This window comes from Paenibacillus glycinis, assembly GCF_009909185.1.
Taxonomy (GTDB): Bacteria; Bacillota; Bacilli; order Paenibacillales; family Paenibacillaceae; genus Paenibacillus_Z; species Paenibacillus_Z glycinis.
On sequence record NZ_JAAAMV010000003.1, the window covers coordinates 1 to 115,343 of the forward strand.

Sequence of the window (115,343 nt, forward strand, 5' to 3'; positions counted from 1 at the left end):
TGGCTCCCCGAACAGGACTCGAACCTGTGACAACTCGATTAACAGTCGAGTGCTCTACCAACTGAGCTATCAGGGAATAGTAATTAGTGACAAGAAATAATGTATCATGTCTGAGAAATGAAGTCAAGCTGAAAAAGCATTAATTGACCGCGGCATTTTCCGCACGCGTAGCGCCGCGGATCCGTCCTGCGTTTGCGCATGTATTCCATGCCGCAGCTCCGGCATTGCAGCTTGAACCGGTACGGCTCCGTCTTGCGTTTCTCCCCGGCCGGCAGCGCCCTGCAGAAGCGCGAGCCGCCGACTTTGGCAAGCAGCTGCTTGAAGTCCGTGTCGCGGTGATTGTAGCCGCGCTTCAGGAGATGCAGATGATAATGGCACAGCTCGTGCTTGATGATCTTCTCCGTCTCTTCCTCGCCGTAATTGCGCAGCTGGTGCGGACTGATCTCGATGTCGTGCGTCTTCGTGAAGTACCGGCCGCCGGTTGACTTGAGCCTTCCGTTAAAAGTGGCGCGGTGGCGGAACGGAAGCCCGAAATATTGCAGCGATACGCGTTCCACCCATTCCTGCAACAGATGATCCTGCATGCCTCAATCTCCTTACGATAAACAGTTATACTTGAATTTTAAAGGACGAATACGCTACACTGTCAAGAGGTATTGATCGGAACGATATTGAAGGGAGATTTTTGAATTGGCCATTATGCGATATATCGTCTTACAAAGCGGACAAGAGGTTTCTTTCGTCGAAATGCCCGCCTCGCACGCTTACCAGCTAAGCGCGCTCAATCTAAGGCTCCATAAAGAAATCGACAAGCTGACCGCAAGCCATGTCCCCGTGCTGCCTTACGCGATCGCGGAGTGCGCCGATGTCGAGCTTCACGACAACTCCGTCCCTATTCACTCGGGCTTGGATTACGTGAATCGCCTGGAACGGGATTTCGCTTCTATTGAAGAGAAATCGTACCCGCTGATCTCCCTGCTGACGGAAATCCGCGCCTTGCAGGCGCAGCTCGAGCAATGGTACGAAGAGGAATACGACCTCTAAGCGACGGGCAACGGACTTTTCTGCGACAAAAACCGGTTGGACCTGCACGGACATTCGCCTACCTCCATACACTACTTAATACAACACGCGATGGCTGGAAGGAGGGCGAAGGCGATGCCGCAATGGCTGTGCAACCAACTGATGCGCGCATTTTTGAAGAAGGACCGCCGGCAGATCCGATTATTGAACGACTGCTGGTATTTCTATCGTACCAGTCAACGTCCGGAAGACGATTCCGCAAGTCTATAGGCAGCGGTCGATCTATTCTCAAAAAAGGGTGCTATCTCTCTGCAGTGACGTCTAACGCGACTGCTCGGAGATAACACCCTTTTGACGTTATCGGGAAGTTGGAGAACGGCCCAAAGCGCCTCCCTGGCCTCGCTCGGGAAGCCGGCGCGAATCCTCTCCGGAACGATCAGCCCGGCTTGCGCATCGTCAGGCTGACCCGGCCTTTCTTCGTATCGACGCCGAGCACCCATACCGTCACGGTATCGCCGACGGACACGACGTCCATCGGATGCTTGACGAACTTGCCGCTCAGCTGCGAGATATGGACGAGCCCGTCGTTCTTGATGCCGATATCGACGAAGGCGCCGAAATCGATGACGTTGCGCACGGTGCCCTGCAGCTCCATGCCCGGCGTCAGGTCTTCCATGCTGAGCACGTCGGTGTGAAAGATCGGCGCCGGCAGCTCCTCGCGCGGATCGCGGCCGGGACGCAGCAGGCTGTCGACGATGTCGCGCAGCGTCGGAACGCCGACGCCGAGCTGGGCGGCGACTTTATCCGTCTCGATCGACTTCAGCGCCTCGCGGAAGGAATCGCTGCCCAGATGCTCCAGCTTCAGCCCCAGAATGCCGCATAGCTTATCGACGACGGCGTAGGATTCCGGATGAATCGGCGTCCGGTCGAGCGGGTTGCCGCTCTCGAGCACGCGGATGAAGCCGATGCACTGCTCGTACGTCTTGGCCCCGAGACGCGGCACTTTCTGCAGCATTTTACGGTCGGTGAAGATGCCGGATTCTTCGCGGAATTTCACGATATTCTTGGCCGTGGTCGCATTGATGCCCGCCACGTACGACAGCAGCGACGGCGATGCCGTGTTGACGTCGACGCCGACATGGTTGACCGCCGATTCCACGACGCCGCCAAGCGTCTCTTCGAGCCGTTTCTGGCTGACGTCATGCTGATATTGCCCGACGCCGATCGCCTTCGGCTCGATCTTGACCAGCTCGGCTAGCGGATCCTGCAGCCTCCTGGCGATGGACACGGCGCTGCGCTCGGCCACGTCGAGCTTCGGAAACTCCTCGGCGGCGAGCTTGGAAGCCGAGTAGACGCTCGCGCCGGCTTCATTTACGATGATATATTTCAGCTCGCCCGCGCCCGGCAGCTTGTCGGCTTTCCGCTTGCCGATCAGGCCCGCGATGAATTGCTCCGTCTCGCGGGACGCCGTGCCGTTGCCGATGACGATAAGTCCGACGCGGTAGCGGTCGATCAGACCGTTGATCAGCTTCTCCGCCTCGGCCACCTTGTTGTTCGGCGGCGTCGGATAGGAAACGGCCACTTCGAGCAGCTTGCCGGTCTCGTCCACGACGGCCAGCTTGCATCCCGTCCGGAAAGCCGGATCGACGCCCAGTACGACGTTGCCGCGCACCGGCGGCTGAAGCAGCAGATTGCGCAGATTGGCCGAGAAGATGCCGATCGCGTGTTCCTCCGCCTTCTCCGTCAACTCGCCGCGCACCTCGCGTTCGATGGAGGGGGCGATCAGCCGCTTGTACGCATCTTCGATCGTCGACAGGAGCGCGGAACGCACGCCGGCAGCCGTCCCCATCCGCAGCAGCTGGCGGTCCATGTAATCGCGGATTTTGTCCGCTGGCACGTCCAGCGCGACGCGCAGCACGTCCTCGCGCTCGCCGCGGTTGATCGCGAGCGTGCGATGCGGCGGCAGCCGCTTGAGCGGCTCTTGGTAGGCGTAATACATTTCGTAGACCGTTTCTTGGGCGGCATCCTTCGCTTCGGTGCGGAGCACGCCGTGGTCGAACGTATACCTGCGCACCCAAGCCCGCGTCTTGGCGTCGTCCGCCAGCTGCTCCGCGATAATGTCCATCGCGCCTTGCAAAGCGTCTTCCGCCGTGGGGACGCCTTTCGCCTCGTCGGCGTATTTTGCCGCCTCCTGCAGCGGATCGCCTTGGCGCGGCTGGGAAAGCAGCCACTGCGCGAGCGGCTCGAGTCCCCGCTCGCGCGCGACGCTCGCGCGGGTTTTGCGTTTCTGCCGGTAAGGCCGGTACAGGTCCTCGATCTCCTGCAGCTTCACGGCGGCGACGATCGCGCCGCGCAGCTCGTCCGTCAGCTTGCCCTGCTCGTCGATCAACCGGACGACTTCGCGCTTGCGAAGCTCCAGATTACGCATGTACTGCAATTTCTCTTCGATGGCGCGCAGCTCGTTCTCGTCGAGCTCGCCGGTCATTTCCTTCCGGTAGCGGGCGATGAACGGAATCGTATTGCCCTCGTCCAGCAGCGCGACCGCCGATTTCACTTTGCCGTGCGGTAGATTGAGCTCCGCCGATACCCGCTTGACGATGGCCGCCTGTTCGGCGGCTTGCTCTTCCGGCGTCAACTCGACCCTGCCGCCGGTTCCTTCCGTATCTTCATCCTTCATCCGCTGTTTCGTCTCAGCCACGGTGCGATTCCTCCATCAAGAACGAATAGAACCCTTCGTACCGGCGGTTAGGCCGGCACGTAAGGGTTGTTTGCCATTTCAAATCCGATTGTCGTCTGCGGGCCGTGGCCGGGATATACCCGAACCGCAGGGTCAAGCTTATAAAGCTTCGTGCGGATGGAATCGAACAGGTCGCGTTCCTTGCCGCCCGGCAAATCCGTGCGTCCGACCGACAGCTTGAACAGCACGTCCCCGCTGATCAGATGCCCGTCGCACAGCAAGCTCACGCTGCCCGGCGAATGGCCCGGGGTATGCAGGACCCGGAACGTATGCCCGATCAGCTCCAGCTGCTGGCCTTCCGACAGCGCGAATTCCGCAGGCGCCGTCGTGAGCGGCGGCGTCACGTCCGCCCAGCGCGCGGAACCGTTCTTGCGGGCGTCCTCGAGCCAGTCGGCTTCTTCGTCATGCAGATAGACGGGGCAGCCGAATGCTTGGCGCATGTCTTCGACCCCGGCCATATGATCGAAGTGGGCGTGCGTCAGCACGATCGCCTCGATCGTCAGTTCGCGTTCGCGGATGCGCTCGATTAAGCGCTTCGGTCCCATGCCGGGATCGACCACGAACGCGCGCTTACCGGCGTCCTCGGTGATGAGGTAGCAGTTCGTTTGCAGCGGCCCGAGGGTAAAGGTTTCGATGCGCATCTTAGACGGAGGCGATCAGCGAGCGAAGCTCGGAGACGATCAATTGTTGGTACGCCGTGCCATCACCGTAGCGGCGTCCGATCTCTTGTCGCGCTGCCGTCAGGTTCTCCTGGTAGTCTGCGGCTTCGCGGTCCGTATTCGCTTGCTTGAAGGCAACCATGGGCTCCTGAACGTACGTCGGGCGCGGCCCCCATTGGCCAAGCACCGCGCCGCCGGTGTCCACGATCAGCACGACCGGAATCGAGCGCCCGCCCAAGGTCAGAAACTCGTCCATCGCGTCGAGATGCTCTTCCATGATAAGCACTTCTACCGGCATGCCGGTCAGTTCGAGCGCCTTGAACACGACCGGTACGTTGCGGACGACGTCGCCGCACCAATCCGCGGCGATGATGACGCAGCGCAGGTCGTCGCGGTTCTGAATGGATTCGAAAAATTCGCGGTCCTCCGCGTTCGCCCATTCAAACCGGCTGCCCCAATCTTTGAACGCTTCCTGGTTCTTGGTCATGCCGTCGATGAATTGCTGCGGGCTGATGCCCTTGCCCAGCTTGTCGGCTACGTTTTTCCCCATCGTAAACGCCTCCTTGTTTTCCGGTTTTCCCGGTGTACGGATAAAATCCGCGTTCTGGCGAGCAGTTAAATCGATGCTCCGCTAAAATCGATGTTCTCGTTAAATCGAAGTCCCGGTGAAGTCAAAGCTCTGATAAAACCTATGCTCTTGTCGGATCGAAGCTTCCTCTGAGTCCAATTGTATCAAACGCGGCACGCCGCGCACAAACGGTTAGAGCGATTTCCCTCTGCGCTTGAGCACTTTGTAAACCACGTACGCGATCAGCAACGCGAGGGCGATCAAAATCGCCGGCTGCACGTAAGGCGCCGCCTTCTCGCCGATATCCTCCCAATTGTCTCCGAGCGAACGGCCCAAATAGACGAACAGCAGCACCCATGGAATAGAAGCGAGCCCGGTGAGCGCGGTGAACCGCCAGAACGACATGCGCGCCATCCCGGCCGGCACCGAGATCACCTGGCGCATGACGGGCACGAAACGCGCCGTGAAGACGATGCCGTCTCCGTAACGCTGGAACCACTGCTCGGCGATATCGAGATGCTTCGGTTTGATTTTGATGTATTTGCCGTATTTCTCGAAGAACGGCCGGCCGGCGTAACGCCCGATCGCATACAGGATCCACTGCTGCGCCACGGCGCCCACCAAGCCGAACAGCACCGCGCCGACGAACGAAATCGAATGCTGGGACACCAGGTAACCCGCGTAGCCAAGCACGATTTCGCTCGGAATCACCTCAATCATCAGACCGATCAAGATACCGAAGTATCCGAGGTCTTCAATCCAATTCAGCAGGGTATTAACCAGATCATGAAACCAGCTCATTCTTCATCTCCTATCATTCTCTTTTGTGTCTCGCCAAACGTATGATTCCGTCTCTCTTACGGTATTCTAGCATACTTGCGGACATCCCTTCCAGCGCTGTCATCGATGTCCAAGCCCGTACATAGACTGGCAGTAACGAGGTTTCGAACCTGTAAAGGAAGGTGAAGCGAGATGTCCAATATTTTCGTCGTCAGCAAAAAACAGCTCCGGTTGATCTACCTCCTGCTGCTCCTCATCGTATTCGCGGCGGTCTGCCTCCGCTGGAACCAATCGCGCGCGGCGATGTCCGCCCCGAAGGAAACGAAGGTGTTCGAGCTCGTGACCGGCGAATTCAAAACGACGATGCCGGGCGGAAAGGAGCTGGAGGTGTACCGCTGGGATCCCGCCTCGATCGTCGTGCATAAAGGCGAAGCCGTGGAGCTCCGCATCACGGGCGTGAACGGCGCGTCCCACCCCTTCGCCATTCAAGAGCTCGGCATCAAAGGCACGGTGAACAAGGGCCGAACGACCGTCGTGCATTTCACGGCGGATCAGCGCGGCACCTTCGCCATCGAATGCCTGACCCACACGTCGATCGCGAACGGCGGGCCGATGGTCGGATATATTACGGTGATGTAGCCCGGAGCAAAGCTTGACCGCATGCGGCGATCGCAGCAGCGTTTCGCAGCATGCCACGGATGATCGATGGGCTCGCAGAGAGGCAGCGACGCGCGAGGAGGCGCAGTGACTCGCCGGCCCGACGGCTGGTGACGCCAGGCCCTCAGGGCGCATATATAGGGGTAGAGAGGAGTCGGTCACGATAAAACCATCTACCCAAAAACATGCATCCGCCCTGCCCAGCGCGCGCAAAATCAAACGAGCCTGCGAAAACGAGCTGTACCGGACCGTCAAACGGCTTGGCGTCTACATTCCGAAGGAAAAACTGGACATCGCCGAGAAGCTTTATGTACAGAAAGTATTTCTGAACCTGATGTGGATCCACGAGAATGCCAGCAACCGCAGATTGCTCTCCGACTGGTGGGACGAGAACGTGAGCGCCGAGATCGCCGAGCTCTGGGACGTCAACCGGGAGAAGCTGTGCGCGGCATTCCGGGACGCTTTCGGCGGATGACCCCCGGACCGCAAGACATGGAACGGCAGCACGGCTCATCTTCTTCGAGAGAGCCGTGCTGCCGTTGTCGCGAATGAGGGATAATCGATGCGTCAGCCGATGATCGCGAACGTTTCGACCCTGGCCGGGATGAAGCGGGACCGGAACAGGACGCCGTTGGCATTGAACGTGCGGATCGTATACGACACGTCCGTCAGCGTCTGGATCTGGTTAAACCGCACGACGCCGAAGGGATCGAAGGCAGCCGTGGCCACGACCCGGTTGTTGCGGATCAAACGGGCGAAGAAGCCCGACGTATTGAACGAAACGCCGTTGTTCTGCACCCAGACGACCGTCAGCCGGTCAAAGATCGGTCCCGTCTGTTGGACAAGCTTCCGCGGCACCATGCGCCGGATGGTTTTACCCGAGCTCGGCACGTAGAGCTTCGGTCTTACGCGTGGAGTCGTCACTGTCATCACTCCTCAAGGGGAATTGCTACAGCATATGCGACGAGCACTCCGGAGGCGTGGACAATCTTAGGTCGGTCCGCCTATTCTTGAGGGAATGGTCGGAGCGCTTCCGGCCGGGCCGCCAATTGGCGGTTCTGCTCCGCGGCGGCCTTGGCGGCCGCGGAGACCGCGAACCGGCGGTCGTTCGCGGCATAGTCGCGGTCGAGCGACTCGTAACCGTCGAAGAAGGCTTCGGCCGCGTTGGCCGCCAGGCGCGCTTCCGCGAAGCGTGAGTCGGCTCGCAGCTCCTGCGCGAGCCGCGCCATCGTCACGACCGCTTCCGTCTGCTTGTCCCGGTCGAAGCGGTCCGCAGCCAGAGCGCGGCGCATGTAAGCCGCCGCGCCGCGAACGTCCTTGCGCTCGGCGGATTGCCGGCCGAGCGCCCACAGCAGCGGAACGGACTGCGGCTCATAGCGCAGTCCGGCCGCCAGCAGCGCCGCCCGTTCCGGCGGCGGCGCCTGCACGGCCAGCTCGAGGCGAATCCGCGTCCAATACGGATTCGCCTCGAGCGCCGCGCGGAGCGCGGCCGTGCGCGCGGCGCCCGAGACGGCGGCCGCCGCCTCGCGGTGCCGCGCGGCGGCATCGAACCGCCAGCCGAGCAGAGCTCCGGCGGCGAAGCAAGCGGCGGCCGCGGCCAACGTCGCGGCCCGCGCTCCGCGCCAGAACCGTCGGCCGCGTTGTCCGACGCGGCCGGCAGCAGCTACCTCTTTCGCCTCGTCCGGCCCGCTCGAGTAATACACGATCCAGCTCGTCAACAGCAGCCAATAGTAGCCGAAGGACATATCGAAATCGATCGCTGCGTGCAGCAGCAGCACGCCGATCGGCAGCAGTCCCGTCCGGTCGCTCTTCCAGACGGGTCGCAACAGCACGGCCATAATGACGACGCCCGCCGCCGCGCCGACCGCGCCGAGATCTAGCGCGACTTCCAAATACCCGTTGTGCACTTCATTGCCGACATACGGCTGCGACTGCACCCCCGCGAAGAGACTTCGCCAGGCATCCCCGCCCCTTCCGAAGAGCGGCGCTTCGCGGAAGAGTCTCCAGGCATCGCGATAAAACAGCTCCCGCGCGCCGGCCGTCCCGCCGCCCGTGCTCCCGACCGTCATCCGTCCGTAGATCGCCGGCGGAAGAAGCAGTCCAAGACCGGCGATCGACAGCACCCAACCGGCCCACGCAGCAACTGCATTCTGCTTGGTTTCGCTCCTATGGACGAATCGGCGCAAACCGAACAAGCCGGCCGCCGAAACCGCGAATAGAAGCAGCAGGAGCAGCGCTTCCGCGACCGTCGCCCCGCCTGCGGTGCCATTCCCCGGACCGCGCAAGCCCGCCCCGACGACAACCCGGCAAGCAGCGCCTCCGCACAACAGCGTCCAGCCGCTGTACAGCAGCCAGCCGATGCGCCCCTTGCCCCGCATGAGCGCGGCGCCAGCTGCCCATACGACCGATGCGGCCAGCCAAGCGCCGCGCGACTCCGTCAACAAGCCGACTAGGAAGTACGGCAAGACGCTGCAAGCGGCCAGCCCGAAAACCCATCTCGTCCCCGTCCGCACCAGCAGCAGCCAGCTCCATACGAGATACGCGAGGGCCGCCGCCCCCAAGAAGTTCGGGTACTGCAGGAAGCCCCCGAGTCTTGCGCCGACCGCCGACACTCGCCCGTCGCCCGTCGTCATGATCATGGCCGGAAAAGACAACGCCCCCATCCAGCCGGCCAACGCGCAGCCGACGACGACGATGCCCGATGCCTGCAGCGCCGCCGATAGCCATACGCGTCTGCCTCTCGGCCCGAAGCCTGCATAGAGCAGCAGCATATAAGCCGCATAAGCGCAGTAGCGAAACGCCTGCTGCAGGGTGCCCAGCACGGATGCCGGCTCATGCAGAAGCGCAAACGCGTAGAGCAGCGCGGCGAACAACAGCCCCGACACGGCGGGACGGATGTCTGTCAGCTCGATCCGGCTATGCCGCCGATCGGCCCGCATGCGCTGCCAGCCGAAAATACCGACGACCGCCAAACCTCCGATGCACAGCGTCGATGCCAGACGATAAAACGGCTCGTCAAAAAACAAGCCGTACCGCCAAGCGCCTTCCGTCAGCACCGCGGCCGCGGCCGCCGATCCTATTCCATGCAACGCGTTTCGCATCTTGCACCTTCTCCCGGGCGACCCGTCTTTCCCCCATTTTCCGTACGCGCGCCGGCAGCCGCCGCGCTCCCCCGCGGCAGGTGCCGCCATGTTCAAAAAAGGAAGACGCCGCCGGCTCCCCCGGTTAACGTCTTCCTGATGTCAGCAATGGCGCTTCTGCTTATCGATGGTTCATCTGCTTACCGCTCGTTTTTCTGCTGCTTGAGCCGGAAATACGCGCCCACCTGTTCGCGAATGAGAAACGCCCGAATCGCCCGGCGCTGCTGCTCGTCCATATCCACGAACCGCGCTCCGTACCCTTCGCGCTGGTTGTTCTCTTCCTTGCGGATAATCTCCAGCCTGCAGGCCAGTCGCGACTCCAGCGCCAGCGTCACGTCGAAGATTTCGCCGATTTGAAGCTTCGGTCCGAACAGCAGGCGGAAGCCCACCCCGGAATCGCTGATATTGCGCGTCGCGAGCTCGAATTCCTCTTCGATCTCCACGGTATGCGCTTCGCCTCTGACCATGACCGTCTCGGATTGCTTGTGCTTCAGCGTGCCCTCCACGACGACGTCCACGCGCGGGGATTCGCGCCTTTCCTCCAGCCCGGCGAACGAGCGCTCCGGGAAGAGTACCGCCAATGCCCCGTTTGCCTTCGCAATCACCGACGAACGCAGGCGATGAATGCCCACCGGCGAGTATACGGTCAGATTGACGGGGTCGCCCAGCTCGAAGTTTCTGAACTCGCTCAGTTCGATTTCCAGCATATCGCCTTCGGCGTGCGCCAGGATGCCCGTGGACACATACCCTTCCTTCTCGACGACCGTTCGGCTGTGAAGCAGCGACTTAAGCGAGAACTTCGCCTTGTCGCTGTTGTAAACGTCATGAGTCCTTGCCTTCATGCCTCCTGCCATTCTCCGTTTCCTCCTCCATAATGAAAAAAAGCGCTTCCTACTGCATGGAGCCGCTTCCTGATCCCGGGCGTCAGCTCGGGTACATTTCGGCAGCCAGGCTGTCAGTCGTCCGCGCGAGGCGAACCTTAGACCCTTTGGCTTTGCGTCCTTGTCTTTCGGCAAGTTTGCTAGTATCGATGTCTATGAAGTTGTTGAATGACGATCGGCTTTGCCGTTTACACTTCTACACTTCTTTGACGATCATGAGGCTGTGCTCATCTTTGAGGTCGATTTGGTACGCGGCCGGAGGCGGAGCTCCGTCGGGTTCCCGAATAATGCGCACGATCGGCCGATGTACCGCCAGCGGATTGTTGACCGCGACGACCGCGATCTGCCCGGTGCTGAGAAGCACCGTCGTGGCCACGGGGTAAATCGAGATATGCCTGCAAAAAATCTTGATCAAGTCCAAATCGAAATACGTGTTTCCCGCGGCGAACAAAAATTCGATCGCCTCGGTCGGCGTAAATCGTTTGCGGTGCGGCCTCGCGGAGGTCAAGGCGTCGTAGACGTCGGCGATTCCGACGATCTGCGCGTATTCGTGAATTTCTTCCCGCTTCAGCTTGCGCGGATAACCGGAGCCGTCGTAGCGTTCGTGATGCTGAAGCGCGCAATGCGCCGAGAGGAGCGAGATGTCGTGCTGCGCCCGGATGATATTGAAGCCTTCCTCCGTATGTTTCTCCATCTGGCTGCGTTCCGCCGGCGTGTAGGCGCCCGTCTTCTTCAGCAGCTCCTTCGGTATCCGGGTCATGCCGATATCGAACATCAGCGCGCCCATTCCCAATTCTTCCAGTTGATTTCGATTATACCCTTTCGCCAAGCCCATAATACCTGCGAGAATCGCGACGTTAAGCGAATGATGGAATAAATAGCTGTCGGCGACGTGAATGTTCGTCAAGCTGACCATCACTTCTTGGCGCCTGACGAGATCCTGCACGATATCGCCGAATACTTTGCGAAACGTTCGCCCAAGCTCGGGCGCGATCGTCCGGCCTTTGATGACCGGCTGATCCATGATCGAGGTCATGGTTTTGAATATCGTATCCGACGCCCGTTTCCTCGTGTCGTCCTGGATGGCGGAAGGCGGCTCCAATCCTTCCGTGAGCGGGTCGTCTATGAACAGCATATCGATGCCAAGCCCCATCAATCTGTCTATGAAACGTTGGCTTAGCTCCACGCCGGCACCAAGCAGCACGTTTCCATTCTCCTGCAAAATAGGGCGGGCAAGCGTTTCTCCCGGAGCAACGGAGTTAATGTGTATTTTCCTCATTGATGTTCTCCCGCCTTTATCGCGTGCTAACGGTTCATGCCTGCAGCGCTGCCGGTTCGGTTTCTTTCATTTTGCATACATACTTGTCCGCATACATTTTCTTATCGGCAACGTTCGTCAGTTGGCTTAAATCCTTCCCCTGATCCGGGAAAATCGAATTGCCGGCCGAGACTGACAGCCGAAGTCCGATTCGCCTGGAAACGCCGAGCAGCTGATCATGAATCCGTTTGGTTATCCGATCCATTCCTTTGTCATCCGCGTAGGGACAAATCAGGATGAATTCGTCTCCGCCCCATCTGCCGACGATCTCCCCGCGGTCGGAGCAGCTTCGAAGCGTCTCCGCGATGAGCGCAAGCACCGAATCGCCCTGCTGATGACCGAAACGATCGTTCACTTCTTTAAAATCATTGACGTCGAGCATGATCACCGACATCCGTTTGCGCTTTCGGCTCGCCTGCCGGAGCAGCCGCCCGAACGTCGATTCTATGAATCTGCGGTTGTAAGCCCCCGTCAGGGAGTCTATCGTCGCATCGATCTTCAAACGGTCGTAACTGCGGCCCAGCAGCCATCCCCCAGGCAGCATGACCGCCGCGAACGCGCCGAGCCCGAGTTCGACGGGAAACAGCGAATGTCCCGGTTGAGACGCCATGTAACACAGACCCGCTGCTGCCGATGTCATTCCCAATGCTGCGACAGTTGCTATCAAACGTCCGTTCTTTGACATTTCGCTGATCCCCTTCCATCTTAATGGTTGACGACCCTGTTACGCCCGTTGTCCTTGGCCCTGTAGAGAGCCGAATCGATCTTGGAAAACAAATCCTTCAAGTACGTCTTCACGTCGTCGATCTGCAGGTCCGTCTGCTCCTCGACCACGTGAACGCCCATGCTGATCGTGACGGAAATCGGCACGCGGCCCCGGCCCGTCGGCACCTCGTTCGACTCCACCACCTGACGGATGCGCTGCGCGAGCAGCTCCGCCTGATCCTTGTTCGTGTGAGGCAGGTAAACGGCGAATTCCTCGCCGCCGTACCGCGCCAGGATGTCCGTGCGCCGCAATGCGCCGCGCACCGCCTCGGCCGTGCGCCGGATGACCTCGTCGCCCACGACATGCCCGTAGGTATCGTTGACGAGCTTGAACAAGTCGATGTCGAACAGAAAGACGGCGAACGGGATTTTGTACCTCAAGTTGGTCAATACCTCGTGCTCCAGCTGCTGCATCAGAAACCTGCGGTTGAAGCAGCCCGTCAAGCTGTCCGTGATGGCCATCTGCTCGAGCTTCCGATTGGCCTGAAACAGCTCGTCCTGCATATAAATCAAGGCGCGGTTCCGCTCCTGCAGCGACGTGTTGTGCTCCTGCGATTTCAGTACGAGCGACTTAAGCTCCGTGATGTCCTGAAGGGTGATGACTCTTCCTTGCAAATTCCCGCCGACCATGATTCGCGCGGCATGGAGGGACAGGAATTGCTTCGGCCCCGGCCCCGCGCCAAGCGCGATCTCGGTATGTATGCGCTCGCTCGAATGCTCGCCGTAGCTGCGCAGAAACGCCTCGCCGGCGTTTGCGTCGAGCGATCGGCCCGCCAGCAGCGACGCCATGTCGAGCCGCTTGCCGAGCGCGATGGCGAGGTCCGGGTTGATATTGCGGTTCATCTCGATGACGAAATCTTCCTCGTCCAGCACGACGATGCCCACGGACAGCGTATCGACCACGTCCTGCTGCGCCACCTTGACGAGATCGAACGAACGGTGCTTCTGCAGCGAAAACAGAAAATACAAATCCGACAGCACGATGCCGAGCGTGGTCAGTCCCGGGATGACCGGAAGCCAAGGATCCAAGCCGACGTTGATGGCCAGGTCCAGCGTCGGCAGGCCCAGCATGATCACGATGCCGATCAGCGCGTTGAAGATGCGCGCCTTGTCGGCTTGCCTCGCTTCGGAACGGTATGCCTTCCAGAGCTGGTAGAGCGAATAGAGATAATAAGATACCAGCAGCATGAGCATGCACCAAAATATAGGACCATAGACCCGCTCGCTGTAATTGTCATCGACTGGCGCAACGAATAAGTTTGCCGGGTTCCAGATCATGGCCGCGGACAGCAGCAGCGACGGCGTAAACATAAGCAGAACGACGTTTCGGCCCGGCCTGTAGTATGTGCCGTTCACCAGAAATTTCGCGAACAGCAGCCAGCCAAAGCCAAGCATTGAAAATCCGACAAAGGATAGTGTGATGTAGATAATCTGAAGGTGTGGGCGATCTGTCGTGTGGACGCCGATCTGACCGATGGGCCAAATCATCATGAAGAAGTGGAAGAGCAGGTAGACTTTATATTGCGTAGTGATGACGTTCTTGACGAACACATAGATGAAGATGGCAACCAAACATACGAGTAAGCTCAAATCCATCCCTGTCATAAGTCCCATGTACTCCACCCAAATCACTATATAATTTTCTATGAAAAAAGGCCTGGGACAATTTTCAAAAACACTCTTCCATTCTATCACACTGCTCAGATATTCGACAACATGAGTTGTTATCTTATTTGACATCCCCGATCGCTTGCCGGAGCCGCTCTTCCAAGGCCCGCTCCAAATAAGGCGACACCTGCAGCATGCCGCGGAATGCTACGTATTCCTGCCATTTTACGTCGGCGTCGCTTTTGCCGCCCGCGGTTTTGACGGCGCGGATCAGCATGTTTTTGGGGGTATGCTCCGGATCGATGAATTCCAGCAGCTGCGTGCGATAACCGAGTACCTCCAGCAGCTGCGTGCGGATCGCGTCCGTCGCGAGGGCGGTGAACCGTTCCCTCAGCAACCCGTGCGAGAGCAGCGGCTTCATCGTCTCGTTGGCGATCTGCTTGAACAGCTCGTGCTGGCAGCAGGGCACGGACAAGATCACGGAAGCGCCCCATTCCACCGCTTTGGCGAGCGCGGCGTCCGTAGCCGTGTCGCAGGCATGCAGCGTTACCACCATGTCGACTTCTGACTGGTCCTTGTAATCGGCGATATCTCCCACTTGAAAACGCAGCCGGTCGTAGCCGAGCTTCTCGGCAAGCTCCGTGCAAAAGGCGATCACGTCCGCTTTCAAATCCAAGCCGACGACGGATATCCGTCGCCCTTGCTTGACGGCAAGCAGATGGTAGAGCGCGAAGGTCAGGTAGGACTTGCCGCAGCCGAAATCGACGATCGTAATCTCCCGGTCGGCCGGCAAATGAGGCAGCACGTCCGTCACCATTTCAAGGAAGCGGTTGATCTGGCGAAACTTGTCCTGCTTCTTCGCGATGACCTGGCCGTCCTTCGTCATGATGCCGAGCTCGACCAGAAACGGCGCCGCCTCGCCTTCTTGCACGACCCGCTGCTTCTGCCGGTTATGCGCAAGCGCCTCGCCCTTGGCCTCGGGAGCAAGCGCGGACGGTTTGCTGAGCACCGCCGCCTTGCCTTTCTTGTTGAACAGCACCTGCATGTCGGCATCGTCCGACCGGATCAGCGCCTGGCGGTAGTGCAGGATCAGCCATTCGGCCATCCGTTCCGCCGCCTGCGCCTGCGGAACGTTCTCGTGCGTCACTTTATTGTCCTTGTAATATTGAAATTGGTAGTGGAGCGAGCCCTTGAGTTCCACCGGACGAATGACCGTCTTGGCAGGGATGCCGCCGTCCTTGCGCCGCAGCTGGCTGAACGTCGCTCCCTTCAGTCTTCCTTCCGCTACCCACAGCTCGACGTCGCGCTGCCATTGTTCCTTGCTTTCCATCTTCTGTCCTTCAGCTCCTAAACCGCTTCATAGTCCTGCTTGATTCGTGCCAGACCCTCGAGCACTTCGTCCCGCGGCAAGCCGCCCGCTTCGAGCGATTCGTCCGGCAGCAGAAGCAGCCGACGGTAAAATTCCTCGGCGTCCTCCCGTTCGACCATGCCGTCCTCCACCAGCTCGTGGAGAATGTTCTCGGCATCATCGTACCGCTTGTCGCCCTCGTACCATTCCCACATGAGCAGCTTCGTCGCCCGCGGCAGCTCGTAGCCGTCCAGCTGCTGCGCCAAATCAGCGGCTTCCTCCGACGGGGTCCGCAGCAGCGCCGGCGCATCCAGCAGCGCAAGGCGCATGAACAGGTGGAAGGCCTTCAGCTGGACCGGATAGCTCTGATCCGTCCGGCCGAGCTCGTTCAAGATCGCGGCCTCTTCTTTCATTAATAATGCGACTCCGCTCAGGTTCGCCGTTTCCACCACGCCGTTCGTCGTCATCATCCGGACGAGGTCGGCATCGGAGAGCTGGCGGATCAACTTGCCGTTCATGCGAAACTGCCGATCCAATAAATCGTCGATGACGAGCAGCGCCTCTTCGTGCTTGCGCTGCTGGCGCAGGCCCATGATCACGCCTGCCGCCTCTCCCATCTGCTCGATCATGCGCATAAAGAAATCCCTCTGAAACAAATGCCATCCCCCCATTCCGGCAGCTGCCGGTCCTAAGCCTCGCGTCTTCCCAAGAAAGCGAGCAGCGCGGCGGCCAGCTTATCCGGCGCCTCCGTCATGCTCATATGGCCGCAGCCTTCAAGCAGCGCTTGCTTCACCTGCGGTCCGTCCGCCGTAAACGTATTGGCCGGCGGAATGACGCCGTCTTCCGAGCCCGCGACGAGCAGGACGGGAACGGCGAGTCCTTCCAGCACGCCGGTACGGTCGGGGCGCGCCTTCATGCCGAGCGCGGTGGCCGCCGCGCCTTCGGCGTCCGTGCCGCGGCCGACGTCGATCATGCGCTCGACCCGCTCGGCCATCGATTCCCGGTGCGCCGGCGCGAACAGTTTGGGGACCAAGCCAGTCACGAAAGGATCGATCCCGTCCGAGCGCAGCGCTTGCGCGGCCTTGTCCCGATTGCCCTTCGCCTCGTCGCCGTCCGGCTTCGCCGTCGAATGCACGAGGGCGAAAGCGGCCAGCTTGTCCGGGTTCCGTTCGGCAAAGGCCAGCGATACATATCCCCCGAGCGAATGGCCGAATAGCCAGACCGCACCGGCATCGAGATGCGCCAGCAGCTGCTCGAGATCCGACGCGAAATCCTCCATCGCGTAAACGGGCTGCCGGGGCGCGGAGCTCCGGCCGTGGCCGCGAAGATCGGGCACGATGACCCGCCCCGCCCCTTCAAGCTGCGGCAGCACCGCTTCCCAATAAGCCGAGCTGCCGCAGAAACCGTGCAGCAGTACGATCGTTTTGCCGGTCCCCCCTGCGGAAGGGGCCGAGTCGTAATAGGCGATCGTCCGTCCGCCGGGCGCCGCGAACGACAGGTTTGCGATAGAACGTTGATCCGTGGTCATGAGGAATTTTCCCTTCCCTTGAAAGCTGTTATAGATGCTGCGAATGAATGGATGACAGCCGCATGGAGAGCACCTCTGGCTGGTCCCAGGCGGCTTGAACGGCGCTCGCCAAGGCGCGGGCCATGCCGAGGACTTCGCGCAGCGAGGCATGCTGAATCGTCCAATAAGGCTTCACGCTCTTCGGTCCGACGATGCCGGCGATGCTGTAATGCCCCGCGGGCGCAAGCCTCTTCCCGACCGCTTGTCCCGGAAACAACGGTCCTTCGCCGACGATATAGCCCGGTTCTTCCTCTTTCTTACCCAAACAAGCATCGACCGCAATCGTCATGCAGCCCTCCGGAACGGCCGAACGCATCGCGTCGTACCGGTCCGCGTCGCACGGATCCTCCAGCGTGCCGATGACGTGCAGCCAGCCGGCTTGCGCCAACAGTGTGCCGACGAGCGGTCCGAACGAATCGCCGGTGGAGCGATCCGTTCCGATGCACAAGAACGCCACGCGGCCGCGGTCCGGCTGAACGGCGGCCGCTTTTCGCAAAAAAGCCGCCACTCCGTCGATCGCGACGCGCTGACGGAACACCGGATCTTCCGAGCGTCCCCTGCGGGCTTTGGCCCGATTACCCATGCTTCATGCTTCCTCCCCGTTCCAACTGTCCTCATTGTACCGAAATCCCCATGCGGCATCAAATCGAACAAAGTCCGCCCGCGGCCGGAGTAGCGGCCGTCCGCCCGGCATGCTACAATACGATCAATCAGTCCGTTCATCGGGAAAGGAGAGATAGAATGCAAAATTTGGCAGAACCGAACGCGGAAAACGTCGCCTTCATGATCGAAGCCATCAAAACCAAGCTGCGCATGGCCTCCGGAGCCGCCATGCAGGCATCGAACTTCAGTCTCGATAAATACGAGGACCTGCTGGACATCTACGAAATCGTGGCGGGCAAGGACAAATTCAGCATCAGCGAAGTCGAAGCGATCGTGTCGGAGCTCGGGCAGCTGCGGGAATCGAAATAGTTTCCACATAATTACAATTAATGCCATTTACCGACATAGTATTACAATTTAAAACCGGACGCGAGCAGCGCGTCCGGTTTTGTTTTTTTCCACTATTTTACTGAAAATGCCAGCAGGATCAGCCGGCCTTTGCGCGGCTAGGATTCAATCCCTTCTTCGAAATCCCCGGAAGGGGCGGCGCCCGAGGCGGAAATCGACAGCTTGACGTTCACCGTCTTGTTCTCGCCTTTCAGGAAATACGCGAGCCGTTCGAGCTTCTCCGCGAGCTCCGGCCCGCTCAGCGTCACGTTCAGCTCGTAACCGAACTGATCCTCGGGAGCAAGCCGCCCTCCGCCCGAGTAAGCGCCCGTTGCATAAGCATCGGCGGTATTGCGCGAAGCCAAAAGCTGCTCCGGCGAAAATTTATCCGATTTGTTCACGACCCGCTCGTAAATGCGAAGCTTCTTCAGAAGCATATAATACTGGGCGGAATGCTTGAACCCCCACGCGTCGCGAATATCCTTTAGCGTGTAGTCCATTTTCCACTGCTTTAATTTCTCTACTTGCTCATCGGTCGATAAGGCAAGAAACTCCTCAATCGGTAAGATTGGCTGCGGCATCGATATTGTCCCCCCGGATCTGGAAATTACGCTTCTGCATTTATTTTCGCCATAACATTCATTTTTCCTTTTTTTAATATAAAAATATTCCAGTTCTTTTGTCGTAAACGCGAAATATATTGAGAAATCATAAAAGGTTGTCCGAAGCGTCGCGGCTTCGAACAACCTTTTCGAGGAAACGAGGATTTATTTTCCGATTTTCGCGAACTCCGAAGCGGATAGCGCGGCTTGCGGTTACGTTCACGCCGGTTTGTCGTCCGCCTGCTCCGCCGTTCCCCGGTTAAGCGCAGGGCGGCCGATCGAGCTGTAGATGAAGCCGGCATGCTCCAGTTGTTCGGCTGAGAACAGGTTGCGCCCGTCGATGAGCACCGGCCTGCTCATCCTTTGCCGGAGCTGCTGCAGATCCACGTCGGCGAATGCCGGCCATTCCGTCAACAAGCATACGGCGTCCGCGCCGTCAGCCGCCTCCAATGCATCCTCGCACCACGCGATCCGCTCGTGGTCGAAGCCGTTTCTGAAGTTCGGCAGCGCGACCGGATCGCAGGCGCGGACATTCGCTCCCAGCCCGACGAGCGCCTGCACGATATCCAGCGCCGGCGTATCCCGCACATCGTCCGTGTTCGGCTTGAAGGCCAGTCCCCAGACCGCGATCGTCCGCCCCTCCAGCTCCCCGAAAATGCGCCGCAGCTTATGAACGACGCTGAATCGCTGATCCCGGTTCACGTCGACCACGGACTTCAGCAGCTTGAACTCGTAATCGACGTTGCCGGCGATTTGAATGAGCGCCTGCGTATCCTTCGGAAAACACGATCCGCCGTAGCCGATGCCGGCCCGCAGGAAGGAATGGCCGATCCGCCGATCGTAGCCCATGCCTTCCGCGACCTTCGTCACGTCCGCGCCGACCTTCTCGCAGATGTTCGCGATCTCGTTGATGAAGGAAATTTTCGTCGCCAGAAAAGCGTTGGACGCGTACTTGATCATCTCGGCGCTGCGGATATCCGTGACGAAAATACGGTCGGTCAACGAACGATGGAGCGCTGCCGCGATCTCCGCCGCCTCGCTCCGGTCCGCGCCGATGACGATGCGGTCCGGATGGAACGTATCGCCGACCGCCGAGCCTTCGCGCAGAAATTCGGGCACGGAGACGATCTCGAACGGGAACTTCGCGATGGAAGCGACCAGCGCTTGAAGCCGGTGATTCGTGCCGACCGGGACGGTGCTCTTGACCATGATGAGCTTGTATCCGTTCATCGCGGCCGCGATTTCGCGCGCGGCTTGTTCGATAATTTCCAGATTCGCCTCCCCGCTTGGCAAGGACGGCGTTCCCACGGCGAGAATAACGGCTTCCGACTGCCGGACGGCCGACTGAAGGTCGGACGTAAACGCCAATCTTCCCGCTTCCATGTTGCGTATGACGAGCTCCTGCAGCCCCGGCTCGTAAATCGGGATCTCGCCGCGCGACAGAACGGATATTTTAGACGCGTCCTTGTCGACGCAGATGACCTCGTTATGCAGCTCAGAGAAGCAAGCCCCCGATACAAGTCCCACATAGCCCGTTCCGATTACAGCAATTCTCATCTCTACTCGCTCCCGTCGGCCGCATTCGCGATTTTGTTTTCCGAGGATCAGCATAGCAGAGAAACGTTAATGCCATATAAAAAATGGTTTCGAAGCCGTCCAGGCTCCGAAACCATCGCTTGCAACCATTCGCTCTACCGCTGCGCTTCCAGTCCGAGCGAGAGCAGGAACCGCGCGAACGCTTCTTGCCCGGCTTCCGTCCGCTTGTAAATGCCGGCATCCTTCAGCACGTCGAGGAATTTGCGTCCGACCTCGTCCCGCAGCAGCGCCTCCGCTTGATCGGGCGACAGCTTGGCCCCATGCTCTCCGATCATCGCGTCGATCCAGGCGGCATGCTTGCCGAGCGGACCGCTCTGCAGGGCAACCGCGTCGAACGCCGTCTCGCCCGTCAACAGTTCGGCGATCTGCCCGAGCTCGGTCTTGAGCCGGCCCGGAAGGACGGCAAGCCCCATGACTTCGATCAAGCCGATATTCTCTTTCTTGATGTGATGCAAATGCTGGTGCGGGTGGAAAATCCCGTCCGGATGCTCCTCGCTCGCGCGGTTGTTCCGGAGCACGAGATCCAGCTCGTAACGGCCGTCGTCGCGCAGACGGGCAATCGGCGTAATCGTATTATGCGGCACCTGCGCGCCGTCCTTCTCCGTGAAGGCGTAGATATCGGCTTCGGGGTCGCTGTATACGCGCCACGCATCGAGAATCTCGCCAGCGGCTTTCAATACGGCTGCCTTGTCGTTGCCGTTCACCCGCACGACGCTCATCGGCCAAGCTACGATGCCGTACGTCAAGCCGTCGCCCGAAGGTCGGACGAAGGCACGCTCGACGGCAGCCGTTTCCATCGGAAACACATGGCGGCCCGCCTGGAAATGGTCATGGTTCAGGATCGAGCCGCCTACGATCGGCAGGTCCGCGTTGGAACCGATGAAATAATGCGGGAACGCATCGACGAAATCGAGCAGGCGCGCGAACGTGTCGTGCGTGATGCGCATCGGCACATGCTTGCCGTGGAACACGATGCTGTGCTCGTTATAGTACACGTAAGGCGAATACTGGAAGTACCATGCCTCGCCCTGGAGCTCCAGCGGCACCACGCGCAGGTTCTGGCGCGCGGGATGGTCGGCGCGTCCGGCATAGCCGACGTTGTCCGCGCACAGCAGGCATTTCGGATAGTTGCTCGGGGCCATCGTCTTGAGCAGCGCGATCTCGCGCGGATCCTTCTCCGGCTTGGAGAGGTTGATCGTGATCTCCAGCTTGCCGTACGCCGTCGGCTGTTCCCAGTACTGGTTCTTCAGGATGCGGTCCATGCGAATATAATTCGAATCGATGCTGAGCCTGTAGAAATCGTCGGTCGCTTTCACGATCCCGTCTGCCTCAGCCGTGCGGCGAAACCGCGCGGCCGTCTCGGACGGACGCGGCATCAAGAGCCCCATGATGCGGGCATCCAGCAGGTCGCGGAAGGTCATCGTATCGTCGGGGATCAGCCCGATGGAGGCGCCGTAATCGAGCAGCGGCTCAAGCAGCGATACCGGGCTCTCCAGCCGCTCCTCCGGCACTTCGCCGGCGTAGGCTTCGGTCAATCCGAACAGGTCGATAAGCGCGTTCCTGGAGGCGTACGCGTCGAGCGGCGGCTCGATCATGCCGCGCTGCGCCGCGAATTGCACCAACCGCTCGATCAGTAATAGCACGTCGTTCGTGCCGGGTGTCCGTTGTTCCGTCATGTTCTGTCATTGCTCCTTCCCGCTGCGGGGAGTCTATGCTTCCGAAGCGTTATCGCTTGTCGTCGTATCCGTTCGGGTTGGCTTGATGCCACGCCCACGCGCTGCCGATGATGTCCTCCAGCTTGTTGCGCGTCGGGTTCCAGCCGAGTTCTTTGCGGACGCGGTCGGACGAAGCGACGAGCACCGCCGGGTCGCCCGCGCGGCGCGCCTCTGTAACGGCCGGAATCTCGCGGCCCGTCACTTGGCGCGCGATGTCGATGACCTGCTTCACGGAGAAGCCGGTCCCGTTGCCGAGGTTGTAGACGGCGCTGTCTCCGCCTGTGCGCAGCCGATCGACCGCCAGCACATGCGCGTCCGCCAGGTCGCTGACATGGATATAGTCGCGGATGCAGGTGCCGTCTTCCGTCGGATAGTCGTCGCCGAAGACCGAGATATGCGCGCGCTGTCCGAGCGCGGTCTGGAGCACGAGCGGCACCAGATGCGTCTCGGGGCTGTGGTCCTCGCCGATCCGACCGCCGGCATGCGCGCCCGCGGCGTTGAAGTAACGGAGCGAGACGTACTTGACGCCGTAAGCGACGTCGTACCATTTCATCATTTTCTCCATCGCGAGCTTCGTTTCGCCGTACGTGTTGGTCGGCAGCGTGCGGTCGTCCTCGTGAATCGGAATGTTCTCCGGCTCGCCGTAAGTCGCCGCCGTGGACGAGAAGACGATCCGCTTCACGCCGTGCGCGTTCATCCGCTCCAGCAGGCAAAGCGTGCCGTAGACGTTGTTATGATAATATTTGCCGGGATCCTTCATGCTCTCGCCGACCAGCGAATTCGCCGCGAAGTGGATCACCGCGTCGATGCTGTTCTCGCCGAATACCGTATCGAGGAAATCGGCGTCGCGCAGATCGCCGACGTACAATTTGCCGCCGAGCACCGCCTCCCGGTGTCCCTGCTGCAGGTTGTCGACGACGACGATGTCCTCGCCCCGTTCGATAAGCGCCGCTACCGCATGCGAGCCGATGTAGCCCGCGCCACCCGTTACCAATACTGCCATGTTGATCTCTCTCCCTTCTCTATTCAAAGCCGAACCGCCGCGATCCGGGCCGATTCGTTCCACCCAAGCCTGACCTTCGCTGCCAAGAACTCCCCTGGTTCTTAGGCCAAACGCTCCACGCCGTTGCCGATCGCGCAGACATAGAATTCCGGAACCAAGCCCGTCGCATCCGTATACTGACGGCCGACTTCGGCCTTGAACGCATCGATGCTGTCCTTATGAACCAAGGACACCGTGCAGCCGCCGAAGCCCGCGCCCGTCATGCGGGAGCCCAGCACGCCGTCGACCGTGCGCGCCGCCGCCACCATCGCGTCCAGCTCGTCGCCCGTCACTTCGTACAAATCGCGGAGCGAATCGTGGGACGCGTTCATCAGTTCGCCGAATGCGGCGAGATCGTTCGCCTTGAGCACTTTCATGGATTGGAGCACGCGGTCGATCTCTTCCACGACATGCTCCGCGCGGGCGCGCACGACGTCGTCCCCGATCAGATGCTTGTTCGCGTTGAAATCGGCGAGCGACAGCTGGCCGAGCAGCGTGAGATGCGGGAAAGCGGCTTTCAAATCTTGGACCGCTTGCTCGCATTGGCTGCGGCGCTCGTTGTACTTCGAGTCCACCAAGCCGCGGCGTTTGTTCGTATTGCCGATGACGAGCTGATAATCGCCGGAGTTGAACGGCACCAAGTCGTATTCCAGCGTATCGCACATCAGCAGGATCGCATGGTCCTTCCTGCCGTTCGCCACCGCGAACTGGTCCATGATGCCGCATTGCACGCCGTTGAATTCATTCTCGGATTTTTGCGACAGAAGCGCGATTTGGACCGTATCGGTCCCCAGGCCTTCCATGGTCAGCAGTCCGTACGCCGTGACGACCTCGATGGACGCGGAGGACGAGAGGCCAGCGCCGTTCGGGATCTCGCCGTGGAACAGCAGGTCGTAGCCGCTGCCGAATACGACGCCGCGGCTTTCGAGCTCGTGGACGATGCCCTTCGGATAGTTCATCCAGTCGTCCGCCTCGTCATAGACGATCGGGGCGATCGGCAGATGCTTGTGCTCCGCGAAATTCGTCGAGGCAAGGCCGAGCTGAAGGTCGCCGCGCTTGCGGATCAGCAGCGTCGTGCCGAACGTCAGCGCCGCCGGGAAGACGTAGCCGCCGTTGTAATCCGTGTGCTCGCCGATCAGATTGACGCGTCCCGGGGCGTGAAAGACGCCGATCTGTTCGGCGGATTCGCCGTATACGTTCAGAAATCGTTGATTCAGTTCTTGCAGGTTCGCCATTATGCCGCACCGCTTTCCATGGAATTAGTTGCCTTTGCCAACTGTAGTGAACGAGCATGGCCCGAGGCCGTATTTCGCTTCGCTTGCTAAAATCAGTATAGTCGAAGACAAGGCCGAGTGAAATGGTACGATGTGAGCATTGGATGGAATTTTGTGACCTCCTATCGAGCGGCCGGGCGGCCGTATGCTACAATGGATGTGAGATGGATGAATTGTAAACGAAGGGGTTTCCTCATGATGGAGCTGCCAACGACCTATACGGTCCTGTCCAATCCCGTGCCCGATTCGCATGGTGATTTATATGTCCTGTTCGCCGGCGAAAGCCAAACGAAGCCGGGCCACCTGATCGGGCCCAAGGTGTACGATTTCTATCTGATGCATCACGTCCTGTCCGGTTCCGGCAGCTTCGTCTGCGCGGGCATCCGGCATGAGCTGCGCGCCGGCCATACGTTCCTGATCCATCCCGAGCAGCTGATCAGCTACGAGTCCAGCGAAGCGGATCCTTGGCGCTACCGCTGGATCGCATTCCATGGCGGCCCCGCGCAGGCGCTCGTCGCGGAAACCGGCCTCGAGCCCGCCTCGCCGCTGCTCGATACGGGGCGCAATCCGCGCATCGCGGTGCTGTTCCATCATATTATGCGCGCTTTTCGCCACAACGACCGCTCCGCCCATCTACGCGCCGCGGGCTATCTGCAGCTGCTGTTCGCGGAATACGCGTCGGCGCTGACGGAAGCCGACGCCGCGGCTCAGCAGCGCGGCGACGAGGGCGAGGCGCTGACGCAGCAGGTGCTGCGGTATTTGTCCACGCAGTACGCCGAGCCGATCTCCATCGAAAACATGGCGGATTCGCTCGGCTACAACCGCGCGTATTTGTCCCGGCTGTTCAAACGGCAGACCGGCGTGACGCCCGTCACCTTCCTGCTCAAGCTGCGGATCGACAAGGCGCATCTGCTGCTGCGCGAGCGGCTGGAGCTGACCGTGGAACAGATCGCCGCTTCCGTCGGTTTCCAGGACCCGCTTTACTTCTCCAAGCAATTCCGCCGCTTCTACGGCCAGTCGCCCACGGCGTACCGGGAAGCGATGAAGGCCTTGTAGGCGGCGGGTCAAGGCAAGGTGAGTTGAAGCTGCAAGCATACGGCTAACACGCAGCGCCTGCAACGAGAAGGAACGCACGCAAAGATAGCCTTCGGAGACATCGGCGTCTCCAAAGGCTATCGATAGTGCTTCGACTACTGCTCCCGGCCGTGGCAAATCTGCTGCGCCGGAGCTCTTCCGAACGCGGCGACCGCGTAAACTCCGCCGTTGCCGCGACCGTCGCGACGATCGGCCGGCCGGCGGCACAAGTCCGCCCTCCGCTTTCGTTCATTGTCTCCCCGATGCAGCCGAGTTAAACCCGTCTTCTGCCGAAGAAGAACGACAGGATGAACAAAATGATGAATACGACGAACAAGATCTTCGCAATCCCCGCAGCGGCCGAAGCCAGCGTGAAGAAGCCCAGCACCCCCGCCACCACTGCAATGATGAAGAACAAAACCGCGTAACCCAACATAACCGTCACCCTTTCGGTTGCTTGTATTTTGGTGTTGCCCTGCACTTGCTTACTTGGCTTATACACCGTCCGCGGAGAGCTTGAAACGCGGTTCGCGATTCCGATCGTTCCCGGTCGCAATCCGGCAGCGGCACCGGACGAACGAAAAAAGCCCTCCGGACCGCGGCCTGAAAGGCAGCAATCCGGAGGGACGATTCCGCGGTCGATGCCGCTAATCGCGGGCGTTGATCCGCAATCGAAAGCTCGGCTCGCGGCGGCCGACGACCTGGCCGGCATCGTTGCGCATCTCCGGCGGCATATGCCGCCGAATGCTGGCAATGATTTCCTCGCCGAGGCCCATCTGCTCGAGTATCCCGCATACGGCTTCCGGCCAAGGCGTTTCGCCGCCGTCGGCGAGCTTGACGACGCCGGCGATGCCTTCCCGGCGCAGGGCGAAGACGAAGACGCCCTGCGCGCCGCTCTTGGCGACGACGTTCCCGTCGCCGAGCATGAGGCTCGCCAGCCGGCCCGGCCCCTCCACGAGGCCCGGATGGCTGCGCATGGCGGCGGCGATGCGTCCCGCCGCCGCGGCGTAGGCGCTGCCCGCCGGCGATGCCGCGGCGGGCGCTGCGCCGGCGATGCCGCCGGGGCCGGCGGCGGCATCCCACGCGGCGAAGCGCGCGTAGATGAGCGCGAGCCGCCATAACGGCAGCGCGAAGACGGGCAGGCCGCAGCCGTCGATGGCGCAGCCGACGGCTTCCGGCTCCAGCTCCGCGAGCGCGGCGACCGTCCGAAGCAGCTCCTGCTGCAGCGGGTGCTCCCGCTCCGCGTAGGTGTCCATCGGCCAGCCGCGCAGCTTGCACAGCGCGAGCATGCCGATGTGCTTGCCCGCGCACACATGGTACAGCTTGCGCGGCTGTCCGCCGCGCCGGATCACCTCGTCGCGGGCTTCCGCGTTCGCGGGCAGCTGCGGCCCGAACACGAGCTGCTCTTCCTCCACGCCCGTGAGCGCGAGCATGCGCTCCAGCACGGCGACATGCGCCGGCGTGCCCTGATGCGAGGCGCACATCAGCGCGAGCATGTCGTCGCCCAGGCCGTACGCCTCCGCGACGCCGCCGAGTATAGCCGGCAGCGCCTGGACCGGCTTGGCCGTCGAGCGCATGTACGTCCAGATCGAAGCATCTCCCGCTTCCGCGAGAATGTCCCCGTTCGCCGAGACGACCGCGGCATGGCCGCCGTGCACGTTTTCGACGGCGCCGCCGCGCGTCGTCCGCACGAGCGGGACCCCCAGCACGTCCGCCGCGGAAGGTGCGTCATTGATCATTTTCATCCTGTTATCCCCTGCCATTTCCGAGCTGATGCGCGCATGATTTCAAAAACTTATTTTACCACGGAAGTACCCGTTTCTCCTACCGTCCTTCCGGCCTGCCCGGCGCATCGAACGCAGCCCGGTCCCAATGGTCCCCGGCGTTCCGCTCGAGAGCCTCTGCATGGCTATCCGAGCCCAAATCCAACCCGCTTTGTTTCAAACTTGCGCCCGCGCGTGTATGTAAGCATAAGCCGCATCCGAAAGGAGTTGTCGACCTTGACCGCATTGAACCCATTGCCGAGCGAACTGCCGAAGGCGTCGTCAGCCGGGCAGGCGGGCAGAAAGTCCGAGCCGATCGAGAGCGCGAAAAACGGCTCCATGGTGCAGGACATGCAGGATTTGAAGCGCCTCGGCCATGACATGAAGGACATGAAGACGAACAGCCAGCTGCAGGAAGAAGGTCTCGTGCCCGATCCCATTCAAGAATAAATCGGCGCATGGCGCAAAAAGAGGGGCTTGCCCCTCTTTTTTATGACCGGAAACGGGCATAATAGCCGCGGGAGGCATGATGAAATGAAGAATTTACACGAGGGTCGCTTATATTGGCAGGAGACCCTGCCGCACAGCAAAACTTATCCGTCGCTGCAACAATCCGTCCAAGCCGACGTCGCCGTCGTCGGCGGCGGAATGTCCGGCGCGATTTGCAGCTACGTCCTTGCCCAAAACGGGCTGCGGACCGTTCTCCTCGAACGGGAGAAGGTAGCGGGCGGCAGCTCGCTCGCGAATACGGGCCTGCTGCAATTTTGCAACGACGTCATGCTGACGGACCTCATCGCCCAGATCGGCGAACGGCAGGCGGTCCTGTTCTACAAAGCCTGCGAGACGGCCGTGAAGGAGCTCGAGCGCGTCGCCTGCAAGTTTTCCGTCGATACGGAGTTCAAACGCAGAAGCAGCCTGTATTACGCCAGCTCGGAGCAGGACGTGCCGAAGCTGAAGGAAGAATACGCGAATCTGCACGCGAACGGCTTCGACGTGGAATATTGGGAGCCGGAGCGGATCGGCAGCCACTTCCCGTTCCGCAAGCCGGGCGCCGTCGTCACCCACGGCGATGCGCAGGTCAACCCGTACCGCTTCGTGCATGCCGTCGTCGACGCCGCCGCCGCGAAGTTCGGACTCGGGGTATACGAAGACACGGACATAACCGGCCATGAGACGGACGAGCAAGGCCTTCACGCGCTGCGCACCGCGACGGGCGCAATCGTCTCGGCCCGCCACGTCGTCTACGCCGTCGGCTACGAGCCGGAAGAATTGCGCGGTCAGCTCATCCGCTCGGAGATGAACCGGACAAGCGTCATCGTCACGGAGCCGCAGCCCGATCTGACGCCCTGGCACGGCCATTATTTGATCTGGGAAACCGCCAGGCCGTACTTCTATACGCGACTCGCGAATGACGGACGCGTCATTGCCGGGGGCTACGACGAACCGAACGGCCATCCGCTGGCGGGACGCGGCGCGCGGGAAAAGTTGGCGAACAAGCTCGCCGAACGCGTCAAGGAGCTGTTCCCCTCTTTCTCCGTGCAGCCGGAGTACGAGTGGAACGCGACGTTCGCGGTGTCGCGGGATAATCTGCCCTTCATCGGGGAGGACCCGAAGTGGCCGCGGGTCTATTACTGCCTCGGCTACGGCGGCAACGGCACCGTCTACAGCATGATGGGCTCCCTCCTGCTTCGCGATCTGATCAACGGACGCGACAACCCGATCTCCCCCATCGTCGGACTGGGCCGCCGCTCGCTGCAAAACGCCTGACCCGCTCCGCCGATGCCCCGACCGGCTTCAACCGATCCCGCATCCCCCTATTCTCGCATCGCCCATCGCGCAGTCCAAAAAGCCGCTCCCTCACAGGAGCGGCGAAAGCATTCTCGCGGCTATCTCTCCGGCCTTCTGCCAGGCGGATCGCTTCTGGAAATGCGAACGGTTCACTTCCTCGCACGACGCCAAATCCCGCACGAAGTCGTGCTCCAACCGCTTGATCGCCTGCGGATCGAACAGCAGCGCGTTGATCTCGAAATTGCTGAAGAAGCTCCGCATGTCCATGTTCGCCGTTCCCACCGAGGCGAGCAGCTCGTCGACGATCATCACCTTCGCATGCACGAACCCATTGTGGTACCGATAGACCCGCACGCCCGCCGACAGCATTTCCTCCACGTACGAGAGCGACGCGAACAAGACGAGCTTCGTATCGGCCACGTACGGGATGATGAGGCGAACGTCGACCCCGCTCATGGCCGCGGTGCGCAGCGCCATCAGCACGCTGGGATCCGGGATGAAATACGGCGTCGTGATATAGATCCGCGACTTGGCGACGGATACGGCGGCGAACACGGATTCCAGGATGGCCGCGTCCTTGTTGTTCGGCCCGCTGGCCACGATTTGCACCTGCTCCCGTCCCGTGCAGTCGTGCGCCGGCAGATACGCCGGGTTCGTCAGCCGCTTGCGCGAGGTAAACCACCAGTCCTGCATGAATACTTCCTGCAGAAAATAGACCGAATCCCCGCGCAGCCGCAGATGCGTATCCCGCCAGAAGCCCAGCTTCGGATTGCCGCCGAGGTATTCGTCGCCGATATTGATGCCTCCGACGAAGCCGACCAGTCCGTCGACGACGACGATTTTGCGATGATTGCGGAAATTCATGCGCTTGCTGAAGAACGCCAGGCGCGCGGGCAGGAAGCATCTCGTCTCGATGCCCGCCCGCTCCAGCTCGCGGATATAGGACGCGTGCAGCTCCAGGCTGCCGAGGCCGTCGTAGATCACCCGGACCTCCACGCCCGCCCGCGCTTTCCGAATGAGCGCCTCCTTCAGCTTTCGCCCGACGACGTCGTCCCGGATCGTGTAAAATTCGACATGCACATGATGCCGCGCCGCCTCGACCGCCTCCAATATCGCCGCGTACGTCGCCTCGCCGTTCGTCAGCACGGTCGTCTCGTTGCAGCTCGTGATCGGCGAGAACGCCATGCTTTGCAGCGTGCGGTACAGCCGTTCCTGATGCTTGAACGCGTCGCCTTGCATGTCTTCCAGCCGATTCACGAGCTTGCACCGCAGCAGCGCCTGCAGCATCGTTTCCTTGGTGACGACGCCTCTTCGGCGCATCGTTCTGCGGCGTCTGTATTCCTGCGCCAGGAAATAATACATGACGAACCCGATGATCGGCAGCACGAACAGAATGACCAGCCAGGCTATCGTTTTGGATGGACGGCGGAATTCCAGGACGAGAATCGTCGCGATTTGAAAGATAAACACGATCAGTACGGCCAATGCCCAAATCATTGCGTTCCTCCCCCGTCGGCTCGCCGAAGCCTCGTCTGTCTAGCTTTAACTCTCCCAGCAGGGCATATACATCTTTTGAAGGCATGTTTCCATTCGCCCGGGAATAAATAGCTAATAGCACGTTACCACCGAAGGAAGGAGGATGAATCGACGGATGTTCAAAGAATCCAAACGAAGCGATTACGCCGAGACGTCCATCGGACAAGGGACGCACGTGGAAGGCAAGCTGATCAGCGATGCCGGCATACGGATCGAAGGGGAATTCCGGGGCGAGATCGAATGCAAGAGCGACGTCGTCGTCGGCGAATACGGCATCGCCCGGGCCGCCATCGCGGCGCACGATTTGACCGTGGCGGGCAAGGTCTACGGCGATATCAACGTGAAGGGCCGCTTGACCATCACCGCTTCCGGCCAGCTGCACGGCAACGTCCTCGCGCACGCGATTCTCATTCAGGACGGGGGGATTTACAACGGCAATTGTCGCATGGAACGACAAACGGAGGCCAAACCTCGCCATCTGCAGGAGGGCGATCCGCCGCAGCATCCGCATCAGCAGGCTAAGGAAAACGCCGCCAAGGAAAAATCCCGGCAAGCCGGTTAATAAAACGAAGAAAGGGAGCGACAGCCGGTCGGAATAGACGGCTGCGCTCCCTTTTTGAAGGTACCCGGGCAATTACGTCGCCACGTCCCGCTTGTTGAAGACCAGCCACGTAATGCCGACGAAGACGATATAGTAGACGGCCAGCACCGCGAGCGAGAAGCCCATCGTCATGCCGTGCGCGATTTCCTTGCTGCTCAGGTACTCCTTCAGGTTCAAGTGCAGGAACAGCAGGTAATCGACCCACTTGTAGTCCAGCATCGAGAGCAGGCCGCTCGCGATCAGGCCGAAGAAATAGATGAACATCGACAGTCCGATGGCCAGCCCCCCGCTGCGGAACAGCGTCGAGAGCATGAAGCTCAGCGTGACGATCATGATCAGCCCGAGGTAATCCAGCACGTACACCTGCATCATGTAGCTGAACGGTCCGGAGCCGTTGGCGACGCCCAGCGCATCGCTCGCCGTCTTCGCGTCGCCGTAGCCGAACAGGATCAGGTTCAGCACGAACGAGCTCAGCAGCATCAGGAGCGACAACAGAATCGCGAAGATCAGCAGCGCGATGTATTTGGACAGCAGAATCTTGGAACGGCTCCACGGCCGGATCAGCAGCAGCTTGATCGTGCCGGAGGAGAATTCGCCCGCCACGCTTTCGGCGGAGACGACGACGGTGAAAATCGTGATCAGCAGGTACGTGAACGATTCGATGTTGTTCATGACCGTCCACATGGAGCCTCCGCCCTCGTCGAACGCTTTGGACAGGATGCTCACGCCGACGACGATCAGCAGGATGATGCCGAACATGATCCAGGTGCCGATGCGCCGGTATATCTTCATGTTCTCGTTGCGGACCAGCTGCAGGAAGTTATACAAGCTGCCCACCTCCCGTCATCTCCAGGAATTGATCCTCGAGCGATTTGTTCAGAATGCGGATGCCGTACACTTTAATGCCCGCGCCGACAAGCTCCGCGTTGATCAGCGCGACCGTGTCCCGGTCCGCGCGAACAAGCGCCCCTTCTTCCACCCTGGCCGCCTCATGCTTCGCCAGCAGTTCCACGGCTTCGTCCGGCCGGTCCACCTCGAATACGACGGGACCGCTGGTCTCGGCCAGCTGCGCGCTGCTCTGAACCGTCCTGACGTCGATCAGCTTGCCGCCTTGGATGATGGCGACCCGGTCGCACATCAGCTCCATCTCGCTGAGCAAGTGGCTGGAGACGAACACGGCGATGCCCTCGTCCTTGGCCAGCTTGCGCAAGTAATCGCGCAGCTCGCGAATGCCCGCGGGGTCGAGCCCGTTCGTCGGCTCGTCCAGAATGAGCAGCGACGGCTTATGCATGATCGCCTGCGCCACGCCCAGCCGCTGGCGCATGCCGAGCGAGTACGTCTTTACCTTGTCGTGGATGCGCTCCTTCAACCCGACCAGTTGGACGACCTCGTCGATCCGCTGGCTCGTGATGCCGGGCACCATTCGGGAGAAGTGAAGCAGATTTTGATACCCCGTCAAATATTTGTACATTTCCGGATTCTCGACGATCGCGCCGACATGCCGGATCGCCTGCTCGTATTCGGTGCGGACGCTGTGTCCGCCGATGAGCACGTCGCCCTTGGTCATGCGCATCAACCCGACCATCATCCGGATCGTCGTCGTCTTGCCGGAGCCGTTCGGCCCCAGGAATCCCAATACTTCCGCTCTCGGAATATCGAGCGTCAAGCCGTCTATAATCGTCCGAGTGCCGATCACTTTCGTCACCTGCTGAAGCCTGACGACCGGCTGCTCGTCCGAAACGGTCCCATAACCCATTGACGTACCCCCTGTATCCGCGAAGAATAATAGCTTGGTCGCGTATCATCCCCATCAGTATACCGAATAGAGGAAGCGATTGGAAGGCATAGGCCCTAGGCCGCAATAAAACGTCCCGTCCCGATCATGCGCTGTAGATCAACGGTCTATTGTCCGCAAAGGACGAATGCGCTTGAAAAGGAGCATCGCCGTCAAGAGGCCTATTGGTCCGGCTGTTCTTCGGCGCTTCCTCCTCGGGCTTCAGGAAGGATTCCGCGCAAACCTTGCAGCAGCCGAGAGGGATGTTTCCGCGATAGAATCCCGTCCGGAATAATTGTCCGGCTTCCTCCTTCGCCATCAGCTTGCCGCACCCCACGCAGCAAAAACGGTAATCCGACATTATTACGCCTCCCTTTTCCCACTCTATATACTATTTGTAGCAAACTTTGTAGTATATGTTACGTTTCGTATCGACAAATCTAGAATATGACAACATTCGCCAATTGTCAATAATGGGAGTAGGAAATTTGTCGGCCAACCGGATTGTATGCGCTTTCAAGTTGTGGCATAGGAAAAACGGCCTCCGCTCAACAGCCGTTTCATGGTTACAGCTCTCATAGACTTCGATCCAAGTAAGGTGCCGCGGGTTTCAAGGTGACCCTCAATAGATGTTCGTACATGTCGAGAATACGGCGGCGTGCGGGGATCATCTGCGCGAGTTTCTCTTTGAGCGCCGCGGCAAGCGCTTGCTGCATTTGTTCGTCGTGGACGAACGTACACCCATAGACGTAGATATTCTCTTCCTTGCTTCTCCAGGCTACATTTCCCACCAAGTTGAACTCCCATGCCCCGAACGCGACGGATGTCCGGATGCAATAGTCCTTGCTTACCGGAAACCGCAGATGCGTCATGAATCGCATGCCTGTCGGGCTCAGATCTTGGATCATTACGGGCGTTGTTCTCGATTTGGTATGGCTTCCGAGCGCATCCGCAATCGCTACCGTAACCTTCACCCCGTTAAAAATCCGGAGTCGCCCCGCATTGACGCGTGCATGGGTAGGTTTGCTATTCATGCAAGCTTCCTCCTTTCGATGGTTAAAGTAAACTGATACAAAATGTATCAATATAGACATCGATTTAAACCGTGCGAAATCTCTTTTCGTGCGGCTAGACGTTGTATTCCTGGTCATTTATTGCGCCTTTATCATCTGTAATACAAATTGTATCTATACATTCAAGAGGTTTCCAATGGCCGTTAGTCGCGGTGCCGACATCGTCTAGTTGACGCCGCAGGTCGGCCAAGTGCCGGACAAGCGCATGGAGCGAATGATGAATAGACACGATGGATTCCCTTGCGCTTCTTGCGGTAAAGATGGCTTCATCCATCCATTCTCGCGATCCTTCGTCTATGTTTTCACCTGCTCCGCTATGAACCCGCTTGCCGTCGGCTTTGTTATCGTTTTTCATTCCGATTCCCCAAACGCAGCTTGCGCAAAATGATATAGCATCCGAGTCCCATAACGCCGCCTATCGCATCGATGAGAATATCTTTCGGATTGGAGGTTCTTCCGACCGTAAACGATTGATTCCATTCATCGACCTTCGCGACTGATACTGCGACGAGCAGCGGAACGAGCAGCCAATAACGCGGCTTATCCCCGGCCCGTAACGCTGTCGCTGCCAAAAATGCAAGCACGGCATAGATGAACAAATGCGCGCCTTTGCGAAATAAAAATTCTATCAAATCAAAAGGTTTCTTCGCGTTGGAATATTCATGATGAAAATAATAAAAATCCATGTCCGGAAGAACCTCGGTTGCCGCCCGTTCCGAGAAATGCTTGCTTAAAAACGGGATGATGCTTTGTTCTTCGTACGATTGGGAGGAAAAAAGAAAGATAAGGAAAATCCAGCCGAACAGGAAGAGCAGCTTGAATATGATCACAGTTTTACCGGTCCCCTCCATATAAGCCTCCTTTCTGCGCTGCATATGGGTCGCTGACTCTATCATAACTTCATCTGCCTGCATAAAATTAATAGAAACAAACTATCGTTTAGGAGGGATATGAATGGCAGATCCAGCAGGCATTTTCAGCGTCACATCTTACGGAGCAGTCGGAAACGGAACAGCGGACGATACCGCCGCGTTACAAAACGCCATAAATGCCGCTTTTAGTGCGGGAGGCGGCGTTGTGTGGCTTCCGCCCGGCAAATTCAAAACCTCGTCCACACTGGTGCTTCCGAATGTCAATCGACCGAATACGGCCGGCACCCAAGGTTCGGGCATCACGATCAAAGGCGCGGGCATGTACAGTTCCGGCATTCTGTATGCAGGCACGGGATTCGCTATTTATTCGGATAAGACTATCGCCGATACCGTTCTATTCGAAGACTTCTACATCAACCATCGCAACGGAAGCGGCGTAGGACTTCCCCAAGGCGCGCATCAAATGTTCAACCGATTCTTCTCAAGCGCTTGCGGAACCGGCAAATACGGCGTATATATTCAAGGAAACCGATCCGCGCAGAACAATACGGGCGGCGTCGGCGCCTATATGCTCTCGTTCAACAATTGCAGGTTCTGGTCAGAAACGGGCTACAACGGAACGGGCGTCTTGCTTGAAAACTTATTCATGTGCGCGTCGTTCGACAACTGCTTCTTTTCCAGGGCCGTCAATAATTACCCTCATCTCTGGCTGAAAAATTCCGTCAGCGTGCATATCACGGACAGTGCTTTCGAGAGATCGGAATACCAAGCGGTCCTGCCGCCGGCCATCGCCAACAGCACGGCGTATACGCCCGAGCAAAAAGAAGCCATTCGCGCCACGATGTCGACCACCGTAAACAATGCGATCACGGAGCCGCTTATCCGCTTGGACGACTCCCATGCGATCTCGATCCTCGAATGCCATGCGGAAGCGACCTTTCCGGCATTCGTCGGCGTCTACGGCGGAAGCACGAACGTACTGATCGACGGCTGCAGGCTTGATCATTACGCGATTACGACTTACAACGGAATGAAAGGCTACATCGTGCAAGTAGATCCCGCTTCTACCGATTCCCGCAGAATTATCGTCGGCAAGCGAAACTATTACAGTCAAACCAATCATCCCGATACGACGCATGGTCCGGTCATACTCGATCCGGTGAATGCGGTTACCATGCTCGGCTTCGAGGACGTTACGCCGTTTGCCAACCAGAACTATAAAACCGAACGCAGAACCATCCCGCTGAGCGGACAATCCGGCAATAACATGTTGAAAAATCCGTCGTTCTACTCCGATCAGCCGAACGGCGTTCCCTTCGGCGTCGAAACGCCTTCGGGTTCCTATTCGTTCGCGCAGCTCGCTCCCGCCGGCTGCAAAATCACGCAGAGCCTGACCGCGCCCGGAACACCGTACCGTCTAAGAACCAGAGCAATCGAGCGATTCAATAAGTACTCGGCCTATACGCTCTTCATTACCGGTCGAAACCAAACCGGCAAAAGCATCGATCTCTACGTGGACTACGGCGGCAACGGCGTCAATGACCGTACGTTGATCCTTCCTTCCGGTAATCAGCTGTTTACGTTAACCACTCAGATACCGGCCACGAATTCGGATATTATCGACCTCGTCGTGTACCAAAAACTCGAGCTCGACCTGCTTGCCATGTACCTCGTACCGGGGATTACGACGGAGGCGCCGTACGCTTCCGAGTTGCTGAGCGGTTACAAGCTCAATCTCGGATCGGAAATCCGGTATGCGCAATCCAAGCCGACCTCCGGAGGAGCAACGGGCGATCTCGTGCTTAACCGGCAGCCGGTATACGGCAAAGAAGCAGGGTGGGTCTGCGTAGCCGCGAACAACTGGCAGCCGTTCGGGGTCGTGGGCGGCGACGCAAAAATGCTTCTTTACACGACGCTTCCGACAGCAACCGACTCCAATCGCGGCACGTTCGCTTATGTGGAGAAAGCCGGCAGCGACGGCAGCGTATACGTCTCCGTAAAAAACGCTAACGGTACCTTCGCTTGGAAAAAGATCTTATGAGTACCGCATCCCCGATAAATAGATCTTAATCGGGATGACGGCCAATTATGAGCGGCAATCTAGGATTCCGCCACGTTCGTAGAAAGTGACGGCTTCTCCTCGGACATTGCTGCTTTTCTATTCAATAATCTTTGGACATGCCCTCGCACTTCACGATCAAACCCATACATAAGAACGGCAAATGACAGGAAATAGAGGACGCTGTATGCCAGAAAACCGATGAATCCGGACTCCGGCAGCAGCGAGAGACCTCCCCAGGTAATGCCGCCTGCCAGGCATACGGGCGCGAATCGTCCGAACCGGATCGGAATCGGCAGCGACCCGCGCCTGCTTCCGGTAATGCCCCCCCATAAGACCGCCGTCATGACGGCATTATAGATGAGCAGCGCCCATACCAGCGAGTCGATTCCCAGCACATGCAGCAGCTTAGCCGCCAAAACGTAAACGGTAATCGCCGCGATCAGCGCCACGGCCGTCAACATGTTTTTGCCGATGGCGTGCGCGGTTTTAAGCAGCACCTGGTTGATGCCCGCCAGCAATACGACGGGAGCGAATAACACGAGCAGCTCCGAAAGCGTTCGGCTGTCTTTCTCGCCGAATTTGCCGTATTGGAAGAGCAGCGAGAATAGCGTGCCGCGGAAGAGCAGCAAGTACAATTCAATGCAGATCAAGCTGACAAGGACGATCTTCAGCGTAAGCACGACGGTTTCGCTCAAACGTTCGCGCCGCTCTTCCTCTGCCTGCTTAATCATCATCGGATACGTGACGGTCAGAACCGAGTTGATGAAGAGAAGGATGGGCAAATTGGCGATTCTGCCCGCGTAGCTCAGCGCGGCAACGGCGCCGGCCTGAATGCTCGTTGCGAAAGAACGTTCGAAGATTTGCTGTAGTCCCGTCAACACGTACGTTGTCGTGCCCTTCGGCAATTCTCTCCAATAGGCGAGCGTCAACCCGAAATCGAACCGACCGAAAAACTTCCACGAGAAGGGCAGCAACAGCACGATTCGGATCACGTTAGCGCCTAGATAACTCCAAGCCAATCCATATATGCCTAGATGCGGAACAAAAATAAATGTCGAAGCGATAAGGATGAAGTTATACAGCAGTCCATGAAGACCTGCCATGTAGAAGCGGCCGTTCATATTGAGCGAAGCGGTTATTACCCCGAAGAAGACGGACGAGACCAGCGAACCGAGCATGATGCGTCCCATTTGCGTCAAAACGGACAAATCGCCGTCCGTGAACCCTGGCGCGATGAAACGGGCAATGAACGGGAATGCGACGAACAGAATGGCGCAAATCAAGATCAAGACGCCGCCAAGCAATACGAAAACCGTCCAGGCGAAGTCCTTTTTCTCCTGCGAAATGTGGTACTGGCGCATAAAAATATTCGCCGAAGCCGTTCCCAAAACCGCGATGATGAATTCGGGCAGCAGCGTGCCTATGTAGAACATATCCGCCTCGATCGAGACGCCGTACAGCGAAGCGATCTGAATTTCCCGATAAAAGCCCAGCATGGATGAAAACAACCCGATGAGAAGGAGCCATGATGACTGCCTGGAAGCAGAGTTAAGCTTTGCGTTCATAAGCTCGCCCCGGCTCTCATTGGGCTTTCACTTCGGGCGTCTTGCCGGCAAGACCCGGGGAAACCGGCGATCTCGCGGATCTTCGTTTTAATTCCGAGATTTTGATCTCTACCTGCCAATAATAGACCGCCCTCGCGAACGCGAAATGAAATCCTTCTTTGCCATCCAGAAAGCCGAGCTTGAAGACATAGGAATGCAGGAAAGCCGTTAACCATTTCAATGGCAGTTTGTTGAAGAGTTTCTTTTGCAATACGCGGATATACGGCTGCGACTCTTTTGGATTGTCGAGCAGCCCCTTGATTCGAACCGTCGCTTCCCAATCGGAGTAACGGTTGTGGCGGGAAAAATAATCGAAAATGCTGTCATGGTCGAAATGCAGCATCTTGCTTTGAAGAAGCTGCGCCTTCCCGGCGATTTCCGGCTGATAATGCCCTTCTACTTCCCACATGTTGCTTGCCCCTAAATCGTCGTAATCGAGAAACTTGCCGTGATGGCGGTTGAACAGCACGAGCTTGTATACCTGATGTCCCCGCCGCAGCACCTTGTTCATGAACACGTAGTCATAACCGACGAAATACCCCATGGCTTGCGGCCCTGCTTGAAATACCCGCATCATTTCCTCGGCAAGTTCCGGCCGGACTTCCTCGTCGGCATCGACATAGAGCACCCAGTCATTGCGAAACGGGAGGTTTTCCAAGCACCATTGTTTCTTCTTGGGATACATTCCGTTCCATTCGAACGGAACGACCAAGGCATTCAACTGTTCGGCGATAGCCGCCGTATTATCCGAGCTGCCGGAGTCGACGACGAACACTTCGTCGAAAAGCTGAACGGAATGAATGCATTTGGCAATATTCTTCTCTTCGTTCTTCGTCATGATAATAACCGATACAGGAATTCGTTTGGTGTTCAGATCAATCCCGCCTTCCGATTGTTTGCCTTTCAATGGGCAGCCGGTTTATTTGCTCCACTTTACATCCCGCTTCAGAATCCTTGCCGGGACGCCTCCCACGAGCGAAAAAGGGGGCACGTCGCGGTTCACGAGCGAACCGGCCGCGATAATGGATCCTTGACCGATCGTGACGCCTTTCAAAATCGTAGACTTGCAGCCGACCCATACATGGTCCTCGATGACCACAGGCCTTGCCAGCGATATGCCGTTAATATGGTGATAGTCGGTATCCATGATCGTCACATCCCACGATATCGCGCAATGCTGGCCGATCGATACCCGCTCCCTGCACATGATTTCCGTCCGCCGGTTAATGAACGTATGGTCTCCGATTTCAATCTTGGCGCCTCGTTCTTCCAGATAGAAACCAACGTTTTGGTAGATCATGATATGGCTGCCTAGATTCAAGGTCGTCTGCGGTTGCCGGTTAACCTTTACCGATCCGCATACGCGAAGCAGCTTACCGCAGCGATCCGCATGCCGATGAAAAACAACCCCCCTTAGAACGCGAAACCCAAAACGAAAGTAGGATGATGCGACAGTCATGGCACTCCCATCCTCTCAACATTCGAGATACATTTAGTATCATCATTACTTCAATATTATGTTACAATTCGTATCATGTCAATACTCCCTCTTCTATCGACTAAAAAAGCGCTTCTTATAGCAGCTCCGGCTAGAGCTGCTATAAGAAGCGCTTAATAACGATTATCCTAATTGATCATAGATCGATTTTGGCGTAAACGAAGCATAGGTCGCAGCGAAGGCATAGATTTGAACGCTGCCTTTCAGCGAACCGAGAGCTCCGTAATTGATTTGCAGCGTTTTTCCGTTTGATTGAAACGGAACGTAGAGATTCGCGACGTACAATTTTCGTTGGGCGGCACCGGTCAAGTCAGGCAGTTTTATGTCGGTCGACCCGCTGATGGAAGCGGAAATCTTCATATTCGGCGACCCGCTCGTGACGTACACGAACGAGATCGTAAGCTGCACGCCGTGAAGCATCCTCGTAATCGGTATGCTATAGCCGGATAGCTTGTCTGCTCCGTTCGACGAGGAAAGCTTCGGTCCCGTCTCCTCGTATATGATTTCCGGCCGGTCATATCTCGGATACCCATTGACGGTTCCTCCGAATACCGTCCCTAGCTGCTTGCCTTCGATCTTGATCGCGGACTTGTTATGCACGATCAAATTCGACGGCACCTCGGACAACTTTACTTCCGAGGTGCAAGCGGCTTCGATATTATAGTTGCTGCATTTCGCCATATCGATGACATGCTGGGATAACTCTTGAAACGCCTTCTCTCCCTTGATCAAGATCGACGAGTAATCCTTGTCCTCCACGTACAAAAACGTCTTCGTATAACCATTCTCAACGTCGTTCCCGTAAAATCGGAGCGTGCAGTCCGCGATGCCCGCTCGCTTGGCCAATACATACTTGGGACACGGCTCCCCGTCGTGATCGCCGCTCGCGTTCTTCGAGAACGTATTGGCGGAAATGTTCACGTCCGTAAATTCTCCGTAGAGAATAATGAAGCTTTTGTTGAGATCTTTATAATTTAACGAATCGCCGGCAGAGCTTAGCCCGCTCCCGCATCGGTTGAATTGATTGCCCGTAATCAAGATCTCTTTATTCCCCTGCTTGATCTCGAACGCCGCGCCGCTGATGCGATCGAAGTAGTTGCCGTTGAAGAGCATCTGTTCGCAGGCATAGAGCGAAATCGCCGTCCCCCGGTCGATCCATTCGAATCGCGAATTAGTCACCTGGTTAGCTTTGGCCTGGGTAAGCTCCATCGGATTGGAACCGACGAAAACGCACCTATCCCACATGGAATCGAGAATACGCCCACTGAATAATGCACTCGATCGGTAGACGGTAAACGCGCAATCCACGAACTTGAAATTATGATAGGCCGCCGTTTGGTTACTTGGCGCGTCGAGCACGGTTGTTACATCCTTGAAGCTGCAGGATTGGAACAGCACGTACCGGGGACTGGAAGGATCGGCGATTCTGCCGAATTTGGAAAAACAGATGCCCGTAAAGGCAGCCCTGCTCATTTTCTTTCCGAAAAGTGCGTTCTTGCCCGTTCCGATAAGGACGGAGGCCCCTTTTTCAAAGTCGTCGTAGTTGTCTTGTCTCCAATAATTTTTGGTCAGGGAGACGCCATGCATGCTCACGTTGTCCAAGTTGACCAGGGTTCCTTTTATTAGGAAGCGTCCGCTCGGGATGACAAGCTTATAGCCTTTGGCAACCGCATCGTTAATCGCCGATTGAAAAGACTGCGTATTGTCTTTGACGCCGTCGCCGACTGCCCCGTAATCCGTTACCAATCGGCTTTCTTTGTCCGCCATGACGGCCGCGGCAACATAATCTCCTTCTTCTTTGGAATTGCGGTTCAACAACGAAGGGAGTATGTTTCCCGTAGCCACGCCTACGCCGACCGCAGCCATGGAAATGAGCAGCTTCCTGCGGCTCATCATGTGACGATCATTGTCCGACATCCGTGCCATACCTCCCCTATGCAACTACCGATTAATTCCGGACCGCGCAAATTTTCAAAATTTCTTCCCACTCCGCCGTCAAACGCACGCAGTCTTCTTCAACAACCTCGGTGCCGGACTGCACCTCGATGATTTCCGTATTCGTCATCGCCCGCAAACTATGCTTGCCATAGGCCGGTATACGCAAGACGTCGCCGGTCCGGATGAAACGGATCTCGTTATCGAGCACGACTTGCGCCTCGCCTTCGATGACCGTCCATACTTCATCGCGATGCAGATGATACTGATAGCTCAGATTGCAGCCCGCATCTACCCGTATTCGCTTCGTCAGCACCTGTTTGCCGCTGTCGTACTTGATATAGTCGATCACCCGATAGCGCCCCCAACGGCGTTCTTCGTACATGGGGCGCTGCTCGTTATGCTTCATGACTTCTTTGATCCGGGGACTTGCCTCTTTATCGGCGACAAGAATGCCGTCCGGACTAACCGCAACCACAATATTGCTGACGCCGAGAACGGTGACCGGGATGCCAAGCTCGTTAATGACATGCGTCCGATCGCAATCGGAGGAAACGATGCCGTTTCCGATTAACGCCGAGTCCATTTCCTCAGTCAGGGTATTCCAAGTTCCCAAGTCTTTCCAATAGCCATCGTACGGCAAAACAACGACCCGTTCCGCTTTCTCCACGATCTCATAATCGAAGCTGATGCTTGGCAGCTTGTGGTACTGCTTCTGAAGCTCGTCGAACTGAATCGGATATCCCCGTTCAATGAGATGATTAATCAAGTAGCCCAATTTAAAAGCGAAAACCCCGCAGTTCCATAGCGCGGACTGTTCGATCAGTCTCTGCGCTCTCGACTCACGGGGTTTTTCTTCGAAATGGCTGACTTGCATATATCCCAACCGTTCCTCCTGCTGCTTCGGAACGATATAGCCGTACTTCTCGGAAGGATAGGTTGGCTGTACGCCGATAAGACCGATCTCGGCTTCCGCATCGCCGATAATCGTCTCCAGACGATGCAATTGTTCAAAGAAACGGTTCTCGACATATGGATCGACGGGAAGCACCATCACGGTCTCGTCCAAGCCGATCTCCAATATCGAATACAAATATACGGCGGAGAGGGCGATAGCGGAAAACGTATCCCGGCGTTCCGGTTCAATGACGATGTCGGCCTCATAGCCGAGCTGGGTTTGAATCATTTCTTTCTGGGACATGCCTGTCGCGATCAAGGTATCCTGTTGCAAGCCTACCAGGCCGAGTTGGGACCACACGCGCTGCACCATGGAAATCCGGTCACCCTTATCGTCCGACAACACTTTAAGAAACTGCTTCGAACGAGACTCGTTCGATAATGGCCATAGCCGTTTGCCCGATCCGCCGGAAAGAAGCACTAATTTCATCTCCAACACTCCTTCAACCATTTTCATCGCTTTCTGTTTGCACGCCTATTCGTGGCCTCTGAAATAAACCTGACCGAATTAACCGTATAAGGCGGATATTTCTTCTTTGATCCCTTGGTTCAAGCGCGGGCGGCCAATCGAGTAATAGATGAACTTCGTCTCCGCCAAATCCGCTTCCTTGAAGACGTTCCGTCCGTCGATCAGGATCGGCTTGCGCAGCAGCGACTGCAGCTCGACAAGGTCCGCACGCACAAATTCGTCCCATTCCGTCAAGAGGCAGAGCGCATCCGCGCCGGTCGCGGCCTGCAGCGCGTCATCGCACCACATCACGCCGTTTTCTCCGTACATGGATCGGAAGTTGCGGGTCGCGATCGGATCATACGCCTTTACATGGGCTCCGCTCTGAGTCAAATACTGAATGATCTCGTGTGCCGGCGATTCTCGGACATCGTCGGTATTCGGCTTGAAAGCCAGTCCCCAGACGGCGATGGTCTTCCCTTGCAGCTCCCCGTCGAAGATCGATTCCAGCTTGCGGATGACATTCATCCGCTGATCTTGATTCACTTCGACGACCGCGCGCAGCAGCTTGAATTCGTAATCCACGTTCCCCGCGATCTGGATGAGCGCTCTCGTGTCCTTCGGGAAGCAGGATCCGCCGTAGCCGATGCCGGCCTTCAGGAACGCGTGCCCGATCCGCTTGTCGTAGCCCATGCCTTCCGCGACGCGGGTGACGTCGGCGCCGACCTTCTCGCAAATGTTCGCGATTTCATTGATGAACGAGATTTTCGTCGCGAGAAAGGCGTTGGACGCATACTTCAGCATCTCCGCGCTTCGAATGTCCGTCACGACGATTTGATCCGTCAACGATCGGTGCAGCCGGACGATCGTCTCGGCGGCCGTCTCGGAGTCGGCGCCGATGACGACGCGATCCGGATGCAGCGTATCCTGCACGGCCGACCCTTCCCGCAGAAACTCCGGCAGGGAAATGCTATGGAACTGTTCCGCAGTCCAGCTCCGGATTAATTTGGCGACGCGTTCGTTCGTTCCGACGGGGACCGTGCTTTTCACGGCAATGATCTTGTACCCGTTCATCGCTTGGGCGATTTCGATGGCCGCCTGGTCGATGTAAGCGAGATTCGCCTCGCCGTTCGGGAGCGAGGGCGTGCCGACGGCGATGATGACGATATCCGCCTGCTCGACCGCTTCGCGAAGGTCGCTCGTATAGCTCAGCCTGCCGGCAGCCGTATTTTTTGCCGAAAGCTCCTGCAGGCCGGGTTCATAGATCGGGATGCCCCCGTTTTGCAGGGTTGCGACCTTGGCTAGGTCTTTGTCGACGCAGATCACGCGATTCCCAAGCTCCGCGTAACAGATTCCCGATACGAGTCCGACGTAACCGGTGCCAATGACTGTGATGTTCATGATTTCAGCTCCCAAGCGTTTTCGAAGAAAACGCAGCATCGTAAGCATAACCTTAGCGTTTTCGGTACATTAGTTGATATTCAACCTGATTGCCATTCTATTCTCCGGTCGAGCCGGCCAATTTCGCCGAAGCGATGCCTTTGGTCCATGCGCTGTAGTAGTTGCCGTTCTTGCCGTAAGAATTGTCCAGCAAGACATTGGGCTTATCCATGAGGCATGACAAGATATGGCCGTGAAGGCGTGATGTTTGGACCGTATTATAATTGCCGAACCGGTTGACCGCCTTGTTTACGAGATAGTCGGTGTACATTCCCCAGCACTTGCTCAGCAAGGAATTGCCGCCGCTTATTTTCAGCAATTTGCGGAAAAGCAGGATTCCTTTCTGCTCGGTTTTGTTAAACAACGTGGCCCAGTCCAAATAATCCCCTTGGTCCGAAGATTCAAACCGTTCCTGTTCAACCGTCTTTTCAATGTCGGTGCGGAGAAAACAGAGCAGATCCTTCTCAGGTGCATAATTGCTATGGATTGGCCACAATTGATGGGCCATATCCGGCGACAAATACACATGGCACGTCTTAAACTTAGTTTGCGCGAGCTCTTGCGACAACGTGTCTCGAACAAAGAGGTGCAGGTCCTTGTGCCGATTGAATACTGCTGCCGTGCGATCGAGTTCAGTTTCGTTTTTGTAGAAAATGGTCTGAGGCAAAATAACCACCCGATTATCCGGATAGTCGTTTACGATCTTCTCTCGCAGTTTCTGATGCGTCGGATACAAGTCCCCGAAATTGCCGCCGCCGTTCAGCACGATGATTTTATCCTTCGGAATGGCCAAGCCATTCGGAAAATCCAATACGCTGTAGCGTGCCTGGACCTGGATGCGATTATCTTTAAAGAAAGCTTCCGTCCCTTTCATAATCAGCAGATCGCCGCCGTTACCGTACACGGGATAATCAATGTAATAGATTTTGGATTGAGGCGGGATCACGTTCAAAATGTGCAGAAGCTTGTTTTTGAGTTCATCCATCGGATGCGCAAACTGTAACGTAGTCATTTATCCGTCTCCTTCTTCTTAATAAAGAGGCACGCTATGTCGATTTCGATCGAACCCCGCTCTAGGATGACATGCTTCGGGAAAATCGCTTGAAGAGGAATCGCAAATCGTTTTTATCGTACAGAATATCGACGATTCTGACCTTGAAGACCAGCTTCATGGCCGCGATCGTAATGACGATCCGCGTGACGGCGCCGAGCAGCAGGGCGAAGGCGATGCCGTTCAAGCCATAGAGCGGCGTAAAGACGAAAAACAGACCGATCGTAACGGCAAGCGCGATCGCCTGCCTCAGAACGACGAGTCCAGGACGGCCCATGGCGTTGAAAGACGAGGCGAGAATCCACGAGCCCCCGCCGACTATGCATTCCAAAGAGAGGATGTAGAACGCGTCGCCAGCCTCCAGAAACTGCGTGCCGAACAGAAGACCGAGCAAGAATCGCCCGATGATCATCCCCGGAATGACCGCCGCGCACATAAGCAGGAACGAAAGCCGAAACGCCCTTCCGACCGTTGCCAGAATCTTGTCCTTGTCCATGCCCGTGACCTTCGGGAAGATCACGTTCGAGATGGCCATCTGCACGACGTTGAATACGCGGGACAACGTATAAATGACCGTGTACAGTCCGAAGTCCCTCGGACGCAGAAGAGCCAGAATAATGAGCTTATCGCACTGCGAGTAAAGCGTCCCCAGCAATTCGACGCCGAACACTCTTCCGCCGTAACCGAACAACGCTTTGAATACCATTCGGTCCGAGAACGGCTTCAGCCAGTTAAAGCTCAAGTCTCGCCGCAATTTGTACAGCGACCACACGATAACCATCAAGCTTGTCGCGAAGAACGCGAACGAGGCATACTGCAGGTTCAATTCGCCGATCGCCCATAACAGCAGCAGTCCGACCAGATTGCTCAACGGGACGTATAGCCGCAAGCCATTGTACAGGTTGAATTTGCCCATGCTCTGCGTCAAAGCCGCGAGCAAATTGACGGCGAGCAGCATCGGCAAGGTCAATACGGTATACCATCTCGCGATTTGGGCGACGGCATCGGGGTAATTGGCAAGCCAGACCGGAAGACAGAACCAAGCTACGATGCCGACGACAAGACTGACGGGAGCCTGGAACAAGAAGCCTGCGCGAACGTACTCGGTCGCTTGAGCCTCGTTCGTCCTCATGTTAAAGATGAGCGACGTCGGCAGCCCGAAGCTAACGAGACCGGCCAGGAGCGTCGGCCAAAACAGGATGGCCGAGAATTCTCCCTTTCCTTCCACCCCGAAAAACCGCGCAGTTACGATGGAAGTCAACGTGCCCAAAATCATGATCAGCAAGTTGGCTGCGCTGGTATGCAGAATCGCCTGAAAGGCCCCTTGACCGGTCAGCCTTTTTTGAATGGATTGCAGCAGCCTCTTCATCCGTTCGTCATCCTTACTCCGCGTATTCTCATCATTGGTACATCCTCAGGACGCCTCGAATTTGCCCGTTATTATACGTAATCTTGCTTATGTTCCGGAAACTTTTGCGCTTATCGTACAAGAATACTATCGTAAGCAGAGCATATACCGGCAGCTTGACGAGCGATTTCAAGAAAATGCCCGCCTTTTTCTTCGATGAAACCGCGCTGCTGACCCCCTGCCAATAAATGCGCCGCAGCAGCCATTTCCGGCTGATTCGGCTGCGGGGAATTTTATGCAGCACCGAGGCATGCGGGGTGTAATAGACCGCATGCTTGGCGCGGATCCTGTCGATCAACTCGGCCTCCTCGCTCGACAGCAAATTGCTGCCTACTCTTCCGAGATCCTCCCGGAAAGGTGCGATCGAAGCGAAGAGCGATTTGCGGAAGGCTACATTCGCGCCGAACGGGATAGCCGGCTTGCGCATTTCCACGATCTCGTCCGCATAATCGAGGATCGTGTACAGCGTCCGATTTTCCGGAAGCAGCCACGGGGGCGCGCTTCCCTCCCACGCAGGCACGATTTTACCGCCTACGCAGCCGATGCGCGGGTCGCGGTCGAACAAGGCAACGATGCCGCGGATCCAATCTTCGGATGCGACCGCATCGTCGTCGAGGAACAGCACGTATTCGCCCTTGGCTTCGCGAATGGCGCGGTTGCGGGCGACGGAGAGCCCCAGCCGTTCTTCGTACAGATAAAGAATCGGGATGTCGATCATGCCCTGGAAATCGAGCACGACCTGCTTGGTCTGGTCGGTGGAACGATTATCGACCACGATGACCTCGTACGATTGATCAAAGCTTTGATGCAGCAGGCTCTGAAGCGCTTCGTTCAAATCCGCTGCCCGATTATGGGTACAAATCGCTACGGTTGCTTTCATGCATTCACCTCAACCTGTTTCGTACCGGTATAAACCTGCACCATTTTGCTGGCGATCCGGCCCCAGTCCAGTTCTCCCAGCTTTGCCGCGATGCGCAGCTCCGTTTCCCTCGCGTCCATGTCCATGGACTGCCGAAGCGCCTTGCGCAAGCCGTCCGGGTCATCCGGATCGTACAAGATGCCGCAACCGTCGGAGACATACTCGCCGAGCGCGCCTAATCGCGGCGCAACGACCGGCTTCTTGTGGGAGAGCGCGAGAATCGCGCTTCCGGATGTCGTGATTTGCTTGTAAGGAAGCACGATCACGTTGGCCGCTTCCAGGAAATCGGCCATTTCCTGGTCATCCACGAACTGCGGATTCACGCGGATCGAACCGTCGTTGACCCTATCGATGAAATCGAGACTGTACCCTTTATCGACATGCCCCGCGATGAGCAGCTCGCATGTCCCCGGCTTGAGCTTGAGCTTCGAATAGGCTTCGACGAGTTGATCGACTCCTTTGTAAGGGTTGATCCGGCCGATGAACAGGAACAGGAAGCTATCCGGCGCAATGCCGAACCGCTTGCGGATATCCGTGCCTTTGCTGACGTAAGCATCCACGTAATGCCCGTGCGGCGTCACCACGAGCTTGCTCGCCGGCACGCCGAACGTGCCGGCTACCTCGTCTTTCACCGACTCGCTCAGCACGAACCCCCGGTGACACACGGTCAAGATGTACTTGCGCATCAACCGGTCCCACCGCGTTTTGCCGTCATGCGGCCAAACGTTGTGAACCGTCCAGAACAGCCGTACGCCGAGGCATCTGTAATGCAGGAGCAGCAAGGCGAAGAACAACGATTTGACGATCGTCAATGCAAAGACGGACGCCGTGTAGGAGTTGCTCGGCCAGTGCAGATGCACGATGTCTCCCCTGCGGGGCTTGAACATCGCTGCGCGGTCGTAATGCTCGACCCGCAGGCCGTTCCGCTCGATCGACCGGGTCAAGAGTTCGCTGTATTTGTTGTGCGGACTCGACTTGGGCCACATATAAACGGTCGGCTTGCCCATCGGCGTCACCTCCCGTTCGCGGCCGCAAGCGCATAGGCATGGCTGCCGGATTCCTTGATTCGTCCGTAAAGCTCCAGATGGTTTTCCAGCAGCGAGCTTTTGGTAAACCAGCCGCAATGCTTCAGGCACTGTTGCTGAATGAATCTCTTCTCTTCGCCCGTCTTGCCGTGGAACGACGCGATTTTCTCCATGATCGCCTCCGCGCTTCCAGGCTTGAACAGGAATTCGTCCGGGTTCCATACGGCATCCGGAATGCCCCCAACGGCCGAAGCGTAAACCGGAGTGCCGACTTGGTAGGACTCGATGATCACCCGGCCGAACGGTTCCTCCCAGATCGACGGCACGAACGTCGCGTCGACTTTCGCCATGAAGCCGCGTGCTTCCTTCGGCGTGACCTTGCCGGTGAAAACGAATCGGTCATCGTCCCGGCAAAGCTCAGCGAGCTTCGCTCGAAAGCCTCCTTCGCCGCAAACGGTAACCCGCTCCACCATTTCCTTCGGAAGGGAACGGACGGCCTCGACCAGCTCGCGCACGCCTTTCTCCGGCTCGATTCTGCCAAAATAACCGATGTGAAGCGGCTTGCGGTCGAAATCCTTCTCCGTGCCCGCGATATCTCCGTCAACGACGTTCGGAATGACAAGCTTGGTTGCGCTCGGGAACAGACCTGCGTCCGTATGGCGCTTCAGGATATGCGACGAGATTCCGACGACCGCGGACACCCGCCGGCTGACGCCGAGAGAACCCCATTGATACATTCGCGACAGCATCGGATTCCCGATCGGCGAACTGACCGGCGAGAGCAGCGAATAATCCCGGAGCGTGTGCACGATCGGTACGTTCGAATCCCCCGCCGTCCAGATCGCAGCGCCGAATCCGGATAAGTTCTGCGTGTGGATCAGATCCGGTGCAATCTGCTTCAGCAGCCTGCGCACGGCCCCGATCTGCAGCGGATTGTACAGGTCGATCAGTCTTCGGAACGTTTTTTTCAGCGTCCCGGCTTCATTTCCTTCGCCGATCCAATACAGATTGTTATAGGGCATGCGGTGCACGGTTACCCCATTGACGACCTCCGACGCGATACCGGCGGCGCGCTTCTGTCCGCCGACCGTGAGCACATGGACTTCGGCCGACGCCGCGAGCGTTTCCGCCAAGATTTGCGTCGAGATCTCGGCGCCTCCTATGATATGCGGCGTGTACAGGCTGTTCATGATGACGATTTTCATGCGATCTGTTTCATTCCTTTCGTGCTCAGCGTCTCCGTTCCAGCTTCCCGCGCGGCCGGCATTTCATTAAAAAACCCGCCGCGGATGAACCCGATCAACAGCCAGAAGTTCACGAAGGAGTAGGAATCGAAATTCATGACAAGCGAAAAGCAAAGGGCCAGCGCAAACTTGGCATACGGCGAACTTCCTTTGACGGCCGTACTCAAGAATCCGATAAACAGCATGAATCCGACTATTCCCTCTTCGGACAAGACCTTCGCGAACAAATTCCGGGAAGTGGCGCTGTCCGGCATCACGTACGCAATGTCATAAACTTCCTTGAACTTGAGGCCGTAGCTGAATTTCTCGAATAATATCGCGTTGAATTCGTAGAAATAATAGCCGCCGCCCAAGCCGAAGACGGGATGCCTTAAAAACTCGTAAACCCCGATGAGAGGAAACACGAAGCGTACGAAGACGGAATTGTCCGTCTTCAGCATCGCCTGGAAATCGAACTGAAATCGTTTCGCGAAATAGCCGCTTATATGTAAGTAGTCAATAAGGAACGGGATAAACACCGCAACGAACGCAACGGTGCCGCCCAGAATCAGGAGCATTCTTCCTCGATTCTTGCTGGTCAACACTATGTAGAAAATAAGGGCGATCAGAATAACGCTATAGGCGTAAGCGGAGAAAGACAGCACCATCAACAGTACGCTCAAGACCAGCGGAATCCTCAGGCTGCGATAGCCGAGCCGTATCAAGTAACTCATGATCAAGCCGCCGGACAAGACGTGAATAGCCGCCCATGACGGTTCGCCGGACAACAGCTGAATGCGACGCAGATAAACTTTTTCCGAAAACAAACCGGTTATCGACATCGAGAACCCCGACTTCACGATGAAAGAGTCGACCAACTGAAGGCAGCCGATCGCGATCGGCGGAAGAAAGGCTATCCATAAACTGATGGCCATCATTCTTCGAATCTTCGGGTCTTCCTTGCATAATTGTCCTATATATAGCGCCACCCGATACATGCCCAGGCCGATCATCAAGGTGAAGATATGCTTCATCGATGCTCCCATACTCCCATAACCCATGCAGATGACAAGGGAATGGCAGACGCTGTACACGCAGAAGCCGATCAGAAAAAAATCGCCTTTGCCGAAACGGAATTTCTCGAACAGCAGCAGGATCGACGCCAGGAACAAGGGGAACATCGCGACAGGCCGGTAAACCGAAAAATGTATGAAAGGCAAACTGTCGTAGGTGAGCACCGACAGCGAAAGCATAAACAAAAATACGATTGCACTCCGGATAGGAAACACCTACTTTGTAAGCCCTCGTCAAGATAAGATCAGCTTAAGATTTTTCTTCGTCACCGAGCTGCTGAAATGACTCAGCACATAATGAATGGAGTTACGGGACAGCCTGTCGTTGACCTCGTCGTTGCTCAAGAGAAGCAGCACGTTGTTCACCATGTCTTCGTCCGTGGTGCAGATGAACAAATCCTCGTTGTGATTGGCATTGATGCCTTCGCTCCCGACCGGATTCGTCACCACGGGAACGCCCCATGACATCGCTTCGATGATTTTCGTCTTGATTCCCGTCCCGAACAGCAATGGAGCGATCATGAGCGCGGAGTCGCTTACGTAACGTTCGACGTCATCCACCTCTCCGGTTACAAACACGTCCGGATACTTCTGTTCCAGCTGTTTGACTTCTTTCGTCGGGTTTTTTCCGACAATGTAAAACATCGCCTCCGGCATCTTGAGCTTCACTTCGTGCCAAATATGCTCGCAAAAGTAAAATACCGCCGAACTGTTATGGGGAATATCCATCTTCCCGACGAATACCAGCTTATTGCGATCGTAATTGCGCCTCTGCTCCGTCTTCAGCAGGTCGGGATCGAACTTCATCGGAATGCCATGGCAGGACCGGTGGTTCACGGTTTGCCGGAAGCTGTCCGCTTCCTTCGGGGAAGTAAAAATGAGATGCTGGAAGCGGCCGGCCACTCTTTTCTCGTACGTGAGGAGCAGCCGGCTTTCGTACGCAATGAGCCATTTTTGGACGAACTTCAACGAAGTCAGCCGTTTCAGAGATTGGGGCAGTTTGTTGGAAAAACCGCCGAATACGGATGGAATGTATTTGAACCATTGCAATTGCCGCTGATAACGCAACGAAAGCAGATCGTCGTAACTTAATATTTTCTGATTCGGTCCGTTCGTCCAGTACTCCGCGACGCGCACCATATCGTAAATAATAAATTCCGGCTGTTCTGCATCGATGATCGCTTTGATTTCCTTATGCGTTTTGCGATTGTAGAAAACGGAAACCTGGAGCGGCCATCTTCTCAGCAGCAAAGTATGAACCGCGATATTGTACAGCTTTTCGAGGAACCCCGGCGGTTTAAGCGGAACCAGCCTCGCAATTTGCGAGGACTGATGCTTCAAATATTTAGGGTCATCGATAAAGGACAGATTGATGATTTCGCTTTCCGGGAATAGCTCTTTGATTTGCTGAATATACTGGCTCAATAAATTTTTTCTCCCGTCCGTCTTGGGGAAGGGAAGTCGATTTGTGATGAATACGATTTTTTTCATGTGGAAATCTCCGCCCCGGAAAGATCAAAAAGCATCACTCGATCCTAAAAATACCTTAAAGGTTCTCAAGATGATTTTCAGGTCTCGTACGATGCTTCTCGTTCGAATGTACTTCAAATCCAGTTCGACCATTTCTTCAAAGCTCAGCTGGTTACGTCCGCTTACTTGCCATAACCCTGTGCAGCCGGGCGTCACCATAAGCCGTTGCCGATCATATGAAGTGTACAAATTGACTTCCCGGGGCAGCGCGGGCCTCGGACCCACAAGACTCATTTCCCCCCGGAGAACGTTAATGAGCTGAGGCAGCTCGTCTATGCTCGTTTTCCGAATGATTTTGCCGATCCTCGTGATCCGGGGATCTTGTTTCATTTTAAACATGTTGCCGGAAATTTCGTTCTTGCTCAGCAAGTCGTTCAACAATGCCTCCGCATTGGAAACCATTGAACGGAACTTGATCATCATGAATACCTGACCGTTCTTCCCGACCCGCTTCTGCTTGAAAAACACTGGCCCCTTCGGATCTTCGATCTTGATGATCACGCCGAGCAAGATAAACAATGGCGAGAGAATCATAAGCCCCGTCAATGAAAGCAAGATATCCATCAAGCGTTTGGTGACCGTGTAGAAGGTCGGCTGCTCGACTTGCTTCGCCGTGCCCATTCGATCATAGAAAGCCGTGTGTTCCAGACCTTCGGTTTCCGGCGTCATATTGGTTAGACTCATCTCTCTATCCCCTATCCTATTGCATTGGTAATGCGTTCACGATTCAGCACGTCTTTCAGCGCATTCAACAGCGGTTCGCGAAGCTCTCGATTATTTAAGGCAAAATCGAGCGTAGTCAAGATGAAGCCAAGCTTTTCTCCGACGTCGTATCGGGTTCCCCGGAATTGGTAGGCATACATGTGCTGAATTTTGTTCAGCTTTCGCATCGCATCGGTCAGTTGTATTTCTCCGCCGGCCCCCGGTTCGAACAAGCTCAGAAAATCAAAGATCGCCGGCGTAAGAACGTAACGGCCCATGATGGCCAAGTTCGAAGGCGCTTCTCCAAGCGGCGGTTTTTCGATAAGGTCGTTGATTTGAAACAGCTCCGCTCCGATTCGCGTGCCCTCGATGATGCCGTATCGCTGCGTTTCTTCCTCGGATACGACCTGGACGCCGATGATGGACGAGCCGGTTTGATCATAGCGCTGTATTAATTGTTTCAGGCACGGCGTCTCGCCGACTACGATGTCATCTCCCAAGAGTACGGCAAACGGCTCATCCCCAATGAATTTTCGGGCACACCATATCGCGTGTCCAAGTCCCTTGGGCTCCTTCTGCCTGATATAATGAATCTCCACTTTCGAGGAACGCTGCACTTCTTTCAAGAGCTCCAGCTTTCCTTTCTCGTAAAGATTGTGTTCCAATTCGAAGGCCGAATCGAAATGATCTTCGATCGCGCGCTTCCCTTTCCCCGTCACGATGATAATGTCTTCGATTCCGGATTCGATCGCTTCTTCCACGATGTACTGAATCGTCGGCTTGTCGATGATCGGGAGCATTTCCTTAGGCATAGCCTTTGTAGCTGGAAGAAACCGTGTGCCTAAGCCAGCTGCGGGAATAATTGCTTTCTTCACTTTTTTCATCTCTTCCACTCTCCAATCCATTGGATAACTTGCTTATATGTTTAGGCATGATTGACTATTGATTAAGCACGACTCCCAGCACATGCGCTTTGACATGGTTCAGGCCATTCTTGATTTTCAGCGCATCCCTGCGGCCTACCTTGCCGGAATCAATAACAAGCAGTACCCCGTCGCATCTAGAGGCGACGATGTAAGGATCCGAAAGCGTTGCAGCTGGGGCAATCAAGATCATGAGATCGAAATAGCGGCGAAGCTCCTCGATCGTCATCGATAATTTGGGAGAGGACAACAATTCCGAAGGGTTGGACGGTATAGGCCCGGAAGGCAGCGCGTACAGCATGTCGATATGGGTCGGTTGAATGCATTCTGCCGCCTCCCCGCTCTCGCCGAGCACCGTTGCCAATCCTTTCGAATTGTTTACGGCAAATACGGTCTGCAGCCTGGGGTTTCGCAAATCGGCATCGATAATCAGCACCTTTTTGTTCGTCTGCGCGAACGCGATGGCTAAATTTATCGCGGTTACCGCTTTTGCGTCGCCGTTCTGTGCCGAAGTGAACATGATGACCTTGTGGTTTTCGCTGACGGATGAATACTCTAAATTCGTCCGGAGCGTCCGGTATGCCTCACAGACGGCAGCCTGTGGATTGGTGTCCATTACGATTTGCTTTTTTAATCGTCTGGTATCGCTCGGCATGCTCTTACACCTGCCCTACATTTCTGGTTTTTAAAGGCTTTGAAGCAAATAGCGGTATTTTTCCAACGAGATCTCCTTCTTCAGATTGCTTTCCAGGTAGCGTCTGCCCTGGAGACCGGCGGCCTGCAGATGATGCTCGCCCATGTTGTAAAGCATCATGATCGCAGCATAAATGCCGTCGTAGTCTCTCGGCTCCACCACGACGCCGGAATTGCTGTCCACGATCAAACGGCAAGCCTCGCTGCCGGATTCAAGAACGCCCAGTATCGGCTTTCCGGATGCCATGACGCCATAAATCTTGCTTGGCACCGAAACTCCTTTGATGCCTTTCTGATTGACGACCAGATGGACATCCGCCGCATTGAGCGAATATTTAATGTATTCCTTGGGCTGAAACGGCAAAAACAAGACATTTTCGATCTTCTCCCGCAATACGAATTGCTTCATTCTATCTTTGACGGCGCCGTCTCCGATAAAGACAAAAGCAATGTCGGGATGGTCTTTAAACCGCGACGTCAATTGGATGATATTTTCCAAGTCGTAGTAAAGCCCGAGATTGCCGGAGTACATGATGATGAATTTACCTTTCAGGTTGTTGGCCGCCAAGAAGCGTTCCACGTTGGGATGTTCCTTCGGTAACGGCACGATCTCGTTTTCTTCGGCCCAGTTGTTGATGACGGTGTTGCTCGGGATTTTGCCGTTTCGGCCAGAAAACCGATTCGTCAGCGTCTCTTGCATGTCGCGGCCGACCGTCACGATATGATCCGCCATTTTGCAGTTCCAATTATCGATCCATTTTGCCACCCGGAAGACCCAGCTTTGTTTCAGAAAGCTGACCGCTTCCGCCTGCTCGGGATTGAAATCCTGGATGTTGTACACATGCTTCGCGCGTTTTAATACTTTGCCGATCGTTCCGATCAGCCCGCCGATAATCGGAGGCGACGAAATCGTATAAATGATATTCGTGCGGCGTTGGCGAAGCACGACGAACAGAGCCAGCAGGAAATACGTGCTGATATATTTCATTCTGCTGAATTTATTGGTCTTATCTACGGCCGGCATCCGAATCCGTATGATTTGTACGCCTTCAAGCATATCTTTGGTAAATAGTTTCGTGCGCTTCTCAAGATCATCCTCAACATTATCCGGCTGGGCCGCTATGACCGTAATATCGAATTCATTTTGCAAATGAAGGCATAACGTCGTCATGAGTTGTCCGGTTGAGGCGAAATCAGGGTAGAAGTAGTTAATGACAAAAACGATTCTCCTCTTCATTCACACGTACTCCTCATTGTCTGAAAATCTCATTTTTTGAAACTTCGCCGGCGTACCGGCATAGACTTGACCGGCGGGAATATCCTTCGTGACCGTGCTTCTTGCCGCTGCGACGCCCATCTCATGGATCGTAACGCCGGGGTAGATGAATACGTCGCTTGCGACCCAGGCTCCGTCCTTCACCGCGATCGGTTTGGTAATCAAACCGAAATTCGGATCTTGGAGAGAATGGGACCCCGTGCACAGATAGCTGCGCTGCGATACGACGCAGTGATTTCCGATATGAATGTAGTCCAGGCTGTATAATTCGCATTCATCGCCGATCCAAGTGTGCGCGCCGATCTTCAGCTTCCATGGATAGGTGATCTTTGCGGTCGGTCGGATTTGAACGCCTTCGCCGATTTCCGTGCCGAACAATCGCAGCAGAAATCGGCGCCACGCATACATCGGCTGTAGGGAATAACGAAAGAGCGAGCCTTGGACAAGCCACCACAAGACGACCACCGCATTGCTGCGCCCTCTGGCAAACCAGCTCTGATCATACCTGTCTAACCGTATCCGATTTTCCATTCCCCACAGCTCCTTATATCATTGACGCAGGTTATATCAATTGCCCGATTTCCTCGTCGCTCGTAAGCGCGTTATGATAGCTGATTTCAGCCCGTACCCGTTTGATATCTTCGGCCACCATCATGTGAACGAGCTCGCTAAAGCTGACTTCCTGCTTCCATCCGAGTTTTTGCTTCGCTTTGGAGCAGTCCCCGATCAAGAGATCCACTTCGGCCGGACGGACGAATCTGGAATCCAAGACGACATAATCCCGATAATCCAATCCTACGAACGAAAACGCCGTCTCGAGAAACTCCTTGACGGAATGCGTTTCCTCCGTCGAAATCACGTAATCGTCCGGTTCTTCCTGTTGAAGCATCAGCCACATGGCTTTTATATAATCTCCGGCATATCCCCAGTCGCGCAGCGCGTCGATATTTCCCAATCGAAGCTCTGCTTGGAGGCCGAGCTTTATCCGGGCTACGCCATCCGTAATTTTGCGGGTTACGAACTCCAGCCCCCTCCGCGGAGACTCATGATTGAACAGAATGCCCGAGCAGGCATACATGCCGAAGCTTTCGCGATAGTTGACCGTGATCCAGTGCCCGTATACTTTGGCGACCCCGTAAGGGCTCCGGGGATAGAACGGCGTCGTTTCCTTTTGAGGCACTTCCAATACCTTGCCGAACATTTCGCTGCTCGAGGCTTGATAAAATCTCGCATCCGGTTTCGCGATACGAACGGCTTCCAGCATGTTGGTCACGCAAAGCGCCGTGATATGCCCCGTCGTAATCGGCTGCGGCCACGATGCCGCGACATAGGATTGGGCGGCGAGGTTATATACTTCGTCCGGATCGGATAGACGGACGGCTTCGATCAGCGAAGCAAGGTCCGTCAAATCGCCGGAAACCCATTCGATCCGGTCTCTGATCTTCATCGCATTCTCGTAATTCGGCGTGCTCGTACGACGGCGGAGACCAAACACCTTATAGCCTTTCTCCAACAAAAACTCTGCCAAGTACGATCCGTCCTGGCCGGTAACGCCTGTAATTAACGCTCTCTTCATCGTATCCCCTCCTGAGAACTTCCTATTGAATGACAACGGATCTTAAATTCGCTTCGGATTCCAAAAACCAGCGGTAGGTTTGAGCGAGACCTTGGTGCAGATCGATCTTGGACTTCCAGCCCAAGCCGTTCAATTTGGTAACGTCGACCAACTTGCGCGGCGTTCCGTCCGGTTTCGACGTATCGAAAATAAGCTCGCCTTCGAATCCCACCAGCTCTTTGAGCAGCAGCGCAAGCTCCCGAATCGAAATATCCTCTCCGACGCCGATATTGACGATTTCATTTTCGCTGTAATGTTTCATCAGAAACAAACAAGCATCCGCCAGGTCATCCGCATGCATGAATTCCCTGCGCGGCATACCCGTCCCCCATATTTCGACAGCCGGGAGACCATTTTTTTTGGCTTCGTGGAACTTCCGCATCAAGGCGGGCAATACATGAGAATGCGCCAGCTCGAAGTTATCGTTCGGGCCGTACAAATTGGTCGGCATGACCGATATATAGTTCGTTCCGTATTGCCTGTTGTAGGATTTGCACATTGTAATGCCCGCGATTTTCGCGATCGCGTAAGGTTCGTTCGTCGGTTCCAGTTCGCCGGTCAGCAGATCCGTTTCTTTCATGGGCTGCGGAGCGAATTTCGGATAGATGCACGTGCTCCCCAGAAACAAAAGCTTGCCTACGCCGGTTAAATGCGAAGCTTCGATTACGTTGGTCTGGATGCGCAGATTATCGCGGATAAAGGTTGCCGGTTGTTCGTTGTTGGCGATAATGCCGCCTACTTTGGCCGCCGCCAAAAAAACGCAATCAACGGATTCCTGTTTGAAAAAGTCCAACGTGGCATCGAAGTCCCTCAAATCGAGCTCCGAAGACGTTCGCTCCACGAGATTGCCGTATCCTTCGGCCCTCAATTTGCGAACGATTGCCGACCCGGCGAGCCCTCTATGCCCGGCCACGTAAATTTTCGCGTCTTTATCCAAGGTTTCACACCGTCCCTCAAATGAATGTCATGTGCTCGCAGGGCATCTATGCTCGAATGACTGGTTTTGGAGAATGCATCTACAAGGCTTTCGAATCTTATGTACATCAGCATGCGAGTAACGTTACCGTTCCAACGCAATTGTTTTGGCAAGCACGGCAAAACAATCAAGTTGGAACAAAGTTCGAATAAAAAGGGCATCTAACCCGTCCTCACATCACACCCTCGACGATGAACGTCTAAGGTTCGCAAACCCACAGCGTGACCGAGTGCCTACAGTTATAAAGGTGCAGTAGGCATTACCTGAACGACCTATTTGCGTTGCTCCCCGCTGTCAACCGTTACTGATTGACCGTTGCCACGGGCGCTTCGCCGATCGGCCGATTTTTATTATTGTCCCGCGGCGATTTGAAATCGCGGTTTTTGGCTTTCGCTACGGCTGCGAAGGTCGTTAAGCCCAGCGTATCCATGACGTCTCTTTCGGTTTTTACCGTGTCATCCAAGTAATGCAGGATAAATACAATGCCGGTAAGGGCAATCATCGATACGATGAAGGCCAAAAACGTATTTTTCACGGGGTTGGGAGTTACGGGCGCGGCTTTGTCGGCGGGGTTGGCGTCGCTCAGTATAATGACGTTATCCACCTTGTAGATCGAGACGATCTCGGATTGAAACACGATCGATATGGCATTTGCTATATCGGCAGCCCGTTTATAGGTTTGATCCCTAACGCTGATCGTCATCACTTGCGTGTCGTTGACGGAGCTAACGGTGAAGTTGCTAAGAAGCTGATCGGAATTGATATGAAGCTCCGGGTACTGGGTGACGACCTTATCCATAATGGCCCTGGTCTTCATGATTTCCTTATATGTATTGATAAGCCTAATGTTGGTATTGACTTCGTTGATGTCGAGCTTGTAATCCTCCAGCGGCGTCGAACGGTTGACGATCAGCTTAACGTTGGCTTGATATTCGTTCGGCAGCTTCACGTAGCTGACGTACGCCGTAAACGCGCCTATCAGAATGCTGCAAGCCACAATAAGGTAAATCCTTCGTTTGACAATTTTGATGTACTCTTTAAACTCCATTGCCAACCTCCGTGAACCTAATTTTCAGAAAACTTTCAGGTGTTTTTCAAAAAAACCAATAAAAATTCCGTTTTCATACCAGAAGCTCAGGTTTTAATCGTCTTGGCGGCTTAGCGCACTTGACTGATACAAATCGTATCACTGCCTCTAGTCCTAATTTATGATACATTCTGTAACTTGTCAAGAGTATTTTCGCAAAATACTACAAAACGTATCAAGAAAGCGCTGTTTTTTCCACGCTCTTCCGCGCTGCTGGTTTTGCGGCTTTTTCGGCCTCAAGATTCATTCTCGTCAAACATACAAGCGTCAGAATCAGCCCGTACGGAAGCGCCTTATAGCTGACTTGGAAAAACATGCCTATCAATAAAGGTACCGCGGAGCCGAACAGAATCGGAAGCTTCTCTATCGTGATCGAACGGAGAAAGTTGCGCATCAACCAGATCATGTATATGAACATGATTAGCAGCCCGATCAATCCGCCTTTTAGAAGAAAATACGTGATCAGCGAATGCGTATAGGAGACCGCCACGTAGTTGACGGCGGGATCATGAAACAGCCCTCCCCAGCCTAATCCGAATAACAAGGAATCCGGGCTATTGGCCAACTCGTGAAAAACCGCATACAGCTCATCGAACTTGCCGTTCGCCCCGAATGCCTCTTGCTTGGCCTGCAGCAGTTCAATCGAACCTTGAATTTGGCTAAACCCTATCCAGACGGCAATGAGCAGCATGATGACCGCCATCAAAAACTTCCTGAATGACTTAAAGGCATAACAGACGATATAAAGAAGAAAGCATAGGCACGCCAACCCGAGAGGAGCTCTCTGTGCGACTGCCATTAAAGACCCGAGCGCGATGCCTCCTCCGATGATCATCATTAGACTCGCGGCCATTCGCCGCATATTGCCCCACATAAAGGTATGAAAGGCCATCAGAGGCAAGAAAATGCCGGCAAAGGCCACGCTAGGGTCATATGGAATATAGAGCAGATTATCCTGGTAATAGCTCTTTCCTATATCCAATAGCGAGATGCCCGTTATATGGTAGAAACGAAGGGAGAGTATCACGCCGATGCCGGCGATCAACCACGGCAGCAATTTTGCCCACTCGGCTTTCGCCTTCGACATGACAGGCAGAAGAAAAACCGGCATGAACAAGTACAGGCAAGGGACGATATCGCGTATGACGTCCCTAATCGCCCAATGCTTCAGCAATACGCCATTCATCAAGTTCCACCACAGGAAAAAGAAGAACGTGATATGAATGGCAATGGGAATCACGCCGTATCTTCGAAGGAGCTTAAATCCTCCCCCGGCTGCCAATAGACAGACTGGGATGCTGATCGAGACTGCCAACAAACAGGCGATTACCACTTCGATGAGGCCGGGGCTTTGCGGAAATGGCGTACTGAGGACCGCGTATATCAACAACGCAGCCGCAAACGATACGGCGGGTTTGTAAAAAGAATGAGCGGCGGACATGACTCTTGGCTTCGCGTATAGTTTTGTGGAATTTACGGCTTCCATTTCATTCACATCCGATTCAGGAGTTCAACGACATTGGCTGATCTTTGACTTTGTTTTTCAATTTTGCTTTTCTTGATTTTATTTCCATCGCACTTGCTTTAGGAATAATAGCAACGGTTGGATAGCCGATCACGTCCGTAACGTCCTCTTCGGTCTTAATCGTAACATCCAGGTACTCCAGGAGATGAGCCAGACCGATTCCCAGGATGAGCGAAGCGATGAACGCGACGATTACATAGAGCGCGGGGTTGAGGCTGACGGGAGCGATATCGCTCGTGAATTGTTCGGGCGCCAGGTTGAGGATGACCACGTTATCGATCCGCATGATTTTGGGGATTTCCGCGACAAACACATTCGTGACTGCATTAACGATTTTCGCTGAACGTTCATAAGACTCGTTTTCGGCCGAAATCGAAATGATCTGCGTGTTTTCATCGGAATTAACGCTCAATTGCTCCAATAGATGCGGCGTGGTTAAACGAAGATCCGGATTTAATTCCACGACTTTGTTCAGTATCGTCGGATTCAAGACGATTTTTTTGTAGGTATCGATGAGTCCTCGATTGGCCAGCAATCCGTCGTACGACAATGTATTCGTATCTTCGGTTCTCATCATTTTGTTTACGACCATATTGCTGGTCGCTTGATATTCGGGCTTTAATTGGTAGTACGCGTAATAAACCGTTGCCCCCGTTATCAGGATGAAAAGCGTCAGTACAATGCCCAGCCTCTTGGTAACCACCTTGACGAACTCTTTAATCTCCATGACTCTCCCGCCTACCTTCCTTAAGAACCCATATATCTTTTATCAATCTTATTGATGACCACGCCTAGGATCTTCGCGTGCACATGCTCCATGCTCATTTTCACCTTGCGAATCAGATCCTTCTTTACTTTGCCGTATTGAACGATTAACAGAACGCCGTCGCTCTTGGCCGCGATGATTTGCGCATCGGATACCGTTAGAGCCGGAGGCGTATCTACGATAATGATGTCGAAATGCTCCTTATACGCTGTCAGCAGCAACTCCAAATTTTTATTGGATAAAATGTCTGAAGGATTCGCAGGAGTAGGACCTGAAGTGAGCACGGATAAATTCGGAATATGCGTCTCGCGCACCATTTCATGAATGCCGTGCAGATTTTGCAGCAAACTGCTTAAGCCGCCGGTATTGCGAAGCTTGAAAATATAGTGCAGTGAAGGATTCCGAAGCGCCGCGTCGATCAGCAGCACCTTTTTATCCGTCTGAGCAAATGCAACCGCCATATTGACGGCCGTCGTTGTCTTGCCTTCGCTATGCTGGGACGACGTTACCGTGATAACCCTCGGTTTGTATTCGTCCTGGCTTAAATCGATATTCGTTCTAAGCGTACGATAGGCTTCGGATACGGGAGACGATGGATTCACGTCCATTATGATTGGTTTTTTAGCCGTTTGCAGCGCCATCTAGACACCTCTTTTTTATAGTAGAATCAATTGTTTTTTTGATACAGTTCGTATCATCCGCCTCACTCTAAATTAAGATACGAAATGGATCTTGTCAAGCCAATTGTTTAAAACTCGTTTTAATCAATACTTCCAAACGATTTCCACCCATTCGCCGTATACGCCCAACCGATCCTGCCTCCCTCAGCGGGAGAACCGTTGAACACGATGTCGCCAATTTCGCCCGGCTGTTCCGGAACCCTATCGCCGAAGCGAATTTCCCGGCCCACATGAAGCTTGGAGCCCGCCAATAGTTCCGAACCATAAGGCGCTTGGGTAGTAATATTCGGAACAAGATAAACCCCGAATAAATCGAGTTCGAATGGGCCGTTGATCGTAAACGAGATTTTCTTTCCTTCGACCGCCCTCATATGAATGGATTGCGTAAAACGTTCCCTGCCGCTTGGCCATAGCATGCTCGGTTCGAATTTGCGGTTCCCAGCTTCAATCGCCATGGGCATCGCTTTGCCTGAACGATTGCTGCCGACGATGAATAGCGTATAATCAGGATACTTATTCATGCTCTCGACGGTCGTCATCCATACCCGAGACGAACCCGTGTCGCGAACGGAGCTCAACCTGCAGCCTGAAGGCTGCAATTGTTCAAACCGAATCGATTCTCCCGTGACTTGAACATTATTCGGGAGGCCATCCCGATCATTCGAGTAAAGCGCCGGGTTAGAGATCACGTTGTGCCCCGCGTTTCCCATGACGGACACCGTTCTTCTCTCCCAGTCCTGTTGGAAAGGAGTGGCATCCTCGTACCCCATGACGGTAACGCAACCCACGGGATCATCGATCATGGAACCATGCACGGCATCTTGATGGTTGGATTGCAAACAATAATTGAGGTCGCCGACGATAATTTTTCTTGATCCGGTGGATCTGCTGTCCACGGATACGATGAAACCGCGCTGGTAGTTAAAAGGCGTGATCGCGTAATGATCCACCCGGCAGCCGTCGATGCGGACATTGGAGCTATGGCCCTTGATCCCGACGAAGCTCTCGAATGTCGCTTCGGCGTGGCAGCCCAAAATCGATACCGCGTGCGACTGATCGATCGTAATCAGTGGTGCTTTGCTCTCAGGATCCTCTAGTCTCTCGAAAGCGCAATTGTCAATCTGGACGCCGTACGTGCGAACGAGTTCAAGGTGGCTCCGGTCAACCGTCAACGTCGAGAAGAAGCAACTTTCAATACGCGCGCACAATTGCACGTCCTCAAGCCGAAGGCCGGTCCCCGAATACCCTCTCTCGCTCCAAAACCTGCAATTGGTCAACGAGATCATATATGCGCCCGACCCTTTTTTATGACCGTTCGATTTGGCGCCTTCTATTAGAACTCCGTACCTTCCTTTTCCGCACGCGCTGGAGAAGAACCGCTCGAATGCCTGATGTGCGCCTTGCGGCAGCCGAATACCGCCTCCCCTTGCGTGATTGACATAAAAATCCTTGAATGACACGCTTTCCGCCAACTCATGATTGGACTGAATCGCATATCCCGAACCCGTGTACAAGATCCCCGAATCATACATCCCCGCGCCGACGATCTTGAAACCCGAACCGGCCGTCCCAGCCGTATTGGGACGCTCCGTAACCGGAAGTTCAATCGTTCCGGAGCATACGTACTTCCCCCTTGGGAAGTACAGGATGCGGTTTCCCTCGGTCGCCGACTTGACCGCTTTCATGATGGCTCGATAATCATCAGTGACACCGTCCCCTTTTGCCCCGAAAGCTTTGACGTCCGTGTATGGGTCCGAAAGATCAATCTCTTGGCGAATAATCGTCGTTTCAGATTTTCGAAACGGCCATCTTATGCCTGCCGCAAGACCCACGGCAACCCCGCTTAATATGTACAACGCCCGCCTTCTGGATATAGGTTTTTCCATTTTGCCGCGCCGATCCATTAATAGCCCTCCTATCAAGACCAGGGCAGGCTATTCAGCTTCCAAGCCGGCTCCGATATACCGAAGCGTGACTGAAGGAGCGGAATGATTAAAATACTCTTTTAACAGCCTGATATCACCTGTCCGTTTATAAAAATGATAGCCGAAGGTTTTGCGCATCGTATGCGTCCCGATATCCGATAAACCTACTTCCTTCGCCGCCTCGTTAAGAATGCGGTAGACCCTAACCCTTTTTATAGGCGTTCCCGTTCGTTTGGAGCTGAATAGATAGTGCTCCGCATCAAGATTCAGATTCCGGCAATATTGTTCGATCATCATTTTCATATGATCGTCAAGGGTAAAGCGCTTTTCTTTTCCCGTCTTGCTTTCATTGACCTTGATTTCGTTTTTTCCAAATAAATCGCCGACGCGCAAGTGCAGCAAATCATGCAAATGAAGCCCCGAACGAATGCCGATCGCGAACAGCATCCAGTCCCGCATCGAGCGGCGAGACAAATAAGCTTCCATTTGTTTAATCGTAGCCGGATTTCGAATCGGCTTGACACCTTGCAATGGTTACCACCTCCTTTCCGCAGGCGCGAATTACTTCAGATACTGTTCGCTGAGTCCAGCCAACAGCTCCTTATCGGGAATCCAATAATACAGCTTTGAACCCACCATGGGATCCATCTCGTAGCCGCTCTTTCCCGGAACCTGGACATAATCGAAATCATCCTTGTTCATGCCCTTTAGCATCCATGCCAAGCTGATTAAGTCATCCTCTTTCAGATTGGTATCCAATATATCCGACTTCAGTTTTACGAGAAGGCCAGCCAGTTCCGGAAGATGTTTGGGACTCAACAACTGTTCCGCGACGGACTGCAAAATCTGCGATTGTTCGGTTTGCCGGCCAAAGTCGCCGTCACTGAATGCCCATCGCTCGCGGACGAGTCCCAGCGCGGTTTTTCCATCAATGATTTGATCGCCAGGCTGAAGCGTTACGCTTATTGCCCGCAAAAACAATGCTTCATTAATATGAACGTTCACGCCTCCGATCGTATCGATAAAATTCTCGAATCCTTTAAAGTCCGTCTTTATGTAATAATTGATCGGCACATTCAACAAGTTGCTCACGGTCTGCAGCGCGGTCTGCGTCCCTTCCTTCGTGCCGCCTCTCAGTTCCCCGACGATATGAGCGTGATTGATTTTGGTCATCCCGATTTCATCCACGTAGACCCGGGTATCCCGAGGGATGGATACGATGTTGGCTTTTCCTTCCTTGGGCTTTACTCTGACGACCATAATGACATCCGACCTTGAGTTTTCATTGCCCCTGGCATCGAGCCCGAGGACGAGTACATTGAATGCATTTTTATCCTGCTTGGCGTTTTTTTGATTCGCGGAATCTGCGGAATCGGAATTATCGGCGCGATTGGAATTACTTGCGCTGTCCCCGCTCTTGGTTTCGGTTTGAGTCGGTTTTACAAGTACGGGAATATCCGTGCGGGAAAAATGACGCGAAGGAAGCAAAGCGTAATAACCGTAAGCACCTCCTCCTATCAGTAAAACGGTTATCGATAATAGACTGAGCTTTAGCCATCTCTTCACGTCTCGTCTCCCTTTCTTTCGTCTGCGGCAAAACCGTTATCGGTACGTCATCAAAAATTCCGATACGATTCCGCACCAAATTTCATAGCCTCGATCATTTGGATGGATGCCGTCCTGAGATATGACATCCTGGAGTTTCAAATTATTCTCTTTCAGAGAAACAAAAAACTCGTTGTAAACATCGAGATAAATCCACTTTTTCTCGGCTGCGTGCTGCTTTGTTTTTTCTGCATAATCGCTATAACTTAATCCGAGTTTGTTTTTGGCGTCATTATCGCGCTCGGGATTCGGAGATTGCACGACGATCAACGCATTGGGAAGACCGGTTTGAAGCTTTTCTACGATTGCATCCAAATTACTCAGCGTCGTCTCGATCGGCAGGGGGGCCTTCACATCGTTCAAGATACAAGTTTCGAACAGAACCAAATCCGGTTTGGAGCGAATAATTTCATTAATTTGAGCGGTATTGTCGAGCATATGTTTGGTCGTAAATCCTGGATTACCGTCGTTGACGATTTCGATTTTATGGGACAGTGGCTTCATTGCGTCGAGGAAGTCAAAAAGTCGGTTGGGCCATGTGGTCTTATAACCGCTCGCGCCCGATCCCCGCGTCACGCTGCTTCCAAGCGCAACAATCGTAACTTTGCCTTTTGTCGCGGCAACCTTCTGAAGCTTCTGCACGATGGACGGCTTATTCAAAGCCGGCTTTGGGCTTAGCTCCGAACGATCATGCGATGGATACATCCAGAAAATGAAAAAAATGACCGCGACCGATATCGGCGCTGAAAACAACACGACAGATCTCCTTTTCATGCGTTTCCTCCTTGATTTGCAGAATGATCGAGTTCCGTTTGCGTCATCGTGAATAGAATAAAAATCCGTGGCAATACTTAGTACTAAAAAGCGACGATACAGTTCGTAACATGTATATTGCTTACTTTAAGATACGTTTTGTATATTGTCAATCAGATCTTTAAAAATATTACCTCATTTTGCGACGTTTTGTTTCATTGAATGCAAAAAACCACATATTCTATTAATATGAGTATATTGATAAGTAGGAGGAAAATAATGAATATCGGCAGCCGGATTTCTAAACTGAGGGACGACCGAGGTTGGACTCAGGAACAAACTGCAGGATTACTTGGGATTTCGCGTGCAGCCTTGTCTCATTACGAAAAGAACCGCCGCGAGCCGGACACGGAGACATTGTCTAAGTTTGCCGACCTATTTAAAGTTTCAGTAGATTATTTAGTTGGGCGAACGAACTTGCCTCAGAGTGTTCTAGACGAGCCGGTCAGAGATTTCGTGGACCATTTAGAACTATCGGAAGCCGACATTTTAAGTAGATATGAATTAACGATAGATGGTCTAAAATTGTCCCCTGAAGAAGCGAAACGATTTATTGCCTTTGTAAGAACAGAACGTAGCATGAAATAGGCCATTAACAAGCATCGCCTTTAATAGTGCACTCCTGATTATCAGGAGTGCATTATTTATAAAGTTCCTCATAGGGACACGACGATGTAAAAATAATAAAAGCTGCTTTCGGATAATTCCCGAAAGCAGCTTTCCCTATGTCGATTCATTTTCGTTTCATTGATCTATGTAGCGGTTAATGATTAGGAGTAGGAAAACTACGTTTGTTCTTTCTCGGCTTCATTTAGTTGAGGCAGGTCATGGGGCCAGTTAGCAAGATTAATGCCAAGCTGCTGAACGATCGTTTGTATATCCAATACAACTGCTGGAGGTTTTTTGTCGGCTTCTTGATTTTCAATTTCATTTCTCTTCATTCCCCAATACCTTCTCTCTTTAAATGTCTTTCTCTTTTGAACAGTCGGCTCCTGAATCGCGGATGTTTCAAAACCACCCTATCTACTCGACTTCCTCCCTTGGATGTTCTCTCTGCATTGATTGTCTTCATCTAGTATAGCCAAAAGAAATCAAAAAGGATGTCGAAGGTTGTGGGACCATTCTCACAATTCGCTTGTTATTTTGTCGATTATGAGAGAATTATCCAAATTTGTTAATAACGCTAACATTTAGCTAATAAATAATAAAAAAGCTGGCAGCGAATTTATTCGCTGCCAGCTTCTTAATGTCCACGATATTGTCTTCGGGTTAGTTCCCGCCCACGCGCGCCAGTTCTTTCATATTGGCTTCGAAGGCCGCGAGCAGCGCTTCGTCGCCGGCGAGGCCGGTTTGTTCCATTTTCTCGATTTGCTCGAGCATCCGTTTGTAGTCTTTCGGGATGACCTTGACGAACTTGGTCAAGGACGTTTCCCAATCGGACAGCAGACGTTCCGCCACCGCGCTGCCGGTGTACTCGGCGTGGCGCTTCAGCATGCCCTGCAGCTCTTCGACGTCGCGCGCTTCTTCGACGCGCTCGAGCAGCACCATTTCGATGTTGCAGTGCTTGTAGAAGTCACCGGCTTCGTCCAGGATGTAAGCGACGCCGCCGGACATGCCTGCCGCGAAGTTGCGGCCGGTTCCGCCGAGGATGGCGACGCGTCCGCCCGTCATGTATTCGCAGCCGTGATCGCCCACGCCTTCGACGACGACGTTCACGCCGGAGTTCCGGACCGCGAAGCGCTCGCCAGCGATGCCGCGGATATAGGCTTCGCCGTTCGTCGCGCCGTAGAACGCGGTGTTGCCGATAATGACGTTCTCTTCCGCCTTGAAGGTCGCCTTCGGAGACGGAGCCACGATGATTTTGCCGCCGGAAAGCCCTTTGCCGACATAGTCGTTGGAGTCGCCTTCCAGGGAGAGCGTAATGCCCTTCGGCACGAACGCGCCGAAGCTTTGGCCGGCCGAGCCGACGAAGTGGAACGAGATCGTGTCCTCCGGCAAGCCTGCCGCGCCGTGCTTGCGGGTCACTTCGCTGCCCACGATCGTACCGACGACGCGGTTGATGTTCGTGATCGGCAGGGTCGCGCGCACGCGCTCGCCCGATTCGATCGCCGGACCGGCCAGCGTCAGCAGATGCTGCATGTCGAGCGACTCTTCCAATTTATGATCCTGCTGCTGCGTGTTGTAACGGGCGGCATCCTGAGGAACCTCCATTTGATGCAGCAGCGGACGAAGATCGATGCCTTTGAGCTTGTAGTGATCGATCAGGTCTTTGGTTTGCAGACGGTCCACGCGTCCGACCATTTCGTTGACGGTGCGGAAGCCGAGCTCCGCCATGATCTCGCGGTATTCTTGCGCGACGAACAGCATATAATTCGCCACGTGGCTCGGATCGCCCATGAATTTCTTGCGCAGATCCGGGTTCTGCGTCGCGACGCCGACCGGACACGTGTCCAGCTGGCAGACGCGCATCATGATGCAGCCGAGCACGACGAGCGGAGCCGTGGAGAAGCCGAATTCTTCCGCGCCGAGCAGCGTAGCGATCGCCAGGTCGCGGCCGTTCATGATTTTGCCGTCCGTCTCCACGACCACGCGGTCGCGCAGGTTGTTCAGCATCAGCGTCTGGTGCGTCTCGGCCAGGCCGAGCTCCCATGGCATGCCCGCGTGGCGGATCGATGCCAATGGCGAAGCGCCGGTGCCACCGTCGTAGCCGCTGACGAGGATAACGTCCGCGCGGCCCTTGGCTACGCCCGCGGCGATCGTGCCGACGCCTACTTCGGATACGAGCTTCACGTTGATGCGCGCGCGAGGGTTGGCGTTCTTGAGATCGTGAATCAGCTCGGCCAGATCCTCGATGGAATAGATATCATGATGCGGCGGAGGCGAGATGAGACCAACGCCCGGCGTGGAGCCGCGGACTTCGGCTACCCAAGGGTAGACTTTGCGTCCAGGCAGCTGGCCGCCTTCGCCCGGCTTCGCGCCCTGCGCCATTTTGATCTGAATCTCGTCGGCGTTGACCAAGTAGTTGCTCGTGACGCCGAAGCGGCCGGAAGCGACCTGCTTGATCGCGCTGCGGCGGGAATCGCCGTTCGCGTCCGGAATGAAGCGCGCCGGATCTTCGCCGCCTTCGCCGGTGTTGGAACGTCCGCCGATGCGGTTCATCGCGATCGCCAGCGCTTCATGCGCTTCCCGGCTGATCGAACCGTAGGACATGGCGCCCGTCTTGAACCGCTTCACGATGGATTCCACCGATTCCACTTCGTCCAGCGGCACCGGTTCCGACGTGAAATTGAAGTCCAGCAGCGAGCGAAGCGTCAGATGCTTCTTGTCTTCGCCCTGCACGAGCGCCGAGAACTTCTTGTACAGCTTGTAGTCGTTGGCGCGGGAAGCCATCTGCAGCGTATGGATCGTCTGCGGGCTGAACAGATGGTCTTCGCCGTCTTTGCGCCATTGGTATTCGCCGCCGGAGTCCAGCTCCTTGACGCGGCCTTCCTGTTCGGCGAACGCGCGGTTATGGTGCTTCAACGCTTCTTCGGTGATGACGTCGAGGCCGATGCCGCCGATGCGGGTAGGTGTCCACGTGAAGTACGCGTCGACGACTTCTTCGGTCAAGCCCACCGCTTCGAAGATTTGCGCGCCGCGGTACGATTGAATCGTCGAGATGCCCATCTTGGACAGAATTTTCACGACGCCCTTGGTCGCGGCTTTGATGAAGTTCTTGACCGCTTTCTCGTGCGTCACGCCTTTGAGCAGGCCTTGGCGGATCATGTCGTCCAGCGTCTCGAAGGCCAGGTACGGATTGACCGCGCTCACGCCGTAGCCGAGCAGCAGCGCGAAGTGATGCACCTCGCGCGGCTCGCCGGATTCCAGCAAAATGCTGACCTTCGTGCGGGATCCCTCGCGAATGAGATGATGATGCAGGGCCGATACGGCCAGCAGCGAAGGAATCGCCGCGTTCTCGCGATCCACGCCGCGGTCGGACAGGATCAGGACGTTATGGCCCTTGCCGATGACGCGGTCCGCGGCATCGCACATCTGCTGAATCGCGAAACGAAGGCCTTCCACGCCGTCGGCGGCATTAAACAACGTCGGAAGCGTAATCGACTTGAAGCCAGGACGGCGCACGTGGCGCAGCTTCGCGAACTCTTCGTTCGACAACACCGGCGACGCCAGGCGAATCTGGCGGGCGCTCTCCGGCTCCGGATTGAGCAGGTTGCGCTCCGGACCGAGCGTCGTGCCCGTCGCCGTGATGATTTCCTCGCGGATCGCGTCGATCGGCGGGTTCGTCACCTGCGCGAACATTTGCTTGAAGTAGTTGAACAGACGCTGCGGGCGCTCCGACAGAACGGCCAGCGGCGCGTCGTAACCCATGGAAGCGATCGGCTCTACGCCGCTGCCCGCCATCGGCTCGAGCACCTTGCGCAGATCCTCGAACGTGTAGCCGAACGCTTGCTGACGCTGTTCGACCGTATCGTGGTCCGGTTCCGGAAGCTCCGGCGCGTCCGGCAGATCGTCAAGCCCAACGAGATGCTCGTCGAGCCATTGGCGGTACGGATGCTCGGACGCGATCGAAGCTTTGACCTCTTCGTCGGAGACGATGCGGCCCGCCTTCGTATCGACGAGGAGCATGCGGCCCGGACGCAGGCGGTCTTTGTACAGGATGTTCTCCGGATCGACGTGGACGGTGCCCGCCTCGGATCCGAGAATGATGACGTCGTCTTTCGTTACATAATAACGCGCGGGGCGCAGACCGTTCCGGTCGAGAATCGCGCCGATCTGCGTGCCGTCGGTGAAGGCCATCGCGGCCGGTCCGTCCCACGGCTCCATCAGCGTGCTGTGGTATTCGTAGAACGCTTTCTTCTCGTCGCTCATGCCTTCATGGTTGGACCATGGCTCGGGCACCATCATCATGGCGGCATGCGGAAGCGAGCGGCCGGAGAGATACAAGAACTCCAGCGTATTGTCGAACATCGCCGTATCGGATCCGTCCGGGTTGATGATCGGTTTGATCTTATCCAGGCTTTCGCCGAACAATTCGGACGCGAACAGCGTCTGCCGGGCATGCATCCAGTTGACGTTGCCGCGCAGCGTGTTGATCTCGCCGTTGTGGATCAGGTAACGGTACGGATGCGCGCGCTCCCAGCTCGGGAACGTGTTCGTCGAGAAACGGGAGTGGACCAGGGCGATGGCGGTTTCCATGGCTTCGTCGTTCAACTCTGCATAGAAAGAACGAACCTGCTCGGTCGTCAGCATCCCCTTGTACACGATTTTCTTGCTCGAGAAGCTGGAGAAATAGAAGCTGTCCGCGCCTTCCGTGCCGGAATAGCGGATCGCCAGCTCGGCGCGCTTGCGGATGACGTAGATCTTGCGCTCGAAGGCAAGCTCATCCTGCAGCGACGCATCTCTGCCAATGAACACCTGGCGAACGAACGGCTTCGCCGCGATCGCGGATTGTCCAAGCTTCCCGTCGTCCGTCGGGACGGTGCGCCAACCGATCAGCGTCTGGCCTTCCTCGCGGATAATGGCCTCCAATTCACGCTCATGCTTGCTGCGCACGCTCTCGTCCTGGGACAGGAAGAGCATGCCGACGGCGTATTCCCCGCTTGCGGGCAGCTCGATGCCGAGCTCCTTCAGTTCGCGGGAGAAAAACGCATGCGGAATTTGAAGCAAAATGCCCGCTCCGTCGCCCGTGTTGGGCTCGCTGCCCTGCCCGCCGCGATGCTCCATGTTCTCGAGCACCGTCAGCGCCTGCTGAATGATCGCGTGAGACTTCAATCCCTTGATGTTAGCCACAAAGCCCATGCCGCAAGCGTCTTTCTCGTATTGCGGGTCGTACAGGCCCTGCTTCGGCGGCAATCCTAAACGGTTCTCTTTCACTTGGATGCAACCTTTCTATGAGAAATTTGTGAATAAACGAAGGAATGGATTCTTATGCATCGAATCCGACTTCATTTCTTGGCCAAGATCGCTTAGAATGAAGGAGTATGAAAACCTTTCCTGCATGCTTTCATGAGGTCCTTCAAAAAAAGACGCTGAACGGCGGCTGGGTAAAAATGCCGTATTTATCAGCATCTTTCGGCAAACGGGCAAGATGGTGGAATTTCGTTATTATATTATTTTAACATCACGCCATAATGATATCAATTTAATATTTTTATGAATGCGATAAGAGTTCTTTAACGGAGCAACGCGGGCCTGCGAACAAGATTTGTACATTTATTTTTCATGAAGACGCATAATTATACAGAAGGATGTGGTCCATTTGATAAGAACAAGCAGCAAAATGCCGGGCCGGGCGGCAGCGATCGCGGCAGCGGCGCTATTGGCCGTTACGGTCGGCGCGGGGAGCGCGCTCGCGGCGGGACAGCCTTCCCTTGCATCGCAAGCGTCATTCGCGCCGCGGCCTTATGCGGCGGCAGCCGCGCCGAAAGCGGCCGCGGCGGGCGAACCGCTGCATATCGTCGCCGTAGGAGATTCGCTGACGGTCGGCTACGAGCTGGGCATGAACTTATCGTCGATTCCGTATGGCTACGTCGACCGCGTCTACGAACAAGCGCTGTATCACGGCCGGGCCGATCTGAAGAATTACGGCATCATCGCGCTCAAAACGCCGGGCCTCAGCAAGTTCCTGAAAGCGGCGGCGGACGGAGCGGGCATCACCGCCGAAGAGGTTCAGCCGAATTTGTCGACGTATCCGCTGGCGTCGGAAACGGTAGCCAAATCGGCCGCGTTGGCCGCGGATTTGAAAACGGCCGATCTCGTCACGCTGACGATCGGGGGGAACGATTTCACGCCGATCTTCGACGATATCAAAGGAGGGGGCTTGTCGGCCTCCGATCTGCAGGCGAAGCTGGACGCGATGCTGGAAACGTACGTGCCGGAGCTGGAAGCGTCCCTTCGGACGATCTTGAGCTTGAACCCGAAGGCAACGGTCGTCTTCGCGGATCAATACTTGCCGGCGCCGAAGCCTTCCGCGCTGAACAAAGCGGTCACGCAGGAGCAATACGATATTCTGACCGCGGCCGTCGCGAAGCTGAAAGGCATGGACGAGGCGCTGGCCGCCAAGCTTACGCAGGAAGGCTACGACGTGCGCACGGTCGACGTGTCGGAGCCGTTCGCGGGCAAAGAGCTGGCCTATACGTATATTCTGAAAGGCGACATCCATCCGAAGCAGTCCGGTTACGACGTGATGGGCCGCGCATTCGCGGAAGGCATCTGGGGGGATTACCGCGACCCCGACGCGCTGCCCGCGGGCACGCCGCTGCGCGTCGTCGTGAACGGAGCGAGCTTGAAGGGCGGCAACAAGCCCGTCTTGAAGAACAACACGACGTTCCTGCCGATGCGCGACGTCGCGACGGCGCTGCACGCGACGCTGAACTGGGACAACAAGACCCGTACGGCGACGATCGCCTCCGGCGGCAAGAAGGTCGCTTTCACGATCGGCGCGAACACGATGAAGGTCGACGGGCAAACCGTTCCGCTCGAAACGCCGGCTTATCTGCAGCAATCCGGCGCCAACGCGTACACGTACCTGCCGCTTGCGGCCTTGTCGCGCGGGCTCGGCTACCAGGTGGAATACCGGAAGCCGATTGCCACGGTGTTCATCAACTCGTAAACGGACGACATGTCCTTCACGATCAGTTCCTCCGTCATGAAAAAGGCGGGATCCTTCGGGCAGCTGCAAGCTGCGCCGGGGATCCCGCCTTTTCGCCGTGTTTATGGGGTGGAACGACCGAACTTCCGACTGATTCCGTCAGACCGCATGTTTCATTAAACCGAAAGCTCTGCCGACGGCGCCTGCCCCCGTTCCTTGCGGTGCATCAGGTGGAACACGACGAACGTGAGCGCCGCGAACAGCACGGCGACGACCGCCAGGAACGCGGCGCTGGCTCCGGTGTCCCGCAGCTCGTTGCCGGTCAGGATCTCGCGGAACGCGCGGATCGAGTACGTCATCGGCAGCCAATCGCCGATGCGCTGCAGCCATGCCGGCACAAGCTCGGCCGGATACGTGCCGGCGCTGCCGGTCAGCTGCAGGATGAGCAGCATGACGGACACGAACCGGCCGGGTTGATCCAGCAAGGTCACGAGGAATTGAATGATCATCATGAACGTGACGCTCGTCAGGATCGAGAACCCGACGAACGCGCCCAGATGATTGGCGTGCATGCCGATGCCGTACAGCAGGATCGCGTCGGCGATCAGCGCCTGCACGACGCCGACGCCGGCGAAGAGCAGCGCCTTGCTGACGAACCAGCTCCAGCCGGAGCGCGGCTTCGTGCCCGTCTCGCGCATCGGAACGACCATCGTCGAGAGCAGCGCGCCGACGAACAAGCCGAGCGACAACGCATACGGCGCGAAGCCCGTGCCGTAGTTCGGCACGTCGGTCAGTTTCTGCTCTTCGACATGTACGGGATTGGCGAACATGTCGTAGAGGGCGTCGGTTCCGGTGACGCCCGCGCTTTGGCTGGCGGCGTCGCCGAGCTTGCCCGACAGCTCGGTCGAGCCGCTGGCGAGCTGCGCCGCGCCGGTGGCCAGCGCGGCGGAGCCGTCCGCCAGCTTGCCGGTGCCATCGGCAAGCTGCGCCACGCCGCGGCCCGCGGCGGCCGCGCCGTCCGCCAGCTTCGCGGCGCCCGCCGCGGCGCTCTTGGCGCCGGCGGCCAGCTCGGTGCCGTTCTTGTCCGCGGCTGCGAGCTGCGCGTGCAGCGCGTCGATGCCCTGCAGCAGGGCGTCCTGCCCCTGCTGCAGCTGCGCGCCGCCGGCGGCCAGCTGCGCGCTGCCGCCGGAGAGCTCGGCCGCGCCCGCGGATACCGCGCGGGCCGCGCCGATCAGCCCCTGCAGCGCGCTGTCCTGCGCGGCATCGGGCTGCGCGGCGGCGTACGCGTCCAGCGCCGCCGACAGCTTCGCGGCCGCGCCGGCGAGATCGGCGCTGCCCTGCTTCGCCGAAGCAAGCCCTGCGGCCAGCTCCGCGCCGGCCGCAGCCGCTTGCTTCGCGCCGCCGCCGAGCTGTCCGCCGGCGGCCTCAAGCTTCCCGAGCCCGTCGGCCAGCTTCGCCGTGCCGTCGCTGACGGCGGCCGTGCCGGCCTGAAGCCGGTCCGCCCCGCTGTCCAGCGCTTCGACCCCGCCGGCCAGCTGCTGCGTGCCGCTGGCCAGCTTCGCCACGTTATCGCGGAGCTGCGCGGCGCCCTGCTCCGCGCTTTTCGCCCCGTCCTCCAGCTTGCCGGCGCCGGCGCTGGCCTGGGCAAAGCCGTCGGCGGCTTCGCCGATGCTGCCGAATACCGCTTTGGCGTAAGCCTTGGTCACCTGCTGCGAGATGTCGGTCTGCAGCTTCGCGATCGCGGACGAACCGATCTTCGAGGCCAGATAATTCTCGCTGTCGTTCGTCAGATAGCGGATCGCCGCCGGATGCGGCTCCTTATCGAGCAGCGTGGTCGCCTGCGACGAGAATTCGGAGGGGATTTCGATGACATAATAATAATCGCCGTTCTTCAAGCCGCGCTCGGCTTTCGCCTCGTCGACGAAGGCCCAATTGAACGTCTTGTTCGCCTGCAGCTCCTTGACCAAGTCCCGCCCGACGGTAAGCGGCGCGCCCTTGAACTCCGCCCCGGCGTCCGCGTTGACGACCGCGACCGGCATCCGGTCCAGCTTGCCGTAGGGATCCCAGAAAGCGCCGATCAGCATCCCGCTGTACATGATCGGGATGAACAAGATGCCGATGATCGGGATAAGCAGCTTGGGGTTGCGGAGAATCCGATTCATTTCCTTGCCGAATAACGATATACCCAACATGACTTGCGCCTCCAATGCGAAATTAAAGTATGATTCCAAAAAGAATGAACACTTGACCACTTCATACTTTCGGTCAATGAATGCCAAAAAAAGAAGCAGCAGCTGCCGCTTTTTTGAAATGCCGGGAAGCCGGCATTCGCCCGCAGAACGTTTCCGTCCATACGGTAATCGATCGACCTGCGTTAGACGAGCGGCGAGCACCGCGTCGGCGGCGGCCCTTGGCATTCCGCCCCCCGTTTGCCCGATGAAGCGAGACGAACGGAAACTTCAAGCCTTCGCCGCGAGCACCGCGCCTTCGGCCGGCGCTTATCTCACCGACATGCCGTCGCGCATCAGCTCGTTAAAATACCCGGCCACTTCCTTGCGCGTCAGCGGCTCTTGATGCTTGCTCCACTCGGAATTCAGCGCGACGTAAAGCTTCAGCATGACGAACGCGGTCAGCTTCGGATTGGAGGAGCGAATCTCGCCCTTCTCGACCGCCAGGACCACTTCCTGCTGAATGAAAGCCGTGATCGCCTGCTCCAGCTTGGCGATGCCGTCCTTCGCCATCGGCGTGCCGATATCCCGCACCTCTTGCGAAAGCTTCACCATCAGCTCGTGCTTGTCGCGAAAAAGCAGCAGCTCGTGAAGCACGGCCGACAAATTGTCGAAGAACGGCCGCTCGTGGTCGATCGTCCGTTCCGCCAGCTCGCGCAGCTCTTTGGTAAGCTGGCCGATGATTTCGCCGAACAGCTCTTCTTTCGTGGCGAAAAACGTGTAGATGGTACCTTTGCCGACTGCGGCGATTTTGGAAACCACCTCCATCGTCGTCGCTTTGTAACCGAACATGGAGAACGACTTCCCTGCCGCTTCCACGATTAGAGCCCGGCGGTCAACCGATTTCTTCGGCCCCGTCATCTGCCGCAGCCTCCTTCATGATCTTATCTGCCATTCAGCATACCACCAATTGACCGGATTTACAATATGGTCAATTGGTCAATAGATTAGATTTTGCAATTCCGCCGATTCTAAGCGCCGTATTCCTTTTCCAGCTGCCTCAGATTGTCCAATCCCCGCTCCGTCCAGCGCTTCAGCCGGTCGAGCGCTTCGATCTCCGCGGCCACCGCGCGAGCCAGCGATGCCTTGTATTCCGGCACCTCGCCGTGGAAGGGTTCGATGTCGCCGAACGGCACGTTCGTTTTCTCGGTATAGCTGAGCGCCCGGCGCTCGTGAAACATCGGCACGTCGGGATTGTAAGGATTGTGCAAATCGCCCTGGTCGGGATGCTTCAGCACGGCCAACACCTTTATAAGCGCCCGCATTCCATTAATTTCCATAACCTCGCCTGCATAACGGCCCGTTTTATTCGTGAACGCTACTATCGAGCCTGCCTCCGGCATGCGCTTCTCGTTCCCTTGCATCTTCAACCACTCCATTCTCCAGCATTTCCAAGCTTTTGTCCCGCCTGCGGAACCTTTGACGGCTTCTCCGAGTCCGAACCGCGGAAAGGCTTGCGCCCGCCCGGATATCGCCGGACATCCATATCTCAGGATAATTTATCCTCGCAATCATACGCAAGTCTCAATTCGAACCTTGTGCTTGCCGTCTGCCCGTCGTAATATGATAAAGAGAGTTATCATGAATGATCTGATCAGGTACGAGAAGCAGGTGAGATTATGCATAAAAAACGAGTGTTGCTGCTTTCCGAAGGTTTCGGCTCCGGACATACCCAGGCCGCTTACGCGCTGGCCGTCGGGCTGCGTTCGCTCGATCCTTCCATACAGACGCGCGTGATCGAACTGGGCAATTTTCTGAACCCGGTCATCGGTCCGCTTATCGTGTCCGCCTATCGCAGAACCGTTACGAAACAGCCGAAGCTGCTTGGCATGGTTTACCGCAGACAATACAAAAAGTCGCTGAACCGGTTCACGCAGCTTGCGCTTCATCGCTTATTTTATACCCATACGTCGCAGGTCATCTCGCAATTGAAGCCCGATCTGATCGTATGCACGCATCCCGTTCCGAATGCGGTCGTCTCCCGCTTGAAGCGGCTGGGCCTGAGCACCCCGCTCTACACGCTCATCACGGATTACGACGCGCACGGCACGTGGACAAGCTCCGAGGTCAACAAATACCTGGTCTCGACGGTCGAGGTCAAGAAAAAGCTGACCGACCGCGGCATCTCCGCGAGCCGCATCCAGGTGACGGGCATTCCCGTCCATCCGAACTTCTGGCAGACGCACGACAAATCCGAGCTGCAGGCGCAGTTCGATTTGAAACCGATTCCGACGGTGCTGATCATGGGCGGCGGCTGGGGCATCATGTACAGCGACGACCTGCTCAGCTACATGACGCGCTGGCGGGATCGCGTGCAGCTGATCTATTGCGTCGGCAACAACGAGAAGGTCCGCGAGCGGATGCTCGCCGACCCCGATTACCAGCACCCCAACATTAAAGTGCTCGGCTTCACGAAGGAAATCAACAAGCTGATGGACGTGTCCGACCTGCTCATTACGAAGCCGGGCGGCATGACCTGCACGGAAGGCCTCAGCAAAGGCATCCCGATGCTCTTCTACGAGCCGATCCCCGGCCAAGAGGAAGTCAACTGCGAATATTTCGTTGCCAGCGGATTCGGCGAGATGCTGGAATCGACCGGCACGATCGACAAATGGTTCGAGCAGATTCAAGAACCCTCGTCCGTGAAATACCGGAGCGACCTCATGCATAAACGCAATCAGCAATACAACCCCATGGAATGTTCCCGCGTCGTCCTGCAGCTTATGCAGTGACGGCTTTTTTTTGCTTTCCGAACGACAAAAAAGGAAGATCCGTTCGGATCTCCCCGTTCTGCCTTGCTCCGTTTAAAACTTCCCTACATATAATATAGCTAATACAGCCCTACAGCACGCTTCCGCCGAACAAGAAGCGGTAATCCCAATGGCCGGAGATGACGTTCGTGCGGACGCCGCCCGATTCCGTGGAATAGGTTTGGAGGATCTGGCCGTCGCCGAGGTAGATGCCGACATGCGTGATTCTCGCCGTCGCTTTGTTGATGCCGGCGTAATCGGACGCCTTCGTGCCGTGGTAATCCATGAAGAACATCAGGTCGCCGCGCTGCAGTTGATGCCAATCCGTCTTGACGTTGCCGCGATTGCGGACGTAATCGCCTTGCTGGCGCGAGTCCGACGGCAAAATCAGGCTTGCGCCCTCGCGGAACGCGGTGCGGACGAAGTCGGAGCAGTCGAAGGTCGTCGTGGTGTCGCGGTCGGAGCCGAACTCATACGGCGTTCCCCAGTATTTCATGCCCGCGGCGATGACGCGCTCGACCAGCGCGGCATGATCGCCGCTGCCGGGATTCGAGCCGCCGGGCGGGTTGCCGCCAGGCGCGGAGCCGCCGCCGTTGACCGTTATGTATTTGCTGTCGGTGCTGACATAGCCCGTCGTGCCGTCGTTTGCTTTAATCGCATACCAATAACTGTTCGGTTGACCCGTGATGGTCACCGTTTCGCCTTTGGAGAGGTAGCGGATTCTCGCGGCGTCGGTCGATGGGCCCGTCCGGAACGAGACGGAAGCGACGATCGTCGCGTTGCCCTGCGCGGAGCCGGAGCCGCCCGACGGATCGGAGCCGCCCGCGTTTGCCGAGATATACTGGCTGTCGGTGCTGACGTAGCCCTTGGTGCCGTCGGATGCCGTGATCGCATACCAATAGCTGTTCGGTTGACCCGTGATGGTCACCGTTTCGCCTTTGGACAGGTAACGGATTCTTGCGGCGTCGGTGGACGGGCCCGTCCGGAACGAGACGGAAGCCACGATCGTCGCGTTGCCGGAAGTGGCGCCTTCATTGCCGCCGCTTACGATTTCGACGTATTTGTCGTCCGTGGAGATGTAGCCGATCGCGCCGTTAACGTCCTGCACGCGATACCAATAGGAATTGACTTGCTCTAAAATGACAACCTGCTCGCCTTTTTTGAGATACCGGTTAACGGTGGACGATGTGGAAGGAAGACTGCGGAAGCTGACGCTGGATTGGATTTCCCCGACGGTCGTTGCCGCCGACGTTGCCGCGGAAGCCGCAGCCGGCAGCATTAATGAAGCGCCCAAGACAAAGGTCAATAGCGCTGCTGTACTCTTCTTGATGTTGATCTTCCTCTCTCGTTCTAAGTCGTGTGGAAAGCTCGCAACTGCTTGCTGTCTTCATTGTACGGAACCCTCCAAAAGGACCATATCGTCCGCCCGTCTCATTTGTCGAAATCCACCGTAGTCCAATCGGACCATGAATTGGTTGTGCTTCCATCAAAAAAGACGCCCCGTATTGGGACGCCGTCCGATGAAATGCACGTATTCGCTGGATGGATAAGCTCCACAAAATGTTAACATCAGGTCCTAAGACAGCATCTTAAGCCCTAAACGGCGCCTGGCCGAAATGTTGCATGTAAATAATGCCAAGTGCGCTTTCCCGCCTACTTTTGTTCATATTCCGGGAACAGGCCGTGCAACTGCTCCTCGTGCTGGCATTTCTTCATGATGTTCATCAGCGTGTCGTACCGGTTCGGGGAATCGATTACGGACTGGTAGTCCTTCTTGCCGATCGACGAGAAAATGGCCACATCGCCCGTATGGTAATACAGATACAAGGAAGATTCATCCTCATTGTACGAGCAGAACGCGATTTGCTTGGATTCCACGGGTACCAGCATGGTAAACGCCTCCCAATTAAGTATTCGCAAGCCCATTATTATATATATCCCAACATTACCCATTCAAGCACCAAAATGAATCAGCATTTGCCCCTGGTAAACGCTTGCGCGCGGAACAAAGCGAATATCGGCATTTATCGGCCATACAATGGAAGTACATCTCACATCGAAGGGATTTGTTCGCCATGGGAAGCAAAGTGCGAAAGGTCGTCATCGTCGGCGTCGGGTACGTAGGTTCCACTTGCGCGTATTCCCTGATCAATCAAGCGGTCTGCGACGAAATCATGCTCGTCGACCGCACGCCCGAGCGCGCTTACGCGCAGGCGCTCGATCTGTCGCATTGCATGGATTTCGTGCATGCGCGCACGAAAATCACCCCGGGCACCTTTGCCCAATGCGGCGATGCGGACGTCGTCGTGCTCTGCGTCGGCATCCGGCCGAAAAATATCCAGAGCCGGCTGGAGGTGCTGGAATCCGCCTACGAGATTCATGAACCCTTGGTCGGTCAAATCATGGCGAGCGGCTTCGCCGGCATCCTGCTCGTCGCCTCCAACCCGGTCGATATCGTCACCTACGCGGTCTGGCGCCTGTCGGGACTGCCCCGCAGCCAAGTGATCGGCTCCGGCACCTCGATCGACACCTCGCGGCTGAAGACGCTGCTCTCCTACTACCTTCCCGTCGATCCGCGCAGCGTGAGCGGCTACGTGCTCGGCGAGCACGGCGATTCCCAATTTCCCGTCTGGTCCCATGTCACGATCGGCGGAAAGCCGCTGCTCGACATTCTCGCGCAGCATCCCGCCCGCTTCGGCCATCTGAAGCTGGACGACATCGCCCGCCAGACGAAGGAAACGGGACTTGAAATCTATAAGGTGAAAGGCTCGACGTACTACGGCATCGGCAACGCGCTCGCGTATATCATCCGTTCCGTGCTGAACGACGATCATAAGATCATCGCCGTGTCCGCCATTCTCGACGGCGAGTACGGCTACGCGGATCTATGCCTCGGGGTGCCGGCCATCATCACCCGGTCCGGCATGCGGGAAATCGTGGAGCTGAACCTGTCGCCCTTCGAACAGGAGCAGCTTGCCCAGTCCGCCGCCGTTATCCGGCAGGCCATCGCGAGCCTGCCGCTTCCTCCCGCGTAAGGCTGTCGCCGGCTAACGCAAAAAAGCAATCCCGGCGCGCCATGCGGCCAAGATTGCTTCGTGCAGCGGAGAGAATCGATAAATGCGCTTGCTTGCATCAGTTATGCAATGCCGCAGCCCGCACGCCTCAATACGTGTGCTCGGCGGCCGTGCTGTTCAATCCCGATCCGCAGGATACGCAGAACTTCGCGTTCAGCTCGTTCTCCGTGTGGCATTGATTGCAGATCACGACGATCTCGCCGATCGTCGTCTCGACCTTGGGGTCTTCGGCCAGCGCGGCGCCGCAATCCGGACAGAAGCGGGCGTCGAGGGCGACGACCTTGCCGCAGGTACAGGTTTTCTCGTTGCGGGTCACCTTGATCCGCTCTTCGAGCACCTTGATTTCTCCGTGCAGCTCGTCGGCTTCGCGGCAGCAATCCAGCACCTCTTGCTCGGTGGAGGAGATGTCTCCCGCTTGATGGCCGCGGTAAACCGCCTCGCCGATCTGCAAGCAGAGCTTCTCGATGTCTTTCTCCTTGCCGGAGATTTGGGCTTTCAGCTTCGTGATTTCCACGGTCTGCTGCGCTTTCTTGGCCGCATCCGATGCTCCCTGCTTGACTTTATCGAAAAAGGACATAATAAATCGACTCCTTTATAAATTCGTCTAGCTTTGTCGCTTTCGCTTATTTTACCATATCCGGCCTGCCGAATCACGCAACTTTCTCCGGCGCGGCCTAGGTCATTCGAAGCGCATGCTCTCTATCTAGCGTATGAAGCGGCCGAAGGACCGAGAACAACAAAAAAGGCCGTACTCGCGGGGAGTACGGCCTCTTGCCGATGTTCGTGCCAGTCTTTATTCAGCCGGGTACATACGCTCGCGCAGCGCTTTGACTTCCGCGCTCTCGAGGTATTCGTCGTACGTCATGATCCGGTCGATGATGCCGCTCGGCGTGATCTCGATGATGCGGTTCGCGATCGTCTGCACGAACTGATGGTCATGCGACGTGAAGATCATCGTGCCGTCGAAATCGATCAATCCGTTGTTGAGCGCCGTGATGGACTCGAGATCCAAATGGTTCGTCGGTTCGTCGAGCAGCAGCACGTTGGAGCCGGAGAGCATCATCTTGGACAGCATGCAGCGCACTTTCTCGCCCCCGGAGAGGACGCTCGCCTTCTTCAGCGCTTCGTCGCCGGAGAAGAGCATCCGGCCGAGGAAGCCGCGGATGAAGCTTTCGTCCTGGTCCTTGGAATATTGGCGCAGCCAGTCGACCAGGTTCAGCTCCACGCCGTCGAAGTATTGCGAATTGTCTTTCGGGAAATACGCCTGCGTCGTCGTCACGCCCCATTGGTACGTGCCCGCGTCGGCTTCCAGCTCGCCCGTCAGCAATTGGAACAGGATCGTCTTCGGCAGCGTGTTCGGTCCGACGAGCGCGATTTTGTCGCCTTTGTTGATCGCGATCGTCAGGTTGTCGATGAGCTTCACGCCGTCGATCGACTTCGACAGGCCGTCCGTCAAGAGCAATTGCTTGCCCGCTTCGCGCTCCGGCTTGAAGTTGATGAACGGATATTTGCGGTTCGACGGACGAATGTCGTCGAGCGAGATTTTATCGAGCAGCTTCTTCCGGGAAGTCGCCTGCTTGGATTTGGATTTGTTGGCGCTGAAGCGCTGGATGAACGCCTGCAGCTCCTTGATCTTGTCTTCCTTCTTCTTGTTGGCGTCGCGCATGAGCGTAAGCGCCAATTGGCTGGATTCGTACCAGAAGTCGTAGTTGCCGACGTACATCTGGATCTTGCCGAAATCGATATCCGCGATATGCGTGCACACTTGGTTCAGGAAATGCCGGTCATGGGATACGACGATAACGGTGCCTTCGTAGCCGCCGAGGAAGTTCTCGAGCCATTCGATCGACTGCATGTCGAGATGGTTGGTAGGCTCATCGAGCAGCAGGATTTGCGGATTGCCGAAGAGCGCTTGCGCGAGCAATACGCGTACCTTCTCGTTGCCGGACAGCTCCGCCATCCGCTTGTCGTGCAGCTCCGGCGGAATGCCCAGGCCGTTCAGCATGCCGGCCGCTTCGGATTCGGCCTCCCAGCCGTTCATGTCGGCGAATTCCGCTTCCAGCTCGCCCGCGCGCATGCCGTCCTCGTCGGTGAATTCCGCTTTGGCGTAGATCGCGTCTTTCTCTTTCATGACTTCATAGAGCTTCTTATGGCCCATGATGACCGTCTCGAGCACGAGGAAATCGTCGTACTCGTAATGGTTCTGCTTCAGCACCGCGAGGCGCTCGCCCGGCGTGATATGCACTTCGCCGTTCGTCTGTTCCACTTCGCCGGACAAAATCTTCAGGAACGTCGACTTGCCCGCGCCGTTCGCGCCGATCAGGCCGTAGCAGTTGCCCGGGTTGAATTTAATATTAACATCTTCGAATAGCGCACGCTTGCCGTATCGAAGCGTGATGCCGCTTGTACTGATCATGTTCAGGTATCCCGTCCTTCGCTAAAAAATCTTAATCATCACTCCATTATAGCATAGAAGCGCCTATTAATGCTTGACTTCCTTGTTTAACCGCCACGTCTCTCCGTGGGGAAGCACGCGCACGGTCCCGGGCTTGAGGCGCAGGCGGCGGATTTCGGCTTCCAGCCGGTCTAGCGCCTCGCGCGGCGTATCGTCGGCGAGTTTGTAGGAGCCGTAATGCATCGGGACGAAATGCCGCGCGCCCGTGTCGCGAAACGCCTGAAGCGCTTCTTCCGGCGTGACGTGCTGCGGGCCCATGAACCATTCCGGATCGTACGCGCCGATCGGCATGAGCGCCACGTCGATATCCGCGAACCGTTGGCCGATTTGCTTGAACCCGTCGAAGTACCCGCTGTCGCCGGCGAAATAGATCGTCGGCTCGTTGCTGCGCTCCAGGACGAACCCGCCCCACCGGGAGGAATTCGTATCGGTGAGCGTCCGTCTCGACCAATGCTGCGCCGGCACGAACGTGAAGGTCACGCCGCGGATGACCGCCGACTGCCACCAGTCCAGCTCGATGACGGAGGAGAAGCCCTTGCGCCGCAGCTTGTCGGCGAGACCGATAGGCACGATAAGCATCTTGCTGCCCGTCAGTCTCTTCAGCGACGCGATATTCAAATGATCGTAATGCGAATGCGAGATCAGGATGACGTCGATCGGGGGGACGTCCGCGATCGCCAGCCCCGGCGGCACGAGGCGCGTATGGTGTGCCAGCTTTTCTGCCCAGATCGGATCGGTGACGATGTTGAGTCCGGCCAGCTGGACGAGGAACGTCGAGTGGCCGATCCAGGTCAGCGTCGGCTCGCCCGCGTTGCCTTGCAGGAAGGCCAGGTCGGGGGCGACGACCGGAACTTTATACGAATAGTCCTTCTGCTTCATTCGGCCGGAACGGTCCCTCCGCCACTGCCGGACTTCCCGGAACGTCTTGGGCACGGCGGCCGGATTCAAATTCGTGTAGCGCATCTCTCACATCTCCCGTTTCTATCGTCTGCTTTCTACCGTCTGCTTTCAACGACTGCTGTCGATCGACTCCCCGCGTCCTGTCGCGCTTCGCTGCCGCTTGAACTGCCTCGGGCGCGCGCCGGACCGCTCTCTTTATCTCAAAGATACCAAGGTTAATTCCATTAATCAAACCCCGAATCGGCGGAAACCGAGCGGTTCGGGTGAACGGAAAGCGAATCCTGCGCGCGCGGGGCGGCGAAAACGGGGCACGCCGGCGAAACTGAACGGATCGCGCCGCCGCCGGAAACCCTGCGGTTTGAGATTGGCGGGCCGGATGGTTTACACTGGTAACGTACGAATGATGGGGAACCGGAGGCGAAACGAAATGAAATTGATCGGCATTGAACCGACGCCAAGTCCAAATACGATGAAACTGAACGTTGACGATAAACTCGCGCCGGGGCAGCGCATCAGCTACGCGCCGGGCGATGCGGCCGGCGCGCCGGAGCCGCTGCGCGGCCTGCTGGCCATCGATGGCGTGCGGGGCTTGTTCCGCACGGCGGATTTCATCGCGCTCGACCGGAAGCCGGGGGCGGACTGGGAGCGCATCCTGACCGCGGCGCGGCAGCTGCTGCAGAGCGATGAAGCCGGCGCCGCCGGGGGCGAAGGCGGCGGGCCGGGGGCCGCCGAAGCCTTCGGCGAGGCGCACGCGTTCGTGCAGCTGTATCGGGGCATCCCGATGCAGGTGCGGGTGCGCACGCCGGGCGGCGAATCCCGCGCCGCGATGCCCGCGGCCTTCACGGAGGCGGTCACCCGCGCCGCCGCCGCTTCGATGATCCGCGAGCGGAAGCTGGAGGAGCTCGGCGTCCGCTACGGCGAGCCGGAGGAGATCGCGGCGGAGCTCGTGCGCGAGCTGGAAGCCGCCTACCCGCAGGAGCGGCTGGAGGCCCTCGTCGAGGCGGCGCTCGCGCTCGGCGCCGCCGGGGAAGGCGCCGCCGCGGCCGCGCCCGTCGTGCGGCCCGCGCCGCTGACCGCGGAGCAGCTCGCGGAGCGGATGGCGGACCCCGACTGGTCGGTCCGCTACGAAGCGCTCGACCGCACGGCGCCCGAGCCGGCGATGCTGCCGTCGCTCGCGAAAGCCATAACCGACGACAACGCCTCCATCCGGCGGCTGGCCGTCGTGTACCTCGGCGAGCTGCGCCTGCCGGAGACGATGCCGCTGCTGTTCGCCGCGCTCCGCGACGCGTCGGCATCCGTCCGCCGCACCGCCGGCGACACGCTGTCCGATCTCGGCGACCCTGCCGCGATCGGCCCGATGATCCAGGCGCTGGCGGACCGCAACAAGCTGGTCCGCTGGCGCGCGGCGCGCTTCCTCTACGAGGCCGGCGACGACACCGCCGTCGCGGCGCTCGAGCAAGCCGCGGCCGACCCGGAATACGAGGTCAGCCTGCAGGCGCGCATCGCGCTGGAGCGCATCCAGCGCGGCGAAGAAGCCGCCGGCTCCGTCTGGCAGCAGATGACCCGCAGCCGCGAAAGCGCGGAGTAACGTCCGCGGCGATAGCCTTGGTTGCCTGCGTAAAACCTCACGCCCGGCAAAAGAGCCATCGATACGCGCAATAACGGTATGCGCAACAATGTTTGCCGTTGATACGCATATACACCGTACGCACGGCGGATGGCCATCGTTACTCCTATTGGTTGCGTACTCGGCAGATTCGCCGACCGCGCCGATCGCAGGATCGGCTAAGCCCTTCCAACGAACAAGGCCTCCAATTCCGCATTTCGGCGGAAATGGAGGCCTTGTTCGTTTTCAACATCCTGATTCAAGCTGGCACATACGGGCAAAGGTATCCGGCGAAATGAGTCATAAAACGCTCTCGCGCCGACGCGATTTAGCCAACAAGGTCGAGACCCGGCGCGCGAACAAGAACTCGTTCGGCCCTGCCGCATCCGCTCTAAATCATCCAACGGCCGCGTTCAACGGACACGACGCCGCGATATCCGGTTGGGCGAATTCACGCGCGGTACCGTCCGGCAGCACGACAACGGCCGGGACGCCTGCCGGAACGCTCGCCCGCAGCTCGAAGCGGCCGTCCTTGATGTCCCAGCGCACGCGAACCTCGCCTTGACGCGTCGGAACGACGCCTTCCGCCCATTCCTGCCCCGCGGGCTTCGGAGCGATGCGGATCGCCGCGAAGCCCGGCTTCTCCGGCTGCACGCCGAGCGTCTCGGCCGGGTACTCGTACAGCGGCAGCGCGCTCCAGCCATGGCAGTCGCTGCGCTGCTGGACGGGATCCTCGACCCATGCGGTAAGGCCGAGCGCGATCTGATCTTTCCAAGGCTGCCACAATTCCGCCGTGCGGCCGTAAAGCCCGGTCATCGCCAGCGCCCGGAAGAGGAAATGGCTCATGGAAAAGGACGCGCGCGCCAGATCCGGGCGAGCCAGCATCCGTTCCATTAACCGCGTCGCTTCCGCGCCTTCCGCCGCCCCGGCCAGTACCGCCCAGATCTGCGCGTGCTGGCTGTACATCGGCACGGTCGGTCCGTCGCGGAACAGGCCGCTTTCCCGGTCATAGCAGGCGGCGCGAACCGCTTCGTTCACGGATCGCGCCCGCGCGCGGTATTCGGCCGCCGTATCCCGGCGGCCCGCCGCCTCGTTCAACTCTGCGCCTTGGTTCAGCGAGGCCGCATACATCAGGTTATACGCGGCGAGCGCGCCGGACGTTCTCGCCGGAGGCGCGCCCGCGGTCGATTGCCACGTATCCACCCAGTCGACGAAGGCCCAGTACGGCTCGGGAATATAACCGACGAGTCCGTCCTCCGTCAAACGCTCGAACCAGCCCAGCACCGCGTCGACGGTCGGCAAATACCGGCGCACCAGCGCACCGTCGCCGAAATGCGCGTAATGGTCGCGGACCATCTGCACCCAAAACAGCGCGAAGCCCGGGATGACCTGCCGCGATACGGACGGGTACCGGCTCTGCAGCATGCCGGACGGAAGCAAGGAGCTGTGAAAATCATGAATCGTCTTGCGTCCCAGACGGTCGTCCCCGCTGACCGAGTAAGCGAACAGCGCCTGCGATTTCGCGTCCATGATATACTGCATCTGCTCGTAGTAAGGCGTATCCTCGAACGTATCCTGCATGCAGTTTTGCAGCGTGTTCAGGCTGATGCGCCACATGGCCTCGGACTGCGGATCGGAGCTCCGCGCGGTGCCGGCCTCCTGCAGCGGATACCCGGTCGCGCGCCAGCTCAGCCGCGCCAGCGTGAGCGGCTCGTCGCCTGCCCGGATGTCGACCCGGACGAAACGAAACGCCCGGCGCCCCATCGGCTCGTAGGTTTCCGGAACCTCGGGGCTGCCCCACCCGGCCGGCGAATAACGGTCGGCGTTGCCGTGCAGCGCCTTGCCCTCCGGGTCGTCGCGGACGGCTTTCCGATTGCCCCCGTTATGCCGTTGCTCCCCGTACTCATAGGCCTCGGCGTACAGCAGCTCGACGCGGCCGCCGGTTCCGCCCCAAACCTGCAGCTGCGGATAGCCGGTCGTGAGCGCGCCGGCATCCAGCTCCAGCCAGGCGGATTCTCCCGCCTTCAGCTCAAGCGGAAACAAGCCTCCGACGTCATTCGGCTGCGCGTTCGCGTCGACATTCGCCGCCCCTTCAATGCCGAATGCGCGCATCACCCGGCTGAACTCCCGATCGGTCTCGCGCATCGGCGGGATCGGCCGCGGCTTCAGCTGCCACGGAAGCAGCTGGCCGTAGAGCCGGTCGAGCGGCTCCAGCGGCTTGGCGCAGACGGGCCACGCCGAGTCGTCATAATCCGCTTCGCGCCAGCCGGCCGGGACAAGGCTGCCTTGCACCTCCTCCGTCCCCCCGACGAACAGCGTATGCGTCTCTTTCTGGACGGCGACCGCCTCGCATGGAAGAAGCCGCCAAGAGCCGTCGGTGTCCAGCGCCTCCAGCACCGTGCCGTCCTTAGCCTTGCGCGCGCCCTGCAGCCAGAATCCGCCGGCATCCGAGCGCCATTCCGACAGCGGACCGCCGTCCGACGCGCCACCGGTCAGCAGGCTCGGGTAGTGCACGACCTCCGCCGCTATGACGTTCCGCCCTTTCCGGAGATAGGGCGCCAGATTCACCGTATCGTAGTAGTGGCTCCAATCGTCGCCTTTGCAAGGCCCGCGGAGCACGAAGTTCCCGTTCACGTACAGGCGGTATTTGCTGTCGGCCGTCACTTCGACCGTTAATTCTTCCGCTGCTTCCTTGCTGTCGAACGTCTTGCGAAACAGCGTTCTGCGCTGTGTGCGTTCCGCGCCGCCGCGATGATCCGGCCAGATCCAACAGGCCGTCCAAACATGCCGATGTTCCATCCTGCACTTCCCTCCGCACGAGTATATGAAAACGCTTGACATTCTCATTATAGGGAGATAAAACGAGTAGAAGAGGGGTTATCGACTCATAATCGGGGTGAATCGGATCCCGTTGCCGGAGGTGGTCGCATGAAAGCGGAAAGACGGTTCACGCACGCGCAGCTCATCCATCCGGACGAGCGAATCCGCATCCATCTGCTGAATAACGAAATCTACCGCACCGTCGGAACGCACGGGCATGATTTCGTGGAGCTGCTCTATATCCGTTCCGGCAAGGCGGTGCACCGGCTGAACGACAAGTCCTTTCTCGCCGGCGCCGGGGACGCGTTCGTCATCCAGGCCGGGGATACGCATTCGTTCGAGCCGATCACGCCGTTTTTCGAATGGATCGACTGCATGTTCGTGCCCGAATTCATCGACTTCGACGTGCGTTCCCTGCTCTCCGACCGGAAATATTTCGCGAGCGACGGGATGGAGATCGACTACCTCATGGGAGCCATGCTGCGGGAATACGGGGAGAAGAAGCCGGCCTACCTGACCAAGCTGAGGGGATACCTGCTCGCGCTCCTCGCGGAATTGGGCCGCCAAGGGGAACAGCGCGATGAGCGCCCTTACGGCAGCCGAAAAAAAACGCGGCTCCTGCAGGAGGCCGTCGAATACGTCCACCTGCACTACCGCGATAAAATCAATCTGGACGACGCGGCCGCGAAGCTCGGCATCAGTCGCAGCACGCTGAACCGCCTGTTCCGGAGCCGCGCGAACGACAGCTTCGCAGGCTTCGTCAACGCGTACCGGCTGGAGCGAAGCAGCCTTCTGCTCCGATCCGGCGAGCTGCCGATCCGGGATGCCGCGCTGGAATGCGGCTTCGCCGACGGCAAGCATTTCCGCACGCTGTTCCGGCGCCGGTTCGGCATGACGCCGGGCGAGTTCCGGAAGGCCGCTGCCGCCGGCGCAGCGGAGCAGCACGGCGAACCAGAGCAGCCGGAATGATCCCCGGTTCGCGCGACAGCCGTAATGAATCGCCGGTAGACTGCCTGCGCCACTCGCCTATCCGCGCGGTTTCTCCATTGCTGGCCGTTGCCGCCGTACGCGATCGGCTCAGCCCGCTGCCGGATATCGATTCGTCCACGCATGATCCTGCCGCATCTGCGCATCCGTCTTCAGAAAATACGCGTAGCTCGCTATACCGGGCCGGTCGGGCACGGGATCGTCCCAAGTCGCGTCCATATGGAGCCAGCGGCCGTCCACCCGCACGAGATTCCAGACATGGCTGCTCCCGCCCGCGCTGCCCTCCACGATCCGCGTCTCGAAGCCGGCGAGCTTCAGCATGCGGTACGCCAGAAGCGAATACCCTTGGCAGACCGAGCTGCCGGTCGTCAACGCGTCGTAGGCGGTGTAATGCTGCAGCGTCGTATCGTACGCGACGTGCGTGACGATCCAGTCGTGGATGGCCCGCGCCTGCTGCCGCTCGCCTACGGCGTCCTTCAGAATCGCCGGCAGCACTTGACTCAGCTTTGCGTCCACGAGCGCCGTCTCGTCCGCGGTTTCGCGGTAAGCGACCGTCAGTTTGATTTTGGCCGCCGCGCTCCACGTGCGAATCGTATAGAGATAGGAGTCCACGTTATACGCCACGTAATCGTCTCTGGCGAAGACTTGCTTGAGCAGCTCTCCGATATTCGCCGACAGTTCCTTGCGGTCCCCGACGTAATCGAAGCTGATCTCGGTCTTGCGCTGTTCCAACTGCGCGAATATCGATGCGCTCAACTGGTCGAGCGTTTGTTCGGAGGACGCCACGCTGATGTGATGATCCTCGGAACCCAGCCCGACGAAAATAACCGCCGCGATCAGCGCGACTCGAACGATCCACTTCATCATGCGCCCTCCTTTTCCCCAATGTCCGGTTTTCCCTCTATTATACCCAATATATGGCACAATTGAACATGCTATTCGACCCCTTCACCACCGAGCCGGTTCATCCTAGTCCAGGCTGCAGAACTGCCGGAGGCGATGCCTGTCGTCCGATTGCTGCGTCGGGAGGGACGCTTGTACGTTCGCTTCCAAGATTATTAACCTCCAGCCGCCGGTTGAAAATGCGCTAAACGGCAAAAAAGGATGCTTTCGGCGGCATCCTTCCGATCGTTATCGTTTTCGTTGCATCGCGTTACGTCTCGTTAAATCGCTTGGCTGCCTGGGCTGCCCGCGCGATTCGGCTCCCCCCAAACCTTGCTCGGGATCTCGCGGCGAAGGACCGGCGCCACATCCTCGGCGAACCGCTCCAGCTGCTCCTCCTGCTCGTCCTCGGTCAAGCCGTCCACGCTGATGCTGAGCACCTCGTGCCCGAACGCCTCGCGGTAGGCCAGGATCTTCTCGATGACGCCGTCGGCGCTGCCGATCAGCGCGGGACCGTTCGCCACGGCATCCTCCAGATCGACGAACGGCGACTGGTTATGCTGCGCCGCGGCGGTCGCCTGCATCGCTTCGTAATAAGGACGATAACGGCGCAGCGCCTCCTCGTGCGTACGTGCGATATACAGGCTGCCTGCTCCCGCGCCAACGACCGCATCCTTGGGATCCCTCCCGTAGAACGCCCAGCGCTCCCGGTAATGGTCGATCAGCGCTTTATACTTCGACATGTGATGAAACGCGTTCGACGAGAAAATCGGCTCGCCGAATTTAGCCGCGAGCTCGGTCGACCGCGTGCTCGACGCGCTGCCGTGCCAGACCGGGATCGGCTGCTGCAGCGGCCTCGGCTGCGTCGTGATCCGATCGAGCTTGGGCCGGTACCGCCCCTCCCAGCTCACCTCTTCCTCGCGCCATAGCCGGCGAAGCAGCTCGTAGCGCTCGGCCATGGAGTCCCACTGCTCTTCCTCGGCGATCCCGAAGAGCGGATAGTGGCGGGGATCGTTTCCTTTGCCGATGATGAGTTCGAGCCGGCCGCCGGACAAATGATCCAGCGTCGCGTAATCTTCCGCCACGCGAACGGGATCCAGCACGCTGATCACCGTGACGGTCGTGAGGAGCCGGATGCGGGAGGTGCGGGCGGCGATCGCGGCCAGCACGACCGGAGGCGACGACGACAGGAACGGCGAGCCGTGCCGTTCGCCGATGCCGTAGGCGTCGTACCCGAGCGACTCCGTCATGGCCGCCTGGCGAAGGACGCGCTCGAATTTCTCTTGCGGAGTCAGCGACTCGCCCGTGACGGCGTTGGGCAGGTTCATGATCAGGCTGAACACGGCGATTTTCAAATCGATCGCCTCCTTCCGTTCTTCATGGCTGTCGGGTTCTATCTGACCCTCTCATTCGGTTGGCCGTCTAACCGCCCGTTCGATTGCGGCTGGTTAGCGTCGGGAACGACCGTCTTGCGCAGCAGGTGCATCATTCCGTCTCCGTTCCCGGGATCGAAGGCGTGGAACCGCTCGTACCCTCTTCGCTCGTACATCGGCAGCAGCCACGGATGCTTCTCGGCCGTCGCGAGCGTCACGCCGGGCGCGCCCGTTTGCTCCGCGACCGTCCGCTCCACCCAGTCCAGCAGCTGCCCTCCGAGGCCCTGCCCTTGCGACGCCGGATCGACCGCAAACCACTTCAGGAACGGCAGATCGGTCAGGCCCTTTAATTCGTTTCCTTTGGAATGCGTCACGGTCGCTTTGATATCCCCGTCGACTTCAAGCACGTAGCAGTCGTTCTTGCGCACGTTGTCCTCGATCAACGCCAAATCCGCATTGGCCGCCGGCCAGTGCAGCTCCAGCTCGCGGATCGTCACGTACGCGTCGTACGTAATCGCAAGCAGCCGCTCCGCGTCCGCCTCCGTTGCCAATCTGAACCGTACATCCATCGTTTTCACCTCTTCGTCGTTGTCTTCAAGCTAGATTATACCGCTTCGAGGCTTCCAGCACGAACCGCACATGGAGCTTCGCTCCCTTCAGCAGCAGCCGCTCGTCGATATCGAACCTCGGGTGATGCAGGGGATGCCGATGCGAGTCCGTACCCGAGCCGAGGAACGCGAAGGCGCCGGGCACCTGCTTCAGATACAGCGCGAAATCTTCGCCGGCGAGGCTCGGCTGCTCCAGCGGCATGGCCCGTTCCGCGCCGAATACGGCGGCTCCCGCTGCAAGCGCCAGCTCCGCGGCCTTCCCGTCGTTCTTGAGCGCCGTGCCGAGCCGGAAGCGCGTCTCGCAGCCGCCCCCGAACGAAGCGGCGATCGCCGCCGCCCGGCGCTCGATGGCGTCCCGGACGCGGAGAACGGTCGCCTCCTCGAAAACCCTGTAGGAGCCGGTGATCTCGCTGCTCTCGGCGATGGCGTTCAGCGCGGTGCCCGCCCGAAGCGTGCCGAACGACAGCACGCCCGGCTCCAGCGGGTCGATCTCCGAAGCCATGGCGACCTTCGTCTCCGTCACGAACTGCGCCGCCATGAGCAGGGCGTCCACCGCCAGATGCGGCGTGCCGTGATGGCCCGACACGCCCTTGAACGCCACGCGAAAATGCGTGGACGCGGCCATCGCGTAAGCCCGGTGAACGCCGACGGTACCGAAGGGCAGCTCCGGCCACGCATGCAGCGCGAAGCACAGATCGACGCCGTCGAGCAGACCGGCCTCGATCATGTCCCGCCCGCCGCTGACCATGCTCCCGTCCTCGGCTTCGAGCGCGCCTTCCTCCGCCGGCTGGAACGCGAACTTGATCGTGCCCGCCAGCTCGCTTCGGCATTCGCTCAGCACGCGCGCCGCGCCGAGCAGCATGGCCATATGCGCGTCGTGTCCGCAGGCGTGCATGACGCCGTCCACTCCCGAACGGTACGGAACGTCGTTCTGTTCCCGGATCGGCAGCGCGTCCATGTCGGCGCGAAGCAGAATCGTCCGGCCCGGGCGGCCGCCGCGAAGCGTGCCGACGACGCCTTTGCCGAAATGCTTGCCGACGCCCTCCTCCACCTCCAGGCCGTACGCCCTCAGCTGCCCCGCGACCTTGGCCGCCGTCCGCTCCACGTCGAACATCGTCTCTGGATGCCGGTGAAAATCGCGCCGGAGCTGCGTCAGCCCGGTTTCCAGCTCCCGTTCCAAGCGTTCCAGCCGGGCCTGCAGCGCCCGGTCCTCGAACATGGCCGCGAATGCCTGCGCCATCCTGACCCCTCCTTTCTGCTCCGATCGGCGTTTGCTTATACGATGGCCATGCGGCTTGGGGAGCGTAAGCCCTTAAACCGCCTTCTCCGTCCGAGCAGCCAGCATGCCGCGGATATGCTCCAGTATCGCCCGCTTCTCCAGGCTCTGCACGGTCGACCGGCGCTTCTTCAGGTCCGCCAGAAGCAATCGGCGCACGTCCTCCGTCAATTCCCCGATCGGCTTGCCGCGGCCGCTCAGCTCCGCATGGGCCGCCCAGAACTGCTCCTGCCAGACCTTCAGCAGAACCGTGATGTCCTTCGGCCGCTCGATGAAATGGCCCAGCTCTTCTCCGGCTTGGCTGAAGAACACATAGGTCGGGATCCGGCTTTGCCCGTCCTTGGCCGGATACGACTCCGCGATGTCCCGGTTGCCGGGATCGCGGGGAATGACGCGCAGCTTGAGCTTGCCCGTATCCCGCTCGATGCGCGCGAACAGGGGCAGGTTGGCCGCCACGTCGCCGCACCAATCATGCGCCAGCGCCAGCACGTCGACCGGCTCCGGCAGCTCCGCGAAGAAAGCCAGTTCCTGCTCGCTCAGCTCATAGGCCTCGTAATTATCCTGCAGCGCGTCGCGGTTGACCTGCGCCTGCGCCAGGAAGGTCTCGAAGTCGACCGCTTCATGAAACGCCTGTTCCCTGCGCGCTTGGGAGATGCGGTTGTTCTTGAATTCCGCCATGTACCGTCACCCTCTCTTCGCTGAATCTCGACTGCCCGAGGCGTATGGCCTGCCACGCAAAATAGCCGGGTCCTCAAGCAAACGCGCTCGAGCGGTCCCGGCCTCCGGCAATCCAGTCGGCCCCGATAAAACCGATTAATCTCATTGGGTTTTACGGATATCGTATCCATTACGAACGCCGATGTCTAATCAGTATTTTCTATCGGTGCATCGAATCGTTCGATCAGGAGCCCCACTCCAGCACGACGCCCAAACATGGACTTCCCGGCGCGGCGATCAACTCCCACGCTTTGGCGGCATCGCGCGCCGCAAAGCGGTGGGTTATGAGCGGCTCCGTCCGCAGTCGGCCTGCGGCGATGCCGCCGATCGTCTCGTCCATGCGCGGCTTCGTCCAGCCGGAAGGCGCATGCAGCGTGATTTCCTGCTCGCGCAGCGTCTGGATATCGACGGCCCCGTGCTCGCCGAGGTAGCCCGCCGAGACCAGATGGCTGTCGCGTTTCATCAGCGGCTGGAGCGAGCGGAACGTCTCGAGGCTGCCGACCGTGTCGACGACGATGCTCGCGGCTGCGCCGGCTTCGCGCAGCGCGGCCGCCGGGTCGGAGAGGCGCCCGTTCAGCGGAATCGCATAACCGCCGGCTTCGGCGAGCCGCAGCCGCTCTTCCCGGCGACCCAACATGTACACGGACGCGCCGCGCGCCCGCAGCGTTTGCGCCGCCCAGTGTCCGACCAGCCCGTCGCCGACGACGAGGGCGATCTCGCCCGGCGCCACCGGCGGCCGAATGCCGCAGTTATAGCCGACCTGCGTCAGCACGGCACCCGAATAGGCGATGTCCGGCACGTCCGTCTCCGGCAACTTCCATACCTGGCTTCCGTCCGTGACGGCCGGATTGACGTGTCCCCCGAAATCGAAGAACATCCCTTCGATCCGGCTCACCGTCGCGAATACCCGATCTCCCGGCTTGACATGCGCGACTGCGCCGCCGACCTTCACCGCTCGGCCGACCTTCTGATAGCCCGCTACCTGCGGGAAAGGCCACGGATCGCCGGGCCGGCAAGGCACCTCGCCCGAGATGCGCTCGCCGCGGAAGAAGGACGATTCCGTGCCGATGCTGATCCACGAATAGTCCACCTCGATCACTACGTCCTGCTCGCGGGGTTCGGGCACCTCTACCTGCCTGAAGGCTGCCTGCAACCGATTTTCAAATACGACCGCTTCCGCTTTCATCGCTGCTCTCCTCCTCTTCATGCGATCGTCATTCGAACGCTTCCCGCGGATCGAAGCAAATTTTCACCGCCTGCTGCGCTTTGAGCAGCGCGACCGCCGCCGCGTAATCCTTGAACGACATCTGCCGCGTCTGCAGGATCTCCGTGTTGAACGAAGGCCGGCTCAGCGCATCCAGCAGCAGGCGGCGAGTGCGCTCGTCGACCTGGCGGTATTTGTACGATTCCAGGGTGACGCCCTTGAACCACAGCCGGTCCTTGTACGTCAAGCTGCCGCGAAGCACGCCGAAGACGACGACATGCTCGTTCGTCCGATCGAGCACGTTCTGCGCGGATGCCGCCGCGCCGACGCAGTCGTACCCGAGATCGAACGTCCGCTCCCCGAGCGTCTCCGCGAGCACGGCTTCGCCGATGCCAAGCGACCGGACCGCTTGCACCCGTTCGGCATTGACGTCGATGGCCGTCACCTTCGCGCCCCAGAGCGACGCCAGCTGCATCGCCAGGATTCCGGCGGGGCCGAGGCCGGCGACCAGCATCGTTTTCCCCTGCAGCTCCTTGAACTGGTCCAGGCCGTAGAGGACGCATTTCAGCAGCTCGGACGAGACGGCCTTCTTGTCGGAAATGGAGTCCGGCAGCTTAAGCAGGTCCCGCTCCCGATAGGCCATGTACTGCGCGTAAGCGCCTTGGCCCGGGGACAGATGCTCCAGCGCCGCGACGCGGTCTCCCGGCGCGAAGCCCGTCACGCTCGAGCCGACCGCCTCGACAACGCCGACCGCCTCGTGTCCGGGAAAGCCCGGCGGCAGCGGATATTCCGGCGGCCGGGCCGCATCGAACATATCGTAGCCGCCGAGCATGCTGAGGTCCCAGCGGGGACAGGTCGATACGAGCGTAATCCGGACCAGGATCTGGTCGTCTCTGAGCTCCGGCACGGGAATATCGACGATCTCGTACGCGCCCGCGCCATGAATTTGCAAGGCTTTCATGTTCCGTTCATCTCCTCGGCTTCCGCCATTCGCTTGCCGGCGGCTTTAGGCTAAGGATAAGCGTTTTCACGTGCATTCGTCTTTGCACTTGATTGCCATGATCTCCGCGGGGTCAATGATTTCGCTCTATACGCAGCCTAGTCGCCGTAGTATCATTTGCACAGGATTGACATTGTGCGGGAGCGTGAAGAACATGCTGCTCAGAAAACACGGTTTTGCCGAGAACGCGGGAGGCGCCGGCGGGCGCGCGGGGGGCGTGCATCCCTACTGCGAGCTGCTGTGCGTGCTGGAAGGCGAAGCGGATCTGGAATGGTCCGGCGTGACCTACCGGGCCAACGGCACGGCCTTGTTCGTCCTGCTGCCGAATACGCCGCACGCGCTCGTTCAGCGCTCGCCTGCGCTCCGCTATTGGTTCGCGGAATTCCACGCCGGCGACGGCGACCCGCTTCCGGGCGTGGACGTCATCTACGCATGGAACGGTCTTCAAGGCGGCATCGACTGGACGTCCGGCCCGTACCCCGCGCTGCGGGCGGCGCTCGAAGCGGCCGACGCGCTGATACGGGCGGAGGGCGCGCTGCCCTGGGACAATTTCCTCGAGGCACTGCTCTCGGACCTGCGCAAGCTGCTCTTCCTGATCGACGGCATCGCCGCAGCCGCGCGGCCCGCTCCTTCGCGCTCCTCGAGCGAGGCGCTCGTGACGGAGGCGCTGCGGTTCCTGGAATCCGTCTTCCCCCAGCCGATCACGCTGCAAACCATCGCCGATTATACCCACTACAATCCTTCCTACCTCGTAAGGCTGTTCCGGCAGCAGACCGGCAAGACGCCGTTCGGCTATCTGAACGAGCTGCGGTTGAATGCCGCCTCGGAGTACCTGCTGCGCTCGGAGATGACCGTCCAGGAGGTCTCGCAGGCGTGCGGCTTTCAGAGCATCCATTATTTCAGCCGTTCGTTCAAACGGCGGTTCGGCTTGGCGCCGGGCGAGTGGCGGCGGAGCAAACGGCTTTGATCTCCGTTCGGCAGCTGCGGCCGGCAACTTCACCGGCGTGCGTCATGGCCCGGCATCCGTACCGGAAGGCCATTGTCCTTCCATGGCATCCATACAGACAACTCCAATTCTCTCGACATACAATGTATGGAATCGAGCGAAAGAGAGGAGATGAACAAGATGAGTTATATGAATCCTTATAACCCAACTAACGTCATGGGGGCGGCAGACGCCAATTTCTGCCCGGACTGCCCTACGCAAACCGTATACGATCCTCCGGTCACATTATATGAAAACTACTACCATCCTCAATTGGTCAACGTCATTCAGCCGATAGAGGTCGTCAAACAACATCACTGCTGCCCGGTCTATCACAAATCCTGCGTATACTCCGAAAAAGACGTCATGGTCCGCGTTTCCAGCAAACGCGCCAAAACGTCTTCCAAAACCTCCTCCAAAAAACGGTCCAAAAAACGCTGATCATCCGCGCTCCCGCATGCAGCCGGCAGGATACGAGGCAGCGATTCTAATTTAGACGCAGCATCAACTACCAGGCGAAAAGCCCGGCACCGACGGTGCCGGGCTTTTCGTTTGAGCGGAAAGCGAGCCGCGCGCCCGAGGCGCTCGCCCGGGAAGCCGCGCAGGCGCAGGCGGAAACCCCTCCGCGATGACGGGCCGCTTGCCCGCGGAAACCGCGCAGCCGTACAAGCCCTTGTTCCGCTTCGCCCGCTCCGCGCGATTTGCAATTGTTTCCTTGCTGATCTACAATCTTGGCACCGGCACCTGCCGGACAGTCCAGCGCCTTGCAATATCATCAATACATAATCGTATCGGAGGTATTCACGATGACAACCCCGCAACAAACCGCAGCCGCTTCGGGCACCTACGCGATCGGCGCCGATCTGCAAGTCAATCGGCTTGGCTACGGCACCATGCAGCTGACCGGCCCCGGCGTTTGGGGCGATCCGAAAGATCCCGAGGAAGCCGTTCGCGTGCTGCGGCGGGCCGCCGAGCTCGGCGTCAATTTCATCGATACGGCCGATGCCTACGGCCCGTTTACCGCGGACCTGCTGCTGCGCAAAGCGCTCCATCCCTATAAGAACGACCTTGTCATCGCGACGAAGGCCGGATTTACCCGCTCCGGCCCGGGGGACTGGCGGGCCGTCGGCCGTCCGGAATATTTGCGCCAGCAGACGGAGCTGAGCCTGCGCCATCTGGGCTTGGAGCGCATCGATCTTATGCAGCTGCACCGCATCGATCCGAAGGTGCCGCTCGAAGAACAGATCGGCGAGCTTGCCCTGCTGCAGCAGGAAGGCAAGATCCGCCATATCGGGTTGAGCCAGGTCAGCGTCGAGGAGCTGAAGGCCGCCGGCGCCATCGCGAAGATCGCGTCCGTGCAAAATTTGTACAACCTGTCGAAGCGCGATTCCGAAGACGTCCTGAACTACGCGGAAGCGAACGATATCGCGTTCATTCCCTGGTTCCCGCTGGCGACGGGCGCGCTTGCCAAAGAAGGCGGTCCGCTTGACGCCATCGCGAAGAAGAACAACGCCCAGCCGTCGCAGATCGCGCTGGCTTGGCTGCTGCAGCGCTCTCCCGTCATGCTGCCGATTCCGGGCACTTCGAGCGTGGCGCACGTCGAGGAGAACATCGCCGCGGCCGGCATCACGCTCAGCGGCGAAGACTTCGCCGCGCTGTCCGCCTTGGCGGGTTAGGCGCAAGCCCGCATTGCCGAAAGGCCATTCAGGTCGAGACCTGGATGGCCTTTTTGGTGTGCGCGGCTCGCCGCGCGCGTTATCGGCGCCGAAGGCGCAGCCGACAAGCTGGCTATTCGCCTTCCTCCAAGGCCTGCCAGCCCAGTTCCCACACCGGCGAATCCGGGCGGAACCGGAATTGCCCCGGCGCGATCTCGTCCAGCAGCGGCTGCGCCGCGACGACGGTGCGGGCATCGAACCGTCCGCCGAGGAACGCCCGCCACTCCGCCCATGGAAGCGGATGCTTCCCGTACGTGTCCCCGCCGCGGAAGCCGGTGACCGTCGGCGCCGCGCCGTCCGAGCGGAAGAACAGGTTGCCGTCCGCTTCCTTCAACCGCGCATCGTCCCAATTGATGAAATGGTACAGCTGCTCGCCGGAGTCGATGACCGCGTTGCGAAGCACCGTCATGTCGCGATTGGGTTCGCCGGCCATCTCCTGCGTGCCGATCGCCGCCTTGGCCCCGTTCCGGAAGAGCAGGTTGTTCTCGACGACGTTGCCGACCCCTTTGGCGAAGATCACGAACCACAGCGAGCCTTTGCCGGCGCCGAACAAATCGTGCACCACGTTGCGGGACACCAGAAATCCGTCCGCGGCATCGTCCAGATAAATGCCGTAGCCGACGGAGAAGTAGATGCCGCTGTCATGGAACCGGTTCCCGACGATCCGGTTGCCGAGGCCGGCGCCCCAAGCCTCGAACATGCCGCCGTCCTGGCTGTCCTTCATCACGTCCGATATATCGTTGCGACGAATCCGATTGTTCCGCGCATGCAGGAAATCCCAGTGGTTCTCCCACGTGACCTCCGTGCCGTAATACGACGGTTCCATCGCTTGGAAACGCTGTCCCTTCAGCGATATGCCGTACCGCGGCATGCCGCTGATCACGTTGTCCGCGATGACGCAGCCGCCGCTCTGATACAGCTGCATGCCGGATCCGTGCCCGATCAGCTCGCCCCCGTTCCGTACCGTATTGCCGATGATCCGGTGGCCGTTGTTGACGTCCGACTCCGCCGCGCTCCCGAAGTCGCCCTCGCCCGGAGCGAGACCGATCGCGTAGATCCCGTTATAGCCGAGATGCTCGATCACGTTGTTCCGCAGCTCTATTTCCCGGCAGCGTCCGTTCAGGACGACGCCGCTCATCCCCGCATGACGCAGCACGCAGTCCGCGATCGCGATGCGCTCGGCGTTCTCGATTCGGATCAAGCCTTCGCGCGCCTCCTCGCGTTCGCGGTTGGCGACCGGCATCCGGTAATCCGGCACGGTATCCGACATCTCGACCGTCAAGCCGCGCAGCTCGAGATGGCGCACGGGACCGTTGCCCGCGATATCGATGACGCGCTTCATCATCGGCAGCACGATCTCCTGCCCTTCGATCGGCAGCGACCGCGGCATGTAGTACAGGTACCCCTCCCGCTCGTCCCGGCAGAACTCCCCCGGCTCCGTCAGCAGCTCGCGCGCGCCTTGCAGCCTATATCGCGAGCCCTTGTCGATGCCCCACGGCGCGGCATCCCGGAAGGCGATCGTCCCCGCCTCCCAATCGATCTCCTCCACGGGCTTCGTCTCCGAGAACCAGTTCCATTCGCCTTCCCCCGGCCAAATGAATACCTTTAATCCGCCCGCCGCGGCATCCGCGATCGGCGGCACGTCGCCGCGGCCGAACCGGAAGCCGCGTCCGCCGTCTCCATCCCGTTTGCCCGCCACGATATGGTAGCCCTGCTTCGGGCTCCTCGCCTCGAACGCGCGCTCCCCGTTCTCGAACAAGGTATGTCCGCCATCCCGCAGCGCATCCCAGCCGACGAAGCAGCGGTAGACGCCGTCGCCCGCGGGCTCCCAATTCGCGAGCAGGCATCCCCCCGTAAGAACGGGCTCGGTTCCGGGCAACGCGCGGTAAACCGTCCTGCCTTCCTCCCCGCACCCCGAATCCCGGGCATCGAATACGAGCGGCTCGTCCAGCATGTGACGGCCTTCCCCGATCCATACCGTTATCGTGCCCGCGGCTCCCGACGCCCTTGCCTGGCGAACCGCTTCTTGCGCCCGCGCGATGCCGCGCCAAGGCCGTTGTCTCGAACCGTCCCCTTCCGCATTCCCATGCGTACTACTTACATAATATTCCATGTCCGTGTTGGCTTCAGCCACGCCATTCAGCTCCCTTCCCTCTACCACGAGCATGCCAAACCGCCGCGCCCCCCGCCTACTGCGCGGTTTGGTCATGACTGCGAAGGCGGCTGTTATATTCATCAATCGCCGCGCGCAGGGATTCGCAAATTTCATAGTGGCAATAGGCGCGCGCATGTGCAATGCTGGAAACAAACGAAGGTCGCACTTCAAGGGGGACCATAGACGGATGAGAATGCTTCATTTCTACAAATCCAAACGTTACCTGCTTCGCATGCTTCTCTCCATCACGATCCTGCTCGTCATTCTCTTGTCGCTTTCATCGGCGGTCCTCCATTACAGCGCGGAGCACCGGGTGCTGCAAATGCAGCAGGACGCCAACCGCAAGGTCATGAGCCAGATCAACCACAACCTGACCTTCATGCAGGAGATCGTCAACAACATCGCCCTGTCGCTCTACAACGACGAGCGGTTTTATTTTCCGTTGATGTCCACCTCCGAGCAGGAAGACATCGATATCATCTATTCGATCAATCAGCTGAACAAAGCGATGGATTCGCAGTCCTTCCTGCATTCGATTCTGGTCTACAACGGCCATAGCGACAAAAGCTACGCGCTCGGACCGCTCGCGGACCGGATGGAAGAGAGCTACATGACCGGCCGGCTGGTCGACATGATCAAGAAACCGGAGAAGCTGCCGCAGCTGCAGCTCATCCCGATGAATTTCAGCGGCCGTCCGAACGCCGTCGACTTCTTCTCCATCGTCATCTACGAATCGTTCACGAGCATGAACGACCGCGAGAGCGCGCTCGTCCTGAACGTCAAGCCGGAGTGGGTGTTCGACAACCTCCAGGTCGTGAACGGCTTCTCCGCCCCCGACGAGTCCAGCATCTTCCTGATGGATAAGGACGGCGGCTTCATTCTCTCCGGCGCGGAAAAGAACCTGCCGGAGCTGAACGATCTCAGTTACGCGCTTGACGGCGATCAAGCCACCCATGACGAAAGCTTCGGCTTCTTTTCGCACAAGTTCCATGGCAAAGGCGAGTCGATCGTCAGTTATTTGCAAATGGGCGTCGCCGGCTGGAAGGTCATCAGCGTGCAGCCGTACGATGCGGTGCTGGGCAGCATCTCGCAGATGCGGGAGACGTTCGCGATCGTCATCGCCAGTTTCCTGTTGTTCGGCATCCTCGTGTCCTTCGCGCTGGCTCACAAGCTGTATCGGCCGATCGAGGCGCTGCTTTCCCGCGTCACCCGGCATGGCGGCGTGATCGAAGAGACGCGGGAACCGATCCGCGACGAATTGGCGTATGTCGGCAGCGTTTACGGACAGATGGCGGAGAAGCTGAGCTTCGTCACCGACGAGAAGGATAAACAAAAGGAGATCGTCCGTCACTCCTATTTGCGCAGCATTCTGACCGGGAGCTCGTCATTCAGCCGGCATCAGCTGGAAGCCTGCATCGACAAATACGGCCTCGGTCTTGATCCGGCCGGCCCTTATCTCGTCATCGTCGGCAAGATCGACGATTATGCCGCGGTACTCTCCCGCACGAGCGAATCAGAGCGGCAGCTGTTCGCCTTCGCCACCGCGAATATTGCCGGGGAAATACTATCGCCGCTGCGAATCTCCTGCGAGATGGTCGACGCGCGCAGCGATCACCTGGTTCTTCTGCTCAGCGGCGGGGCGCTCGGTTCCGAGCTGCCTGTGCTGCCGGATCTGCTGCATAGATTGCAGGACATCATGATGGACTATTACAAGCTATCCCTCTCGCTCTCGTTCAGCGAGATTTCCCGCTCCCACGAGACGATCACCGATCAATACGCGGATGCGCTGCATTACTCCATGTACAAGATTTTATTCGGCAGGCGTTCGCTCATTACGCCCGATCTCGTGGGGCCGAATGTCGCGCACACGGAATACGCCGTCTCGACCGAGATGGAGAAGAAGCTCGCCGAAGCCATCAAGACCAACGACCTGAACGCCATGGAAACGGCCGCGATGCAGCTGCTGGCGCCGCTCCATGCCTGCCATTACGACCATATCATTCATGGCGTGCTTCATCTGGTCGACGTCATCAAGACGACGATCCGCGAGATCAACCAGAACCGGATCACGTCGCTGCCGATCGATCTCGGCACGCTGAGCAGGCAGGTGCTGGACAAAGAGACCTTGTCCGACATCCGCGAGCTGCTGGGCGCGACGCTGCGCGACATACACGAGAAGCGCCGCGGGGCGGAACAGGACACGAACGTCGCGCTCATCGAAGCGATCAAGGATATCATCGAGAATCAATACGCCGACATGAATTTGAGCCTGCAGGGCATATCCGCGACGCTCAAGATGACCTCCGCTTACGTCGGCCGCATCTTCAAGCAAAGCGAGCTCGTCTCCGTCGGCGAATACTTGAACGAGGTCCGGCTGACCCGCGCCCGCGAATACCTGGAGACGAAGAGCTTCAGCATCAAGGAGATCATGGAACTGGTCGGCTACGTGAACGAGAGCACCTTCTTCAAGCTGTTCAAGAAGAAATACGGCGTCACGCCGAAGGAATACCGGCTGAAGAGCAATATCGGGTAATGAGGCGATCGAGGCGATTGAGGCGATTGGGGCGATTGAGGCCATTGAGGCGATTGGGTTGCGTTCAGGTCGCGAGAGGGCATGCAGCATTCGCCCGCTTCTGGGCGATGGGTTGCGTTCACGTCGCGAGACGGGCATGCAGCAATCGCCCGCTTCTGGGCGATTGGGTTGCGCTCACGTCGCGAGGGGGCATGCAGCATTCGCCCGTTTCTGGGCGACTGGGTTGCGCTCGCGTCGCGAGAGGGCATGCAGCATTCGCCCGCTTCTGGGCGACTGGGTTGCGCTCTCGCCGCGAGACGGGCATGCAGCATTCGCTGCTTCTGGGCGATGGGTTGCGTTCACGTCGCGAGACGGGCATGCAGCATTCGTCTGCTTCTGGGCGATGGGTTGCGTTCACGTCGCGAGACGGGCATGCAGTATTCGTCTGCTTCTAGGCGACTGGGTTGCGCTCACGTCGCGAGACGGCATGCAGTAATCGCCCGTTTCTGGGCGACTGGGTTGCGCTCGCGTCGCGGCTTCGCCGGACTACGACTGCAGCATTCCCGGCTGCCTCAAACCGCCTGTCCTCATCCAGTTAAGCGCTCGCCCGTATGACCTCCATTAGATTAAAAGCCGCCCCTCACACCATTACTCATGACGAAGGATGGCTTTTTGATTAAAAAGCGACTCGTCCGAGCAAGCTGGGGGTCTAAGCCATTAATTGATTGCATAGCGGCATCGTTCTTATGTGCAAATTGATGCATAAATACAGCAATTACGTATCTTACCGGTCTCTCAAAGCTAAATTCATGCAAAAATACAGTATTTTAAGCGAGTTCGTTCCTTCTGCTTTGCCAGATAGCTGATTTCCTGTATTTTCGCATCATTTCGCTGAAATAGACGATCGGGGAGAAGAAATCCTGCATTATGGCATCAATTTAATCATGCGAATAGCTGATATTCCCGTTGATCCGGAAAATTGCGCTGCGTTCACTCCGCGAGACGGGCATGCAGCATTCGACCGCTTCTGAGCCGGACTACGACTGCAGCATTTCCCGGCTGCCTCAAACCGCCTGTCCCTTCCAGTGAACGTCGCCCGTATGAACTCCATTAGACTTAAAAGCCGTCCCTCGCCATTTCTCATGACGAAGGACGGCTTTTTGATTAAAGAGCGACTCGTCCGAGCAAGCTGGGGGGGCTAAGCCATTAATTGATTGCATAGCGGCATCGTTCTTATATGCAATTAATGCATAAATACAGTAATAACGTATCTTAACGGGTTCTCAAAGCCAAATTCCTGCAAAAATACAGTATTTCACGCGAATTTGTTCCTTCTGCTTTGCCGGGTAGCTGATTTCCTGCATTTTTGCATCATTTTCGCTGAATTGGTCGATCGGGGAGAAGAAATCCTGCATTATGGCATCAATTTGATCATGCGAATAGCTGGTATTCACCTTGATCCGGAGTTAATGCCAGCATGGTCATCGGGAAAGCCTGCGCACGTCCGTCCGCACACCTCTTCGCGTCAAGCGAGTTCACGGCTGATCTACCCGGACGCCCTAAACGCGTCCTCCGCTCCACGCATCCCCTTCACATCCGGCCCTCACGCCGATCCACCCCATCCCTAACCACATCCGACCCTCACGACTCTTCACCTCACGACGTTCCACCTCACTCCTATTCCCGTTCGACCCTCACGCTGCTCCATCCCACGCCTATTCTCGTCTGACCATTACGACGCTCCACCTCACGCCTATCCGCGTCCGACCCTCACGCCGCTGCACGCCTCCTGCCGCTTTCCCTCATACCTATTCATATCCTACCTTCATGACGCTCCACCTCAAGACGTACCACCGCATGCCTATTCTCGTCTGCCTCTCGCCGCTCTCCCTCACGCTTAATCGCATCTGACCTTCACGACGCTCTCCCTCACGCCTATTCATACCTGACTCTCGATGCTCCACCCACGCCTATTCCCGTTTGATCTTCACACCGCTCGATGCAAGCCTATTCACTTCTGAACTTCACAACGTCCCACCTACGCCTATTCATATCTGATCCTCACACCGCCCCACCCACGCCTATTCCCGTCCGGCCCTCACGACGCCCCATCCCACTCCTATTCCCGTCTAATCTTCACACAGTTCCACCCACGCCTATCCACGTCCGACCCTCGCGCCGCTCCACACATCCCGCCGCTTCCAACGCCCCTGCCGATAACTCCGCAGCGCCCTCGCTTTCCCCTTCCTCACGCCGCTGCGTTGGCCTTCACGCCGCTCTCCCCGCAAGCAATTGCCGCACCGCGTCCCTATGCATATAGACCTATGGAGCAGTTCCCGTCCAGCCGAGCGTTTCCGACGATCGCGAAGCCTAAGCAAGAAGTCCCGACGCGCCCGTTTCCGCTCTGTGCGACGGCCGCCTCTGCGGCGAACTTACTCGGCTGTCTCCCAAAATCGGGCGAAAATGCCCGCCGGTACAACCTTTTTCTCGCATTCTCAGCAGTCAATCGCAAAAAACACAGTTTTCCGCAAATGAAGTGGAGGATTGCATAGTTGCCGCCACGGCTGCGTCGATGACATGATGGGGTCACGGACAACGGTCCAGTAATTCCCCGGAGGTAAAGGCATGATCAAACAACGCAAGCCACGCTCGGAATGGTACTACCTGAAGAAGAACTCGGAGCTGCTGCTGCTGCTGCTGCCGGGCGCCCTGCTCGTCCTTGTATTCGCTTACCTGCCGATGTTCGGGGTCGTCCTCGCGTTCAAGGACTTCCGCTACGATATGGGGTTCTGGCACAGTCCTTGGGTCGGATTGGACAATTTCAAATTCTTCTTCGTCTCGGATAACGCCACCTTGATTACGCGGAACACGGTCGCATACGGGCTGACGTACATGATTCTCACGACGCTCCTCGCTCTCCTGTTCGCCATTCTCATGAACGAAATGGGCAAACGGTGGCTGCGCATCCATCAAACGGCGATGTTCATCCCCTACTGCCTCTCCTGGGTCGTCGTGAGCTATCTCGCCCTGGCCCTGCTCGACACGCAGAACGGCTACTTGAACAAAGTGCTCGAGACGCTCGGCCTGTCGACGCATATGTGGTACCTCGAATCGGCGCCATGGCCGTACATCCTGATCTCGGCTTATTTATGGAAGAACGTGGGCTTCTCCACGCTCGTCTACTTCGCGGGCATCATGGGCATCAACCAGGAGTACTACGAAGCCGCCAAGATCGACGGCACCTCCCGCTGGCAAATGGCGACCAAGATTACGCTGCCGCTGCTGTCCAACCTCATCACGGTGCTGCTGATTCTGAGCATCGGCCACATTTTCGTCGGCGATTTCGGACTGCATTACTTTATCCCGAACGATGCGGGAATGACCTATTCGACGACCGACATCATCGACACCTACGTCTACCGGGCGCTCCGCGTAAACGGCGATATCGGCATGTCGACCGCCATCGGGCTGTATCAATCCCTCGTCGGCCTCGTGCTCGTCGTCGCCGCCAATTACGTCGTTCGCAAGATCAATGACGAGAATTCGCTGTTCTAGAAAGGAGTCCGCCTTCCCATGAATACATCGCAAGCCATCGCAGCCGAATCCGTCAAGATCAAGGCAACCGGCCAGCGCAAAGAACCGTTCTCCGTCGTCAACCTGTTGTCGCATATCTTGTTCATCGGCATCACGCTCGCCATGATCGTCCCGTTCGTGCTCGTCATCTCCATCTCGTTCACCGAGGAAACGTCGATCATCGAGCACGGCTACCAGTTCATCCCGCTCGACTTTACCGCCAAGGCGTACCGGTACATCTTCGAAGCGCCGCTCGTGCTGATCCGCGCCTACGGCATCACCATTATCACGACGGTCATCGGCACGATCCTGTCGCTGCTCGTGACGGCCATGCTGGGCTACGTCACCTCGCGCCGCGATTTTCGCTACCGGACGCCCGCGTCCTTCTTCGTCTTCTTCACGATGCTGTTCAACGGGGGACTCGTGCCCTCGTACATTCTGATCAAGCAGTACCTGCACTTGGACAATACGATCTGGTGCCTCATCCTGCCGGCGCTCGTCTCGCCGTTCTACATCATGGTCATGAAGGGCTTCCTGTCCAAAATGCCGTTCGAAATCATCGAATCCGCCAAAATCGACGGCGCCCGGGAAATCCGCATCTTCTTCACGATCGTCCTGCCCCTGTCGACGCCGGCGCTGGCGACGCTCGGCCTGTTCCTTTCCTTCGGGTTCTGGAATTCCTGGTTTCCGGCCCTGCTCTATATCGATAACGAGAAGCTCATACCGATTCAGCTGCTCCTGGTGCGCATGATGCAGAAGCTGGAGTTTCTGACGAGCAACAGCGACTTCATCAGCCAGTTCGGCGTCGACACGAGCAAATTCCCGACGCTGTCGGCCCGCATGGCCATGGCGATTCTCGCCGGTGGCCCGATGGTATGCATCTTCCCGTTCTTCCAGAAGTACTTCGTCAAAGGCTTGACCGTCGGCTCGCTGAAGGGCTAGCCAGCCGATTGCCGCTCCGTTTTCAGAACTAATGCCGGCCGATAGGAATAAAGGGGGGTAACGTGGAAGTAGTGTTAAAGCCGGCATTAGCGTTGAAATAGATAAACAACCAACCATATCCAAGGAGGTCCATCCCATGAAAGTCTGGAAAATGTCCATGGCCCCGCTCGTGTTGGCCAGCCTCATGCTGATGCTTTTGGTAAGCGCTTGCGGAAGCAACAACGATAAAAACAACGCGCCGGCAGCCGACAATACGGCCAGCAACGCCAAAAACGATACGGCGGCCAACGCGCCGGACAATGCGGCGAACGACACGGCGACGACCGAGCCCGCGCCTGCGGCGGAACCGCCCGTCGAGCTCACGTATTACTACATCGTCTACGACATGCCTGCCGACCAGCAGGAAGTCGAAGACGCGATCAACGCGTACATCCAGCCGAAAATCAATGCCACGATCAAGCTGAAGCCGGTGCTCGAAGCAGGCTATAAAGATAAAATCAACACGATGCTCGCCGCCAACGAAAGCTTCGACCTGCTCTGGACGTCCAACTGGGGCGGCGGCGATTACGACAACAAAGTCGCCAAAGGCGCGCTCCTTCCGATCGACGACCTGCTGGACAAAACGCCGGATCTGAAAGCCGCGATCCCGCAAGTCGCATGGGACGACACCAAGGTTGACGGCAAGATCTACGGCGTGCCGAACATGCAGATCGCGGCCAAAGCCGAAGGCTTCGCCATCCAGAAGCGTTTCATCGACAAATACAACATCGACGTGAACAGCATCAAAACGCAAATGGACATCGAGCCCGTCCTGAAAACGATCCATGACAACGAGCCCGACATCATTCCGATCGCAACGACGAGCAACATGTTCGACTTCGGCCGCCAATACGGCTATGCCGCTCAAGGCTACAAGCTCGGCGACCCGAACTTCAAGATCATCGATACAACCGACAAACCCGAATACAAGACGTTCCTGGACAACATGCGCAGATGGTACACGTCGGGCTACATCTACAAGGATGCCGCCACGATGAAGGACGATCAGCTCGTCGCCCTGCTCAACACGGGCAAAGTCGCCGTCGAATGGAACACGACGATGAAGCCGGGCGGAGAAGTCGACGACAAGAAGCGCTTCGGCAATAACGACGTCGTTTACGTCCGCGTATCCGAACCCGAATTCACAGGCGTCCGCGCGACGATGAACTCCATCAGCCGCACGTCCAAGAACCCCGAGAAGGCGCTGGAATTCCTGCAGCTGACCTCCACGGACCCTGCCCTCTTCAACCTGATCACGTTCGGCATCAAAGACAAGCACTACACGATGGTCGGCGACAACACGATCAAGATCAACCAGGATGCCGGTTACAAAGGCGATCAAGGCTGGGTGTTCGGCAACGTCCTGATCGGCTACCTGAAGGAAGGCCAGGCGCCGGATACGTGGGAACGCACGAAGCAGCTGAACGAAACGGCCAAACGGCCGGAAGTGAACGGCTTCAACTTCAACACCGAGCCGTACAAAACGGAATCCGTCAACATCGCGGCCGTGAGCGAGCAGTACGGCAAAGCGCTGAACAGCGGCGCCGTCGACCCCGCGAAGGTGCTGCCGAAATACCAAGACGCGCTCAAGAAAGCGGGCGTCGGGAAGCAAACGGAAGAAATGCAAAAGCAGCTCGACGAATGGCTCAAAGCGAACGGCAAGAAATAAGTCCAGCCGCAGGGCAAAAGGCGCCGGAAACGGCGTCTTTTTTTGCCAGCAAGGGACGATATCCGTCGTCCCTCCGGCATTGAACGGACAACGGAAGAAATTCCAATTGCAAACGGAGGAATATCCCCATGACAGACAAGCTTGCCAACTGCAAAACGATTACGGAAACCGCGCCCCGAAGCCGCGTCTGCTTCGACAAGGATTGGCATTTTCGCTTGGGCGATCTCCCGATCCGTTACGCGGTCAAAGCCGGCATGACCGGCGGCTTGACCGATTGCGGGACCCGCGAGGACGGCGAATGGCTCGACATCGCCTTCGTCGACCGCGATTCCGGCGCTGCCGACCCGGCGGCCGCCGAATGGCGGCAGTTGAACCTGCCCCACGACTGGGGCGTCGAAGGCCAATACGCGAACGATCCCGGTCTCGGCTCGCGGGACGGCAGCCACGGTTATCTGCCCGTCGGAATCGGCTTTTACCGCAAACGATTCGCCGTGCCTACGGAAGATCTCGGCAAACGGATCTCGCTGCAATTCGACGGCGTCACGGGCCGGGCCGAGCTGTGGTTGAACGGCCATCTCGTCGGCGAGCACTTCGGCGGCGCCTCCTCGTTCGGCTACGACATCGGGGATTTGTCCGTTACGGCTCCGAAGGCGACAACGTCGTGCTCGTCAAGGTCGACGCGACCGTCCTGGAAGGCTGGTGGTACGAGGGCTGCGGAATCTACCGCCATGTCTGGCTGCGAAGCACCGATCCGCTTCATGTCGCGGATCACGGCACGTACGTGACGACGCCGGATATCGCCGCGGACGGCAGTAATGCCGTCGTTGCCGTTGCCGCGAACGTGCGCAACGAGTCGGACCGCGCGCGGAGGTTCCGCGTACGGACTTCGTTGCACCCGAAGGCCGGCGGCGATGCGCTGGCCGCAACCTTGTCGGAGACGGTCGCGCTCTCGCCTTATTCCGCCACGGAAATAAACCAGCGGTTGACGCTCGCGTTCCCCGCGCTGTGGACGCCGGAGCAGCCGAATCTGTACCTGGCGGTAAGCGCGGTCGAGGAGATTCTCGACCGCGAGGAGGGCCGTTCGGCAACGAAGCCGGACGCCGCATCCGCCGATCCTGCCGCGATGGCAGCCGAACGGAGCGACGCATCCGAGGATGCCGACGAACGGCGCGACCGCTCGTTCGAGCCGGGAGATGCCGAATCGCATGAAGGCGTTCGGCTGGCCGACCGGTACGAGACCGTGTTCGGCGTCCGCAGCATCGCCTTCGCGGCGGAACGGGGCTTTCTGCTGAACGGCAAACCCTATCCCATCCGCGGAACGAGCAACCACCAGGATTTCGCCGGGGTCGGCGTGGCGCTTCCGGATGCCCTGATCGCCTACAAGCTCAAGCTGTTGAAGGAAATGGGCTGCAATGCCTACCGCAGCGCCCATCATCCGCCGACGCCGGAGCTGCTGGCGCTGTGCGACGAGCTGGGGCTGCTCGTCATGAACGAGAACCGCAAGCTCGACAGCACGCCGCGCGGCTTGGACCATCTGCGGCGCATGATCCTGCGCGACCGCAATCATCCTTGCATCATCCTCTGGAGCCTGGAGAACGAAGAGGTGCTGGAAGGCACCGCGACGGGCAGCCGCATCCTGAAGCGGATGGCGGGCGAAGCGAGGCGGCTCGACCCCGCCCGTCCGACGTCGGCGGCCATGAACCACGGCTGGCATGAAGGCGACTATGCGGACCAGGTTGACGTCGTCGGCTATAATTACGGCCATCGGGGCTCCGCCGCGGACGGCCGACGCCGCTTTCCCCGCCGCGCGCAGATCGGCAGCGAATCGGCCAGCTATACGACGACCCGGGGCGAATACGCCGACGACCCCGCCTCCGGCTACGCGTCCGCCTACGGAACGAGCATCCCGTCCTGGGGCTGCTCCCCCGCCGTCAGCTGGCAGGCCGTGCTCGACGACCCGTCCCTGACGGGCGTGTTCCTGTGGACGGGATTCGATTATCGCGGCGAACCTACGCCGTACGAATGGCCGTGCATCAATTCCCATTTCGGCATCATGGATACGTGCGGGTTTCCGAAGGACGTCTATTACGAGGTGCAGGCGATGTGGACGCCGGAGCCGCTCGTGCACGTCATGCCCCATTGGAACTGGGCCGGGCGCGAAGGGGAAGAGATCGAGATTTGGACGTACGGCAACTGCGACTCGGTGGAGCTTTGGCTGAACGGCAGGCTGCTGGGCGAACAAGCGCGCGAAGGGCTGTCGCCGATCAAATGGGCCGTTCCCTACGAGCGCGGGACGCTGCGGGCCATCGGCAAAAACGGCGGCGTCCGGGCCGCGAGCGCCGAACGCGCGACCGCGGGAGCCGCGAGCCGCATCGTCCTCGAAGCGGACCGGACGCGCCTGGGCGGCGACGGCACCGATGTCGCCGTCCTCCGCGTATCCGTCGTCGATGCGGAAGGACGCATCGTGCCGACCGCGGATTCCTTGATTCGATTCGAATTGTCCGGCCCCGCATCCGTCCTCGGAGTAGGCAACGGCAACCCGAGCAGCCACGAGCCCGACAAGGCCGACCGCAGGCGGGCGTTCAACGGCCGCTGCCTCGCGCTGATTCAACCGTCCGAGCTGCATGGCGAATCATCCGCGACCATTCGGGTTAAAGCGATATCGTCCGGTCTGGTTCCGGCGGAGTTGATACTTACGGCAGCCGCTGCCGCAGGCGCGCGCAGCTGAAGCGCGGCCGGCTAACGCGTTCGCGGCTTGTTTGCCTCCACGAC

Annotated in this window: 100 protein-coding genes, 1 tRNA gene and 1 riboswitch; of the genes, 25 read left to right on the forward strand and 76 right to left on the reverse strand. The window is 57.9% G+C overall.

Features of this window, described 5'->3' with window-relative positions:
* Window positions 1-76, reverse strand: a tRNA-Asn gene (locus GT019_RS06685).
* A 28-nt stretch (window positions 77-104) separates the two neighbouring features.
* Complete coding sequence (locus GT019_RS06690; RefSeq protein ID WP_161742178.1) at window positions 105-584, reverse strand: SprT family protein; 480 nt, start codon at window positions 582-584, stop codon at window positions 105-107.
* 106 nt (window positions 585-690) lie between these two features.
* Here GT019_RS06690 and GT019_RS06695 point away from each other — a divergent pair, with 106 nt between their 5' ends.
* Window positions 691-1,044 (forward strand): hydrolase/acyltransferase, encoded by a 354-nt coding sequence (locus GT019_RS06695; RefSeq protein WP_161742180.1) that lies wholly within the window; start codon window positions 691-693, stop codon window positions 1,042-1,044.
* 114 nt (window positions 1,045-1,158) lie between these two features.
* On the forward strand, window positions 1,159-1,293 hold the full coding sequence (cmpA, locus tag GT019_RS06700) for a cortex morphogenetic protein CmpA (RefSeq protein ID WP_161742182.1): 135 nt from the start codon (window positions 1,159-1,161) through the stop codon (window positions 1,291-1,293).
* A 166-nt stretch (window positions 1,294-1,459) separates the two neighbouring features.
* Here cmpA and GT019_RS06705 read toward each other — a convergent pair whose 3' ends face one another.
* From GT019_RS06705 to GT019_RS06720, 4 genes are all read right to left on the reverse strand, one after another.
* Window positions 1,460-3,700, reverse strand: coding sequence for a Tex family protein (locus GT019_RS06705; protein ID WP_161742775.1), 2,241 nt, complete (start codon window positions 3,698-3,700; stop codon window positions 1,460-1,462).
* A gap of 68 nt (window positions 3,701-3,768) precedes the next feature.
* Complete coding sequence (locus GT019_RS06710; RefSeq protein ID WP_161742184.1) at window positions 3,769-4,401, reverse strand: MBL fold metallo-hydrolase; 633 nt, start codon at window positions 4,399-4,401, stop codon at window positions 3,769-3,771.
* Between the two features lies 1 nt (window position 4,402).
* Window positions 4,403-4,969 carry a thioredoxin family protein gene (locus GT019_RS06715; protein WP_161742186.1) on the reverse strand — a complete coding sequence of 189 codons (567 nt, stop codon included), beginning with the start codon at window positions 4,967-4,969 and terminating at the stop codon, window positions 4,403-4,405.
* Window positions 4,970-5,179: 210 nt separating this feature from the next.
* Entirely contained in the window at window positions 5,180-5,788 is a 609-nt protein-coding gene (locus GT019_RS06720) for a DedA family protein (protein ID WP_161742188.1), read from the reverse strand.
* A 171-nt stretch (window positions 5,789-5,959) separates the two neighbouring features.
* Between GT019_RS06720 and GT019_RS06725 the strand changes: the two genes are divergently transcribed.
* Together GT019_RS06725 and GT019_RS06730 are read left to right on the forward strand one after the other, a co-directional pair.
* Window positions 5,960-6,406 (forward strand): cupredoxin domain-containing protein, encoded by a 447-nt coding sequence (locus GT019_RS06725; RefSeq protein ID WP_161742189.1) that lies wholly within the window; start codon window positions 5,960-5,962, stop codon window positions 6,404-6,406.
* Window positions 6,407-6,587: 181 nt separating this feature from the next.
* On the forward strand, window positions 6,588-6,899 hold the full coding sequence (locus tag GT019_RS06730) for a dehydrogenase (RefSeq protein ID WP_161742776.1): 312 nt from the start codon (window positions 6,588-6,590) through the stop codon (window positions 6,897-6,899).
* Between the two features lie 92 nt (window positions 6,900-6,991).
* Here GT019_RS06730 and GT019_RS06735 read toward each other — a convergent pair whose 3' ends face one another.
* From GT019_RS06735 to yyaC, 10 genes are all read right to left on the reverse strand, one after another.
* On the reverse strand, window positions 6,992-7,348 hold the full coding sequence (locus GT019_RS06735; RefSeq protein WP_201755270.1) for a hypothetical protein: 357 nt from the start codon (window positions 7,346-7,348) through the stop codon (window positions 6,992-6,994).
* Between the two features lie 80 nt (window positions 7,349-7,428).
* Complete coding sequence (locus GT019_RS06740; protein WP_161742191.1) at window positions 7,429-9,525, reverse strand: O-antigen ligase family protein; 2,097 nt, start codon at window positions 9,523-9,525, stop codon at window positions 7,429-7,431.
* A gap of 179 nt (window positions 9,526-9,704) precedes the next feature.
* On the reverse strand, window positions 9,705-10,418 hold the full coding sequence (locus tag GT019_RS06745) for a PilZ domain-containing protein (RefSeq protein ID WP_161742193.1): 714 nt from the start codon (window positions 10,416-10,418) through the stop codon (window positions 9,705-9,707).
* An 85-nt stretch (window positions 10,419-10,503) separates the two neighbouring features.
* A riboswitch (cyclic di-GMP riboswitch) is annotated at window positions 10,504-10,597 on the reverse strand.
* Window positions 10,598-10,641: 44 nt separating this feature from the next.
* Complete coding sequence (locus GT019_RS06750) at window positions 10,642-11,724, reverse strand: HD-GYP domain-containing protein (RefSeq protein ID WP_161742195.1); 1,083 nt, start codon at window positions 11,722-11,724, stop codon at window positions 10,642-10,644.
* 34 nt (window positions 11,725-11,758) lie between these two features.
* Window positions 11,759-12,373: a GGDEF domain-containing protein gene (locus GT019_RS06755; protein ID WP_161742197.1), complete on the reverse strand. Its 615-nt coding sequence runs from the start codon at window positions 12,371-12,373 to the stop codon at window positions 11,759-11,761.
* Between the two features lie 95 nt (window positions 12,374-12,468).
* The gene (locus tag GT019_RS06760) at window positions 12,469-14,142 is read right to left on the reverse strand and encodes a histidine kinase N-terminal 7TM domain-containing diguanylate cyclase (RefSeq protein WP_235947109.1); all 1,674 of its coding nucleotides are present in this window, start codon (window positions 14,140-14,142) and stop codon (window positions 12,469-12,471) included.
* Between the two features lie 115 nt (window positions 14,143-14,257).
* Entirely contained in the window at window positions 14,258-15,466 is a 1,209-nt protein-coding gene (locus GT019_RS06765; protein ID WP_161742199.1) for a class I SAM-dependent methyltransferase, read from the reverse strand.
* 17 nt (window positions 15,467-15,483) lie between these two features.
* On the reverse strand, window positions 15,484-16,155 hold the full coding sequence (locus tag GT019_RS06770) for a DUF6483 family protein (RefSeq protein WP_268896029.1): 672 nt from the start codon (window positions 16,153-16,155) through the stop codon (window positions 15,484-15,486).
* 17 nt (window positions 16,156-16,172) lie between these two features.
* Window positions 16,173-17,012: an alpha/beta fold hydrolase gene (locus GT019_RS06775; protein ID WP_161742203.1), complete on the reverse strand. Its 840-nt coding sequence runs from the start codon at window positions 17,010-17,012 to the stop codon at window positions 16,173-16,175.
* Window positions 17,013-17,040: 28 nt separating this feature from the next.
* Window positions 17,041-17,634, reverse strand: a complete 594-nt coding sequence (gene yyaC, locus GT019_RS06780; protein ID WP_161742205.1) for a spore protease YyaC — start codon at window positions 17,632-17,634, stop codon at window positions 17,041-17,043.
* A 158-nt stretch (window positions 17,635-17,792) separates the two neighbouring features.
* Between yyaC and GT019_RS06785 the strand changes: the two genes are divergently transcribed.
* Window positions 17,793-18,023: a DUF1128 domain-containing protein gene (locus tag GT019_RS06785; protein WP_161742207.1), complete on the forward strand. Its 231-nt coding sequence runs from the start codon at window positions 17,793-17,795 to the stop codon at window positions 18,021-18,023.
* 137 nt (window positions 18,024-18,160) lie between these two features.
* Here the strand turns inward: GT019_RS06785 and GT019_RS06790 are convergent, their stop codons facing one another.
* From GT019_RS06790 to GT019_RS06810, 5 genes are all read right to left on the reverse strand, one after another.
* Window positions 18,161-18,622: a hypothetical protein gene (locus tag GT019_RS06790; RefSeq protein WP_161742209.1), complete on the reverse strand. Its 462-nt coding sequence runs from the start codon at window positions 18,620-18,622 to the stop codon at window positions 18,161-18,163.
* Between the two features lie 240 nt (window positions 18,623-18,862).
* Window positions 18,863-20,200, reverse strand: a complete 1,338-nt coding sequence (locus GT019_RS06795) for a UDP-glucose dehydrogenase family protein (RefSeq protein WP_161742210.1) — start codon at window positions 20,198-20,200, stop codon at window positions 18,863-18,865.
* A 134-nt stretch (window positions 20,201-20,334) separates the two neighbouring features.
* Window positions 20,335-21,915: a UDP-glucose--hexose-1-phosphate uridylyltransferase gene (locus GT019_RS06800; protein WP_161742212.1), complete on the reverse strand. Its 1,581-nt coding sequence runs from the start codon at window positions 21,913-21,915 to the stop codon at window positions 20,335-20,337.
* A 49-nt stretch (window positions 21,916-21,964) separates the two neighbouring features.
* Window positions 21,965-22,957: a UDP-glucose 4-epimerase GalE gene (galE, locus tag GT019_RS06805; RefSeq protein WP_161742214.1), complete on the reverse strand. Its 993-nt coding sequence runs from the start codon at window positions 22,955-22,957 to the stop codon at window positions 21,965-21,967.
* Between the two features lie 101 nt (window positions 22,958-23,058).
* On the reverse strand, window positions 23,059-24,231 hold the full coding sequence (locus tag GT019_RS06810; RefSeq protein ID WP_161742216.1) for a galactokinase: 1,173 nt from the start codon (window positions 24,229-24,231) through the stop codon (window positions 23,059-23,061).
* A gap of 237 nt (window positions 24,232-24,468) precedes the next feature.
* Between GT019_RS06810 and GT019_RS06815 the strand changes: the two genes are divergently transcribed.
* Window positions 24,469-25,326, forward strand: a complete 858-nt coding sequence (locus tag GT019_RS06815) for an AraC family transcriptional regulator (RefSeq protein WP_161742778.1) — start codon at window positions 24,469-24,471, stop codon at window positions 25,324-25,326.
* A 292-nt stretch (window positions 25,327-25,618) separates the two neighbouring features.
* Here the strand turns inward: GT019_RS06815 and GT019_RS06820 are convergent, their stop codons facing one another.
* Window positions 25,619-25,780: a DUF1328 domain-containing protein gene (locus GT019_RS06820; protein WP_161742218.1), complete on the reverse strand. Its 162-nt coding sequence runs from the start codon at window positions 25,778-25,780 to the stop codon at window positions 25,619-25,621.
* A 211-nt stretch (window positions 25,781-25,991) separates the two neighbouring features.
* Window positions 25,992-27,089, reverse strand: coding sequence for an asparaginase (locus GT019_RS06825; RefSeq protein WP_161742220.1), 1,098 nt, complete (start codon window positions 27,087-27,089; stop codon window positions 25,992-25,994).
* Between the two features lie 255 nt (window positions 27,090-27,344).
* Here GT019_RS06825 and GT019_RS06830 point away from each other — a divergent pair, with 255 nt between their 5' ends.
* Both GT019_RS06830 and GT019_RS06835 read left to right on the forward strand, forming a co-directional pair.
* Window positions 27,345-27,557, forward strand: a complete 213-nt coding sequence (locus GT019_RS06830; protein WP_161742222.1) for a hypothetical protein — start codon at window positions 27,345-27,347, stop codon at window positions 27,555-27,557.
* Between the two features lie 84 nt (window positions 27,558-27,641).
* Window positions 27,642-28,874, forward strand: a complete 1,233-nt coding sequence (locus GT019_RS06835) for an NAD(P)/FAD-dependent oxidoreductase (RefSeq protein ID WP_161742224.1) — start codon at window positions 27,642-27,644, stop codon at window positions 28,872-28,874.
* A gap of 90 nt (window positions 28,875-28,964) precedes the next feature.
* On the opposite strand, the gene cls is transcribed toward GT019_RS06835, so the two are convergent.
* Entirely contained in the window at window positions 28,965-30,392 is a 1,428-nt protein-coding gene (gene cls / locus GT019_RS06840) for a cardiolipin synthase (RefSeq protein ID WP_161742226.1), read from the reverse strand.
* 154 nt (window positions 30,393-30,546) lie between these two features.
* Here cls and GT019_RS06845 point away from each other — a divergent pair, with 154 nt between their 5' ends.
* A complete protein-coding gene (locus tag GT019_RS06845) occupies window positions 30,547-30,993 on the forward strand; it encodes a bactofilin family protein (protein ID WP_161742228.1) in 447 nt (148 codons plus the stop codon).
* A 72-nt stretch (window positions 30,994-31,065) separates the two neighbouring features.
* Here GT019_RS06845 and GT019_RS06850 read toward each other — a convergent pair whose 3' ends face one another.
* The 5 genes from GT019_RS06850 to GT019_RS06870 all read right to left on the reverse strand — a co-directional run bounded on the left by GT019_RS06850 (window position 31,066) and on the right by GT019_RS06870 (window position 34,730).
* Complete coding sequence (locus GT019_RS06850; RefSeq protein WP_161742230.1) at window positions 31,066-31,860, reverse strand: ABC transporter permease; 795 nt, start codon at window positions 31,858-31,860, stop codon at window positions 31,066-31,068.
* Window positions 31,853-32,788: an ABC transporter ATP-binding protein gene (locus tag GT019_RS06855; protein ID WP_161742231.1), complete on the reverse strand. Its 936-nt coding sequence runs from the start codon at window positions 32,786-32,788 to the stop codon at window positions 31,853-31,855. Before GT019_RS06855 ends, GT019_RS06850 begins: the two co-directional genes overlap by 8 nt.
* A gap of 593 nt (window positions 32,789-33,381) precedes the next feature.
* Entirely contained in the window at window positions 33,382-33,840 is a 459-nt protein-coding gene (locus tag GT019_RS06860) for a PilZ domain-containing protein (RefSeq protein WP_161742233.1), read from the reverse strand.
* A gap of 94 nt (window positions 33,841-33,934) precedes the next feature.
* The gene (locus GT019_RS06865; protein ID WP_161742235.1) at window positions 33,935-34,234 is read right to left on the reverse strand and encodes a hypothetical protein; all 300 of its coding nucleotides are present in this window, start codon (window positions 34,232-34,234) and stop codon (window positions 33,935-33,937) included.
* Window positions 34,221-34,730 carry a VanZ family protein gene (locus GT019_RS06870; protein WP_161742237.1) on the reverse strand — a complete coding sequence of 170 codons (510 nt, stop codon included), beginning with the start codon at window positions 34,728-34,730 and terminating at the stop codon, window positions 34,221-34,223. Before GT019_RS06870 ends, GT019_RS06865 begins: the two co-directional genes overlap by 14 nt.
* Before the next feature lie 103 nt (window positions 34,731-34,833).
* Between GT019_RS06870 and GT019_RS06875 the strand changes: the two genes are divergently transcribed.
* A complete protein-coding gene (locus GT019_RS06875; RefSeq protein ID WP_161742239.1) occupies window positions 34,834-36,792 on the forward strand; it encodes a glycosyl hydrolase family 28-related protein in 1,959 nt (652 codons plus the stop codon).
* 59 nt (window positions 36,793-36,851) lie between these two features.
* Here GT019_RS06875 and murJ read toward each other — a convergent pair whose 3' ends face one another.
* From murJ to GT019_RS07015, 28 genes are all read right to left on the reverse strand, one after another.
* Window positions 36,852-38,309: a murein biosynthesis integral membrane protein MurJ gene (gene murJ, locus GT019_RS06880; protein WP_161742240.1), complete on the reverse strand. Its 1,458-nt coding sequence runs from the start codon at window positions 38,307-38,309 to the stop codon at window positions 36,852-36,854.
* 85 nt (window positions 38,310-38,394) lie between these two features.
* Window positions 38,395-39,255 carry a glycosyltransferase family 2 protein gene (locus tag GT019_RS06885; RefSeq protein ID WP_161742242.1) on the reverse strand — a complete coding sequence of 287 codons (861 nt, stop codon included), beginning with the start codon at window positions 39,253-39,255 and terminating at the stop codon, window positions 38,395-38,397.
* A gap of 81 nt (window positions 39,256-39,336) precedes the next feature.
* Window positions 39,337-39,717 carry an acyltransferase gene (locus tag GT019_RS06890; RefSeq protein ID WP_161742245.1) on the reverse strand — a complete coding sequence of 127 codons (381 nt, stop codon included), beginning with the start codon at window positions 39,715-39,717 and terminating at the stop codon, window positions 39,337-39,339.
* Between the two features lie 321 nt (window positions 39,718-40,038).
* Window positions 40,039-41,832 (reverse strand): glycosyl hydrolase family 28-related protein, encoded by a 1,794-nt coding sequence (locus tag GT019_RS06895; RefSeq protein ID WP_161742247.1) that lies wholly within the window; start codon window positions 41,830-41,832, stop codon window positions 40,039-40,041.
* Window positions 41,833-41,863: 31 nt separating this feature from the next.
* Complete coding sequence (locus tag GT019_RS06900) at window positions 41,864-43,237, reverse strand: sugar phosphate nucleotidyltransferase (RefSeq protein ID WP_161742249.1); 1,374 nt, start codon at window positions 43,235-43,237, stop codon at window positions 41,864-41,866.
* Window positions 43,238-43,315: 78 nt separating this feature from the next.
* Window positions 43,316-44,656 carry a UDP-glucose dehydrogenase family protein gene (locus GT019_RS06905; protein WP_161742251.1) on the reverse strand — a complete coding sequence of 447 codons (1,341 nt, stop codon included), beginning with the start codon at window positions 44,654-44,656 and terminating at the stop codon, window positions 43,316-43,318.
* Between the two features lie 97 nt (window positions 44,657-44,753).
* Window positions 44,754-45,707: a polysaccharide pyruvyl transferase family protein gene (locus tag GT019_RS06910; protein WP_161742253.1), complete on the reverse strand. Its 954-nt coding sequence runs from the start codon at window positions 45,705-45,707 to the stop codon at window positions 44,754-44,756.
* A gap of 61 nt (window positions 45,708-45,768) precedes the next feature.
* Window positions 45,769-47,115 (reverse strand): oligosaccharide flippase family protein, encoded by a 1,347-nt coding sequence (locus GT019_RS06915; protein ID WP_161742254.1) that lies wholly within the window; start codon window positions 47,113-47,115, stop codon window positions 45,769-45,771.
* 31 nt (window positions 47,116-47,146) lie between these two features.
* Window positions 47,147-48,034: a glycosyltransferase gene (locus GT019_RS06920; protein ID WP_161742256.1), complete on the reverse strand. Its 888-nt coding sequence runs from the start codon at window positions 48,032-48,034 to the stop codon at window positions 47,147-47,149.
* Window positions 48,031-49,080 carry a glycosyltransferase family 4 protein gene (locus tag GT019_RS06925; protein WP_161742258.1) on the reverse strand — a complete coding sequence of 350 codons (1,050 nt, stop codon included), beginning with the start codon at window positions 49,078-49,080 and terminating at the stop codon, window positions 48,031-48,033. Before GT019_RS06925 ends, GT019_RS06920 begins: the two co-directional genes overlap by 4 nt.
* Before the next feature lie 5 nt (window positions 49,081-49,085).
* Window positions 49,086-50,303 carry a glycosyltransferase family 4 protein gene (locus GT019_RS06930; RefSeq protein WP_161742260.1) on the reverse strand — a complete coding sequence of 406 codons (1,218 nt, stop codon included), beginning with the start codon at window positions 50,301-50,303 and terminating at the stop codon, window positions 49,086-49,088.
* Window positions 50,300-51,574 (reverse strand): O-antigen ligase family protein, encoded by a 1,275-nt coding sequence (locus tag GT019_RS06935; protein ID WP_235947274.1) that lies wholly within the window; start codon window positions 51,572-51,574, stop codon window positions 50,300-50,302. The genes GT019_RS06930 and GT019_RS06935 overlap by 4 nt, the downstream gene beginning before the upstream one ends.
* 54 nt (window positions 51,575-51,628) lie before the next feature.
* The gene (locus GT019_RS06940) at window positions 51,629-52,819 is read right to left on the reverse strand and encodes a glycosyltransferase (RefSeq protein WP_235947112.1); all 1,191 of its coding nucleotides are present in this window, start codon (window positions 52,817-52,819) and stop codon (window positions 51,629-51,631) included.
* Between the two features lie 90 nt (window positions 52,820-52,909).
* On the reverse strand, window positions 52,910-53,608 hold the full coding sequence (locus tag GT019_RS06945) for a sugar transferase (protein WP_161742265.1): 699 nt from the start codon (window positions 53,606-53,608) through the stop codon (window positions 52,910-52,912).
* An 11-nt stretch (window positions 53,609-53,619) separates the two neighbouring features.
* Window positions 53,620-54,510 (reverse strand): UTP--glucose-1-phosphate uridylyltransferase GalU, encoded by an 891-nt coding sequence (galU, locus tag GT019_RS06950; RefSeq protein ID WP_161742266.1) that lies wholly within the window; start codon window positions 54,508-54,510, stop codon window positions 53,620-53,622.
* A gap of 55 nt (window positions 54,511-54,565) precedes the next feature.
* Window positions 54,566-55,204, reverse strand: coding sequence for a CpsD/CapB family tyrosine-protein kinase (locus GT019_RS06955; protein ID WP_161742268.1), 639 nt, complete (start codon window positions 55,202-55,204; stop codon window positions 54,566-54,568).
* A gap of 30 nt (window positions 55,205-55,234) precedes the next feature.
* On the reverse strand, window positions 55,235-56,479 hold the full coding sequence (locus tag GT019_RS06960) for a glycosyltransferase family 4 protein (RefSeq protein WP_161742270.1): 1,245 nt from the start codon (window positions 56,477-56,479) through the stop codon (window positions 55,235-55,237).
* Window positions 56,480-57,049 (reverse strand): putative colanic acid biosynthesis acetyltransferase, encoded by a 570-nt coding sequence (locus GT019_RS06965; protein WP_161742272.1) that lies wholly within the window; start codon window positions 57,047-57,049, stop codon window positions 56,480-56,482.
* Between the two features lie 31 nt (window positions 57,050-57,080).
* Window positions 57,081-58,094 (reverse strand): GDP-mannose 4,6-dehydratase, encoded by a 1,014-nt coding sequence (gene gmd / locus GT019_RS06970; protein WP_161742274.1) that lies wholly within the window; start codon window positions 58,092-58,094, stop codon window positions 57,081-57,083.
* Window positions 58,095-58,116: 22 nt separating this feature from the next.
* Window positions 58,117-59,070, reverse strand: coding sequence for a GDP-L-fucose synthase family protein (locus GT019_RS06975; RefSeq protein ID WP_161742275.1), 954 nt, complete (start codon window positions 59,068-59,070; stop codon window positions 58,117-58,119).
* A gap of 340 nt (window positions 59,071-59,410) precedes the next feature.
* Entirely contained in the window at window positions 59,411-60,157 is a 747-nt protein-coding gene (locus tag GT019_RS06980) for a YveK family protein (RefSeq protein WP_161742277.1), read from the reverse strand.
* Window positions 60,158-60,371: 214 nt separating this feature from the next.
* Window positions 60,372-61,682: a hypothetical protein gene (locus tag GT019_RS06985; protein ID WP_201755272.1), complete on the reverse strand. Its 1,311-nt coding sequence runs from the start codon at window positions 61,680-61,682 to the stop codon at window positions 60,372-60,374.
* Window positions 61,683-61,698: 16 nt separating this feature from the next.
* The gene (locus GT019_RS06990; protein WP_161742279.1) at window positions 61,699-62,448 is read right to left on the reverse strand and encodes a YveK family protein; all 750 of its coding nucleotides are present in this window, start codon (window positions 62,446-62,448) and stop codon (window positions 61,699-61,701) included.
* Window positions 62,449-62,468: 20 nt separating this feature from the next.
* Entirely contained in the window at window positions 62,469-63,128 is a 660-nt protein-coding gene (locus GT019_RS06995) for a CpsD/CapB family tyrosine-protein kinase (RefSeq protein WP_161742281.1), read from the reverse strand.
* Window positions 63,129-63,247: 119 nt separating this feature from the next.
* Window positions 63,248-65,071 (reverse strand): glycosyl hydrolase family 28-related protein, encoded by a 1,824-nt coding sequence (locus GT019_RS07000; RefSeq protein WP_161742283.1) that lies wholly within the window; start codon window positions 65,069-65,071, stop codon window positions 63,248-63,250.
* Between the two features lie 30 nt (window positions 65,072-65,101).
* The gene (locus tag GT019_RS07005; protein WP_161742285.1) at window positions 65,102-65,623 is read right to left on the reverse strand and encodes a tyrosine-type recombinase/integrase; all 522 of its coding nucleotides are present in this window, start codon (window positions 65,621-65,623) and stop codon (window positions 65,102-65,104) included.
* A gap of 30 nt (window positions 65,624-65,653) precedes the next feature.
* Window positions 65,654-66,658: an LCP family protein gene (locus GT019_RS07010; RefSeq protein WP_161742287.1), complete on the reverse strand. Its 1,005-nt coding sequence runs from the start codon at window positions 66,656-66,658 to the stop codon at window positions 65,654-65,656.
* Window positions 66,659-66,694: 36 nt separating this feature from the next.
* Window positions 66,695-67,471: an SGNH/GDSL hydrolase family protein gene (locus GT019_RS07015; RefSeq protein ID WP_161742288.1), complete on the reverse strand. Its 777-nt coding sequence runs from the start codon at window positions 67,469-67,471 to the stop codon at window positions 66,695-66,697.
* A 258-nt stretch (window positions 67,472-67,729) separates the two neighbouring features.
* Between GT019_RS07015 and GT019_RS07020 the strand changes: the two genes are divergently transcribed.
* Window positions 67,730-68,098: a helix-turn-helix domain-containing protein gene (locus tag GT019_RS07020; RefSeq protein ID WP_161742290.1), complete on the forward strand. Its 369-nt coding sequence runs from the start codon at window positions 67,730-67,732 to the stop codon at window positions 68,096-68,098.
* A 197-nt stretch (window positions 68,099-68,295) separates the two neighbouring features.
* Here the strand turns inward: GT019_RS07020 and GT019_RS07025 are convergent, their stop codons facing one another.
* Together GT019_RS07025 and gltB are read right to left on the reverse strand one after the other, a co-directional pair.
* Entirely contained in the window at window positions 68,296-68,451 is a 156-nt protein-coding gene (locus GT019_RS07025; protein WP_161742292.1) for a hypothetical protein, read from the reverse strand.
* A gap of 328 nt (window positions 68,452-68,779) precedes the next feature.
* Complete coding sequence (gltB, locus tag GT019_RS07030; protein WP_161742294.1) at window positions 68,780-73,384, reverse strand: glutamate synthase large subunit; 4,605 nt, start codon at window positions 73,382-73,384, stop codon at window positions 68,780-68,782.
* A 385-nt stretch (window positions 73,385-73,769) separates the two neighbouring features.
* On the opposite strand from gltB, the gene GT019_RS07035 reads away from it, so the two are divergent.
* Window positions 73,770-75,122, forward strand: a complete 1,353-nt coding sequence (locus tag GT019_RS07035; protein WP_161742296.1) for a stalk domain-containing protein — start codon at window positions 73,770-73,772, stop codon at window positions 75,120-75,122.
* Window positions 75,123-75,277: 155 nt separating this feature from the next.
* On the opposite strand, the gene GT019_RS07040 is transcribed toward GT019_RS07035, so the two are convergent.
* From GT019_RS07040 to GT019_RS07050, 3 genes are all read right to left on the reverse strand, one after another.
* Window positions 75,278-77,293: a YhgE/Pip domain-containing protein gene (locus tag GT019_RS07040; protein WP_161742298.1), complete on the reverse strand. Its 2,016-nt coding sequence runs from the start codon at window positions 77,291-77,293 to the stop codon at window positions 75,278-75,280.
* A gap of 306 nt (window positions 77,294-77,599) precedes the next feature.
* On the reverse strand, window positions 77,600-78,190 hold the full coding sequence (locus tag GT019_RS07045; RefSeq protein WP_161742300.1) for a TetR/AcrR family transcriptional regulator: 591 nt from the start codon (window positions 78,188-78,190) through the stop codon (window positions 77,600-77,602).
* Between the two features lie 110 nt (window positions 78,191-78,300).
* On the reverse strand, window positions 78,301-78,693 hold the full coding sequence (locus GT019_RS07050; RefSeq protein ID WP_161742779.1) for a kinase-associated lipoprotein B: 393 nt from the start codon (window positions 78,691-78,693) through the stop codon (window positions 78,301-78,303).
* Between the two features lie 255 nt (window positions 78,694-78,948).
* Between GT019_RS07050 and GT019_RS07055 the strand changes: the two genes are divergently transcribed.
* Window positions 78,949-80,061, forward strand: coding sequence for an MGDG synthase family glycosyltransferase (locus GT019_RS07055; protein ID WP_161742302.1), 1,113 nt, complete (start codon window positions 78,949-78,951; stop codon window positions 80,059-80,061).
* A 109-nt stretch (window positions 80,062-80,170) separates the two neighbouring features.
* On the opposite strand, the gene GT019_RS07060 is transcribed toward GT019_RS07055, so the two are convergent.
* A complete protein-coding gene (locus tag GT019_RS07060) occupies window positions 80,171-81,385 on the reverse strand; it encodes a C40 family peptidase (RefSeq protein WP_161742304.1) in 1,215 nt (404 codons plus the stop codon).
* A 347-nt stretch (window positions 81,386-81,732) separates the two neighbouring features.
* Window positions 81,733-81,969 carry a hypothetical protein gene (locus GT019_RS07065; protein ID WP_161742305.1) on the reverse strand — a complete coding sequence of 79 codons (237 nt, stop codon included), beginning with the start codon at window positions 81,967-81,969 and terminating at the stop codon, window positions 81,733-81,735.
* Window positions 81,970-82,154: 185 nt separating this feature from the next.
* Between GT019_RS07065 and GT019_RS07070 the strand changes: the two genes are divergently transcribed.
* Window positions 82,155-83,114: an L-lactate dehydrogenase gene (locus tag GT019_RS07070; RefSeq protein WP_161742307.1), complete on the forward strand. Its 960-nt coding sequence runs from the start codon at window positions 82,155-82,157 to the stop codon at window positions 83,112-83,114.
* A gap of 127 nt (window positions 83,115-83,241) precedes the next feature.
* Here GT019_RS07070 and GT019_RS07075 read toward each other — a convergent pair whose 3' ends face one another.
* The 3 genes from GT019_RS07075 to GT019_RS07085 form a co-directional block, all read right to left on the reverse strand.
* Complete coding sequence (locus GT019_RS07075; RefSeq protein ID WP_161742310.1) at window positions 83,242-83,730, reverse strand: zinc ribbon domain-containing protein; 489 nt, start codon at window positions 83,728-83,730, stop codon at window positions 83,242-83,244.
* 216 nt (window positions 83,731-83,946) lie between these two features.
* Window positions 83,947-85,569 (reverse strand): ABC-F family ATP-binding cassette domain-containing protein, encoded by a 1,623-nt coding sequence (locus tag GT019_RS07080; RefSeq protein ID WP_161742312.1) that lies wholly within the window; start codon window positions 85,567-85,569, stop codon window positions 83,947-83,949.
* A 66-nt stretch (window positions 85,570-85,635) separates the two neighbouring features.
* Complete coding sequence (locus GT019_RS07085) at window positions 85,636-86,571, reverse strand: MBL fold metallo-hydrolase (RefSeq protein ID WP_161742314.1); 936 nt, start codon at window positions 86,569-86,571, stop codon at window positions 85,636-85,638.
* Between the two features lie 364 nt (window positions 86,572-86,935).
* On the opposite strand from GT019_RS07085, the gene GT019_RS07090 reads away from it, so the two are divergent.
* On the forward strand, window positions 86,936-88,096 hold the full coding sequence (locus GT019_RS07090) for a conserved virulence factor C family protein (protein WP_161742780.1): 1,161 nt from the start codon (window positions 86,936-86,938) through the stop codon (window positions 88,094-88,096).
* Between the two features lie 414 nt (window positions 88,097-88,510).
* Here GT019_RS07090 and GT019_RS07095 read toward each other — a convergent pair whose 3' ends face one another.
* Window positions 88,511-90,913 carry an alpha-L-rhamnosidase-related protein gene (locus tag GT019_RS07095; protein WP_161742316.1) on the reverse strand — a complete coding sequence of 801 codons (2,403 nt, stop codon included), beginning with the start codon at window positions 90,911-90,913 and terminating at the stop codon, window positions 88,511-88,513.
* 129 nt (window positions 90,914-91,042) lie between these two features.
* Here GT019_RS07095 and GT019_RS07100 point away from each other — a divergent pair, with 129 nt between their 5' ends.
* Window positions 91,043-91,903 (forward strand): AraC family transcriptional regulator, encoded by an 861-nt coding sequence (locus tag GT019_RS07100; protein WP_161742318.1) that lies wholly within the window; start codon window positions 91,043-91,045, stop codon window positions 91,901-91,903.
* 108 nt (window positions 91,904-92,011) lie between these two features.
* On the opposite strand, the gene GT019_RS07105 is transcribed toward GT019_RS07100, so the two are convergent.
* The 7 genes from GT019_RS07105 to GT019_RS07135 form a co-directional block, all read right to left on the reverse strand.
* Window positions 92,012-92,785 carry a transglutaminase domain-containing protein gene (locus GT019_RS07105; protein WP_161742320.1) on the reverse strand — a complete coding sequence of 258 codons (774 nt, stop codon included), beginning with the start codon at window positions 92,783-92,785 and terminating at the stop codon, window positions 92,012-92,014.
* Between the two features lie 299 nt (window positions 92,786-93,084).
* Window positions 93,085-94,158: an LLM class flavin-dependent oxidoreductase gene (locus tag GT019_RS07110; RefSeq protein ID WP_161742322.1), complete on the reverse strand. Its 1,074-nt coding sequence runs from the start codon at window positions 94,156-94,158 to the stop codon at window positions 93,085-93,087.
* Window positions 94,159-94,196: 38 nt separating this feature from the next.
* Entirely contained in the window at window positions 94,197-94,745 is a 549-nt protein-coding gene (locus tag GT019_RS07115) for a GNAT family N-acetyltransferase (protein ID WP_161742324.1), read from the reverse strand.
* A 25-nt stretch (window positions 94,746-94,770) separates the two neighbouring features.
* Window positions 94,771-96,024, reverse strand: a complete 1,254-nt coding sequence (locus tag GT019_RS07120) for a M20 metallopeptidase family protein (protein WP_235947129.1) — start codon at window positions 96,022-96,024, stop codon at window positions 94,771-94,773.
* A 72-nt stretch (window positions 96,025-96,096) separates the two neighbouring features.
* Window positions 96,097-96,738, reverse strand: a complete 642-nt coding sequence (locus GT019_RS07125; protein WP_161742326.1) for a thioredoxin family protein — start codon at window positions 96,736-96,738, stop codon at window positions 96,097-96,099.
* Window positions 96,739-96,961: 223 nt separating this feature from the next.
* The gene (locus tag GT019_RS07130) at window positions 96,962-97,963 is read right to left on the reverse strand and encodes a zinc-binding dehydrogenase (RefSeq protein WP_161742328.1); all 1,002 of its coding nucleotides are present in this window, start codon (window positions 97,961-97,963) and stop codon (window positions 96,962-96,964) included.
* Window positions 97,964-97,991: 28 nt separating this feature from the next.
* Complete coding sequence (locus tag GT019_RS07135) at window positions 97,992-98,942, reverse strand: zinc-dependent alcohol dehydrogenase (RefSeq protein WP_161742330.1); 951 nt, start codon at window positions 98,940-98,942, stop codon at window positions 97,992-97,994.
* A 193-nt stretch (window positions 98,943-99,135) separates the two neighbouring features.
* On the opposite strand from GT019_RS07135, the gene GT019_RS07140 reads away from it, so the two are divergent.
* The 3 genes from GT019_RS07140 (at window position 99,136) to GT019_RS07150 (ending at window position 101,642) form a co-directional block, all read left to right on the forward strand.
* Window positions 99,136-99,948, forward strand: a complete 813-nt coding sequence (locus GT019_RS07140; RefSeq protein ID WP_161742332.1) for an AraC family transcriptional regulator — start codon at window positions 99,136-99,138, stop codon at window positions 99,946-99,948.
* A gap of 159 nt (window positions 99,949-100,107) precedes the next feature.
* On the forward strand, window positions 100,108-100,407 hold the full coding sequence (locus GT019_RS31550; RefSeq protein WP_201755273.1) for a hypothetical protein: 300 nt from the start codon (window positions 100,108-100,110) through the stop codon (window positions 100,405-100,407).
* Between the two features lie 365 nt (window positions 100,408-100,772).
* Window positions 100,773-101,642, forward strand: a complete 870-nt coding sequence (locus GT019_RS07150) for an aldo/keto reductase (protein WP_161742334.1) — start codon at window positions 100,773-100,775, stop codon at window positions 101,640-101,642.
* 112 nt (window positions 101,643-101,754) lie between these two features.
* Here GT019_RS07150 and GT019_RS32445 read toward each other — a convergent pair whose 3' ends face one another.
* Complete coding sequence (locus GT019_RS32445) at window positions 101,755-103,815, reverse strand: right-handed parallel beta-helix repeat-containing protein (RefSeq protein ID WP_161742336.1); 2,061 nt, start codon at window positions 103,813-103,815, stop codon at window positions 101,755-101,757.
* 208 nt (window positions 103,816-104,023) lie between these two features.
* On the opposite strand from GT019_RS32445, the gene GT019_RS07160 reads away from it, so the two are divergent.
* The 6 genes from GT019_RS07160 to GT019_RS07185 all read left to right on the forward strand — a co-directional run bounded on the left by GT019_RS07160 (window position 104,024) and on the right by GT019_RS07185 (window position 115,299).
* Window positions 104,024-106,369 (forward strand): helix-turn-helix domain-containing protein, encoded by a 2,346-nt coding sequence (locus tag GT019_RS07160; protein ID WP_161742338.1) that lies wholly within the window; start codon window positions 104,024-104,026, stop codon window positions 106,367-106,369.
* A 2,604-nt stretch (window positions 106,370-108,973) separates the two neighbouring features.
* Window positions 108,974-109,903, forward strand: a complete 930-nt coding sequence (locus GT019_RS07165; RefSeq protein ID WP_161742340.1) for an ABC transporter permease — start codon at window positions 108,974-108,976, stop codon at window positions 109,901-109,903.
* Window positions 109,904-109,921: 18 nt separating this feature from the next.
* Window positions 109,922-110,863: a carbohydrate ABC transporter permease gene (locus GT019_RS07170; protein ID WP_161742342.1), complete on the forward strand. Its 942-nt coding sequence runs from the start codon at window positions 109,922-109,924 to the stop codon at window positions 110,861-110,863.
* Window positions 110,864-110,999: 136 nt separating this feature from the next.
* Window positions 111,000-112,571, forward strand: coding sequence for an ABC transporter substrate-binding protein (locus GT019_RS07175; RefSeq protein ID WP_161742344.1), 1,572 nt, complete (start codon window positions 111,000-111,002; stop codon window positions 112,569-112,571).
* A 128-nt stretch (window positions 112,572-112,699) separates the two neighbouring features.
* Window positions 112,700-113,356 (forward strand): sugar-binding domain-containing protein, encoded by a 657-nt coding sequence (locus GT019_RS31860; RefSeq protein WP_161742346.1) that lies wholly within the window; start codon window positions 112,700-112,702, stop codon window positions 113,354-113,356.
* On the forward strand, window positions 113,353-115,299 hold the full coding sequence (locus GT019_RS07185) for a glycoside hydrolase family 2 TIM barrel-domain containing protein (protein WP_456238639.1): 1,947 nt from the start codon (window positions 113,353-113,355) through the stop codon (window positions 115,297-115,299). Before GT019_RS31860 ends, GT019_RS07185 begins: the two co-directional genes overlap by 4 nt.
* Window positions 115,300-115,343: the final 44 nt, after the last annotated feature.

What these genes read in the sequence shown, in the direction of transcription:
- GT019_RS07140 (WP_161742332.1), top strand. Translation starts at nt 99,136, where the DNA reads ATGCTGCTCAGAAAACACGGTTTTGCCGAGAACGCGGGAGGCGCCGGC.
- GT019_RS06765 (WP_161742199.1), bottom strand. Translation starts at nt 15,466, where the DNA reads ATGGAAAGCAAGGAACAATGGCAGCGCGACGTCGAGCTGTGGGTAGCG.
- GT019_RS06905 (WP_161742251.1), bottom strand. Translation starts at nt 44,656, where the DNA reads ATGAACATCACAGTCATTGGCACCGGTTACGTCGGACTCGTATCGGGA.
- GT019_RS07015 (WP_161742288.1), bottom strand. Translation starts at nt 67,471, where the DNA reads ATGAAAAGGAGATCTGTCGTGTTGTTTTCAGCGCCGATATCGGTCGCG.
- GT019_RS06745 (WP_161742193.1), bottom strand. Translation starts at nt 10,418, where the DNA reads ATGGCAGGAGGCATGAAGGCAAGGACTCATGACGTTTACAACAGCGAC.
- GT019_RS07115 (WP_161742324.1), bottom strand. Translation starts at nt 94,745, where the DNA reads ATGGATGTACGGTTCAGATTGGCAACGGAGGCGGACGCGGAGCGGCTG.
- GT019_RS06870 (WP_161742237.1), bottom strand. Translation starts at nt 34,730, where the DNA reads ATGGAGGGGACCGGTAAAACTGTGATCATATTCAAGCTGCTCTTCCTG.
- GT019_RS06865 (WP_161742235.1), bottom strand. Translation starts at nt 34,234, where the DNA reads ATGAAAAACGATAACAAAGCCGACGGCAAGCGGGTTCATAGCGGAGCA.
- GT019_RS06955 (WP_161742268.1), bottom strand. Translation starts at nt 55,204, where the DNA reads ATGCCGAGCGATACCAGACGATTAAAAAAGCAAATCGTAATGGACACC.
- GT019_RS07175 (WP_161742344.1), top strand. Translation starts at nt 111,000, where the DNA reads ATGAAAGTCTGGAAAATGTCCATGGCCCCGCTCGTGTTGGCCAGCCTC.
- GT019_RS06910 (WP_161742253.1), bottom strand. Translation starts at nt 45,707, where the DNA reads ATGACTACGTTACAGTTTGCGCATCCGATGGATGAACTCAAAAACAAG.
- GT019_RS07125 (WP_161742326.1), bottom strand. Translation starts at nt 96,738, where the DNA reads ATGGCGGAATTCAAGAACAACCGCATCTCCCAAGCGCGCAGGGAACAG.
- GT019_RS06835 (WP_161742224.1), top strand. Translation starts at nt 27,642, where the DNA reads ATGAAGAATTTACACGAGGGTCGCTTATATTGGCAGGAGACCCTGCCG.
- GT019_RS07090 (WP_161742780.1), top strand. Translation starts at nt 86,936, where the DNA reads ATGAAATTGATCGGCATTGAACCGACGCCAAGTCCAAATACGATGAAA.
- GT019_RS07080 (WP_161742312.1), bottom strand. Translation starts at nt 85,569, where the DNA reads ATGATCAGTACAAGCGGCATCACGCTTCGATACGGCAAGCGTGCGCTA.
- yyaC (WP_161742205.1), bottom strand. Translation starts at nt 17,634, where the DNA reads ATGGGTAATCGGGCCAAAGCCCGCAGGGGACGCTCGGAAGATCCGGTG.
- GT019_RS07095 (WP_161742316.1), bottom strand. Translation starts at nt 90,913, where the DNA reads ATGGAACATCGGCATGTTTGGACGGCCTGTTGGATCTGGCCGGATCAT.
- galU (WP_161742266.1), bottom strand. Translation starts at nt 54,510, where the DNA reads ATGAAAAAAGTGAAGAAAGCAATTATTCCCGCAGCTGGCTTAGGCACA.
- GT019_RS06960 (WP_161742270.1), bottom strand. Translation starts at nt 56,479, where the DNA reads ATGAAGAGGAGAATCGTTTTTGTCATTAACTACTTCTACCCTGATTTC.
- GT019_RS06790 (WP_161742209.1), bottom strand. Translation starts at nt 18,622, where the DNA reads ATGCCGCAGCCAATCTTACCGATTGAGGAGTTTCTTGCCTTATCGACC.
- GT019_RS06795 (WP_161742210.1), bottom strand. Translation starts at nt 20,200, where the DNA reads ATGAGAATTGCTGTAATCGGAACGGGCTATGTGGGACTTGTATCGGGG.
- GT019_RS06800 (WP_161742212.1), bottom strand. Translation starts at nt 21,915, where the DNA reads ATGACGGAACAACGGACACCCGGCACGAACGACGTGCTATTACTGATC.
- GT019_RS06785 (WP_161742207.1), top strand. Translation starts at nt 17,793, where the DNA reads ATGCAAAATTTGGCAGAACCGAACGCGGAAAACGTCGCCTTCATGATC.
- GT019_RS07105 (WP_161742320.1), bottom strand. Translation starts at nt 92,785, where the DNA reads ATGAAGTGGATCGTTCGAGTCGCGCTGATCGCGGCGGTTATTTTCGTC.
- GT019_RS06875 (WP_161742239.1), top strand. Translation starts at nt 34,834, where the DNA reads ATGGCAGATCCAGCAGGCATTTTCAGCGTCACATCTTACGGAGCAGTC.
- GT019_RS07150 (WP_161742334.1), top strand. Translation starts at nt 100,773, where the DNA reads ATGACAACCCCGCAACAAACCGCAGCCGCTTCGGGCACCTACGCGATC.
- GT019_RS07120 (WP_235947129.1), bottom strand. Translation starts at nt 96,024, where the DNA reads ATGGCGCAGGCATTCGCGGCCATGTTCGAGGACCGGGCGCTGCAGGCC.
- GT019_RS06885 (WP_161742242.1), bottom strand. Translation starts at nt 39,255, where the DNA reads ATGACGAAGAACGAAGAGAAGAATATTGCCAAATGCATTCATTCCGTT.
- murJ (WP_161742240.1), bottom strand. Translation starts at nt 38,309, where the DNA reads ATGCTGGGCTTTTATCGGGAAATTCAGATCGCTTCGCTGTACGGCGTC.
- GT019_RS06740 (WP_161742191.1), bottom strand. Translation starts at nt 9,525, where the DNA reads ATGCGAAACGCGTTGCATGGAATAGGATCGGCGGCCGCGGCCGCGGTG.
- GT019_RS07085 (WP_161742314.1), bottom strand. Translation starts at nt 86,571, where the DNA reads ATGCGCTACACGAATTTGAATCCGGCCGCCGTGCCCAAGACGTTCCGG.
- GT019_RS07025 (WP_161742292.1), bottom strand. Translation starts at nt 68,451, where the DNA reads ATGAAGAGAAATGAAATTGAAAATCAAGAAGCCGACAAAAAACCTCCA.
- GT019_RS06965 (WP_161742272.1), bottom strand. Translation starts at nt 57,049, where the DNA reads ATGGAAAATCGGATACGGTTAGACAGGTATGATCAGAGCTGGTTTGCC.
- GT019_RS06705 (WP_161742775.1), bottom strand. Translation starts at nt 3,700, where the DNA reads ATGAAGGATGAAGATACGGAAGGAACCGGCGGCAGGGTCGAGTTGACG.
- GT019_RS06810 (WP_161742216.1), bottom strand. Translation starts at nt 24,231, where the DNA reads ATGGCGAACCTGCAAGAACTGAATCAACGATTTCTGAACGTATACGGC.
- GT019_RS31860 (WP_161742346.1), top strand. Translation starts at nt 112,700, where the DNA reads ATGACAGACAAGCTTGCCAACTGCAAAACGATTACGGAAACCGCGCCC.
- GT019_RS06920 (WP_161742256.1), bottom strand. Translation starts at nt 48,034, where the DNA reads ATGAAAGCAACCGTAGCGATTTGTACCCATAATCGGGCAGCGGATTTG.
- GT019_RS06760 (WP_235947109.1), bottom strand. Translation starts at nt 14,142, where the DNA reads ATGGGACTTATGACAGGGATGGATTTGAGCTTACTCGTATGTTTGGTT.
- GT019_RS07000 (WP_161742283.1), bottom strand. Translation starts at nt 65,071, where the DNA reads ATGGATCGGCGCGGCAAAATGGAAAAACCTATATCCAGAAGGCGGGCG.
- GT019_RS07170 (WP_161742342.1), top strand. Translation starts at nt 109,922, where the DNA reads ATGAATACATCGCAAGCCATCGCAGCCGAATCCGTCAAGATCAAGGCA.
- GT019_RS06890 (WP_161742245.1), bottom strand. Translation starts at nt 39,717, where the DNA reads ATGATCTACCAAAACGTTGGTTTCTATCTGGAAGAACGAGGCGCCAAG.
- GT019_RS06985 (WP_201755272.1), bottom strand. Translation starts at nt 61,682, where the DNA reads ATGGAAGCCGTAAATTCCACAAAACTATACGCGAAGCCAAGAGTCATG.
- GT019_RS06710 (WP_161742184.1), bottom strand. Translation starts at nt 4,401, where the DNA reads ATGCGCATCGAAACCTTTACCCTCGGGCCGCTGCAAACGAACTGCTAC.
- GT019_RS07075 (WP_161742310.1), bottom strand. Translation starts at nt 83,730, where the DNA reads ATGTCCTTTTTCGATAAAGTCAAGCAGGGAGCATCGGATGCGGCCAAG.
- GT019_RS07165 (WP_161742340.1), top strand. Translation starts at nt 108,974, where the DNA reads ATGATCAAACAACGCAAGCCACGCTCGGAATGGTACTACCTGAAGAAG.
- GT019_RS07065 (WP_161742305.1), bottom strand. Translation starts at nt 81,969, where the DNA reads ATGCTGGTACCCGTGGAATCCAAGCAAATCGCGTTCTGCTCGTACAAT.
- gmd (WP_161742274.1), bottom strand. Translation starts at nt 58,094, where the DNA reads ATGAAGAGAGCGTTAATTACAGGCGTTACCGGCCAGGACGGATCGTAC.
- GT019_RS07100 (WP_161742318.1), top strand. Translation starts at nt 91,043, where the DNA reads ATGAAAGCGGAAAGACGGTTCACGCACGCGCAGCTCATCCATCCGGAC.
- GT019_RS06815 (WP_161742778.1), top strand. Translation starts at nt 24,469, where the DNA reads ATGGAGCTGCCAACGACCTATACGGTCCTGTCCAATCCCGTGCCCGAT.
- GT019_RS06720 (WP_161742188.1), bottom strand. Translation starts at nt 5,788, where the DNA reads ATGAGCTGGTTTCATGATCTGGTTAATACCCTGCTGAATTGGATTGAA.
- GT019_RS06855 (WP_161742231.1), bottom strand. Translation starts at nt 32,788, where the DNA reads ATGGGTTATGGGACCGTTTCGGACGAGCAGCCGGTCGTCAGGCTTCAG.
- GT019_RS07050 (WP_161742779.1), bottom strand. Translation starts at nt 78,693, where the DNA reads ATGCAAGGGAACGAGAAGCGCATGCCGGAGGCAGGCTCGATAGTAGCG.
- GT019_RS06775 (WP_161742203.1), bottom strand. Translation starts at nt 17,012, where the DNA reads ATGACCACGGATCAACGTTCTATCGCAAACCTGTCGTTCGCGGCGCCC.
- GT019_RS06980 (WP_161742277.1), bottom strand. Translation starts at nt 60,157, where the DNA reads ATGGAGTTTAAAGAGTACATCAAAATTGTCAAACGAAGGATTTACCTT.
- GT019_RS06725 (WP_161742189.1), top strand. Translation starts at nt 5,960, where the DNA reads ATGTCCAATATTTTCGTCGTCAGCAAAAAACAGCTCCGGTTGATCTAC.
- GT019_RS07045 (WP_161742300.1), bottom strand. Translation starts at nt 78,190, where the DNA reads ATGACGGGGCCGAAGAAATCGGTTGACCGCCGGGCTCTAATCGTGGAA.
- GT019_RS06990 (WP_161742279.1), bottom strand. Translation starts at nt 62,448, where the DNA reads ATGGAGATTAAAGAGTTCGTCAAGGTGGTTACCAAGAGGCTGGGCATT.
- GT019_RS06925 (WP_161742258.1), bottom strand. Translation starts at nt 49,080, where the DNA reads ATGGGCAAGCCGACCGTTTATATGTGGCCCAAGTCGAGTCCGCACAAC.
- GT019_RS06690 (WP_161742178.1), bottom strand. Translation starts at nt 584, where the DNA reads ATGCAGGATCATCTGTTGCAGGAATGGGTGGAACGCGTATCGCTGCAA.
- GT019_RS31550 (WP_201755273.1), top strand. Translation starts at nt 100,108, where the DNA reads ATGAGTTATATGAATCCTTATAACCCAACTAACGTCATGGGGGCGGCA.
- GT019_RS06930 (WP_161742260.1), bottom strand. Translation starts at nt 50,303, where the DNA reads ATGAAAATCGTCATCATGAACAGCCTGTACACGCCGCATATCATAGGA.
- GT019_RS06715 (WP_161742186.1), bottom strand. Translation starts at nt 4,969, where the DNA reads ATGGGGAAAAACGTAGCCGACAAGCTGGGCAAGGGCATCAGCCCGCAG.
- GT019_RS06755 (WP_161742197.1), bottom strand. Translation starts at nt 12,373, where the DNA reads ATGGCGTCTCAACCGGGACATTCGCTGTTTCCCGTCGAACTCGGGCTC.
- GT019_RS07055 (WP_161742302.1), top strand. Translation starts at nt 78,949, where the DNA reads ATGCATAAAAAACGAGTGTTGCTGCTTTCCGAAGGTTTCGGCTCCGGA.
- GT019_RS06825 (WP_161742220.1), bottom strand. Translation starts at nt 27,089, where the DNA reads ATGAAAATGATCAATGACGCACCTTCCGCGGCGGACGTGCTGGGGGTC.
- GT019_RS06860 (WP_161742233.1), bottom strand. Translation starts at nt 33,840, where the DNA reads ATGAATAGCAAACCTACCCATGCACGCGTCAATGCGGGGCGACTCCGG.
- GT019_RS06995 (WP_161742281.1), bottom strand. Translation starts at nt 63,128, where the DNA reads ATGGCGCTGCAAACGGCTAAAAAACCAATCATAATGGACGTGAATCCA.
- GT019_RS06820 (WP_161742218.1), bottom strand. Translation starts at nt 25,780, where the DNA reads ATGTTGGGTTACGCGGTTTTGTTCTTCATCATTGCAGTGGTGGCGGGG.
- galE (WP_161742214.1), bottom strand. Translation starts at nt 22,957, where the DNA reads ATGGCAGTATTGGTAACGGGTGGCGCGGGCTACATCGGCTCGCATGCG.
- GT019_RS06770 (WP_268896029.1), bottom strand. Translation starts at nt 16,155, where the DNA reads ATGGGGGGATGGCATTTGTTTCAGAGGGATTTCTTTATGCGCATGATC.
- GT019_RS07020 (WP_161742290.1), top strand. Translation starts at nt 67,730, where the DNA reads ATGAATATCGGCAGCCGGATTTCTAAACTGAGGGACGACCGAGGTTGG.
- cls (WP_161742226.1), bottom strand. Translation starts at nt 30,392, where the DNA reads ATGATTTGGGCATTGGCCGTACTGATCGTGTTTATCTTTCAAATCGCG.
- GT019_RS07070 (WP_161742307.1), top strand. Translation starts at nt 82,155, where the DNA reads ATGGGAAGCAAAGTGCGAAAGGTCGTCATCGTCGGCGTCGGGTACGTA.
- GT019_RS07160 (WP_161742338.1), top strand. Translation starts at nt 104,024, where the DNA reads ATGAGAATGCTTCATTTCTACAAATCCAAACGTTACCTGCTTCGCATG.
- GT019_RS07135 (WP_161742330.1), bottom strand. Translation starts at nt 98,942, where the DNA reads ATGAAAGCCTTGCAAATTCATGGCGCGGGCGCGTACGAGATCGTCGAT.
- GT019_RS07130 (WP_161742328.1), bottom strand. Translation starts at nt 97,963, where the DNA reads ATGAAAGCGGAAGCGGTCGTATTTGAAAATCGGTTGCAGGCAGCCTTC.
- cmpA (WP_161742182.1), top strand. Translation starts at nt 1,159, where the DNA reads ATGCCGCAATGGCTGTGCAACCAACTGATGCGCGCATTTTTGAAGAAG.
- GT019_RS06915 (WP_161742254.1), bottom strand. Translation starts at nt 47,115, where the DNA reads ATGAAGAGGCTGCTGCAATCCATTCAAAAAAGGCTGACCGGTCAAGGG.
- GT019_RS06845 (WP_161742228.1), top strand. Translation starts at nt 30,547, where the DNA reads ATGTTCAAAGAATCCAAACGAAGCGATTACGCCGAGACGTCCATCGGA.
- GT019_RS06945 (WP_161742265.1), bottom strand. Translation starts at nt 53,608, where the DNA reads ATGAGTCTAACCAATATGACGCCGGAAACCGAAGGTCTGGAACACACG.
- GT019_RS06900 (WP_161742249.1), bottom strand. Translation starts at nt 43,237, where the DNA reads ATGAAATTAGTGCTTCTTTCCGGCGGATCGGGCAAACGGCTATGGCCA.
- GT019_RS06750 (WP_161742195.1), bottom strand. Translation starts at nt 11,724, where the DNA reads ATGAGGAAAATACACATTAACTCCGTTGCTCCGGGAGAAACGCTTGCC.
- GT019_RS07040 (WP_161742298.1), bottom strand. Translation starts at nt 77,293, where the DNA reads ATGTTGGGTATATCGTTATTCGGCAAGGAAATGAATCGGATTCTCCGC.
- GT019_RS06895 (WP_161742247.1), bottom strand. Translation starts at nt 41,832, where the DNA reads ATGTCGGACAATGATCGTCACATGATGAGCCGCAGGAAGCTGCTCATT.
- GT019_RS06935 (WP_235947274.1), bottom strand. Translation starts at nt 51,574, where the DNA reads ATGCTTTCGCTGTCGGTGCTCACCTACGACAGTTTGCCTTTCATACAT.